The 115,343-nt window shown below is 68.9% G+C and carries 105 protein-coding genes, 4 tRNA genes and 1 pseudogene (1 of these 110 running past the window's edge); 67 read left to right on the plus strand and 43 right to left on the minus strand.

Annotated features, from left to right (window positions below; genetic code table 11):
* Positions 1-478: pseudogene (locus AU194_RS07280) on the minus strand (hypothetical protein); the annotation flags it as partial.
* A gap of 249 nt (positions 479-727) precedes the next feature.
* On the opposite strand from AU194_RS07280, the gene glf reads away from it, so the two are divergent.
* The 14 genes from glf (at position 728) to AU194_RS07350 (ending at position 23,335) form a co-directional block, all read left to right on the plus strand.
* Positions 728-1,960: a UDP-galactopyranose mutase gene (gene glf, locus AU194_RS07285; RefSeq protein ID WP_059088577.1), complete on the plus strand. Its 1,233-nt coding sequence runs from the start codon at positions 728-730 to the stop codon at positions 1,958-1,960.
* Complete coding sequence (locus AU194_RS07290) at positions 1,957-3,882, plus strand: glycosyltransferase (protein ID WP_059088578.1); 1,926 nt, start codon at positions 1,957-1,959, stop codon at positions 3,880-3,882. Before glf ends, AU194_RS07290 begins: the two co-directional genes overlap by 4 nt.
* A gap of 3 nt (positions 3,883-3,885) precedes the next feature.
* Positions 3,886-4,422 (plus strand): phosphatase PAP2 family protein, encoded by a 537-nt coding sequence (locus tag AU194_RS07295; protein ID WP_059088579.1) that lies wholly within the window; start codon positions 3,886-3,888, stop codon positions 4,420-4,422.
* Between the two features lie 24 nt (positions 4,423-4,446).
* Positions 4,447-5,367: a decaprenyl-phosphate phosphoribosyltransferase gene (locus AU194_RS07300; protein WP_059088675.1), complete on the plus strand. Its 921-nt coding sequence runs from the start codon at positions 4,447-4,449 to the stop codon at positions 5,365-5,367.
* Positions 5,345-7,345, plus strand: a complete 2,001-nt coding sequence (zomB, locus tag AU194_RS07305) for a flagellar motor control protein ZomB (RefSeq protein WP_059088580.1) — start codon at positions 5,345-5,347, stop codon at positions 7,343-7,345. The genes AU194_RS07300 and zomB overlap by 23 nt, the downstream gene beginning before the upstream one ends.
* A 487-nt stretch (positions 7,346-7,832) precedes the next feature.
* Entirely contained in the window at positions 7,833-8,873 is a 1,041-nt protein-coding gene (locus AU194_RS07310; protein ID WP_059088581.1) for an esterase family protein, read from the plus strand.
* A 145-nt stretch (positions 8,874-9,018) separates the two neighbouring features.
* Positions 9,019-9,915, plus strand: a complete 897-nt coding sequence (locus AU194_RS07315; RefSeq protein WP_059088582.1) for an alpha/beta hydrolase-fold protein — start codon at positions 9,019-9,021, stop codon at positions 9,913-9,915.
* Positions 9,916-9,970: 55 nt separating this feature from the next.
* On the plus strand, positions 9,971-10,456 hold the full coding sequence (locus tag AU194_RS07320; protein ID WP_231743220.1) for a DUF732 domain-containing protein: 486 nt from the start codon (positions 9,971-9,973) through the stop codon (positions 10,454-10,456).
* Between the two features lie 33 nt (positions 10,457-10,489).
* Positions 10,490-11,497 (plus strand): cutinase family protein, encoded by a 1,008-nt coding sequence (locus AU194_RS07325; protein WP_059088583.1) that lies wholly within the window; start codon positions 10,490-10,492, stop codon positions 11,495-11,497.
* Between the two features lie 241 nt (positions 11,498-11,738).
* Entirely contained in the window at positions 11,739-13,628 is a 1,890-nt protein-coding gene (gene fadD32, locus AU194_RS07330) for a long-chain-fatty-acid--AMP ligase FadD32 (protein WP_059088584.1), read from the plus strand.
* Between the two features lie 150 nt (positions 13,629-13,778).
* Positions 13,779-19,193, plus strand: a complete 5,415-nt coding sequence (gene pks13 / locus AU194_RS07335) for a polyketide synthase Pks13 (RefSeq protein WP_157575945.1) — start codon at positions 13,779-13,781, stop codon at positions 19,191-19,193.
* A complete protein-coding gene (locus AU194_RS07340) occupies positions 19,190-20,764 on the plus strand; it encodes an acyl-CoA carboxylase subunit beta (protein WP_059088586.1) in 1,575 nt (524 codons plus the stop codon). Before pks13 ends, AU194_RS07340 begins: the two co-directional genes overlap by 4 nt.
* Before the next feature lie 35 nt (positions 20,765-20,799).
* Positions 20,800-21,978: a metallophosphoesterase gene (locus AU194_RS07345; RefSeq protein WP_059088677.1), complete on the plus strand. Its 1,179-nt coding sequence runs from the start codon at positions 20,800-20,802 to the stop codon at positions 21,976-21,978.
* A 55-nt stretch (positions 21,979-22,033) separates the two neighbouring features.
* The gene (locus AU194_RS07350) at positions 22,034-23,335 is read left to right on the plus strand and encodes a serine/threonine-protein kinase (protein WP_059088587.1); all 1,302 of its coding nucleotides are present in this window, start codon (positions 22,034-22,036) and stop codon (positions 23,333-23,335) included.
* Positions 23,336-23,410: 75 nt separating this feature from the next.
* Here the strand turns inward: AU194_RS07350 and AU194_RS07355 are convergent, their stop codons facing one another.
* Genes AU194_RS07355 through AU194_RS07380 form a run of 6 tightly spaced genes read right to left on the minus strand, consistent with a single transcriptional unit; the run spans position 23,411 to position 37,177 of the window.
* A complete protein-coding gene (locus AU194_RS07355; RefSeq protein ID WP_059088588.1) occupies positions 23,411-26,593 on the minus strand; it encodes an arabinosyltransferase domain-containing protein in 3,183 nt (1,060 codons plus the stop codon).
* Positions 26,593-29,850 carry an arabinosyltransferase domain-containing protein gene (locus AU194_RS07360; RefSeq protein WP_059088589.1) on the minus strand — a complete coding sequence of 1,086 codons (3,258 nt, stop codon included), beginning with the start codon at positions 29,848-29,850 and terminating at the stop codon, positions 26,593-26,595. The genes AU194_RS07355 and AU194_RS07360 overlap by 1 nt, the downstream gene beginning before the upstream one ends.
* A 24-nt stretch (positions 29,851-29,874) precedes the next feature.
* Positions 29,875-33,138, minus strand: coding sequence for an arabinosyltransferase domain-containing protein (locus tag AU194_RS07365; RefSeq protein ID WP_059088590.1), 3,264 nt, complete (start codon positions 33,136-33,138; stop codon positions 29,875-29,877).
* The gene (locus tag AU194_RS07370) at positions 33,131-34,987 is read right to left on the minus strand and encodes a galactan 5-O-arabinofuranosyltransferase (protein WP_059088678.1); all 1,857 of its coding nucleotides are present in this window, start codon (positions 34,985-34,987) and stop codon (positions 33,131-33,133) included. The genes AU194_RS07365 and AU194_RS07370 overlap by 8 nt, the downstream gene beginning before the upstream one ends.
* 48 nt (positions 34,988-35,035) lie before the next feature.
* Complete coding sequence (locus AU194_RS07375) at positions 35,036-35,806, minus strand: decaprenylphospho-beta-D-erythro-pentofuranosid-2-ulose 2-reductase (RefSeq protein ID WP_059088591.1); 771 nt, start codon at positions 35,804-35,806, stop codon at positions 35,036-35,038.
* Positions 35,807-37,177 carry an FAD-binding oxidoreductase gene (locus AU194_RS07380; protein ID WP_059088679.1) on the minus strand — a complete coding sequence of 457 codons (1,371 nt, stop codon included), beginning with the start codon at positions 37,175-37,177 and terminating at the stop codon, positions 35,807-35,809.
* Between the two features lie 112 nt (positions 37,178-37,289).
* On the opposite strand from AU194_RS07380, the gene AU194_RS07385 reads away from it, so the two are divergent.
* The 3 genes from AU194_RS07385 to AU194_RS07395 all read left to right on the plus strand — a co-directional run bounded on the left by AU194_RS07385 (position 37,290) and on the right by AU194_RS07395 (position 39,957).
* On the plus strand, positions 37,290-39,113 hold the full coding sequence (locus AU194_RS07385; RefSeq protein ID WP_059088592.1) for an alpha/beta hydrolase: 1,824 nt from the start codon (positions 37,290-37,292) through the stop codon (positions 39,111-39,113).
* A gap of 89 nt (positions 39,114-39,202) precedes the next feature.
* Positions 39,203-39,649, plus strand: a complete 447-nt coding sequence (locus tag AU194_RS07390; RefSeq protein WP_231743221.1) for an LppA family lipoprotein — start codon at positions 39,203-39,205, stop codon at positions 39,647-39,649.
* Entirely contained in the window at positions 39,646-39,957 is a 312-nt protein-coding gene (locus tag AU194_RS07395; protein WP_059088594.1) for a type VII secretion target, read from the plus strand. The genes AU194_RS07390 and AU194_RS07395 overlap by 4 nt, the downstream gene beginning before the upstream one ends.
* On the opposite strand, the gene AU194_RS07400 is transcribed toward AU194_RS07395, so the two are convergent.
* Both AU194_RS07400 and AU194_RS07405 read right to left on the minus strand, forming a co-directional pair.
* Positions 39,944-40,342 (minus strand): GtrA family protein, encoded by a 399-nt coding sequence (locus tag AU194_RS07400; RefSeq protein WP_059088680.1) that lies wholly within the window; start codon positions 40,340-40,342, stop codon positions 39,944-39,946. The two genes, AU194_RS07395 and AU194_RS07400, sit on opposite strands and share 14 nt — an antisense overlap.
* A 40-nt stretch (positions 40,343-40,382) precedes the next feature.
* Positions 40,383-41,795 carry a PLP-dependent aminotransferase family protein gene (locus AU194_RS07405; protein ID WP_059088595.1) on the minus strand — a complete coding sequence of 471 codons (1,413 nt, stop codon included), beginning with the start codon at positions 41,793-41,795 and terminating at the stop codon, positions 40,383-40,385.
* Between the two features lie 49 nt (positions 41,796-41,844).
* Here AU194_RS07405 and AU194_RS07410 point away from each other — a divergent pair, with 49 nt between their 5' ends.
* Together AU194_RS07410 and AU194_RS07415 are read left to right on the plus strand one after the other, a co-directional pair.
* On the plus strand, positions 41,845-42,315 hold the full coding sequence (locus tag AU194_RS07410; RefSeq protein WP_059088596.1) for a carboxymuconolactone decarboxylase family protein: 471 nt from the start codon (positions 41,845-41,847) through the stop codon (positions 42,313-42,315).
* A 20-nt stretch (positions 42,316-42,335) separates the two neighbouring features.
* A complete protein-coding gene (locus AU194_RS07415) occupies positions 42,336-43,091 on the plus strand; it encodes a phosphotransferase family protein (RefSeq protein WP_059088597.1) in 756 nt (251 codons plus the stop codon).
* Here the strand turns inward: AU194_RS07415 and AU194_RS07420 are convergent.
* The 6 genes from AU194_RS07420 to AU194_RS07445 form a co-directional block, all read right to left on the minus strand.
* Positions 43,088-43,432: a zf-TFIIB domain-containing protein gene (locus AU194_RS07420; protein ID WP_059088598.1), complete on the minus strand. Its 345-nt coding sequence runs from the start codon at positions 43,430-43,432 to the stop codon at positions 43,088-43,090. The genes AU194_RS07415 and AU194_RS07420 overlap by 4 nt on opposite strands.
* 100 nt (positions 43,433-43,532) lie before the next feature.
* Entirely contained in the window at positions 43,533-44,891 is a 1,359-nt protein-coding gene (gjpA, locus tag AU194_RS07425) for an outer membrane porin GjpA (RefSeq protein ID WP_059088599.1), read from the minus strand.
* A gap of 352 nt (positions 44,892-45,243) precedes the next feature.
* The gene (locus AU194_RS07430) at positions 45,244-46,074 is read right to left on the minus strand and encodes an ABC transporter permease (protein WP_059088600.1); all 831 of its coding nucleotides are present in this window, start codon (positions 46,072-46,074) and stop codon (positions 45,244-45,246) included.
* A complete protein-coding gene (locus AU194_RS07435) occupies positions 46,071-46,964 on the minus strand; it encodes a glycosyltransferase (protein ID WP_059088601.1) in 894 nt (297 codons plus the stop codon). Before AU194_RS07435 ends, AU194_RS07430 begins: the two co-directional genes overlap by 4 nt.
* A complete protein-coding gene (locus AU194_RS07440; protein ID WP_059088602.1) occupies positions 46,961-47,845 on the minus strand; it encodes an ABC transporter ATP-binding protein in 885 nt (294 codons plus the stop codon). Before AU194_RS07440 ends, AU194_RS07435 begins: the two co-directional genes overlap by 4 nt.
* 6 nt (positions 47,846-47,851) lie before the next feature.
* Positions 47,852-48,370, minus strand: coding sequence for a bacterial proteasome activator family protein (locus tag AU194_RS07445; protein WP_059088603.1), 519 nt, complete (start codon positions 48,368-48,370; stop codon positions 47,852-47,854).
* Positions 48,371-48,686: 316 nt separating this feature from the next.
* On the opposite strand from AU194_RS07445, the gene AU194_RS07450 reads away from it, so the two are divergent.
* Positions 48,687-49,883: a cysteine desulfurase-like protein gene (locus tag AU194_RS07450; protein WP_059088604.1), complete on the plus strand. Its 1,197-nt coding sequence runs from the start codon at positions 48,687-48,689 to the stop codon at positions 49,881-49,883.
* Between the two features lie 15 nt (positions 49,884-49,898).
* Here AU194_RS07450 and AU194_RS07455 read toward each other — a convergent pair whose 3' ends face one another.
* Entirely contained in the window at positions 49,899-50,882 is a 984-nt protein-coding gene (locus tag AU194_RS07455) for an NAD(P)H-quinone oxidoreductase (RefSeq protein WP_059088605.1), read from the minus strand.
* Between the two features lie 66 nt (positions 50,883-50,948).
* On the opposite strand from AU194_RS07455, the gene AU194_RS07460 reads away from it, so the two are divergent.
* Both AU194_RS07460 and AU194_RS07465 read left to right on the plus strand, forming a co-directional pair.
* A complete protein-coding gene (locus AU194_RS07460) occupies positions 50,949-51,461 on the plus strand; it encodes a MarR family winged helix-turn-helix transcriptional regulator (RefSeq protein WP_059088681.1) in 513 nt (170 codons plus the stop codon).
* 20 nt (positions 51,462-51,481) lie between these two features.
* Positions 51,482-51,568, plus strand: a tRNA-Ser gene (locus tag AU194_RS07465).
* A gap of 1 nt (position 51,569) precedes the next feature.
* Here the strand turns inward: AU194_RS07465 and AU194_RS07470 are convergent.
* Together AU194_RS07470 and AU194_RS07475 are read right to left on the minus strand one after the other, a co-directional pair.
* Positions 51,570-52,385 (minus strand): crotonase/enoyl-CoA hydratase family protein, encoded by an 816-nt coding sequence (locus AU194_RS07470; RefSeq protein ID WP_059088606.1) that lies wholly within the window; start codon positions 52,383-52,385, stop codon positions 51,570-51,572.
* A gap of 11 nt (positions 52,386-52,396) precedes the next feature.
* Positions 52,397-52,714, minus strand: coding sequence for a hypothetical protein (locus AU194_RS07475; protein ID WP_231743222.1), 318 nt, complete (start codon positions 52,712-52,714; stop codon positions 52,397-52,399).
* Positions 52,715-52,754: 40 nt separating this feature from the next.
* Between AU194_RS07475 and AU194_RS07480 the strand changes: the two genes are divergently transcribed.
* Positions 52,755-53,339, plus strand: a complete 585-nt coding sequence (locus AU194_RS07480; RefSeq protein WP_059088608.1) for a TIGR03086 family metal-binding protein — start codon at positions 52,755-52,757, stop codon at positions 53,337-53,339.
* Here AU194_RS07480 and AU194_RS07485 read toward each other — a convergent pair.
* Both AU194_RS07485 and hisC read right to left on the minus strand, forming a co-directional pair.
* Entirely contained in the window at positions 53,336-53,791 is a 456-nt protein-coding gene (locus tag AU194_RS07485; protein WP_059088609.1) for a DUF4334 domain-containing protein, read from the minus strand. The two genes, AU194_RS07480 and AU194_RS07485, sit on opposite strands and share 4 nt — an antisense overlap.
* On the minus strand, positions 53,788-54,864 hold the full coding sequence (hisC, locus tag AU194_RS07490; RefSeq protein WP_059088610.1) for a histidinol-phosphate transaminase: 1,077 nt from the start codon (positions 54,862-54,864) through the stop codon (positions 53,788-53,790). Before hisC ends, AU194_RS07485 begins: the two co-directional genes overlap by 4 nt.
* Before the next feature lie 83 nt (positions 54,865-54,947).
* Here hisC and AU194_RS07495 point away from each other — a divergent pair.
* The 3 genes from AU194_RS07495 (at position 54,948) to AU194_RS07505 (ending at position 56,153) form a co-directional block, all read left to right on the plus strand.
* Positions 54,948-55,036: transfer RNA gene (locus AU194_RS07495), tRNA-Ser, on the plus strand.
* Positions 55,037-55,079: 43 nt separating this feature from the next.
* Positions 55,080-55,152 (plus strand) — tRNA-Arg (locus AU194_RS07500).
* Between the two features lie 41 nt (positions 55,153-55,193).
* Positions 55,194-56,153: a GGDEF domain-containing protein gene (locus AU194_RS07505; protein ID WP_369804055.1), complete on the plus strand. Its 960-nt coding sequence runs from the start codon at positions 55,194-55,196 to the stop codon at positions 56,151-56,153.
* A gap of 11 nt (positions 56,154-56,164) precedes the next feature.
* Here AU194_RS07505 and AU194_RS07510 read toward each other — a convergent pair whose 3' ends face one another.
* Entirely contained in the window at positions 56,165-56,875 is a 711-nt protein-coding gene (locus tag AU194_RS07510) for a cutinase family protein (protein ID WP_059088612.1), read from the minus strand.
* Between the two features lie 88 nt (positions 56,876-56,963).
* Here AU194_RS07510 and AU194_RS07515 point away from each other — a divergent pair, with 88 nt between their 5' ends.
* The 5 genes from AU194_RS07515 to AU194_RS07535 are packed head-to-tail and all read left to right on the plus strand — an operon-like array spanning position 56,964 to position 61,684.
* The gene (locus tag AU194_RS07515) at positions 56,964-57,347 is read left to right on the plus strand and encodes a nuclear transport factor 2 family protein (protein ID WP_059088613.1); all 384 of its coding nucleotides are present in this window, start codon (positions 56,964-56,966) and stop codon (positions 57,345-57,347) included.
* Entirely contained in the window at positions 57,347-57,850 is a 504-nt protein-coding gene (locus AU194_RS07520; RefSeq protein WP_059088614.1) for a metallophosphoesterase, read from the plus strand. Before AU194_RS07515 ends, AU194_RS07520 begins: the two co-directional genes overlap by 1 nt.
* Positions 57,843-58,256 carry a hypothetical protein gene (locus AU194_RS07525; protein WP_059088615.1) on the plus strand — a complete coding sequence of 138 codons (414 nt, stop codon included), beginning with the start codon at positions 57,843-57,845 and terminating at the stop codon, positions 58,254-58,256. The genes AU194_RS07520 and AU194_RS07525 overlap by 8 nt, the downstream gene beginning before the upstream one ends.
* 44 nt (positions 58,257-58,300) lie before the next feature.
* Positions 58,301-59,803, plus strand: a complete 1,503-nt coding sequence (gene zwf / locus AU194_RS07530; RefSeq protein WP_059088616.1) for a glucose-6-phosphate dehydrogenase — start codon at positions 58,301-58,303, stop codon at positions 59,801-59,803.
* A gap of 3 nt (positions 59,804-59,806) precedes the next feature.
* Positions 59,807-61,684, plus strand: a complete 1,878-nt coding sequence (locus AU194_RS07535; protein WP_059088617.1) for an alkyl/aryl-sulfatase — start codon at positions 59,807-59,809, stop codon at positions 61,682-61,684.
* Positions 61,685-61,763: 79 nt separating this feature from the next.
* On the opposite strand, the gene AU194_RS07540 is transcribed toward AU194_RS07535, so the two are convergent.
* A complete protein-coding gene (locus tag AU194_RS07540) occupies positions 61,764-62,525 on the minus strand; it encodes an SDR family NAD(P)-dependent oxidoreductase (RefSeq protein ID WP_059088618.1) in 762 nt (253 codons plus the stop codon).
* Positions 62,526-62,544: 19 nt separating this feature from the next.
* On the opposite strand from AU194_RS07540, the gene AU194_RS07545 reads away from it, so the two are divergent.
* Entirely contained in the window at positions 62,545-63,156 is a 612-nt protein-coding gene (locus AU194_RS07545; RefSeq protein WP_059088619.1) for a histidine phosphatase family protein, read from the plus strand.
* Between the two features lie 10 nt (positions 63,157-63,166).
* Positions 63,167-64,183 (plus strand): phosphotransferase family protein, encoded by a 1,017-nt coding sequence (locus AU194_RS07550; RefSeq protein ID WP_059088620.1) that lies wholly within the window; start codon positions 63,167-63,169, stop codon positions 64,181-64,183.
* A 7-nt stretch (positions 64,184-64,190) separates the two neighbouring features.
* Here AU194_RS07550 and AU194_RS07555 read toward each other — a convergent pair whose 3' ends face one another.
* Positions 64,191-64,574, minus strand: coding sequence for a lipopolysaccharide assembly LapA domain-containing protein (locus AU194_RS07555; RefSeq protein WP_059088621.1), 384 nt, complete (start codon positions 64,572-64,574; stop codon positions 64,191-64,193).
* Between the two features lie 139 nt (positions 64,575-64,713).
* Here AU194_RS07555 and AU194_RS07560 point away from each other — a divergent pair, with 139 nt between their 5' ends.
* The 5 genes from AU194_RS07560 to AU194_RS07580 are packed head-to-tail and all read left to right on the plus strand — an operon-like array spanning position 64,714 to position 68,811.
* On the plus strand, positions 64,714-65,661 hold the full coding sequence (locus tag AU194_RS07560; RefSeq protein ID WP_059088682.1) for an ABC transporter substrate-binding protein: 948 nt from the start codon (positions 64,714-64,716) through the stop codon (positions 65,659-65,661).
* A gap of 4 nt (positions 65,662-65,665) precedes the next feature.
* Positions 65,666-66,766, plus strand: a complete 1,101-nt coding sequence (locus tag AU194_RS07565) for an ABC transporter ATP-binding protein (RefSeq protein WP_059088622.1) — start codon at positions 65,666-65,668, stop codon at positions 66,764-66,766.
* Between the two features lie 4 nt (positions 66,767-66,770).
* A complete protein-coding gene (locus AU194_RS07570) occupies positions 66,771-67,433 on the plus strand; it encodes an ABC transporter permease (protein ID WP_059088623.1) in 663 nt (220 codons plus the stop codon).
* On the plus strand, positions 67,430-68,212 hold the full coding sequence (locus AU194_RS07575) for an ABC transporter permease (protein ID WP_059088624.1): 783 nt from the start codon (positions 67,430-67,432) through the stop codon (positions 68,210-68,212). The genes AU194_RS07570 and AU194_RS07575 overlap by 4 nt, the downstream gene beginning before the upstream one ends.
* Positions 68,209-68,811 (plus strand): putative glycolipid-binding domain-containing protein, encoded by a 603-nt coding sequence (locus AU194_RS07580; protein ID WP_059088625.1) that lies wholly within the window; start codon positions 68,209-68,211, stop codon positions 68,809-68,811. The genes AU194_RS07575 and AU194_RS07580 overlap by 4 nt, the downstream gene beginning before the upstream one ends.
* On the opposite strand, the gene AU194_RS07585 is transcribed toward AU194_RS07580, so the two are convergent.
* Positions 68,777-69,718 (minus strand): prephenate dehydrogenase, encoded by a 942-nt coding sequence (locus AU194_RS07585; RefSeq protein ID WP_059088683.1) that lies wholly within the window; start codon positions 69,716-69,718, stop codon positions 68,777-68,779. The genes AU194_RS07580 and AU194_RS07585 overlap by 35 nt on opposite strands.
* A 96-nt stretch (positions 69,719-69,814) precedes the next feature.
* Here AU194_RS07585 and AU194_RS07590 point away from each other — a divergent pair, with 96 nt between their 5' ends.
* From AU194_RS07590 to AU194_RS07610, 5 genes are all read left to right on the plus strand, one after another.
* A complete protein-coding gene (locus AU194_RS07590; protein ID WP_059088626.1) occupies positions 69,815-70,324 on the plus strand; it encodes a tRNA adenosine deaminase-associated protein in 510 nt (169 codons plus the stop codon).
* Complete coding sequence (locus AU194_RS07595) at positions 70,321-70,773, plus strand: nucleoside deaminase (protein WP_059088627.1); 453 nt, start codon at positions 70,321-70,323, stop codon at positions 70,771-70,773. The genes AU194_RS07590 and AU194_RS07595 overlap by 4 nt, the downstream gene beginning before the upstream one ends.
* Before the next feature lie 50 nt (positions 70,774-70,823).
* Positions 70,824-70,914: transfer RNA gene (locus AU194_RS07600), tRNA-Ser, on the plus strand.
* A 284-nt stretch (positions 70,915-71,198) separates the two neighbouring features.
* Complete coding sequence (locus AU194_RS07605) at positions 71,199-71,495, plus strand: hypothetical protein (protein ID WP_059088628.1); 297 nt, start codon at positions 71,199-71,201, stop codon at positions 71,493-71,495.
* Between the two features lie 18 nt (positions 71,496-71,513).
* Positions 71,514-71,900: a DUF2237 family protein gene (locus tag AU194_RS07610; protein WP_059088629.1), complete on the plus strand. Its 387-nt coding sequence runs from the start codon at positions 71,514-71,516 to the stop codon at positions 71,898-71,900.
* Here AU194_RS07610 and AU194_RS07615 read toward each other — a convergent pair.
* Together AU194_RS07615 and AU194_RS07620 are read right to left on the minus strand one after the other, a co-directional pair.
* Positions 71,897-72,265: a hypothetical protein gene (locus tag AU194_RS07615; protein ID WP_059088630.1), complete on the minus strand. Its 369-nt coding sequence runs from the start codon at positions 72,263-72,265 to the stop codon at positions 71,897-71,899. The genes AU194_RS07610 and AU194_RS07615 overlap by 4 nt on opposite strands.
* An 18-nt stretch (positions 72,266-72,283) precedes the next feature.
* Positions 72,284-74,038 carry a penicillin-binding transpeptidase domain-containing protein gene (locus AU194_RS07620; protein ID WP_059088631.1) on the minus strand — a complete coding sequence of 585 codons (1,755 nt, stop codon included), beginning with the start codon at positions 74,036-74,038 and terminating at the stop codon, positions 72,284-72,286.
* Positions 74,039-74,163: 125 nt separating this feature from the next.
* Here AU194_RS07620 and AU194_RS07625 point away from each other — a divergent pair, with 125 nt between their 5' ends.
* From AU194_RS07625 to AU194_RS07635, 3 genes are read left to right on the plus strand one after another with little or no spacing between them, the layout of a single operon-like run.
* A complete protein-coding gene (locus tag AU194_RS07625) occupies positions 74,164-76,383 on the plus strand; it encodes a propanediol/glycerol family dehydratase large subunit (RefSeq protein WP_059088684.1) in 2,220 nt (739 codons plus the stop codon).
* On the plus strand, positions 76,380-76,715 hold the full coding sequence (locus AU194_RS07630) for a diol dehydratase small subunit (protein WP_059088632.1): 336 nt from the start codon (positions 76,380-76,382) through the stop codon (positions 76,713-76,715). The genes AU194_RS07625 and AU194_RS07630 overlap by 4 nt, the downstream gene beginning before the upstream one ends.
* Positions 76,712-78,430 carry a diol dehydratase reactivase ATPase-like domain-containing protein gene (locus AU194_RS07635; RefSeq protein WP_059088633.1) on the plus strand — a complete coding sequence of 573 codons (1,719 nt, stop codon included), beginning with the start codon at positions 76,712-76,714 and terminating at the stop codon, positions 78,428-78,430. The genes AU194_RS07630 and AU194_RS07635 overlap by 4 nt, the downstream gene beginning before the upstream one ends.
* Here AU194_RS07635 and AU194_RS07640 read toward each other — a convergent pair.
* The gene (locus tag AU194_RS07640; protein WP_059088685.1) at positions 78,417-78,914 is read right to left on the minus strand and encodes a lipoprotein LpqH; all 498 of its coding nucleotides are present in this window, start codon (positions 78,912-78,914) and stop codon (positions 78,417-78,419) included. The genes AU194_RS07635 and AU194_RS07640 overlap by 14 nt on opposite strands.
* Positions 78,915-79,044: 130 nt before the next feature.
* Between AU194_RS07640 and tgt the strand changes: the two genes are divergently transcribed.
* The 3 genes from tgt to AU194_RS07655 all read left to right on the plus strand — a co-directional run bounded on the left by tgt (position 79,045) and on the right by AU194_RS07655 (position 82,744).
* Positions 79,045-80,247: a tRNA guanosine(34) transglycosylase Tgt gene (tgt, locus tag AU194_RS07645; RefSeq protein WP_059088634.1), complete on the plus strand. Its 1,203-nt coding sequence runs from the start codon at positions 79,045-79,047 to the stop codon at positions 80,245-80,247.
* Positions 80,248-80,256: 9 nt separating this feature from the next.
* Positions 80,257-81,471 (plus strand): cytochrome P450, encoded by a 1,215-nt coding sequence (locus tag AU194_RS07650; protein ID WP_059088635.1) that lies wholly within the window; start codon positions 80,257-80,259, stop codon positions 81,469-81,471.
* 67 nt (positions 81,472-81,538) lie between these two features.
* Positions 81,539-82,744, plus strand: a complete 1,206-nt coding sequence (locus tag AU194_RS07655) for a saccharopine dehydrogenase family protein (protein WP_059088636.1) — start codon at positions 81,539-81,541, stop codon at positions 82,742-82,744.
* Here AU194_RS07655 and AU194_RS07660 read toward each other — a convergent pair.
* Genes AU194_RS07660 through AU194_RS07680 form a run of 4 tightly spaced genes read right to left on the minus strand, consistent with a single transcriptional unit; the run spans position 82,741 to position 86,906 of the window.
* Positions 82,741-83,496: an amino acid ABC transporter ATP-binding protein gene (locus tag AU194_RS07660; RefSeq protein ID WP_059088637.1), complete on the minus strand. Its 756-nt coding sequence runs from the start codon at positions 83,494-83,496 to the stop codon at positions 82,741-82,743. The genes AU194_RS07655 and AU194_RS07660 overlap by 4 nt on opposite strands.
* Positions 83,493-84,947, minus strand: a complete 1,455-nt coding sequence (locus AU194_RS31045; RefSeq protein WP_157575939.1) for an ABC transporter permease subunit — start codon at positions 84,945-84,947, stop codon at positions 83,493-83,495. Before AU194_RS31045 ends, AU194_RS07660 begins: the two co-directional genes overlap by 4 nt.
* Positions 84,948-84,957: 10 nt before the next feature.
* A complete protein-coding gene (gene gluQRS, locus AU194_RS07675) occupies positions 84,958-85,842 on the minus strand; it encodes a tRNA glutamyl-Q(34) synthetase GluQRS (RefSeq protein ID WP_059088638.1) in 885 nt (294 codons plus the stop codon).
* Positions 85,839-86,906, minus strand: coding sequence for an ATP-dependent DNA ligase (locus tag AU194_RS07680; protein WP_082698535.1), 1,068 nt, complete (start codon positions 86,904-86,906; stop codon positions 85,839-85,841). Before AU194_RS07680 ends, gluQRS begins: the two co-directional genes overlap by 4 nt.
* Positions 86,907-86,964: 58 nt before the next feature.
* Here AU194_RS07680 and AU194_RS07685 point away from each other — a divergent pair, with 58 nt between their 5' ends.
* Positions 86,965-88,554, plus strand: coding sequence for a GMC family oxidoreductase (locus AU194_RS07685; RefSeq protein WP_059088640.1), 1,590 nt, complete (start codon positions 86,965-86,967; stop codon positions 88,552-88,554).
* A gap of 3 nt (positions 88,555-88,557) precedes the next feature.
* Here AU194_RS07685 and AU194_RS07690 read toward each other — a convergent pair whose 3' ends face one another.
* Both AU194_RS07690 and AU194_RS07695 read right to left on the minus strand, forming a co-directional pair.
* Complete coding sequence (locus tag AU194_RS07690) at positions 88,558-89,379, minus strand: mycofactocin-coupled SDR family oxidoreductase (protein WP_059088641.1); 822 nt, start codon at positions 89,377-89,379, stop codon at positions 88,558-88,560.
* Entirely contained in the window at positions 89,376-90,563 is a 1,188-nt protein-coding gene (locus AU194_RS07695; RefSeq protein WP_059088642.1) for a cytochrome P450, read from the minus strand. The genes AU194_RS07690 and AU194_RS07695 overlap by 4 nt, the downstream gene beginning before the upstream one ends.
* An 88-nt stretch (positions 90,564-90,651) precedes the next feature.
* Here AU194_RS07695 and AU194_RS07700 point away from each other — a divergent pair, with 88 nt between their 5' ends.
* The 4 genes from AU194_RS07700 to AU194_RS07715 are packed head-to-tail and all read left to right on the plus strand — an operon-like array spanning position 90,652 to position 93,793.
* Complete coding sequence (locus AU194_RS07700) at positions 90,652-91,386, plus strand: SDR family NAD(P)-dependent oxidoreductase (protein WP_231743225.1); 735 nt, start codon at positions 90,652-90,654, stop codon at positions 91,384-91,386.
* 42 nt (positions 91,387-91,428) lie between these two features.
* Positions 91,429-91,635 carry a ferredoxin gene (locus tag AU194_RS07705; protein ID WP_059088687.1) on the plus strand — a complete coding sequence of 69 codons (207 nt, stop codon included), beginning with the start codon at positions 91,429-91,431 and terminating at the stop codon, positions 91,633-91,635.
* Positions 91,632-92,966 (plus strand): cytochrome P450, encoded by a 1,335-nt coding sequence (locus AU194_RS07710; RefSeq protein ID WP_059088644.1) that lies wholly within the window; start codon positions 91,632-91,634, stop codon positions 92,964-92,966. The genes AU194_RS07705 and AU194_RS07710 overlap by 4 nt, the downstream gene beginning before the upstream one ends.
* Positions 92,963-93,793 (plus strand): SDR family NAD(P)-dependent oxidoreductase, encoded by an 831-nt coding sequence (locus tag AU194_RS07715; protein ID WP_059088645.1) that lies wholly within the window; start codon positions 92,963-92,965, stop codon positions 93,791-93,793. The genes AU194_RS07710 and AU194_RS07715 overlap by 4 nt, the downstream gene beginning before the upstream one ends.
* A 6-nt stretch (positions 93,794-93,799) precedes the next feature.
* Here AU194_RS07715 and AU194_RS07720 read toward each other — a convergent pair whose 3' ends face one another.
* On the minus strand, positions 93,800-94,471 hold the full coding sequence (locus AU194_RS07720; protein ID WP_157575940.1) for a nitroreductase family protein: 672 nt from the start codon (positions 94,469-94,471) through the stop codon (positions 93,800-93,802).
* Between the two features lie 95 nt (positions 94,472-94,566).
* Here AU194_RS07720 and AU194_RS07725 point away from each other — a divergent pair, with 95 nt between their 5' ends.
* Together AU194_RS07725 and AU194_RS07730 are read left to right on the plus strand one after the other, a co-directional pair.
* Positions 94,567-95,337, plus strand: a complete 771-nt coding sequence (locus AU194_RS07725; RefSeq protein WP_059088647.1) for an SDR family NAD(P)-dependent oxidoreductase — start codon at positions 94,567-94,569, stop codon at positions 95,335-95,337.
* Positions 95,338-95,339: 2 nt separating this feature from the next.
* Complete coding sequence (locus AU194_RS07730; RefSeq protein WP_059088648.1) at positions 95,340-95,771, plus strand: VOC family protein; 432 nt, start codon at positions 95,340-95,342, stop codon at positions 95,769-95,771.
* Here AU194_RS07730 and AU194_RS07735 read toward each other — a convergent pair.
* On the minus strand, positions 95,755-96,606 hold the full coding sequence (locus tag AU194_RS07735; RefSeq protein WP_059088649.1) for a TIGR03619 family F420-dependent LLM class oxidoreductase: 852 nt from the start codon (positions 96,604-96,606) through the stop codon (positions 95,755-95,757). The two genes, AU194_RS07730 and AU194_RS07735, sit on opposite strands and share 17 nt — an antisense overlap.
* A 17-nt stretch (positions 96,607-96,623) precedes the next feature.
* Here AU194_RS07735 and AU194_RS07740 point away from each other — a divergent pair, with 17 nt between their 5' ends.
* On the plus strand, positions 96,624-97,805 hold the full coding sequence (locus AU194_RS07740) for a cytochrome P450 (protein WP_059088650.1): 1,182 nt from the start codon (positions 96,624-96,626) through the stop codon (positions 97,803-97,805).
* Here AU194_RS07740 and AU194_RS07745 read toward each other — a convergent pair.
* Together AU194_RS07745 and AU194_RS07750 are read right to left on the minus strand one after the other, a co-directional pair.
* On the minus strand, positions 97,802-98,689 hold the full coding sequence (locus tag AU194_RS07745) for an MBL fold metallo-hydrolase (RefSeq protein ID WP_197417543.1): 888 nt from the start codon (positions 98,687-98,689) through the stop codon (positions 97,802-97,804). The genes AU194_RS07740 and AU194_RS07745 overlap by 4 nt on opposite strands.
* Before the next feature lie 69 nt (positions 98,690-98,758).
* Positions 98,759-99,478 (minus strand): SDR family NAD(P)-dependent oxidoreductase, encoded by a 720-nt coding sequence (locus tag AU194_RS07750; protein ID WP_059088652.1) that lies wholly within the window; start codon positions 99,476-99,478, stop codon positions 98,759-98,761.
* Positions 99,479-99,609: 131 nt separating this feature from the next.
* Here AU194_RS07750 and AU194_RS07755 point away from each other — a divergent pair, with 131 nt between their 5' ends.
* The 5 genes from AU194_RS07755 (at position 99,610) to AU194_RS07775 (ending at position 105,011) form a co-directional block, all read left to right on the plus strand.
* Positions 99,610-100,368 (plus strand): SDR family oxidoreductase, encoded by a 759-nt coding sequence (locus tag AU194_RS07755; protein WP_059088653.1) that lies wholly within the window; start codon positions 99,610-99,612, stop codon positions 100,366-100,368.
* 8 nt (positions 100,369-100,376) lie between these two features.
* Complete coding sequence (locus AU194_RS07760) at positions 100,377-101,045, plus strand: nitroreductase (RefSeq protein WP_059088654.1); 669 nt, start codon at positions 100,377-100,379, stop codon at positions 101,043-101,045.
* Between the two features lie 52 nt (positions 101,046-101,097).
* Positions 101,098-103,893: a LuxR family transcriptional regulator gene (locus tag AU194_RS07765; RefSeq protein ID WP_059088655.1), complete on the plus strand. Its 2,796-nt coding sequence runs from the start codon at positions 101,098-101,100 to the stop codon at positions 103,891-103,893.
* A 111-nt stretch (positions 103,894-104,004) separates the two neighbouring features.
* Positions 104,005-104,598: a sigma-70 family RNA polymerase sigma factor gene (locus AU194_RS07770; protein ID WP_059088656.1), complete on the plus strand. Its 594-nt coding sequence runs from the start codon at positions 104,005-104,007 to the stop codon at positions 104,596-104,598.
* Positions 104,595-105,011: a cupin domain-containing protein gene (locus AU194_RS07775; protein ID WP_369804053.1), complete on the plus strand. Its 417-nt coding sequence runs from the start codon at positions 104,595-104,597 to the stop codon at positions 105,009-105,011. The genes AU194_RS07770 and AU194_RS07775 overlap by 4 nt, the downstream gene beginning before the upstream one ends.
* Here AU194_RS07775 and AU194_RS07780 read toward each other — a convergent pair.
* Both AU194_RS07780 and AU194_RS07785 read right to left on the minus strand, forming a co-directional pair.
* Positions 104,986-105,768: an SDR family oxidoreductase gene (locus AU194_RS07780; RefSeq protein ID WP_059088689.1), complete on the minus strand. Its 783-nt coding sequence runs from the start codon at positions 105,766-105,768 to the stop codon at positions 104,986-104,988. The two genes, AU194_RS07775 and AU194_RS07780, sit on opposite strands and share 26 nt — an antisense overlap.
* Positions 105,765-106,322, minus strand: a complete 558-nt coding sequence (locus AU194_RS07785; RefSeq protein WP_059088657.1) for a nuclear transport factor 2 family protein — start codon at positions 106,320-106,322, stop codon at positions 105,765-105,767. Before AU194_RS07785 ends, AU194_RS07780 begins: the two co-directional genes overlap by 4 nt.
* 52 nt (positions 106,323-106,374) lie before the next feature.
* Between AU194_RS07785 and AU194_RS07790 the strand changes: the two genes are divergently transcribed.
* On the plus strand, positions 106,375-107,742 hold the full coding sequence (locus AU194_RS07790) for an LLM class flavin-dependent oxidoreductase (protein WP_059088658.1): 1,368 nt from the start codon (positions 106,375-106,377) through the stop codon (positions 107,740-107,742).
* Position 107,743: 1 nt separating this feature from the next.
* Here AU194_RS07790 and AU194_RS07795 read toward each other — a convergent pair whose 3' ends face one another.
* Positions 107,744-108,373, minus strand: coding sequence for a TetR/AcrR family transcriptional regulator (locus tag AU194_RS07795; protein ID WP_059088659.1), 630 nt, complete (start codon positions 108,371-108,373; stop codon positions 107,744-107,746).
* A 123-nt stretch (positions 108,374-108,496) separates the two neighbouring features.
* Here AU194_RS07795 and AU194_RS07800 point away from each other — a divergent pair, with 123 nt between their 5' ends.
* From AU194_RS07800 to ligD, 3 genes are read left to right on the plus strand one after another with little or no spacing between them, the layout of a single operon-like run.
* Positions 108,497-110,101 carry an HNH endonuclease signature motif containing protein gene (locus AU194_RS07800; RefSeq protein WP_059088660.1) on the plus strand — a complete coding sequence of 535 codons (1,605 nt, stop codon included), beginning with the start codon at positions 108,497-108,499 and terminating at the stop codon, positions 110,099-110,101.
* A 57-nt stretch (positions 110,102-110,158) separates the two neighbouring features.
* Complete coding sequence (locus tag AU194_RS07805) at positions 110,159-111,226, plus strand: ATP-dependent DNA ligase (protein ID WP_059088661.1); 1,068 nt, start codon at positions 110,159-110,161, stop codon at positions 111,224-111,226.
* On the plus strand, positions 111,226-112,269 hold the full coding sequence (gene ligD, locus AU194_RS07810) for a non-homologous end-joining DNA ligase (protein ID WP_059088662.1): 1,044 nt from the start codon (positions 111,226-111,228) through the stop codon (positions 112,267-112,269). Before AU194_RS07805 ends, ligD begins: the two co-directional genes overlap by 1 nt.
* Before the next feature lie 49 nt (positions 112,270-112,318).
* Here the strand turns inward: ligD and AU194_RS07815 are convergent, their stop codons facing one another.
* Together AU194_RS07815 and AU194_RS07820 are read right to left on the minus strand one after the other, a co-directional pair.
* Positions 112,319-112,597, minus strand: coding sequence for a WGxxGxxG family protein (locus tag AU194_RS07815; protein ID WP_059088663.1), 279 nt, complete (start codon positions 112,595-112,597; stop codon positions 112,319-112,321).
* Positions 112,598-112,821: 224 nt separating this feature from the next.
* Positions 112,822-113,889 (minus strand): dihydrodipicolinate reductase, encoded by a 1,068-nt coding sequence (locus AU194_RS07820; protein WP_059088664.1) that lies wholly within the window; start codon positions 113,887-113,889, stop codon positions 112,822-112,824.
* A 77-nt stretch (positions 113,890-113,966) separates the two neighbouring features.
* On the opposite strand from AU194_RS07820, the gene AU194_RS07825 reads away from it, so the two are divergent.
* Complete coding sequence (locus tag AU194_RS07825; RefSeq protein WP_059088665.1) at positions 113,967-114,608, plus strand: TetR/AcrR family transcriptional regulator; 642 nt, start codon at positions 113,967-113,969, stop codon at positions 114,606-114,608.
* Here AU194_RS07825 and AU194_RS07830 read toward each other — a convergent pair.
* Positions 114,605-115,343, minus strand: the 3' portion of a protein-coding gene (locus tag AU194_RS07830; protein WP_059088666.1) for a S1C family serine protease. The gene runs 287 nt beyond the window's last position; 739 of the gene's 1,026 nt are visible here — the last part of the coding sequence; the start codon falls outside the window, past its right edge; it ends in the stop codon at positions 114,605-114,607. The two genes, AU194_RS07825 and AU194_RS07830, sit on opposite strands and share 4 nt — an antisense overlap.

Here is a 115,343-nt window from a genome sequence, read left to right on the forward strand (position 1 = left end):
CCGGGTGGGTGTGGGCGGGTTGGGTCTGGCCGGGGTGCCCGTGGCCGGGGGCCCGCTGGCGGGGGGGGGTCAGTCCGGGTGTGCCCAGACCGGGGGTGGTCAGTCCCGGGGTGTCCAGACCGGGTGTGGTGAGGCCGGGGGAGGTCAGGCCGCGGGACGTGAGGCCGGGCGAGGTGAGACCCGGGGCGGTCAGGCCGGGGGAGCCCAGGCCCGGTGAGGTCAGCGTCGACGTGGCCGGGCTGCCGGCCAGCGACGGCGGCAGGTTGATCCCGAAGGACGAAAGACCTTGCGACAGCGCCGACATCAGCTCGCTGGGCAGATCGGTGATCATCGCGGCCTGGACGAATTCACGGTGCTGAGGCGCATCGGTGGGCCCGGAGAGTTGGGTCACTGCCACTGCTGCGACTGGACTTGCCACGGCCACGGCGGCGAACGCGCTCATGGCTGTCGAGGCCTTGCTGCGACGTCGGTTCGGCACGGAAGTCTCCTCAATACATGGACTACATGTGGCTATTGCTCGTAGGGTTTTTCGATCGTGTCGACGGCGACGAACTCCCTCTCACGAGCCCACGCTCCGACGAGATCGATGCTACGGGCGTGACTGCTGTGACTAGAGTGACGATGCGGAATCGTGAGCCAATTGCGACCTGGACTCGCCCTACGGTTCCGCCGCCCGGCCGGAGCGCATGTCGGGGCCGGGCGCCGCGGTCGGATACCCTGGCTGCCGATGAGCTCCCCCAACACCCCGGTCCCACCCTCCGGAGCCCAGTACGACCTGATCGTCGTCGGCTCCGGATTCTTCGGCCTCACGATCGCCGAGCGGGTGGCGACCCAACTGAACAAGCGGGTCCTCGTCCTCGAGCGCAGGCCCCACATCGGGGGTAACGCCTACTCCGAGCCCGAACCGCAGACCGGTATAGAGGTGCACCGCTACGGCGCCCACCTGTTCCACACCTCCAATCAGCGGGTGTGGGACTACGTGCGCCAGTTCACCGACTTCACCGGCTACCAGCATCGGGTGTTCGCGCTGTACAACGGCCAGGCCTATCAGTTCCCGATGGGTCTGGGCCTGGTCAGCCAGTTCTTCGGCCGCTACTTCACCCCCGACGAGGCGCGTGCGCTGATCGCCGAACAGGCCGCCGAGATCAGGACCGAGGACGCCAAGAATCTCGAGGAGAAGGCGATCTCCCTGATCGGCCGCCCGCTCTACGAGGCCTTCGTCAAGCACTACACGGCCAAACAGTGGCAGACCGACCCCAAGGAGCTGCCCGCCTCGACCATCAGCCGGCTGCCGGTGCGCTACACGTTCGACAACCGCTACTTCAACGACACCTACGAGGGTCTGCCCGTCGCGGGCTTCACGAAGTGGCTGGAGAACATGGCCGCCGACGACCGCATCGAGGTGCGGCTCGACACCGACTGGTTCGACGTCCGCGACGACCTGCGCGCGGCGAACCCCGACGCCCCGGTCGTGTACACCGGCCCCGTCGACCGCTACTTCGACTACTCCGAGGGGCGGCTGGGCTGGCGCACGCTGGACTTCGAACTCGAGGTCCTCGACACCGGGGATTTTCAGGGCACCCCCGTCATGAACTACAACGACGCCGACGTGCCCTACACCCGCATCCACGAGTTCCGGCACTTCCATCCGGAGCGGGCCTACCCGACCGACAAGACCGTGATCATGCGGGAGTTCTCCCGGTTCGCCGACGAGAACGACGAGCCCTACTATCCGATCAACACCGAGTCCGACCGCGCGCTGCTGGCCGCCTACCGGAACAAGGCCAAACAGGAGACTGTCGCGGCCAAGGTCCTGTTCGGCGGGCGGTTGGGCACCTACCAGTACCTGGACATGCACATGGCCATCGCCAGCGCGCTGAACATGTACGACAACACCCTGGCGCCGCACCTCCGCGACGGTGCGCCCCTGCAAGACGACCGAGAGAACACCAATTCATGAGTGAGATCGCCACCGGTACGCCGGTCGCCGGCGAATCACGCGCAGTGAGCCTGCTGTCCCGCGTGATCCTGCCGCGGCCGGGCGAACCCCTCGACGTCCGCAAGCTCTATATAGAGGAATCCGAGACCAACGCGCGGCGGGCGCACGCCCGCACCAGGACGACGCTCGAGGTCGGCGCCGAATCCGAGGTGTCGTTCTCCACGTACTTCAACGCGTTTCCCGCCAGCTACTGGCGGCGCTGGTCGACGCTGCCCGCGGTGGTGCTGCGGGCCGAGCTGACCGGCAGCGGCCGGGTGGACCTCTATCGCACCAAGGCCACGGGCGCGCGCATCTTCGTCGAGGGCCGGGCGTTCTCGAGCGAGGGAGACCGGCCCACCGTCGTCGAGGTGGAGGTCGGACTGCAGCCGTTCGAGGACGGCGGCTGGATCTGGTTCGACATCACCACCGACAGCGCCGTGACGCTGCACAGCGCCGGGTGGTACGCGCCGGTGCCCGCGCCAGGGGTGGCCAACGTCGCCGTCGGCATCCCGACGTTCAACCGGCCCGACGACTGCGTGAACTCGCTGCGCGCGCTGACCTCCGACCCGCTGGTCGACGAGGTGATCAGCGCGGTGATCGTGCCTGACCAGGGCAACCGGAAGGTCCGCGACCACCCCGAGTTCGCCGAGGCCGTGGCGCCGCTGGGCAACCGGCTCTCCATCCACGACCAGCCCAACCTCGGCGGGTCCGGCGGCTACAGCCGCGTGATGTACGAGGCGCTCAAGAACACCGACTGCGAACAGATCCTGTTCATGGACGACGACATCCGCGTCGAACCGGACTCGATCCTGCGCGCGCTCGCGCTCAACCGCTTCGCCAAGACGCCGATGCTCGTCGGTGGCCAGATGCTCAACCTGCAGGAGCCGTCGCACCTGCACATCATGGGTGAGGTCGTCGACCGGGCGAACTTCATGTGGACCTCGGCGCCCTACACCGAGTACGACCACGACTTCGCCAAGTTCCCGCTGCAGGACAACAGCGAACGCAGCCAGCTGCTGCACCGGCGCATCGACGTCGACTACAACGGCTGGTGGATGTGCATGATCCCGCGGCAGGTCGCCGAGGAGCTCGGCCAACCGCTGCCGCTGTTCATCAAATGGGACGACGCCGAGTACGGGCTGCGCGCCGCCGAACACGGCTACCCCACCGCCACCATGCCCGGCACCGCGATCTGGCACATGGCGTGGAGCGACAAGGACGACGCGATCGACTGGCAGGCGTACTTCCACCTGCGCAACCGGTTGGTGGTCGCCGCGCTGCACTGGGACGGCGACATCCGCGGACTGATCCGCAGCCACTTCAAGGCCACGCTCAAACACCTTGCGTGTCTTGAATATTCGACTGTCGCGATCCAGAACAAGGCGATGGACGACTTCCTCGCCGGGCCGGAGCACATCTTCTCGATCCTCGAGAGCGCGCTGCCCGAGGTGCACCGCATCCGCAAGCAGTACCCGGACGCCGTGGTGCTGCCCGCGGCCAGTGAACTGCCGTCGCCGTCGGAGAAGCTGCAGAAGATCGACCCGCCGGTCGCCAAACCGGTGATCGCCTACCACCTGATCCGCGGCATCCTGCACAACGCCAAAGCGGCCGACCCGCAGAACCACGAGCGCCCGCAGCTCAACGTGCCGACGCAGAACTCCCGGTGGTTCCTGCTGTCCAAATACGACGGGGTCACGGTCACGACCGCCGACGGCCGCGGCGTGGTCTACCGCAAGCGCGACCGGGCGAAGATGATCGCGCTGCTGCGGGAGTCCGTACGCAGGCAGCGCAAGCTGGCCCGCCGCTTCGACCACATGCGCCGGGTCTACCGCGAAGCGCTCCCGACGCTTGCCAGCAAGCAACAGTGGGAGACGGTGCTGCTCTCCCCGCAAGAAGTGCGATGAACCATGGCTGACGAACCACGCGGTGAGGACGCCGCGCTGGTCGCGGTGCAGGCCGCGCTCGCAGGCCGCCCCGGCGTGCTCACCGGTGCCCGCGCCCTCTCCCACTTCGGTGAACACAGCGCCGGCTGGCTGGCCGTCGCAGGCGCGGGCGCACTGCTGCAGCCCGAACGCCGTCGTGACTGGCTGGTCGCCGGTGCGGGCGCGTTCGCCGCGCACGCCGCCGCGGTGGTGATCAAGCGCGTGGTGCGCCGCGAGCGGCCGCACCACCCCGCGATCGCGGTCAACGTCGGAACGCCCAGCCGGTTGAGCTTCCCGTCCGCGCACGCCACCTCCACCACCGCGGCCGCGGTGCTGCTCGGCCGGCTGACGGGGCTGCCGCTGCCCGCACTGCTGATCCCGCCGATGGCGTTGTCACGGCTGGTACTGGGCGTGCACTATCCCAGTGACGTGATGACCGGTGTCGCGGTCGGTGCGGTGGTCGCCGAGACCGCCGCGCGGGTGGCAGGAACGAGCGCAGGGCAATGGAGCGGATCGAGATGAGTTCTGGGCGTCATGGGTATCGGGATGAGTGAGGAAGCGGCGCCGGTCACCGGCCCGCCGCGCAGTCTGCCCGCAGGCATCATCAAGGCGATCCGGCCACGGCAGTGGGTGAAGAACCTACTGGTGCTCGCCGCACCGCTGGTCGCACTCGGCGACGACCGGTTCACCTACGACTACCGCGAAGTGCTGGTCAAGGTGTCGGTCGCGTTCGTCGCGTTCTGCCTGGCCGCCTCCACGGTGTACCTGGTCAACGACGCCCGTGACGTCGAAGCCGATCGTGCCCACCCCACCAAGCGGTTCCGGCCGATCGCGGCAGGCGTGGTCTCCCAACGGCTGGCCTACGGGCTGGCCGTCGTGCTGGGCGTGGCGTGCCTGCTGATCTCCTGGCTGCTGACCCCGAACCTCGCGCTGGTGATGGCGGTCTACATCGCGATCCAGCTGGCGTACTGCTTCGGGCTCAAACACCAGGCGGTGCTCGACATCTGCATCGTCTCGTCGGGCTTCCTGATCCGTGCGATCGCCGGTGGCGTGGCCGCCGACATCCCGCTGTCACAGTGGTTCCTGCTGGTGATGGCGTTCGGATCGCTGTTCATGGCGGCCGGTAAGCGCTACGCCGAACTGCAGCTCGCCGAGCGGACCGGCGCCAAGATCCGCAAGTCACTGGAGAGCTACACCACCACCTACCTGCGGTTCGTGTGGACGATGTCGGCGACGGCGGTCGTGCTGTGCTACGGCCTGTGGGCGTTCGGGCGCGACGACGCGGGCGGCACGTCGTGGTTCGTCGTGTCGATGATCCCGTTCACGATCGCGATCCTGCGCTACGCGGTCGACGTCGACGGCGGTATGGCCGGTGAACCCGAGGAGATCGCGCTGCGCGACCGGGTGCTGCAGTTCCTCGCCGTGGCGTGGATCGGGACTGTCGGTGCGGCAGTCATCTTCGGCTGACCTCCGCCCGCCCAGAGGTGCGGGCATCGCACGCCGGCTGATCCGTGGCCCCGAGTTCCCGTTCGACGTCACCACCCGCATCAGCCTGTGGGCCGGCGTCGTCGTGGTGGCGCTGCTGTTCGGCTGGGGCGCCTGGGAGCGCCGGTGGATCGCCGACGACGGGCTCATCGTGCTTCGCACCGTGCGCAACCTGCTGGCGGGCAACGGGCCGGTGTTCAACGCGGGGGAGCGGGTCGAGGCCAACACCTCCACGCTGTGGACCTACCTGATCACCGTCGGCGCCTGGATCGGCGGCTCGGTGCAGCTCGAGTACGTCGCGCTGGTGTTCGCGCTGGTGCTCAGCCTGGCGGGCGTCGCGCTGGCGATGCTCGGCACCGCCCGCCTCTACGCGCCCAGCCTGCAGGGCCGACGCGCCCTGCTGCTGCCCGCGGGTGTGCTGGTCTACATCGCGGTGCCCCCGGCCCGCGACTTCGCCACGTCCGGGTTGGAGAACGGGCTGGTCATCGCCTACCTCGGGCTGCTGTGGTGGATGCTGGTGTGCTGGTCGCAGGGTTTGCGCAACCCGTCGGGCGAGGGCCGCGACGCGATCGGCAGGGGATTCACCGCCGCGCTGGCGTTCGTCGCCGGGCTCAGCGTGCTGGTGCGTCCGGAACTCGCGCTGCTCGGCGTCGGGGTACTGCTGATGATGCTGATCGCGGCCCGGTCCTGGCGGCGCAGGTCGCTGATCGTCGTCGCGGGCGGCCTGCTGCCGGTGGCCTACCAGATCTTCCGGATGGGCTATTACGCGCTGATCGTGCCCGGCACCGCGGTGGCCAAGGACGCCTCCGGCGCCAAGTGGCCGCAGGGGTTGACCTACCTCACCAACTTCGTCGAGCCCTACCTGCTGTGGGTGCCCGCGGTGCTGCTGATCGTGACCGGCGTGCTGCTGGTGAGCACCCGCAGCAGGCCGTGGTGGATCCGGCACGAGCCGCCGCGCGGGTACGGCCGGTTGGCCCGGCTGGTGCAGAGCCCGCCGGTGGTGGTGCTGTTCATCGTGGGAAGCGGTGCGCTGCAAGCGATCTACTGGGTGCGCCAGGGTGGCGACTTCATGCACGGCCGGGTGCTGCTGACCCCGCTGTTCTGCATGCTGCTGCCGGTCTCGGTGATCCCGGTGGTGCTGCCCGACGGCAGCCGGTTCAGCCGTGAGACCGGCTACCTGCTGGCCGGGGCCACCAGCGTGCTGTGGCTGGGGGTCGCGGGCTGGTCGCTGTGGGCGGCCAACGCGCCGGGCATGGGTCCCGACGCCACCCGCGTCACCGACACCGGCATCGTCGACGAACGCCGCTTCTACGCGCAGGCGACCGGACACGCCCACCCGCTGACCGCCGCCGATTACCTGGACTATCCCCGCATGCGGGCCCTGATGACCGCGATCGACAACACCCCGGACGGGGCGCTGCTGCTGCCGTCGGGCAACTACGACATGTGGGACGTGGTGCCGGCCTACCCGCCGCCTCCCGACGCGGGCCCCGGCTACATCGGCCCACACACGGTGTTCTTCACCAACCTGGGCATGTCCTCGATGAACGTCGGCCTCGACGTGCGGGTGATCGACCAGATCGGGCTGGCCAACCCGCTGGCCGCGCACACCGAACGTTTGCAGGACGGCCGCATCGGCCACGACAAGAACCTGTTCCCGGACTGGGCGGTCGCCGAGGGGCCGTTCTTCAAGATCCCGCCCTACCTGCCCACCTACCTCGACCGCGACTGGGTGGCCCAGGCCGAGGCGGCACTGCGGTGCCCGGCCACCGATACGGTGCTCAACTCGATCCGGGCGCCGCTGACCCCGCGCCGGTTCCTGTCGAACGTGGTGCACGCCTACGAATTCACGAAATACCGGCTCGACCGGGTGCCGCGGTACGAGCTGGCACGCTGCGGTCTGCCGGTGCCCGAACCGTTCGAACCGCCGTACACCGGGATGCCCGCGGCGGGACCGTAACCGATACATGACGTGCGGGCCGCCGATTTGGCCCCCGGGTGCCCGGTCTGTTTGGGTAACGCCGGGGGCAGGTCGATCGATATCCCGGTCAGGTGTCTCACGACACCCCATCCAATGCTGCCCCGAAAACGATCGAAGGACCGCAGATGCGTAGCACGTCGCGTGTGGATCCCGCAGCGCAACGGTGCGCGGACGGGCCGCAGGCGATCCGTCGGACCCGGGTGACGAATTCCACCCGACCCCGCTGTGGCGATTTCGCCACCCAGAGAACCCACCTCGGCGATCACCCCCGCGCCGAGGCGCTGAAGTGCGCGGATGCGGACTTCACGACCCACCGCGAACGCCGCATCCCGCCGGGCTGCGCCGGTCGTGGCGAAACACGCTGGAGAGAACGATCACACGATCGTGTGGTTGACTACACGGGCAACGCAGCCTGGTCTGGAGCCCCCGGACCGGTTGCGGCTTACGACAGATGGGAAATTGCAGTATGAGTTTCGTTGGGAAGATGCGCGACGCGGTGAGGGCCATGCCGCGCCGGCTCACGATCGCGGCCGCTGCCGCTGCCGTGCTGCCCGGCCTGGTCGGCGTCGCAGGAAACTCGGCGACGGCCGGTGCGTTCTCGCGCCCGGGTCTGCCGGTCGAGTACCTCATGGTCCCGTCTGCGGGCATGGGCCGCGACATCAAGGTCCAGTTCCAGAGTGGTGGCGCCAACTCCCCGGGCGTGTACCTGCTCGACGGTCTGCGCGCCCAGGACGACTTCAACGGCTGGGACATCAACACCGCCGCGTTCGAGTGGTACCTGGACTCCGGCCTCTCGGTGATCATGCCGGTCGGCGGCCAGTCCAGCTTCTACAGCGACTGGTACAAGCCGGCTTGCGGTAAGGCCGGTTGCTCCACTTACAAGTGGGAGACGTTCCTGACCCAGGAGCTTCCCGCGTACCTGGCCTCGACCAAGGGTGTGAACCCGAACCGTAACGCGGCCGTCGGCCTGTCGATGGCCGGTTCCGCCGCGCTGACGCTGGCGATCTACTACCCGCAGCAGTTCCAGTACGCGGCCTCGCTGTCGGGCTTCCTGAACCTGTCCGAGGGCTGGTGGCCCATGCTGGTCGGCCTGTCCATGGGTGACGCCGGCGGCTACAAGTCCGAGGACATGTGGGGTCCGTCGAGCGATCCGGCGTGGAAGCGCAACGACCCGATGGTCAACATCGACAAGCTCGTCGCCAACGGCACCCGCGTCTGGGTGTTCTGCGGTAACGGCAAGCCGGCCGACATCAACGGCCAAGTCGAGGGCGACAACTTCAACGCGAAGTTCCTGGAGAGCTTCACGCTGCGCACCAACGAGACGTTCCAGGAGCAGTACCTGGCCGCCGGTGGTCGCAACGGCGTGTTCAACTTCCCGCAGGCCGGTACCCACAGCTGGGGTTACTGGGGTCAGCAGCTGCAGCAGATGAAGCCGGACATCCAGCGCGTGCTGGGTGCGGTGCCGCAGCCGTCGCCCGCCCCCGCGGGTGCCGAGGGTGGCAACTGACACACTGATCGACGGTTCGACGGCGGCGTTCCCTTCGGGGCGCCGCCGTCGCCGTTTCGGAACACTTCAGGACCGGGGCCGGCAGTGGTGTGGTTCACTACCTGCGGCGGGGTGTGGATCAACGGGACGTGAGGTGTGTGCTGTGATGATGCGTGGGGTGTGGCGAGCGGTGCTGAGTCTGGCGGTGGCCGCGGGCCTGTGGTCGGCCGTCGACACGGTGTCTCCGGCCGCGGCCCGGGCCGACGCCGTCGAATACCTGATGGTGCCGTCCGCGGCGATGGGCCGCGCCATCCCGGTCGCGTTCCAGGCCGGCGGACCGCATGCGGTGTACCTGCTCGACGCGTTCAACGCCGCCCCCGAGGTCAGCAACTGGGTGACCGCGGGCAACGCGATGAACACCCTTGCGGGTAAGGGTGTCTCGGTCGCCGCCCCCGCCGGTGGCGCGTGGAGCCTGTACACCAACTGGGAGGCCGACGGCAGTAAGCAGTGGGAGACGTTCCTTTCGGCGGAGCTGCCGGACTGGCTGGCCGCCAACAAGGGCCTGGCGCCCGGCGGGCACGGCGTCGTGGGCGCCGCGCAGGGTGGCACGGCCGCGTTGACGCTGGCCGCGTTCCATCCCGACCGCTTCCGCTACGCCGGCTCGATGTCGGGCTTCCTGACGCCGTCGGCGACCGCGATGAACGGCGCCATCACCGCGGGTCTGGCGCGCTTCGGCGGTGCCGACACCCGCAACATGTGGGGCCTGCCACAGCTGGGCCGGTGGAAGTGGCACGACCCCGACGTCCACATCCAGCTGCTGGCCAACAACAACACCCGGCTGTGGCTGTACAGCCCCACCACGCTGACGTGTGTGGACCCGCCCGCGATGATCGGCTACTGCGATCAGGCCCAGGGCAGCAACCGCGCGTTCTACCAGCACTATCGCGCTGTCGGCGGCGGTAACGGGCACTTCGACTTCCCGTCCGGCGGTGAACACGGCTGGGGCAGCTGGGGTCCGCAGCTGGGCGCGCTCTCCGGAGACTTGGCCGCCGCGATCGCCTGACGCGGTCGATCCTGCGCCGCCGGATGCGTTCCGGATAGCCGGTACCGTGGGCAACGTGCAGCATCGACGCCGGATCCTCCCGACGCTGTTCATGCTGTCCGTGGTGCCGTTGGCCGCGCTGCTCGCCGCGTGCAGCCTGACCAACGGCCTCCTGAACCGCGATGTCACCTCGACCGCCGCACCTCCGCCCGCCGCGCTCCCGGACCGGCCCGCCGACCGTGGCTCGGATCTGCCCACCCCGCCCGACGGCGCCGCCCAGCCCGGTGCGCTGACCGTCACCAGCCAGCAGCGGCTCTACCTGAACGCGTTGGATGCCGCCGGGGTCCGCAAGACCAGCGATCTGCGCGCCCTGTCGATCGGCTCGGCGGTCTGCCAGGCGCGGGCGGCCCAGCAGAGTGAGCAGGCGGTGTGGGAGTTCATCGTTCCGCTGGTGCGCAGCGACGTGCGCGCCACCCGTCCCGGCTCCATGCGGACCTCGGTGAGTGAGGTCAACGCCGCGACAGCCGACTACATTCGCATCGCAACCGACCGTCTCTGCTAACGCAGACCCGTGTCCGCAAGGAGCCGATTCACCATGCCGAAATCCAACCGACGCAAACGTCACCGCATCCTCGCCCTGGCCGCCGCCGGGGCGATGACCCTGGTGGTGGTGTTGGTGGTGGCCATCGTCGTCGTGGTGATGCGCAGGCCCGACACCCCCGACACGGCGATGCCGCCCACCGCGGTGCCGCCGACGAGCGCACCGTCGACCGGTAAGCCGCGACCGGAGTTCCAGGACGCCAGCTGCCCCGACGTGCAGCTGCTGTCGATCCCGGGGACCTGGGAGTCCTCACCGCAGCTGGATCCGTTCAACCCGACCCAGTTCCCGATCGCGTTGCTGCTCAACGTGACCAATCCCCTGCGCGCGGAGTTCGGCAACGACCGGCTCGAGGTGTACACGGTTCCCTACACCGCCCAGTTCCACAATCCGTTCTCCGCGGACAAGCAGATGTCCTACAACGACAGCCGCGCCGAGGGCACCCAGGCCGCGGTGCGGGCGCTGACGGACATGAACAACCGCTGCCCCCTGACCAGCTACGTGATCGTCGGCTTCTCCCAGGGCGCGGTGATCGCCGGGGACATCGCCAGCGACATCGGCAACGGCCGCGGCCCGATCGACCAGGACCTCGTGCTCGGGGTGACCGCGATCGCCGACGGCCGCCGCCAGACCGGGGTCGGACAGGACGTGGGTCCGAACCCGCCCGGGGTGGGTGCCGAGATCACGCTGGCCGAGGTGCCGACGCTGAGCGCGCTGGGGTTGGCCATGACCGGGCCGCGGCCGGGCGGTTTCGGTGAACTCAACGACCGCACCTTCGAGATCTGCGCACCCGGCGACCTGATCTGCGCGGCGCCCGAATCGGCGTTTTCGATCGTGAACCTGCCGCGTACGTTGGAGACATTGGCCGGCGGTGCCGGACAACCGGTGCATGCGATGTACGCCACGCCGCAGTTCTGGCAGGTCGACGGCCAGCCCGCCACGGCGTGGACGCTGAACTGGGCGCGCGGTCTGATCGAGAACGCGCCGCAACCAAAACATGGTTGACATGTGACCAAGTTGATTTGGCGAGTGCCCACCCGCCGCTTAACATGCTTGATATTAAGAGAAAACTAAGGCTGCGAGCGATGGCTGACGCGGGTGCGGCGGGTGCGGCGGGTGCGTCGATGCCGGCACCCACCTCTGCCCGAGTAGCATTTTGAGGTTCGGGTCCGCGCCGTCCGCCGGTGACCGCAGCGACCGTGAAAGAGCCGTGCAGCCAGCCGCGGTTTGACAGGAGAGTGTGCACATGCCGTTCCACAACCCGTTCATCAAGGACGGACTGATCAAGTTCCCCGACAACGGGAACCTGGTGCGTCACGTCGAGCGATGGGCGAAGGTGCGTGGGGACAAGCTCGCCTACCGCTTCCTCGATTTCTCGACCGAGCGGGACGGCATCGCGCGGGATCTGAACTGGAACGACTTCGGCGCCCGCAACCGCGCCGTCGGCGCGCGGTTGCAGCAGGTCACCCAGCCCGGCGACCGCGTCGCGATCCTCTGCCCGCAGAACCTCGACTACCTCGTGGCGTTCTTCGGCACGCTGTACTCCGGGCGGATCGCGGTCCCGCTGTTCGACCCGAACGAACCGGGTCACGTCGGCCGCCTGCACGCGGTGCTCGACGACTGTCACCCGTCGGCCATCCTGACCACCACCGCCGCCGCCGAGGGCGTGCGCAAGTTCTTCCGGACCCGGCCGGCCAACCAGCGTCCCCGCGTCATCGCGGTCGACGCGGTGCCCAACGAGGTCGGGGCCACGTGGGAACCCGTCGAGGTCGACCAGACGACCATCGCCTACCTGCAGTACACCTCCGGTTCCACCCGCATCCCGACCGGCGTCCAGATCACGCACCTGAACCTGGCCACCAACGTCGTCCAGGTCATCGAGGCGCTCGAGGGCGAGGAGGGTGACCGCGGTGTGTCGTGGCTGCCGTTCTTCCACGACATGGGGCTGATCACCGTGCTGCTCTCCCCGATGCTCGGCCACTACATCACCTTCATGACGCCCGCCGCGTTCGTCCGCCGCCCCGGCCGCTGGATCCGCGAGATGGCGCGCAAGGAGGGCGACACCGGCGGTGTCATCTCGGTGGCCCCGAACTTCGCGTTCGACCACGCCGCCGCCCGCGGGGTGCCCAAAGACGGCGAACCGCCCATGGACCTGTCGAACATCAAGTGCATCCTCAACGGCAGTGAGCCGATCTCGGCGGCCACCGTGCGCCGGTTCAACGAGGCGTTCGGCCCGTTCGGGTTCCAGCCCAAGGCGATCAAGCCGTCCTACGGTCTGGCGGAGGCGACGCTGTTCGTGTCCACCACACCGATCAGCGCCGAGCCGCGGATCACCTACGTCGACCGCGACGCGCTCAACGACCACCGCTTCGTCGAGGTGGCCGAGGATTCGCCGAAGGCTGTCGCGCAGGCGGGTGCGGGCAAGATCGGCGTCGCCGAGTGGGCCGTGATCGTCGACCACGAGACCGCCACCGAGCTGCCCGACGGGCAGATCGGCGAGATCTGGATCAGCGGCCAGAACATGGGCACCGGCTACTGGGGTAAGCCCGAGGAGACGATCGCGACTTTCCACAACATCCTCAAGTCGCGCACCGAACCCAGCCACGCCCAGGGTGCGCCCGACGACGCGACCTGGGTGCGCACCGGTGACCTCGGCGCCTACCACGAGGGTGAGCTCTACATCACCGGCCGCGTCAAGGATCTGGTGATCATCGACGGCCGCAACCACTATCCGCAGGACCTCGAGTACTCGGCGCAGGAGGCCACCAAGGCCCTGCGCACCGGGTTCGTCGCCGCGTTCTCGGTGCCGGCCAACCAGTTGCCCGACGAGGTCTTCGAGAACGCCCACGCCGGTCTCAAGCGCAACGCCGACGACACCTCCGAACAGCTCGTCATCGTCGGTGAGCGGGCGCCGGGTGCGCACAAGCTCGACATGGGGCCGATCGCCGACGACATCCGCGCCGCGATCGCCGTGCGTCACGGCGTCACCGTGCGCGACGTGCTGCTGACCCCGGCCGGTGCGATCCCGCGCACCTCGAGCGGCAAGATCGGGCGTCGCGCCTGCCGCTCGGCCTACCTCGACGGCAGCCTCCGCAGCGGGAAGATCGCCAACGCCTTCCCCGACGAGACCGACTGACGAACGGGCCGCGCCTTCCCCTGACACGAACCGCCGCGGGCGGCGAAAGAGATGAACATGTCTGAAACACCGAACAATTCGCCCTCCGCTGAGAACCAGCCGATCGTCGCCCAAGGGGAGGACGGCCCGCTGAGGCCCGCTCAGGTCGACATGACCGTCGCCGAGATGCGGGAGTGGCTGCGCAACTGGATCGCCAACGCGACCGGGCAGAGCGCCGATGCGATCGACGAGTCGACCGCGATGGTGGAGCTCGGTCTGTCGTCGCGCGACGCGGTCGCGATGGCCAGCGACATCGAGGACCTCACCGGTGTCACGCTGACCGCGACGGTCGCGTTCCGCCACCCGACCATCGAATCGCTGGCGACGGTGATCATCGAAGGTGAGCCCGAGCGTGAAGACGACGGGGCTGACGATCAGGATTGGACCCGCTCCCGCGACGTCGAGGACATCGCGGTGGTCGGTATCGCGACCCGGTTCCCCGGGGAGATGAACAGCGCCGACGAGATGTGGCAGGCGCTGCTCGAGGGCCGCGACGCGATCACCGATCTGCCCGAGGGCCGCTGGGAGGAGTTCCTGGGCGACCCGCGGATCGCCGAACGCGTCGCCAAGGCCGCCACCCGCGGCGGGTACCTGTCCGACATCAAGGGTTTCGACGCCGAGTTCTTCGCGCTGTCGAAGATGGAAGCCGACAACATCGATCCGCAGCAGCGGATGGCGCTGGAGCTGACGTGGGAGGCGCTCGAGCACGCCCGCATCCCGGCGTCGAGTCTGCGCGGGGAGCGCGTCGGCGTCTACATCGGTGCGTCGAACAACGACTACAGCTTCATGTCCGTCGCCGATCCGTCGGTGGCGCACCCGTACGCGATCACCGGCACCACCAGCTCGATCATCGCCAACCGGGTGTCCTACTTCTACGACTTCCGCGGCCCGTCGATGGCGATCGACACCGCGTGTTCGAGTTCGCTGGTCGCCGCCCACCAGGGCGTCGCCGCGCTGCGCGCCGGTGAGGCCGACGTCGCGGTCGTCGGCGGTGTCAACGCGCTGATCACCCCGCTGGTCACCATCGGTTTCGACGAGGTCGGCGGCGTGCTCGCCCCTGACGGCCGGATCAAGTCGTTCTCCCAGGACGCCAACGGCTACGCCCGCTCCGAGGGCGGCGGCATGCTGGTGCTCAAGCGGTTGAGCGACGCCCGCCGCGACGGCGACGACATCATCGCGGTGATCGCCGGTAGCGCGGTCAACCACGACGGCCGGTCCAACGGCATGCTGGCGCCGAACCCGGACGCCCAGGCCGAAGTGCTGCGCAAGGCGTACAAGGACGCAGGCATCAATCCGCGCGACGTCGACTACGTCGAGGCGCACGGCACCGGCACCATCCTCGGCGATCCGATCGAGGCCGACGCGCTCGGCCGCGTCGTCGGTCGCAGCAGGCCCGCCGACAAGCCGGCCCTGCTCGGCGCGGTGAAATCCAACGTGGGACACCTGGAGTCGGCGGCCGGTGCGGCCAGCCTGGCCAAGGTGGCGCTGTCGCTGCGCAACGACAAGCTGCCGCCGTCGATCAACTACACCGGGCCCAACCCGTACATCGACTTCAACGCGGTGCGGTTGAAGGTCAACGACACCGTTTCGGACTGGCCGCGCTACAGCGGCCACGCGATCGCCGGTGTCTCCGGCTTCGGCTTCGGCGGCGCCAACGCGCACATCGTGATGCGCGAGGTGCTGCCCGGCGACCTCGTCGAACCGGAGACCGAGCAGGTCGTCGAGGTGACCGCCGAACCGAACAAACCCGCCGTGTACGTGGGCGGGGTGCGGATGGACGAGTACGGCGAGTTCATCGACTCTGAAGAGGACGACGCTCTCGACCGGCCCGCGGCCGCCACCGAACCCGAGTACGAACTGCCCGGCATGACCGACGAGGCCAAGCGGCTGCTCGAGGCCGCGCGGCAGGAGCTCGAATCGAAGGAACAGCCCACTCCGCTTGTGCCGCTTGCCGTTTCGGCGTTCCTGACCTCGCGTAAACGGGCCGCCGCGGCCGAGCTGGCCGACTGGATGGACAGCGAGGAGGGGCGCGCGTCGTCGCTCGAGTCGATCGGGCGGACGCTGTCGCGCCGCAACCACGGACGCTCGCGCGCGGTGGTGCTGGCCCGCGACCACGACGAGGCGATCAAGGGGCTGCGCGCCCTGGCCGAGGGTAAGCAGAGCCCGAACGTGTTCAGCGCCGACGGCCCCGTCACCAACGGACCCGTCTGGGTGCTCGCCGGCTTCGGCGCCCAGCACCGCAAGATGGGCAAGAGCCTCTACCTGCGCAACGAGGTCTTCGCCGAGTGGATCAACAAGGTCGACTCCTACATCCAGGATGAGCGCGGACACTCGATCCTCGAACTGATCCTCGACGACGCCATCGACTACAGCGACGAGACCACCGAACTGCCGATCGAGAAGGTGCAGCTGGTCATCTTCGCGATCCAGATCGCGCTCGGCGAACTGCTCCGCCACCACGGCGCCAAGCCGGGTGCGGTGATCGGGCAGTCCCTCGGCGAGGCCGCCGCGGCGTACTTCGCCGGCGGGTTGTCCCTGGAGGACGCCACCCGCACCATCTGCTCGCGCAGCCACCTCATGGGTGAGGGCGAGGCGATGCTGTTCGGCGAGTACATCCGGCTGATGGCACTGGTGGAGTACTCCGCCGACGAGATCAAGACGGTGTTCTCGGACTACCCGGACCTCGAGGTGTGCGTGTACGCCGCCCCGACGCAGACCGTGATCGGCGGTCCGCCCGAGCAGGTGGACGCGATCATCGCCCGGGCTGAGGCGGAGGGCAAGTTCGCCCGCAAGTTCCAGACCAAGGGCGCCAGCCACACCTCGCAGATGGATCCGCTGCTCGGTGAGCTGGCTGCCGAACTGGTCGGCATCGAACCGCATCCGCTGCAGGTCGGCTACTACTCGACCGTGCACGAGGGCAAGTTCCTGCGGGCGGGCAGCGACCCGATCCACGATGTCGACTACTGGAAGAAGGGGCTGCGCCACAGCGTCTACTTCACCCACGGCATCCGCAACGCCGTCGACAACGGGCACACCACGTTCCTCGAGCTCGCCCCGAATCCGGTGGCGCTCATGCAGGTCGGGCTGACCACGATGGCCGCGGGTCTGCACGACGGTCAGCTGATCGCCACGCTGGCCCGTAAGCAGGACGAGGTCGACTCGATGACCACGGCGATGGCGCAGCTGTTCGTCCACGGCCACGACCTCGACATGCGCACGCTGTTCCCGCGGCGCTCGCGCGGGCTGGCCGGTGCGCTGGACTACGCCAATGTCCCGCCGACCCGGTTCCGGCGCAAGCCGCACTGGCTCGACGTGCGGTTCAGCGGTGACAACGCCGGCGTCATGCCGGGCAGCCACGTCGCCACCCCGGACGGCCGCCACGTGTGGGAGTTCAGCCCGCGCGGGGCGGTGGACGACAAGGCGTTGGCCGCGCTGGTGAAATCGGCTGCCTCGCAGGTGTTCTCGGACGCCACAGTGGCCGCCGCCGAGCAGCGTGCGGTGCCCGGCGAGGGCGCGCGCCTGGTCACCACGCTGACCCGTCACCCGGGTGGGGCGTCGGTGCAGGTGCACGCGCGGATCGACGAGTCCTTCACGCTGGTGTACGACGCGATCGTCACCCGTGGCGGTGCCGCGGTCGCTCTGCCCGCCGCGGTGGCCACCGGAACCGTTGCCGCGCAACCGGCGTCGCTGGCCCCGGCCGAACCCGAGCCCGACGACGCGGCCATCCTGTCCGACAACCTCACCGCCGGTGCGAATCTCGGTGCGGGCCTGGGCAAATGGTCACCGGACTCCGGTGAGACGGTGCGCGACCGGCTGGGCCTGATCGTCGGCGGTGCCATGGGGTACGAACCCGAGGACCTGCCGTGGGAGGTGCCGCTGATCGAGCTCGGCCTGGATTCGCTGATGGCGGTGCGGATCAAGAACCGCGTCGAATACGACTTCGATCTGCCGCCGATCCAGCTGACCGCGGTGCGCGACGCCAACCTCTACGCCGTCGAGCAGCTCATCGTCTACGCGATCGAGCACCGCGACGAGGTCGACCAGTTGGCCGAATCGCAGAAGGGCAAGACCGCCGAGGAGATCGCGGCCGAACAGGCCGAGCTGATGGGTGGCGCGTCCACGGTCGCCGAACTCGAGGAGAAGCTGGCCGAGGCCGGTCATCCTCTGGGGGAGAAGGCTTCCGAGCAGGCTGCCGAACAGGCGGCGGTGCTTTCGGGCGCCAACGAGACCACCGCGACCACCCCGGTGCCCGATCCGCAGGCCGAGCCGAGCACGCAGCAGGATTCGATCCCCGCTCCGCCGACCGACCCGTCGGGACCCGCCAACATCCCTGCGCCGCCGACCAATCCGGCGGGTCCGGAGCCCGCGAAATCCTCGGCGGCCAAGGCGGCCGCGCAGGTCCTGACGCAGGAGGCCGTCACCGAGGCGCTCGGCGCCGACGTGCCGCCCCGTGACGCGTCCGAGCGGGTGACGTTCGCGACGTGGGCGATCGTCACCGGTAAGTCGCCGGGCGGCATCTTCAACGAGCTGCCGAAGGTCGACGACGCCACCGCGGCGAAGATGGCCGAGCGGCTGTCCGAACGCGCCGAGGGCACCATCACCGCCGACGAGGTGAAGTCCGCCAAGACCATCGAGGAACTCGCCACCACGGTGCGCGACCACCTCGAGGCGGGCAAGGTCGACGGTTTCGTGCGGGTGCTGCGTGCTCCCGCAGAAGGTGGCAGCCAGATCCCGGTGTTCGTGTTCCATCCGGCCGGTGGGTCGACGGTGGTCTACGAACCGCTGCTCAACCGGCTGCCCGCCGACACCCCGATGTACGGCATCGAACGGGTCGAGGGTTCGGTCGAGGAACGCGCGGCCGAGTACGTGCCGAAGTTGCTGGAGATCAACGGCTGGACCGACGGCAAGACCGGGACACCGTTCATCCTGGCCGGCTGGTCACTGGGCGGGGTGCTGGCCTACGCGTGTGCGATCGGGCTCAAGCAGGCCGGTGCGGACGTGCGGTTCGTGGGCCTCATCGACGCCGTGCGCGCCGGTGAGGAGGTGCCACAGACCAAGGAGGAGACCCGCGCCCGCTGGGAGCGGTACGCCCGGTTCGCCGAGCGCACCTTCAACGTCGAGATCCCGGAGATCCCGTACGAGGAGCTGGAGAACCTCGACGACGAGGGTCAGGTGCGGTTCGTCATGGAGGCCGTCGCGGCCAGCGGCGTGCAGATCCCCGGCGGCATCATCGAGCACCAGCGCACGTCGTATCTGGACAACCGGATGATCGACACCGCCGAGATCAAGCCCTACGACGGGCACGTCACGCTCTACATGGCCGACCGCTACCACGACGACGCGATCTACTTCGAACCGCGGTACGCCACCCGCCAGCCCGACGGCGGCTGGGGTGAGTTCGTCGCCGATCTCGAGGTCGTGCCCATCGGGGGTGAGCACATCCAGGCGATCGACGAGCCGTACATTGCCAAGGTGGGCGCCCACATGAGCGAGGCGATCAACCGGATCGAGAGCGAGGCCAAGTGAGCACGGAAGCACCAGCCCCGACACAGCAGCAGACGACCGCCGAGAAGCTCGCCGAACTGCGCGAGAAGCTCGAGCTGGCCAAGGACCCGGGCGACGAGAAGGCCAAGGCGCGGCGCGACCGCAAGGGCCTGCCCAGCGCCAGGGACCGCATTTACGCGTTGCTCGACCCGGGCAGCTTCCTCGAGATCGGTGCGCTGGCGAAGACGCCGGGCGACCCGAACGCGCTGTTCGGTGACGGCGTGGTGACCGGCCACGGCACCATCAACGGCAGGCCGGTCGGTGTGTTCAGCCACGACCAGACGGTGTTCCAGGGGTCGGTCGGCGAGATGTTCGGCCGCAAGGTGGCTCGCCTGATGGAGTGGGTGGCCATGGTCGGCTGCCCGATCATCGGCATCAACGATTCCGCGGGCGCCCGGATCCAGGACGCGGTGACGTCGCTGGCCTGGTATGCCGAACTCGGTCGCCGCCACGAGCTGCTGCGCGGCCTGGTGCCGGAGATCTCGATCATCCTCGGCAAGTGCGCGGGCGGCGCGGTGTATTCGCCGATCCAGACCGATCTGGTGGTCGCGGTCCGCGATCAGGGCTACATGTTCGTCACCGGCCCCGACGTCATCAAGGACGTCACCGGGGAGGACGTCAGTCTCGACGAACTCGGCGGCGCCGACGCCCAGGCCCGCTACGGCAACATCCACCAGGTCGTCGAGGACGAGAAGGCGGCGTTCCAGTACGTCCGCGACTACCTTGAGTTCTTGCCGCCCAACACCTTCGACGACGCTCCGGTGGTCAACCCCGGTCTGGAGCCGGAGATCACCCCGCACGACCTCGAGCTCGACACGATCGTGCCGGACAGCGACAACATGGCCTACGACATGCACGAGATCCTGCTGCGGATCTTCGACGACGGGGACGTGTTCGATGTCGCGGCCAACCAGGGCCAGGCCATCATCACTGCCTTCGCTCGGGTCGACGGCCGCTCGGTGGGCGTGGTCGCGAACCAGCCGATGCACCTGTCGGGATCGATCGACAACGAGGCGTCCGACAAGGCCGCCCGGTTCATCCGGTTCTGCGACTCCTACAACCTGCCGCTGGTCTTCGTCGTCGACACCCCGGGCTTCATGCCGGGCGTCGAACAGGAGAAGGGCGGCATCATCAAGCGCGGCGGACGGTTCCTCAACGCCGTCGTCGAGGCGGACGTGCCGAAGGTGACGATCACGATCCGCAAGTCCTACGGCGGGGCCTACGCGGTGATGGGCTCCAAGCAGCTCTCGGCGGATCTGAACTTCGCCTGGCCGACCGCACGGATCGCGGTGATCGGTGCGGAGGGTGCGGCGCAGCTGCTGGTGAAGCGGTTCCCGGATCCGACCGCGCCGGAGGTGCAGAAGATCCGCGCCGACTTCATCGAGGGCTACAACCTGAACATGGCGACGCCGTGGATCGCGGCCGAGCGTGGGTTCATCGATGCGGTCATCGAACCGCACGAGACCCGGTTGCTCCTGCGCAAGTCGATGCGCCTGCTGCGGGACAAGCAGATCCAGCGCGTGCAGCGCAAACACGGCCTCACCCCGATCTAACCCGGTCGGTACCGTCGGGTCGTATGCCCGATGAGATGACCGATGTCCCCGCCGACGTCGTCGAGACCCCGCGCCGCACCCGGACCCGGTGGCGTCGTACCGCGATCGTGTCGACGATCCTGCTGCTGCTCTTCGGCGTCCCGTGGTGGACGCTGCTGCTGGCGGGTACGGCATGGCCGACACCCGTCGTCGTCATGGGCACGGTGGTGTTCGCCGCCGCCTTCCTCGGCCTGCCTGCCATGCTGTTTCTCGGGCACGGCCGCAAGCGCCCCGACTGGATCGCCGCCACCGCGGACGCGCTGCTCGGCGGGGTGTGGGTGCTGTTCGTGTGGTCGGTGCTCGGCAACGTACTGCGCCTTGTCCTGTTGGCCGCCGGAGTGGACGATCCGGCGCGCGGCCGGTCGGTCGCCGTCGCGGTCCTCGCGGTGACTGCCGTACTGCTGGCCTACGGGTACGCCGAGGCGATGCGGGTGCCGCGGATCAAGCGGGTGGACATCCGGATCGCCGGGCTCGGTCGGGGCCTCGAGGGCCTGCGGGTCGTGATGATCACCGACACGCACTACGGCGCGCTCGACCGCGCCCGTTGGTCGGCCGCGGTGGTGGAGAAGGTCAACGCGCTGGACGCCGACGTCGTCTGCCACGTCGGCGACATCGCCGACGGCACCGTCGACCAGCGGGAGAACCAGGCGTCCCCGCTCGCGCAGGTGACCGCCACGAAGGCCCGCGTCTACGTCACCGGCAACCACGAGTATTTCAGCGAGGCGCAGGGCTGGCTGGACTACATGCAGCGCATCGGCTGGGACGCGCTGCACAACCGGCACATCGTCGTCGAGCGAGGCGGGAACCGGCTCGTCGTCGCCGGCGTGGACGACGCGACCGCCAAGGCCTCCGGCGTGCACGGGCACGGCACCGACCTCGACGCCGCGCTGGCAGGGGCCGACCGCACCCTGCCGGTGCTCCTGCTGGCCCACCAGCCCAAACAGGTCGCCCACGCCGTCCGCGCCGGGGTGGACCTGCAGATCTCCGGCCACACCCACGGCGGACAGATCTGGCCGTTCCACTATCTGGTGCGGCTCGAGCAGCCGGTGGTGCGGGGGCTCAGCCGCTACGGCGAGAAGACCCAGCTGTACACCAGCCGCGGTACCGGCTTCTGGGGTCCGCCGTTCCGCGTCTTCGCGCCAAGCGAGATCACAGTGCTCACGCTGCGGGCGTGACGGTCATCACCCCCGGATGTTCACCAGCAAAGGCGCAGGCACATAGGATTCGCCCATGCCGCTTGCGGAAGGCGAGGATGTCGCCGGATACACGATCCTGCGGTCCCTCGGACACGGCGGTATGGGCGAGGTCTACCTGGCCCAGCACCCGCGGCTGCCGCGTCAGGACGCGCTCAAGGTGCTCACCGCCGCGGTGTCCGCCGACGACGAGTACCGCCAGCGCTTCCAGCGCGAGGCCGACATCGCGGCCACACTGTGGCATCCGCACATCGTGTCGGTGCACGACCGCGGCGACTTCGGCGGGCTGCTGTGGATCTCGATGGACTTCGTACAGGGCACCGACGCCGCACGGCTGCTCGCCGAGAAGTACCCGAACGGGATGCCGCCCGACGTGGTCGTCCGCATCATCACCGCGGTCGCCTCGGCGCTCGACCACGCCCACGAACGCGGGCTCTACCACCGCGACGTCAAACCCGCGAACATCCTCATCGCCAATCCCGGGAAACCCGATGAGCGGGCCATGCTCGCCGACTTCGGCATCGCCCGCCACGACGGCGACGCCAGCGGGTTGACCGGGACGAACATGACCGTCGGCACCGTCGCCTACGCCGCACCCGAACAATTGCGCGGCGACCGCATCGACGGCCGCGCCGACCAGTACGCGCTGGCCGCCACCGCCTACCAGTTGCTCACCGGCACACCGCCTTTCACGCACACCAACCCGGCCGTGGTGATCAGCGCGCACCTGACGTCGGAGCCGCCCGCGATCGGCGCGGTCCGGCCGGAGCTGTCGAGCCTGGGTCCGGTGTTCGGCCGCGCGCTGGCGAAGTCGCCGGACAAGCGGTTCGACCGGTGCATCGATTTCGCCCGCGCCCTCGAACACCGCATCGGAGCCGACGACGCCTCGATGGAGACGGTGTCCTCGGCCAAAGCCGTGCCACCCGCGGTGGGGCGCCACGCCAAACCGGTGACGCCGCGGCGGTGGCCGCGGCTGGCCGCTTTCGCCGCTGCGGGGGTGGCGGTCGTCGGCCTCGCGGTGGGCGGGGTGGTGTGGTTCGGGCACCGCGACCACACGTCCTCGGCCGATCCGGCGCTGCCGGTGGTCGTGGTGGGTGCGGACTGCGCGACGATGGGCGCCGCCGGGGTGACCCCGACCGGCAGCCCCGCCTACTGCGCTCGGCTCACCGACACCAACGAGACCATCTGGTCGAAATATCAGGGCGAGTTCGACAGCCCGTCGGTCCCGGCGGGGATGAACCCCGACGAGGCGAACGTGCGGGTCTGCATGGAACAGACCGACAAGTCCGAGGCCGACTGCGACGCCGACATCGACCGCCACAACGCCACGAACGGCTAAGCCTCGCGCCGAGTTCTACACCAGGGTCGTTCCCGGCGTCAGACCACGACCCTCACGTAGAACTCGGCGAAACCCCTACGGCTGGATGCGGATCTCACCGGGCTTCCACAGCCCGCTGTGCGTCTCGGTGCCCAGCTCGATCTCGGCCGGCTGCGCGTCGACGATGGTGTCGAAGCGCCGCAGCGAACCCCAGTCCTGACCCCAGTCGTTCGACAGGTACGTCGACATCACCGACGCCCGCAGCAGCAGGTCCGTGATGCCCAGCAGACCGCCGTTGAGACCGTCCTGCCACGTGTCGGTGCTCTGCAGCTTGGCGTAGTAGTCGGGGGAGATCCGGAACTTCGGCACCTCGGCGACACCGTTGGCGTGCAGCATCGGCTGCTGGCACGGGAACGCCATCCCGACGGCCCAGTCCATCAGCACCGGCTGCTCGGACCCGACGTACTCCTGCACCGACCGCACCTCGGGCAGCCGCGGCGGCGTCACCGCGATCCAGTCGCCCTGGCCGAGGTTGAGGTCCTCGGCGATGACGCGTACGGCCACGGCGTCGCCGGGGATCTGCTCACGCGGGTAGCGCAGGTTGCGCCAGGACGGGGTGGGCCCGATGTCGTAGGGCTCGACGCGGCCACCGGGCACCAGCGCGCCGTCGGGTCCGCGGCGCGCATACTCCAAAGCCACGGTCTGCCCGGAGGTGTTGCCCTCGGCCACACTGCGGCCCGCAATCGTCCCCGCCGCGGTGATGACGAGCAGCGGGTGCGCGTCGTCGGCGGCCGGTAGGTCGTACCACGCCGAGGCCAGCCGGGCCTCCTGCTGCACGTCGGTCGAATACGTGCCCGCGACAGGCACACTCGCCGGGTCGAGGCCGTAGGGCAGCGGCACCGTGGAGCCGTTCACCCCGGGCCGCGACAGCGTCTCCGGCTGGTTCCAGTCGTAGTCGGTGCCCGGCTGCGGATTGTTCAGCCGGATCGCCTCGGCGATGATCCGATCGGGAACCCCGTTGGGGGAGAAGCCGATCGGACGCGTGCCGCCGAGCGGTCCGAGCGATCCGTAATCGCCCGGAAGTGGTTGCAGGAAGCCGGCATTGGAGTCGGGTTCGACGAGCACGTCGTCGGCCAGGCCGCAGCCGCCCGCGAATGCGCGGATGTTGGCCCAGCCGTTGGAGTAGGTCGGGTACTGACGCACCACGCCGACGGCCATCGAGGCCACCATGAAGAGCACCATGAACCCGGCGGCGATGGGTATCGGTGCGGCCGTGAGCCTTTCGACCAGGCGCGAATCCCGACCGGGCGACACATGCAGCCAGAACGCCCACGCCGCGGCGAGTACGAACAGTGCGAAGAACACCGCGCTGACCGTCACGCCACCGAGTTTCGGCACCGCGGTGTTGAACGGCACCCCGAAGTTCGACACGTACCACCACCCGTTGGTGGACGCGAAACACAGTGCGAGCACGAACAACAACGCGGCCAGGAACGCCATCCGGTTGCGCGCCGACCGCACCACCACCGGCGACACCAGCACCGTCGCGAGCGCGGCCATCGCACCACCCACCGCCGCGAACAGCCCGAAGTGGTGGATCCACTTGGTGGGGGTGAACATCAGGAAGAAGATCGTCGCGAAGATGACGCCCATCAGCCGCCAGGCCGGACCGCGCGCCACACCGGGGACGCGTTTGCGCCGCAACATGATGAACAGCGACGGGAACAGGCACAGCGCGGTGAACAGGAACGCCACCCGCCGCGCGATCGCCCCGTCGGTGGTCGGCAGGATCAGGTAGTAGTACCGCAGGTTCTCGGTGTACCACTCCTGGCTCGGGCCGATCGCGGTGCGGATCCTGGTGGCCTCCAACACCGTCGACAGCGTCTGGTCGGCGAACACCACGGCCAGGATCACGGTGCCCGCGGCGAGCAGCGGGGCCAACAGGGGCAGCGTGCCGACCAGCGCGCGACGGCGCATGAGGATCCGCAGGATGGGGCGGCCACCGGCGACCAGCGCGGCCACCGCGATCAGACCCGTCGGCTGGATGCCGAGGGTGAACGCGGCGGTGGTGATGGCCAGCGCCGCCGGGGTCAGCCGGCCCGAGGTGACGGCCCGCTCGATCAGCACGTAGGTGATCAGCGCGCCGGTGGCGATCTGCCCTTCGGGGCGCAGACCGTTGTTGAACGGCATCCACGCCGCGAGCAGCACCAGCCCGGCCGCCCACATCGCCGCCCGGCTGCCCGAGACGGCGGGCCCCAAGCGCGGCAACACCTCTCGGGACAGCAGCAGCCAGCAGATCAATGCGCAGATCATGTCCGGCAGCCGCATCCAGATGCCCGCGGTGCTCACGTGCGTCATCAGCGCCAGCACGTTGTAGTACCAGCCGAACGGATCCTCGGGGCTGCCGAACCAGCGGAAGTAGTTCGACATGTAGCCGGCGTGGTCGGCGACGCGCGCCATGCCGAGGATGTATCCGTCGTCCGACGAATTGGCGCCGATGACGTACCAGAGCGCGAACGCGGCGATGACGACGCCGTCGACCAGCGTGAAAGTCCGCCAGCGCGTGGGGATCACGCGGTGCATACGCCTGCCGTCTAGGCGGTCCAGCCGCCACAGCGCCAGCAGGGCGATGACCGTGGAGATGACCGCGAGCAGGATCGCGGTGAGTTTGAGCGCGGTCGGCTCGGTGGTGAAGCGGGTGTCGATGGTCGCGGTGAACGTCATCCCCGGCGGGGCCGGGCCGGTGAGGTCGGTGAAGACCCCGACGATCGCGGGCCGCAGGTTCGGATCGGCGTAGCCGGTGCGCTGCGGTTGGCCGGCGTCTTCGCCCGAGATCTGAGTGAGACCGACGAAGTCGGCGTACGTGCCGTCCTGCGTCGAGGTGATGTCGATGCGTTCACAGCCGGGTCCGGTCACCCGGGCCCGGTTGACGGAGGCGACCACCACGTTGCGCACGATCACGTCGACGCGGGTGCGGGTGACGTTGACCAGCATCGCGTTGAGTGCGGCGTCGCGCCCCTCCGCCGGTGCGGTGCCCAGCACCAGACCGCCGTCGGCGGGCATGCCGCGGACGACCGCACACGGGATCGAGGCGGTCAGTTCCACCGGCGCCTGCGAGAGCAGCGGCGCGGTGAGGTTGTCGAAACGCCCCTGCTGGGGCCAGTTCAGCGTCGCAGTGGTCTGGGTGACCGGCAGCAGCGGCGTCGCCACCGCCATGACGAACCCGAGCAGGCCGGCGATCGTCGCCACCCACCGCGCGATCTTCACGTCCTTGCTCATCAGGGGAGTGCCCTGATCGGTCCGCCGCGGCTCCAGCCGAACACTCGTTTCGATCCTTCCTCGATGACGGCCTCGGGCGCTTCGTCACGCGGCACGACGCGGATGTAGCGCTCGATCGAGCCCCAGTCCCGGTACCAGTCGCCGCTCAGATAGGTCGGGATGGTCGCGGTGCGCAGCAGCGCCTGGATGAACAGGAACGGGCCGCCGTCCTCGGCGGACTGCCACTGGTTCGATGACGCGACCACCTGCTTGAAGTTCGGCAGGATCCGGTACTCCGGCAGTTCGGCGACGCCGAGGTGTTCGGAGAACGGCCGCTGGCAGGGGAAGTTCGCGGCGGTGGCGATGTCCATCAGCACCGGGGTCTGCGAGCCGAGGAACTCCGAAGCGGTCTGCAGCACCGGAACCCGCGGCGGGGTGAACGCGAACCACTGGTCTTCGGACAGGTTCGGATCGTCGGCGACGATGCGCGCGACGTTGGCCTCCGGCGGCGCCCACGCCAGCGGGAAACGCAGGTTGCGCCACGCCTTCTGCTGGAAGATGTCGATCGGCTGCACCTCGTCGAGCGCCTGGTAGGAGCCGTCGGGCCGGTGCACACCCCACTGCAGCTTCAGCGACTGCCCGTAGTTGAACGAGCCGTCCTCCTCGTAGTACCAGATCGCGCCCGCGGCGGCGACGGTCACCAGCGGCCGGTCGGGTGTGCGGGGCGGCAGCTGGTACCACGCCGAGGTGGCCTGGGCGGCGACGGTGTTCTCGTCGTAACTGCCCATCACCGGCGTGCGGTCGGGGTCGAGCCCGAACGGCAGGAACACCCGGGAGCCGTTGACGCCTTCGGGGCCGTAGCCGCCGCCGGTGCCCGCCGCGTAACCGACGCCGATGTTCGGTTTGTCGACCGGCCCGTCGGAGTTCACGGTGCCGGGGTTGGCGGCCACGGGTTCGGCGGGTTCGAGGGTGTCGCTGACCCCGTTGGGGGTGAAGCCGACGGGGTCCTCCCCGCCGAGCGGGCCGTACTCGCCGAAGCGTTGACCCGGAACCGGTTGCAGCATCCCGGCATTGGTGTCTGCCTCGACCAGCACGTCGTCGGCCATCGCGCAGCTGTTCCCCGAGGATCCTGTCAACCCCAGCGCCGACAGGTTCGCCGCGCCGATCGTGTAGACGGGGTAGCGGCCGGCGGTGGCCTTGACCATCGAGCCGAGTTCGAGCACCACCATGATGACCGCGACCACCAGCAGCGGGGTCGACGCCAGCGCACGGTTGCGGCCGGTGTCGGCGACCTCGGTGTGCCCGGCGTAGTCGATGCGGAAGTGCAGCCACGCCGCGAGGATGCCGCCGGCGATGGCGAGGACCAGGAAGATCGTGGTGACCGGGTAGCCGATGATGACCGGCTGTTTGTCGAACCACGGCACCCCGTAGTTGGCGGTGTAGAACCAGCCGTTGATCCCCGAGGTCGCCCAGGCCAGCACGAACAGCAGTGCGGTCACGTACAGCGCCAGGTTGCGGCGGCTGTTCACGCCGACGCGGGCGAACGCGAACGCGGTGACCCCGCCGAGCGCACCGGCCAGCCCGGCGAACACCCCGAACTGGATCGCCCACTTCGTCGGCGTGACGGTCAACAGCATCAGCCCGACGGCGGTGGTCCCGGCCAGCCGCCACACCGGGCCGCTGAAGGTGCCGGGCAGCCCGCCCCGGCGCAGTAGCAGCACGATCAGGCCGAACAGGCACAGCAGCAGGATCAGCACCGAGAAGCGGCGGGTCAGCGAACCGTCGACGCTGTCCTCGACGGTGAGGAAGTAGTACCGCAGGAACTCCTGGTACCAGGGCAGGGTCGGGCCGACGACGTATTTGATGCGCACCGATTCGGCGACGGTGGCCAGCGTCTGATCCCGGAACACCAGCACGAACACCAGCGACACCGCGGCCGCCAGCGGCGCGACCGCCGACAGCAGTCCGTCGGTGACCCGGCGGGCCTTCACGATCCGCACGATCGACCGCGCGCCCACGAGCAGCGGGGCGAGTGCGACCAGACCCTGCGGCGCCAGCGTCACCGAGAACATCGCGATGACGAGTGCCACCGCGGCCGGCCACAGCCGCCGGGTGCCGATCGTGCGCTCGACGAGCATCCACACCGCGATCACCGCGAACGCGATCAGCGGTTCGGGGCGCAACCCGTTGTTGAACGGCAGCCAGGCCGCCAGGAACACCGCACCGGCGGTCCACACCGCGACGCGATTGGCGGCCAGTCGCCTGCCCAGCCGCGGCACCACACAGCGGCTGACGATCAACCAGGTGGCGATCGCGGCGGCGGTGGCGGGCTGCCGCATCCACACGCCGGCCGTGCTGATCGACGCCAGGTGTGCGAGCACGCTCTGGTACCAGTCGAACGGGGCCTCGGTGGCGCCGAAATAGCGGAAGTAGTTGGCGGTGTAGCCGGCCTCGTCGGAGACCCGTGCGATCGTCAGGTTGTAGCCGTCGTCGGAGGACTGCGCCCCGACCACGTGCCAGATCAGCAGGGTGCCGACCACGCCGATGTCGGCCAGCCACGTCGACAGCCCGACGCGCCACCACCGCCGCCAGGTGCGCGGGATCCCGCGGCCGGCGCGGCGGTCCAGCAGCGCCAGCGCGATGATCGAGCCGATCACGCACAGCACACCCAGCGTCATCACCGCCAGCTTGAGCAGCGTCGGGCTGGTGATGAACCGGGTGTCGACGTCGATGCGGGCGCTCAGACCCGGTTGCGGGGCCACCTCGAGGTCGGTGAACACCCCGGCGACCTGTGGGCGTTTGTCGAGCGGCAGCGTGCCCGCGGCGCCGGGGATGCCGACGAAGTCCGCGCCGACGGCGCCGACGTTGGCCCAGATCCGCAGCTCGCTGCAGCCGCCCGCGGCCATCGCGCTGCGCGGTGCGACGGCGGCGACCGAATCGCGGAACGCGACGACGATGTCGTCGGCGTTGGCGCGGACGAACAGTCCGTTGCGGCTCGCGGCGATGCCGCCGGGCGGGATGGTGGAGAACACCAGGCCGCCGTCGGCGGGCAGGGTGGCCATCGCCGCGCAGGGGATGGTCACGTCGAGCGACTGCGGGGCGCCGGACACCAGCGGGGCGGTCAGGTCACCGACGAAGCCGTCCTCAGCCGGCGCCTGCGGCCACAGGATCGTCGCGGTGGACTGCCTGACCGGCAGCAGCGGGGCCAACGCGCACAGCACGACGCCCGCAAGACCCGCGAAGACGGCGATCAGGCGGACGAGACGGTGTGCGGGCACGAGCGTCGATGGTAGGCGACGGACCTAATGACGCAGCGGCGCCGGGCTCCAGAGGCCGCTACGCGTTGTGGAACCGAGATCGAGACGGGCCGGAACCGCGTCGCGGTAGTAGGGCGTGAGCTGCTGCAGCGCACCCCAGTCGCGCGACCAGTCGTCCTTCAGGTAGGTCGACAGGGTGGTCGGGCGCAGCAGCAGTTCGGTGATGCCCAACGGTCCGCCGCCGAGGTAGTCCATCACCGGCGAGTTGGCCTCCGCACCGAAGCGGTCGGGCATGATCCGCCACTTCGGCACCTCGATGACGCCGTTGTGGTGGTCGAACGGCCGCTGGCAGGGGAACGCCAGGCCGACCAGCCAGTCGAGCAGCACCGGATCCTGCGAGCCGACAACGTCCTGCAGCGTGCGCAGCTCCGGGATCCGGGGCGGGGTCAGCGCGGTCCACTGGTCCGGGCTCAGGTCGTCGTCGGTGGCGACCAGCCGGATGCGGGTGGCGTCGTCGGGGATGGCCGACATCGGCACCCGCAGGTTGCGCCATGCCGGGGAGGCCCCGACGTCGGCGAGTCCGACGCTGCCGCCCGGCTCCGGATCGTCGCCGCCTGCGTCGGTGGCCCACTGGACCCGCACGTCGCCGGTGTCGAAGCGGCCCGCGGCCGACACGACGAGCAGCGGTCCGCGGGTATCGGGTGCGGGCAGCCGGTACCACGCCGAGCGCAGGTTCGCCGGCGACTGGGCGCCGTTGCGCCAGCTGCCGAGCACCGGGACGCGGGCCGGGTCGAGGTTGAACGGCAGCCGGGCGCGGGAGCCGTTGACACCGGCGCGGGCGGTGGTGCCGCCCTCGGTGCCCGCTTCGCCGCCGGTCTCGTCGTCGCCTTCGGTGTCGGCGAAGTTCGTTGCCTGCGTCTGGTCGGTGACGGTGTCGGCCGACACGTCCGACGGGATGCCGTTGGGGCTGAAACCCTGTGCGGTGGCGGCGCCGAGCGCGGCGCCGACGGGCACCCCGATGGGGGCGAGGAACCCGTCGTTGGGGTCCTGTTCGACCATCACGTCGTTGGCCAGCGCGCACGTCCTACCGGTCAGCGCCTCGAGGTTGGAGCGGCCGACCGTCCACGCCGGGTACTGCCCGACCATCGCCAGCGTCAGCGAGGCGACCTCGAACAGCACCACCACCCAGGCGGCGATCGCCAGCGGGGACTGCACGAGCCGGCGCCAGCGGCCGTCGTCGGGGGAGGTGTCACGACCGGAGAAGTGGAACCACGCCGCGACCAACAGTGCGAGCACCGACAGCCCGAGTAGGACGGTGGTGAAGCCGAACCGGTACTCGGGGAACGAGTTCGACCACGGGACACCGAAGTTCGAGACGTACCACCAGCCGTTGACCGTCGCGAACGACAGCGCGGCGACGAACAGCACGGCGGCGGCGAAGATCGTACGGTTGCGGCGCGACCGCATCGCCACCGCGGCGACGGCGACGGCGGCCAGCGCACCGAGCGATCCGGCCAGGCCGGCGAACACCCCGAAGTGGTGGGTCCACTTGGTGGGGGTGAACATCATCGCCAGGAACGAGATGATCGTGATGCCGATGATGCGGCGGCTCGGTCCGGCGGCGGTACCGGGGATGCGGCCCTTGCGCAGCGTCATCGCCACCGACACCGCCAGCGCGAGCAGCAGGGTCAGCACCGCGAAGCGCCGCGCCACCGAACCGTCGGGGCTGGTGGTGAACAGTCGCGAGTAGCGGATGTGCTCGTCGAACCAGGCCAGGCTCGGTCCGACGGCGCTCTTGAAGCTGCTGGCCTGCATCTCGCCGACCAGGGTCTGGTCGCGGAAGATCAGGATCGCGGTGACGGTGCCCGCCGCGAGGATCGGCGCCAGCAGCGCGAGATAGCCGAAGCGCGAGGTGTGCCGGGCGACGATGGTCTTCAGCGGTCCGACGGCGACCAGCAGTGCGCCGACGGCCGCGATGCCGGTGGGCCCGGAGAACAGGGTGAGCGCGCCGATGATGATCGCGATCGCGACGGGCAGCAGCCTGCTGGTCGCCACGCCGCGCTCCACCGAGCACCAGGTCAGCAGGATGCCCAGCGCGATGATCGGCTCGGGCCGCAGCCCGTTGTTCAGCGGCAGCCAGAACGCCAGGAACATGCCCGCCGCGGTCCACGCCGCCGCCCGGCTGGCCTTCACCGCGGCCCCCAGGCGCGGGATCACCTCCCGGCTGATCACCCACCAGCAGGCCAGCGCCATCAACAGCGTCGGCAACCGCATCCACACGCTGGCGGTGCTGACGTGCGACCACAGCGCGAGCAGGTCGTAGTACCAGCCGAACGGGGCCTCGGGGGTGCCGAACCAGCGGTAGTAGTTGGCCATGTAGCCGGCGTGTTCGGATACCCGGGCCATGGTCAGGATGTAGCCGTCGTCGGCGGTGTTGGCGCCGACGAAATGCCACCACACCAGCACCGCGGCCACGACACCGTCGAGCGGTGTCAGCGACCACCAGCGCGACGGCAGGAACCGGCGGTGCCGCATGCCGTCGTCGGTGTCGAGGACGTGCAGCGCACCGAGCGCGACGACCGTCAGCGCGACACCGACGATCATCACCAGGAGTTTGAGCAGGGTGGGGCTGCTGCTGTAGCGCGAGTCGACGGTGGCCGAGAACTCCAGGCCGGGCGGTGCGGGGCCGGACAGGTCGGTGAAGACGCCGACGATCTGCGGGCGGAAGTCGTAGCCACCGCGTTCCCCACGCAGCGGGCCGCCGGGCTCTTCACCCGGGTCGACGTCGTCGGGGCCCTCGGTGAGCCCGACGAATTCGCCGGTCACCTTGTCGGCGTGGGCGGTGAACACCAACCGCTCGCACTGCGGGCTGAGCACTTCCGACAGCGGCGCTGACACCACCGGGGTGTTGCGGACGATGACGAGCAGGTCGTTGTTGACCCGTTCGATGAGCAGACCGCGGTCGACGGCCTTGGGCGCCTGTTTGGGCACCGTCGACAGCAGGACCGTGCGGCCCGCGTTGGCCGGGCCCGCCAGTCCGGCGGCGGCCTGGCACGGCACGGTGATGGTGAGGTCGGTGGCGACGTATCCGATCAGCGGCGCGTCGACGCTGCGCAGCACACCGTCCTGCGGCCAGTTCAGCTCGACGGTGGTCTGCTCGACCGGCAGCAGCGGGGTGGCCAGCGCCATGGCCGCACCGAGCAGGCCGGCGACGATGGCGATGAGGCGCGCTGTCCGGTGGTTGCTCCCGGGCGCGGCCTGCGAGTTCACGGGCCTAGATGTTAACGGCCCCGGCTGAGCGTCAGCCATCGACCGGTTGCCTGATGGCCAGCACGAACGGCCCGATGTCGGAGACCTCGAAGCGCGGGTCGTCGAACAGGGCGGCGTCGAGCTTCACCTGGTAGCGCCGCACGTTCGGGTGGTTGGGGTAGACGTCGGAGGCCAGCCGCAGGGTGTAGGAGTCCTCCGACCCCCGGCGCATGAGGAACACCGTCGGCGGATCCCACGGCAGTTCGTCGAGCGCTGCGACGAACTGGTCGGCGTCGCCGAGGGTGGCCCAGCTCTCGATGGCCGCGGCGCGGTCGTCGAACTGGGCGAGCGGGTTGGCGTAGTGCGAGGTCAGCCCCTGGAACCCGTAGTACGGGTAGTACGACAGGAAGCTGTAGTCGGCGGTCAGCACGATCGTCTCGTTGCGGGGGCGCCCGGTGGTCTCGAGGATCTTCGCGTCGACCTCGCGGTAGTAGCGTTCCGAACCCGGTGGCCGCCGGTCGGCGCGCTGACCGTAGCCGTCGGTGTCGGTGTAGGCGACGGCGATGTCGGGGCGCAGCGTGTCGGGGATGTCCTGGCTGAACGTCAGCGCGCCGATCGCACCGATCGCGCCCGCGGCCACCAGCAGCCGCCGGCTGGAGAAGCTGTCGGCGAGGCCGCGGGCCGCCTCGACGAATCCGAACACCCCGGCGGCCGAGAGCAGCACCACCAGCGTCGGCTGCAGCCGGAACGACAGCAACGTGGTGCCCGCCAGCGTGGTGAGCATCGACAGCAGCGCCCAGGCGTAGACGGCGAGCACCGCGATCGCCAGCGCGGGAGCTATCTGCTCTTCGCGCAAGCGCTCATCGGAAGCCCGCGTCGAGTTGTTCGCGCGCACCACCAGCCAGATGGTGCCGACCAGGCACAGCGCGCCGAGCAGCGTGAAACTCAGCATCGGGAACGACAGCTGTGAACCGTCCGGCGGCAGGTAGTGCTGGGCGGTGCCGGTCTCGGCGGGGGTGCCGCGCAGCGCGGCGAGCAGGTACGGCGCCCACCCGATCAGCGCGATCGCCCCGGCGATCACCGCGATGACGAGCAGTCGCAGCAGCGGTTCGACCCGGCGGCGGGCGACGGCGACCGTGAGCGCCATCAGCACCAGCGTGAACGCCGCGTACGCGAGCAGCAGGGTGTAGAAGAGTGCGGCCACCCCGAGGAACAGCCCGACCCCGACGATCGCGGCCCAGCCACCCTTGCGCGCGCCGGCCCGCAGTCCCGACCACGCCAGCACGAACACCGGCGGCAGCAGCACCGCGATGATCGCGGCGTACGGTTCGGCGGGCGAGTAGGCGAGCATCACCGCGGTGGTGGCGGTGGTGACGATCAGCGCGTAGCGGAACCGGATCAGCGCCGTCCACAGCACGAACGCGAGGACGACGGCGACGGCGATCGAGATGATCGACCAGGGTTTGAACATCTCCCACGCCGGGGTGCCGGTCAGTGCGGCGAGCCTGCCGCCGAGCCAGAACCAGCCCGGCGGATAGAACGGCGGCAGCCCGTAGTAGGTCATGTCGTGCAGCGCGGCGGTGTCGGCGAAGCGCGTCAGGTACTCGGTGCGGAACTGCTGATCGACCGAGATGCCGAACAGGTACAGCTTGGTGGCGCCCAGCGGCATCGCCAGCGTGACGACCGCGAACGCGGCCAGGAAGACCGTCGACGCGGCGTGCGCCAACAGCCGCCTACCCCGTCGGTGCACCCAACCCGCGGCGAGAAGGCCCGCCAGACAACCGAACTGGCCGACGGTGGTGAGCGCGTGCAGTTGGTTCGACGAGTTGTACGCCGGCCACTCGACCCGCGCGATCGCCACCAGAGACACGACCGCGACGACGGCGGCGATGAGCGCCGCCACCACCATCTGGCCCGCAACGCGGATCGGCGCGGCCAGCGCGTTGGCTCCCACCGGTCAGATGGGCAGTTTGCGGAAGATGGGCCGCGGGATGTGGCGCAGCACCATCATCACGTAGCGGAAGGCGCCGGGCGCCCAGACCAGTTCCTTGCCCTTGGCCGATGCGGAGACCGCGAGTTCGGCGACGTACTCCTTGTCGACGGTCAGCGGCGCCTCTTTGACGTGGGCGCTCATCCGGGTCCGCACCTGACCCGGGCGGATGACGAGCACGCGAACGCCGTACTCGCGCAGCGCTTCTCCGAGGCCGAGGTAGAACCCGTCGAGTCCGGCCTTGGTGGACCCGTAGACGAAGTTGGACCGCCGGACCCGCTCACCGGCCGCGGAGCTCATCGCGATGATCTGGCCGAAGCCCTGGGTGCGCATCTGCTCGCCGAGCAGCACGCCCACCGAAACCGCTGCGGTGTAGTTGATCTCGGCGATCTGCACGGCCTTGCGCTGGTTCTGCCACAGCTCCTCGGCGTCGCCGAGCAGACCGAACGCGACGATGGCCACGTCGATGTCGCGGGACCCACCTGCCGACGCCTTGTCGATCACATCGGGGTGGCTCGCGGTGTCGACCGCGTCGAAGTCGATGACCTCGACGGATTTCGCACCCGCGGTGCGCATCTGAGCCACCGCGGCGTCGCGGCCCGGATCATTGGGCAGCGCGGCGAGCACGATGCGGGCGGGCGCGTTGCGCAGATAGCGTTCGCAGATCGCGAGTCCGATCTCCGACGTACCGCCGAGCAGCAGGATGGTCTGGGGGTTACCCACGGCGTCCAGCACCATTTACAGGAGCTCCAAACGTCGGGCCATGTCCGAGGCGAACACCCCGTCGGGGTCGACGCGGCGGCGCACGGCGATCCACTCGTCGATGCGCGGGTACATGGCGTGGAAGGTTTCGGCGGTGGTGCGCGAATCCTTGGCGGTGTAGAGCCTGCCGCCGAACTGCAGCACCCGGTGGTCGAGTCCGGTGACGAACTCACCGAGCCCGGGTTTGATCGGGAAGTCGACGCACACGTTCCAGCCGGGGATCGGAAAGCTCAGTGGCGCTTTGTTTCCCGGGCCGAAGAGTTTGAACACGTTGAGGAACGAGTAGTGCCCGGACCGCTGGATGTCGACGAGGATCGCCTTGAACTCGTCGACCGCCTCGGTCGGCACGACGAACTGGTACTGCAGGAATCCGTTGTTGCCGTAGGCGCGGTTCCACTCACCGAACATGTCGAGCGGGTGGTAGAACTGCGTCAGGTTCTGGATCTTGCCGCGGTAATTACCCGATTTGCGGTACCACAGCTCGCCGATCGGCCCGAACGTCCACTTGTTGGCCAGTCCGTTGGGGAACACGTCGGGAAGCGTGAGGAGTTGCGGCGCATCGAATTTCAGTGGGTTGCGGCGCAGCTTCTTGGGCAGCTGGTCCAGTGTGGCCAGCGAGCCACGGGAGATCGCGGCGCGGCCGAGTTTCGGCGGTGCGCTGATCGCGTCGAACCAGGCGCTCGAGTAGGTGTAGTTGGCCTCGCTGCCGTCACTGTGGATCGCGATGGTCTCGTCGAGGTCGGCGGTGACGTCGCCGTCGGCGATGAAGTATGCGGTCTCGGTCGGGGTCATCGCGATCGTCGCGCGCAGGATGATCCCGGTCAGCCCGTTGCCGCCGATGGTCGCCCAGAACAGGTCGGCTTCCTTACCGCGCGGTTTGAGGGTGCGCACGGTGCCGTCGGCGGTGAGCAGGTCCAGCGAGCGGACGTGGTTGCCGAAGCTGCCCGCGCTGTGGTGGTTCTTGCCGTGGATGTCGCAGGCGATCGCGCCGCCGACGGTGACCTGACGGGTGCCCGGCAGCACCGGCACCCACAGCCCGACCGGCAGTGCTGCCTTCATCAGCTGGTCCAGGCTGACACCGGCGTCGACGTCGACGAGCGCGCTGTCCACGTCGATGCTGTGGATGCGGTTGAGCGCGGTCATGTCGATGACCAGGCCGCCGCCGTTCTGGGCGTTGTCACCGTAGGAGCGGCCCAGCCCGCGGGCGATGACGCCGCGCTGCGGGTCGTCGGCGACGCGGGCGACCGCCTTGGCGATCACCTCGGGGTCGGGGGTCGACAGCACGTCGGCAACGGTGGGCGCGGTGCGGGCCCAACCGGTGAGCCGCCGGGTCGTGGTCTCGGACATCGTGACGAGGGTACCGCCTCGCCCGCGCGGCCCCGTGACGCCGCGAAACTCGTGCACCGGCCCCTCCCGGGGTCGCGGTAGCGTTGGCGATCAATGCCAGGCGGGGGCGGGAATGCTGCTGAGTGACATCGATTCGTGGAATGTGGGCGCGCTGCAGTCCATCGCGTTCGAACTCGGTGATGAACTCAAGACCGTCGAGGGCGTCGCCGCCGACTTGGATCTGATCTCGCGGCTGCCCGGCTGGGACTCCCCGGCCGCCGAGGCGGCCCGCGGCAAGATCGGCGAGACCAAGGGCAAGGTGCTCGACGACGCCGCGGTGATCGGCGCCGTCGCCCAACTCGCCGAGGAGACCTCGGCCGCGGTGACGAAATTGCAGGGCGAACTCGCCGCGATCCGGGCCGACGTCGCCGCACAGGGCGGCTTCTTGCATCTCGCCGACAACGGCGACGTCACGGTCAGCGGACCCCCGGACATCCGGGAGGAACTCCAAGCGGTCGCCGCGGACCTCGAGGCGCGGGCGCAGGCCCTGATCCACCAGGCCGAGGACGTCGACGCCGACTGCGCCGAGGTGTTCGGGCACATCGAGAACGGCGACGTCACCGCGCGCGGAGCCACCGATGTCCCGTCGGCCCAGGAGGTCGGCCGCGACCAGTCCGGTCTGTCGGCGCCGTATCCGCCCGAGGGTGAGGGGGCCACCCCGCGGGACGTCAACGCGTGGTGGAACGCGCTGAGCGCCGACGAGCAGCGCAAGGTCGTCGCCGAGCATCCGGACTGGATCGGGAACCGCGACGGGGTTCCGGTGGCGGTGCGCAGCGAGGTCAACAAGGCGGCGCTGGACCGCGAGGTCGCCGACGCACAGCGCGCGCTCGACGCGATCCCGAGCCGGGACCAGTACCGCCGTGACCATCCGGGGCTCAACGGGGCGCAGCTCAACGCGGGATACAACCGGCTGGTCAGCGAGCGCAAGGCACGGCTGGAGGATGCGACCGCGATGCAGCGGGCCATGTCGGTCGACGGTGATCCGGCCAAGGGCTATGACCCGAACCGGTACCTCATGCTGCTGGAGTTCCCCGAGGGGCGCGAACCGCGGGCCGCGGTCGCCGTCGGCAACCCCGACACCGCCGAGCACGTCAGCGTCACCACCCCCGGCGTCGGGACCAACCCGTCGAGCCTGCCCGACATGGTCAACGAGGCCACCGCACTGCGCCGGGAGACGGAGACGCAACTCACCCTGGCTGGCCACGGCGACCAGGAGGTGGCGACGGTCGCGTGGCTCGGCTACGAGCCGCCGCAGAAGGACATCTCGATCGTCGAGGCCGGCTTCGACAGCCGGGCCGAACAGGCCGCACCCGACCTGGCGGACTTCTACCGCGGGATCAACGCCACCAACGAACACGGCTCCGACGTGCACTTGTCCGCGTTCGGGCACTCCTACGGTTCGTTGACCACCGCGCAGGCGCTGCAGGAGCTCGGCGAGACCGGGGTGGTCGACGACGCCGCCTTGTACGGTTCGCCCGGTCTGGGGTTCACCGATCAGACCCAGACCGAGTGGCACGGCAACGTGCCGTACGAGGCCGCGGTGCCGATCCGCGACGAGGTCGACATGTATCTGCCCGACGGGCACGGGTACGTGATGTCCGCCCCGGGCGACCCGATCTCGGGCGACCCGACGTGGAACGGCATCCCGCTGCCGTCGGCGGGCGATCTCGGCCAGTTCGGCCCGAATCCGACGAGCCTGCCGTTGGAGCAGTTGTCGTCGACGGCGGCGACGTCGCCGACCGACAACCTGCCCCGTGACGGGGCGTCCTCGCATGCGGACTATCCGCGGGCGGGCAGTGATGGCAATCTGCGTACGACCGGGTACAACCTCGCGATCATCGCGGGCGGGTTGGCCGACGTGCCCACCGATGACGGGAAGGACAGGTTGCTGCGGTGAGACTGATGCGTGTGGCGTGCTGCGTCGTAGCGGCGACGCTGGCGGCGGGGTGCGCCGGCGGTGGTGCCGATGACTATGACTCTCCGATCGTGAACGAGGACGTACCCGTGGCCGATATCGCCGACCTGCCCGACGTCGAGCAGACCAAACAGCAGATGCGCGGACTCATCGAGCAGGTCAGCCGCGAGGTGGCCGCGCTGGTGCCCGCGACCGTCCCGTGGGAGTGGAGCCGCGACGAGTCGACGGCCCCGTGCACGCAGGACAGGACCGGGAGCAAGGGGGTCGCGGTGTACTTCCCGATCCTCGGATCCGCGCATGCGCTCACCGACGCTGAGTGGGCGCTGGTGTTCCCGGCGGTGCAGCGCCTGGCCGCGGACGCCGGTCTGACCGGGGATTCGGCGATGCAGGACGGCAGCGGCAACCACGACGTGCGGTTCCACAGCGAGGACGGCCGGACGTTGACGTTCGGCTCCCAGAAGACGACGGTCGTCACCGGCACCATCGCCTGCCGGCGGCCTGCAGGAGGTGCGCAGTGAGTACGCCGAAGGTGGAGGTCGACACCGCGCAGGTGCGGCTGTCCGCGGATCAGGCGACGCTCCTCGGTGAGGAGGCGGCCAGGAGCCGCGACGCGGTGGCGGGCAGCATCGCCGGGCAGGAGTCGGCGTGGAAGTCCGCGGGGAAGCCGGGTTTCGCGAAGTTCGTCGGGATCCTGGAGGACCAGGTGCAGCGGCTGCGGGCCGACCTCACCGATCTCGGCGACACGTTGCGCGCCGCGGCCGACGTCTACGACGAACAGGACCAGGCGGGGGCCTCGGCGCTGGACTCGTCGGTCAAGCGAGCTTGAAGATCACCGCGCGCTGGACGATGAAGTTGATGACGGTCGCGGTGCCCTGGGCGATGACGAACGCGAACACCACACCGGCGGCCGAGTAGTCGAAGACCTCCAGGAACAGGTGATTGAGGCCGACCTGGATGACGAACGTGGTGATGTAGAGCGCCCACACCGCGATCAGACGGGACCGGCTGGGCGGCGCCTGAAAAGTCCAGCGCCGGTTGAGCAGGTAGGCCGTCGTGGTGCCCGCGATCCAGCCGAGGGTCTTCGCGAGGTCGGGCTGCAGCCCGAGGACGCGGTAGAGCAGGACGTAGAGGCCGAAGTCGACGATCGCGGACAGACCGCCGGTGACGAGGAACCGCCACACCTGCGTGGTCAGCGACAGCTGGGGTGACATGGGGGGCTCGGCCACCCCGGCAGCTTATGCGGTGCCCGCTTCAGCGCAGCGTCGCGTCCAGTACGCCGCACAGCGCGTCGAGCGCGGCGGGGAAGGCGTGTTCGGCGGGGGCGCCGAATCCGACGATGATGCCGTCGGGATCGGCGACGTCGGGTCCGGCCTCGGGGTGGCGCATCAGCGACAGACCGGCCAGCGCGATCCCGGCCTCACCTGCGCGCTGCAGCACTTCGCGTTCGGTGCCGTCGGGAAGGGTCAGCAGCACGTTGAGACCCGCTGCGAGGCCTCGGATCTCGAGGTCGTACGGGGTGAGTGCGGCGACGAGCCGGTCCCGTCGGCGGCGGTACCGCATGCGCATGCGGCGGATGTGGCGGTCGTAGTGGCCGCCGGCGACGAAGTCGGCCATGGTCAGCTGCGCGACGGCGTCGACGAAGAACTGGTTGCCGCCCGCCGCGGCGAGCACGGGTTCGAGGAGGTCGTCGGGCAGCGCCATCCAGCCGAGCCGCAACGCCGGCGCGAGGCTCTTGCTGGCCGACCCGAGGTAGACCACGCGGTCCGGGTCGAGGCTCTGCATCGCGCCGACGGGTTGGCGGTCGTAGCGGAATTCGCCGTCGTAGTCGTCCTCGAGGACGTAGCCGTTGCGCCGCTGTGCCCATTCGACCGCGGCGGTGCGTCGGGTGGGGTGCAGCGGCATGCCGTGCGGGTTGTGGTGGGCGGGGGTGAGAAGGACGGCGGGGGCGTCGTGGTTGTCGAGTTCGGCAGTGACAGCGCCGAATTCGTCGAAGCCGATGGGCACGGTGTCCGAACCCAGGGCGCGGATGGCGTCGCGGAAGATGAACAGGCCGTAGGCCTCGACGGCGATCGGTCGCCGCGGGCCGAAGGCGCGGGTGAGCAGTTCGACGCCGTGCCGGACGCCCGCGCAGATGACGATGGTCTCGGGGGAGGTGCGTACGCCGCGGGCCCGGCCGAGGTAGTCGGCGAGGGCGATGCGGAGTTCGGGGCGGCCGCGCGGATCGCCCATCCACAGCGCCTCGTTGGGCGCCTGGGTGAGTGCGCGGCGAGATGACGCCAGCCACGCGGTGCGGGGGAACTGGGAGACGTCGGGGGAGCCGGGCATGAGGTTGTGGCGTGCGGTCGAGCGTAGGCCGCGGGGCCGTACCGGGGCCTGTGGGCCGCCGGCGTTGAGGACCCAGGTGCCCGCGCCCTGGCGGGAGGCGAGCCAGCCCTCGGCGACGAGTTCGGCGTAGGCCTCGGCGACGGTGTTGCGGGCGACGCCGAGGTCGGTGGCCAGGGTCCGCGACGGGGGGAGGGCGGTGCCGGGGGTGAGCCGACCGGAGCGGACGGCGTCGCGCAGAGCGGTGACCAGGAGTTCGCGCACGCCACGGGTGCCGGGGCGGACCGCGGCGCGCAAGTCGAGGTGCAGGTCCCGCGCACCCGAATTGGCCCACGAAGTCATGGTCAGATTGAACCATCTCGACGGGCTTTTCGGGATTAGCGTTCGAGGTATGACACAGACACTGGAGGCCGGGACGACCGGTCGGATCAAGATGTTCAAGGCGGCGCCGGAGCTCTACAGCGCGATGATGACGCTGTCGGAGGCGTCGATCAAGGATGTGGACCCGGTGATCGGGGAGCTGGTGAAAATCCGTGCGTCGCAGATCAATCGGTGCGCGTTCTGCCTCGACATGCACACCCGTGATGCGCGCAAGCTCGGGGAGACCGAACAGCGGTTGGCGTTGATCGCGGCGTGGGAGGAGGCTGGGGATCTGTTCACCGAGCGGGAGCGCGCGGCGCTGGCGCTGGCCGAGGCGGTCACGGAGGTGGCCACACGAGGGCCGGTGAGCGATGAGGTGTACCAGCGGGCGGCGGAGGTGTTCAGCGAGCGCGAGCTGGCGCAGGTGATCGCGATGGCGGTGACGATCAATGCGTGGAACCGGATCAACCTCGCCGCACCGCAGCCGGTTCCGCGACGCTGAGGCAGAGATACGGTCGCAGGGTGCAGACCCCGTCCGGTGCGGAGATGACGTTCGACGGCGATGTCGTCGCGAAACTGCACCGGCCGGGGACCGATCCGCGGGCGCTGCGAACGCGGCTGAGGGTCGCCGACGAATTGCCGGGCATCCTGCTGGCGCCGTCGACGGTGGTGCCCGAGCGGGTCGGTGAGCGTTGGCGTACGCAGTGGCCGCGCGTCGAAACCGTTGCGGTGCAACCGGACCGGTTGCCGTGGGCGCAGGCCGGGAGCGTGTTGGCGCGACTGCATGCCGCGCCTGTCACCGCGCGTCTGGCGCATGGATGGCCCGCCCGCATGCGGCGGGTCGTCGCGTATGCGCGGCACGCCGAGGTGACGGGATCGGCGCGGCGCGTGCTCGCGGAACTCCCGCCCGCGGTGTGGCGGGCGGGATCGCAGGGCCGGCCGCGCACCTTCGTCCACGGCGATTTCCACCTGGGCCAGCTCGGTCGGCGTGGGCCAACCGGACCCTGGCAGCTCATCGACGTCGACGATCTCGGGGTGGGCGATCCGGCGTGGGATCTGGCACGGCCGGCCGGATTCTGGGCCGCGGGGCATATCCCGGACGAGGACTGGACGACGTTCCTGCAGGCGTATCGCCGAAGCGGCGGAGCGGCGCTGCCCGATGAGCCGGCCGATCCGTGGCCGGTGCTCGACCCGTACGCCAGGGCCGCGGTCGTGGCCGCAGCAGTCCGCCATCCGGACGACGAGCTGCTGGCCGCGGCGTGCGCCCGGATGGCCTAGCTGGAGAAGAACAGCCGCCCGAACCCCTGTTTGCGGTAATGCTTGTTGCCCCGGTGGCCCCAGCCCGGCCCGTAGTTGTATCCGGATCCGTATCCGGCGCCGTAGCTGGGCGGCGGTGGCGGTGGTGGCGGGGCGGCCTGCATGAACCGGTTCTCCATTTCGGTGAGCGCTTCGAGTTCTCCGAGGTCGAGGAAGATGCCGCGGCAGGTGTCGCACTGCTCGAGGTGAATTCCGTTGCGCTCGTAGGTACGCATGACGCCCTTGCACTTGGGGCAGACCAGCGTGTTGCCAGGTCCGGGCGAAGACGGGGAGGTCGGCGGTTGGTATGGCGGGATGCTCATGTCCGCCTAACGTCCCAGTGGCGCCGGAAGTGCCGCAGCTCACAAAATGCGATCGGCCCCTGCCGGATGGCAGGGGCCGATCGGTTCGAACGGTTACGGGTTAGGCCGCGTCGTCGGACGCCTTCTCCTTGGCGGGCGCGTCGGACTTGTCCTGCGAGGGTGCGTCGTTCTTCTCGGCGGCGGGCGCCTTCTTGGTCGGACGCTTGGTGAGCTTCTTGCCGAGATCGTCGACGGCCTTGCCGATCTGGTCACCGGCGTGCTTCAGCGCGCCGGCGATCTTGGCGCCCGGGTTGACCTTCTTGGTGGCGGGCTTGGCGGCCGGCGTTTCGGCGGCCTCGTCCTCGACGACGACCGGTTCGGCATCGCCGGCCTGCTCCTCGGTCGGAGCGGGGCTCTCCTCGGCAGCCGGTGCGGGCTTCTCCTCAGCGACGTCGTCGGTGGTGGTCAGAGCCACAGGCGTTGTCGACGCCTTCAGCAGCATGGTGTCGTCCGCAGCGCCGCTGCCCTTCTCGACCAGAGGGATGAACTCGTTGTCCGCGGCGTCATCTTCCAGCGGGTTGCCCGTGCCGTCCCAGCCGAGCGCCTTGGCGATCGTCTGGGTGAGCCCGATGAACGAGCCAATCGCACCCGGGCCCTGGCCGGCAACATTGAGCAGGCCTCCGCCGCCGCGGACGTCGAGCGCGTTGAAGAGGGATCCGCCGGGGCTCAGCAGGCCACCGAACGTGATACCGACGGAGTCCAGCAGTTCAGCATCGACCGGCAGAGCCTTGATCAGGGGCGTCAGGTCGAGGGTCTCCCCGCCGTTGAGGAATGCGTTGACCATTCTGGCGGGGGTGTTGATCAGGGTGTTGATCGCCGCTTCGAGGTCCGGCTCATCGCTGGTGAGGTTCTCGACGATCGCACTGACATTCGCGGCCAGGGCCAGGACCGGGGCGACGACGGGTCCCACCAAGCCGAGGAGGATCCCGGTCGTGTACGACGTGGTGAAGTCGACGAGGGGTTTCAGATTCGCAGGCAGAATGGGGTCGATGTTGTACGGCGGGAATGGAATTCCGTTGAGGAGGACGCTGTAGAACTGTTGGTGCGCAAGGCTGAGGGTGTACGGATCCCGTACGAACGGTGCCTCGGCCGCAGCCTCGAAGTTCTCGACGATCTGTCCGGCGATCAGCTCGAAGTCAGGCAGCTCTTCGAAGTAAGTCACCTGATTGGCGAGGATCTGCTGGAGCACGGGGAACGGTGCCTCGGCCCAGAAGTCGACAAGGCCCGCGGCGTTGTCGGCCGCGTCTTCGAGGAGTTGTTCCCACGGGGTCAGCGGGTCGATCGTCGCGGAGAGGCTCACCGCGGGGTTGGCGATTCTGATGTCGTCCGGTAGCGGGGGAGCCACCGGGGCCAATGCGATCGCACTTGCTCCGACCACCGCCACCCCGGCAGCTGCATAGGGACGAAGTCTCAGTTCCATCAAGGTCTCCTTACAGCTACGTCAATAATGTGCTTGAGAAGTTAATGGAGACCAACCTGAGAGATTGCGTTTTTCATTGAATTCGCCACAGAAATCTTTTTGGTTGCAAATAACGAGACCCTGCGCGAGGCCATATAGGGACCCGCGGGCGGTCTATTTGTCCAGGCAGGCGCACCTTGTCGTTACCCCAGGCAAGGAAGTTAGGTAGTCAAAAATCTTTCGAAGGGGCCATGCCGGAACCCGCGCCGAGTGGTCCGGGAGACGGCGGAAACCTGAGAACCCCGAGTCGTTGCCCAGATCGCACACTCAGAAATCGCAGACTTCCCGTTACGCAACCGCGCGCGGGCCGGCGTCACACCCAGTACGGCACCCGGGCGCGGTACTGCTTCATCGCGAACACCGCCATCACCCACCCGATGACCGTGAGTGCCAGCACCACGATCCAGTGCCGCAACTCCTGGTCCGCGCCCAACAACGGGGCCCGCACGATGTCCAGATAGTGCAGCAGCGGATTCAGCTCGACGATCTTCGCCCACTGCCCGGCTCCCTGCGCCTGCAGCGTCGCCTCGTTCCAGATGATCGGCGTCATGAAGAACAGCAGCTGCACAACGCTGTTGAGCAGCGGGCCGATGTCCCGGTAGCGCGTCGCGAGGATCCCGAAACACAACGACACCCACACGCAATTCAGCATGATCAACAGCAGCGCCGGGAACACCGCGAGATCGGGCCACGTCCAGTGCTTCGGATAGATGATCGCGATGATGATGAAGATGATGATGTTGTGCGCGAACAGGATCATCTGCCGCCACACCAACCGGTACACGTGCACCGACAGCGGCGTCGGGAGCTGTTTGATCAACCCCTCGTTCGCGATGAACACCTCGGCGCCCTCGAGGATCGAGGCGTTGATCAAGTTCCAGACGATCAGGCCCATCGTCACGTACGGAAGATGTTCGGCCAGTTCCAGTTTGAACAGCTTCGAGTACAACAGGCCCATCGCCACCGCGGTCGCACCCGTGGCGATCGTGATCCAGAACGGGCCGAGCACCGACCGGCGGTAGCGCTGCTTGATGTCCTGCCACCCGAGATGCAGCCACAGTTCCCGTTTCGCGAATCCGTCGCGGAGGTCACGCCACGCCCGCGTGAACGTCTTCGACTCCGCTGAAGCCTCATCGAAACTCATGTGCCCGGCCTCCCGAACCTCTCCTCGCGACCCAGCCGTCGCAACCGGATCCACTCCCGCAACCCCGCCGGATCTCGCCGGGACACCAGGAAGTACCAGCCGAACCGCACCCACTCTTGTGGCAGCAGTTTGCGTAAACCCGGCTGTGACAACAGATATCCGCGGTTGCGGTAGGTGAAGAAGCGCTTGGTCTCGTCGTCGGGATACTGCGTGTGCATCCGCCCGCCCAGAATCGGCTTGAATTCGTCGGTGCCGCAAGGGTGTACGTACGTCGCACGCAGGCACGTCCCGAACGGCAGCCCCGAACGCACTAGCCGGCGGTGCAACTCCACCTCGTCGCCACGGACGAACAACCGCAGATCCGGTACCCCGACGGCCTCGATCGCCGACGCACGGAACAGCGCGCCGTTGAACAACGAGGCGATGCCCGGCAGCAGTTCACCCTCACCGAGTTCGGAGACGCGGCGCCGCCACACCAGTCCGCGGCGCAGCGGGAACGCCAACCGGGTGGGATCGGCGATGTCGCACACCAGAGGCGACACCTCCGCGAGCCCGTGCCGGTCGGCGCACGACAGCAGCGTGGACAGCACCGACGCATCCAGCGGTCTGCCGTCGTCGTCGGCCAGCCACACCCAGTCGGCCCCCTGGGCCAGCGCGTGCAGCATCCCGAGCGCGAAACCCCCTGCGCCGCCGAGGTTCCGGCGCGACCCCAGGTAGGTCGACGGAATCGGTTGTGCCGCAACGAGGTCGCGCACCTGCGAGTCACAGTCGTTGTCGACGACGATCAAACCGTCGGGCCGCCTGCTCTGCGTGCACAGCGCATCTAGGGACCGCGCCAGCGTCTCCGGTCGCCGATGGGTGACGACGACCGCGTACACGGAGTCGGTCATCGCGCAGGCTCGTCGGCGGCTGGATTCTCCTCGCGCGAGCGCTCGTCGGCGGCTGGATTCTCCTCGCGCGAGCGCTCGTCGGCCGACCAGTCGCCGCGGTGCTCATCGAGCACCTCACGCACGTGCCGCGCGGCGTCCTCACCCTCGTAGGCACGCACGACGTCCTCGATCCCGCCGGTCATCTTGATCGTGCCGTGGTCGATCCACATCGCGGTCTTGCACAGTCGGGCGAGGAACTCGTTGGAGTGGCTGGCGAACACCAGGATCCCCGAGCGCTCCACCAGCGATTGCAGCCGCGACTGCGCCTTCTTGAGGAACTCGGCGTCCACCGCGCCGATACCCTCGTCGAGCAGCAGGATCTCCGGGTCGATGCTGGTGACCACGCCCATCGCCAACCGCACCCGCATACCGGTGGAGTACGTGCGCAGCGGCATCGACAGGTAGTCGCCGAGTTCGGTGAACTCGGCGATCTCGTCGACCTTGGCCAGCATCTGCTTGCGCGTCTGCCCGAGGAACAGCCCGCGGATGATGATGTTCTCGTAGCCGGAGATCTCCGGGTCCATCCCGACACCGAGGTCGAACACCGGCGCCACCCGCCCGGTCACGGTCGCCGAACCGCGGGTGGGTTCGTAGATCCCCGACAGCAGCCGCAGCAGCGTCGACTTACCCGCGCCGTTGTGTCCGACCAACCCGACCCGGTCGCCGAGTTCCAGCGACATGGTGATCTCGCGCAGCGCCTCGATGACCACGACGTTCGAGTCGTTGCGGCCGATCGCGCCGCCGGCCTTGCCCAGGAACGCCTTCTTCAGTGACCGGGTCTTGGCGTCGAAGATGGGGAACTCGACCCAGGCGTCCCGGGTCTCGATACGTGGTTCTGCCACCGCTGCCTACAGGTACTGCCCGGTGCCGGGATGCGCGGGACCACCGCGCTGACCCTGCACCGCGATGCCGGGTGGCAGGGCACCCTGGCGCATCTGTTCGAGCTGGGCGCGCGCGGCCATCTGCTGCGCGAACAGCGCGGTCTGGATGCCGTGGAACAGACCCTCGAGCCATCCGACGAGCTGGGCCTGGGCGATGCGCAGTTCGGCGTCCGACGGGGTGCTGTCCTCGGTGAACGGCAACGTCAACCGCTCGAGCTCCTCGCGCAGTTCGGGCGCCAGCCCCTCTTCGAGTTCCTGGATGCTGGTGCGGTGGATCTCCCGCAGCCGGTTGCGGCTGGCGTCGTCGAGGGGAGCGGCCCGCACCTCTTCGAGGAGCTGCTTGATCATCGTGCCGATCCGCATCACCTTCGCGGGCTGCTCGACGAGATCGGTCAGCGACTTGCCGTCGCCGTCCTGGTCGGCGCCGTCGCGGGCGTCGCCGCCGATGATCTCGATGTTGTCGTCGTCGTCGTTGTTCAGCGTCATGTGAGTTCGATTCCCTCTTGGAGCCGTTCTATCGCTGTGACACTAGTCCGTTCGCGGCCGTAGCCGCGCATGCCACCGGCGTCGCGAGCTACGCACCGGTAGCGATGCCTTTCGGCAAATGCCCGAAGGCATGTCGGACAGTGACCGTGCTGCGCGCAGCAACGGTGGGGGGATTAGCACTCGGCACCGTCAGGGTCCTGGACTAGTATGGCTGCGCAGGTGTCCGGTCCTGTGTGTCGACGTTCACGCGCACGGTCCGGTGCCCGCGGAGATCGTGTCGGTTTGTGGAATTCACGAACGCTCTAAGGTGGCTGGAATGGCATACGACGTCGCCCGGGTGCGTGGGTTGCACCCCTCACTGGGCGACGGTTGGGTGCATTTCGACGCCCAGCACGGGATGTTGGTCCCCGACGCGGTGGCCACGACCGTCTCCACCGCATTCCGCGGGTCCATGTCGACCACCGTGGGTCCGCATCCGTCGGCGCGCCGCAGCGCGGCCGTCCTGCACGCGGCCCGCCAGGCGGTCGCCGATTTCGTCAACGGGGACCCACGCGGTGTGGTGCTCGGCCCCGACCGTGCGCTACTGCTCGCCTCGCTCGCCGACGCCGCCTCATCGCGCGTCGGCCTGGGCTACGAGGTCGTCGTCACCCGCCTCGACGACGAGGCGAACATCGCGCCCTGGCTGCGCGCGGCGAACCGGTACGGCGCCAAGATCAAGTGGGCCGAGGTCGACATCGAGAACGGCGAACTGCCCGCCTGGCAGTGGGAGGGCCTGATCACCGGCCCCACCCGCCTGGTCGCGATCGCGTCGGCCTCCTCGACCATCGGCACGGTCACCGACCTGCGTGCGGTCACCAAACTCGTGCACGAGGTCGGCGGTCTCGTGGTCGTCGACCATTCCGCGGCCGCCCCGTACCGGCTGATCGACCTCGAAGAGATCGACGCCGACGTGGTCGCGCTCAACGCCGTGGCGTGGGGTGGCCCGCCGATCGGCGCACTGGTCTTCCGCGACCCGGCGACCATCGACCAGTTCGGGTCGGTGTCGCTGGATCCCTACGCCACCGGGCCCGCCCGCCTCGAGGTCGGCGTGCACCAGTTCGGCCTGCTCGCCGGGGTGGTGTCCAGCATCGAGTACCTCGCCGGCCTGGACGAGAACGCCACCGGCACGCGCCGCGAGCGGCTGTCGCTGTCCATGCAGTCGGCCACCTCTTACATGAGCAGGCTCTTCGACTATCTGCTGATGTCGCTGCGCTCGCTGCCGCTGGTGATGGTCATCGGCCAGCCGGAGGTCCGTATCCCGGTGCTGAGCTTCGCCGTACGCGACGTGCCCGCCGAGAAGGTGGTGCAGCGGCTGGCCGACAACGGGGTGCTCGCGATCGCCAACGCCAACTCCCGGGTGCTCGACGTCATCGGCGTCGACGACATCGGTGGCGCGGTGACGATCGGGCTCGCGCACTACACCACCACCGCCGAGGTGGATCAGCTGGTGCGGGCGCTGGCGTCGCTGGGCTGACCCGGCCCCGGACGCTCAGTCCCGGACCCGCAACAGCACCTTGCCCGACACCTCACCGGAGTCGAGCATCTTCTGCGCCGCCTGCGCTTCCTGGACGGGGTACTCCGCGCCGATGATCGGGCGCACCCGGCCGTCGGCGATCATCGGCCACACGTTCGCGACCACCTCGGCGACGATGTCGCCCTTGCCGCCCGGCCCGGTGACGGGGCGGGCACGCAGCGCGGTCGCGATGACGCCCGCGCGTTTGGCGAGCAACTTGGCGATGTTGAGTTGGGCCTTCGCGCCGCCCTGCATACCGATGATGACCAGGCGACCGTCGGTCGCCAGCGCGTCGACGTTGCGGTCCAGATACGCCGCACCCATGATGTCGAGAATCACGTCGGCACCCGACCCGTCGGTCTCCTCGCGCAACCGCTCGACGAAGTCCTCGTCGCGATAGTTGATCGCCACGTCGGCGCCCAGTTCCCGGCAGAGGTCGAGCTTGTTCGCCGATCCCGCGGTCACCGCGATGCGGCAGCCGAGTGCCTTGGCCACCTGGATGGCGTGAGTGCCGATCCCACTGGCTCCGCCGTGGACGAGCAGCGTCTGCCCCGACCGCAACCCGGCCGTCATGACGATGTTCGACCACACCGTGCACGCCACCTCGGGCAGCGCGGCGGCATGGGCGAGGTCGACCGACTCCGGCACCGGCATGACCTGAGCGGCGGGCACGGTGACGTTTTCCGCGTAGCCGCCGCCTGCCAGCAAAGCGCAGACCGGCTGGCCGACAGACCAGTCCGCGACCCCGTCGCCGATCTCGCTGATGGTGCCCGAGACTTCGAGTCCCATGACGTCGCTGGCACCTTTCGGGGGCGGATACTTCCCTGCGGCCTGCATGAGGTCCGCCCGATTGATGCCTGCGGCAACGACATCGATGCGAACCTCACCCGATTGAAGTGCGCGTTCGGGAACTTCGGTCCAGACCAGTTTCCCTGAGGGCTCGGCGACGATCGCATGCATCAGTTCACTCCTACCTGTGAGTACGGTTTGCTTCCGGGGGGCGTCTTCGTGGTCTACCATGGGCGAATGGAGGGGATGATTGGGGGTCGCACGGCGAGCGATATGCCGGGCCTCGACATCGCAGAACAGCGGTCCTGGCAAAATTTCCTGGACGCCGCGCTGAGGCTCTATGCCACATTGAACAAGTCGTTGATCGAACAGCATCACCTGACCCTCAACGACGTCCGCCTGCTGGACATGCTGGACAAGTCGCCGACCGGGTCCGCCCGGATGGGAGACCTGGCCGAGAAACTGATGTCGCTGCCCAGTCGGGTGACGCGCCAGATCCGTCGCCTCGAGATGCAGGGTCTCGTGCGCCGGGGCGCCAGCCCGGACGACGGCCGCGGCGTCCTGGCGTCGATCACCGACGAGGGGCGTACGCAGGTGCGTCAGGCGATGATCACCTACGGAGAAGGGGTGCGCGCGCATTTTCTCGGACGGTTGACACGGCCGCAGATCGCCGCGATGGGGGAGAACTGTCGCAGGGTGAGTGCCGCCATGCGGGCCGGCTCAGCGCCCGCCAGACTGGGCCGCGTGTAGCACCCACTACGCTGTTGCGCGGTGGCGTGGCAGAGCGGCCTAATGCACTCGCCTTGAAAGCGAGAGACGGCTAACACCGTCCGGGGGTTCAAATCCCTCCGCCACCGCTCATTCGCCGGTGAAGTTCGGTGGCCGCTTCTCGAACATCGCGGTGACCGCCTCACCGAGGTCCTTCGACGGCAGGAACGCGGAGTTCCACGCCGCCACGTAGCGCAGGCTCTCCGACACCCGCGCGATGCGCTGTTGATCGAGGACGTCCTTGACGCCGTGGACGGTCAGCGGCGGGTTCGCGGCGATCTCCTTCGCCGTTGCGTGCGCGGCGGCCAGTGAGGCCTCCGGATCGTCGAACACGTCGTTGACCAGACCGATCTTCTCGGCGCGCGCGGCGTCGATGTCCTTTCCGGTCAGGGCGAGCTCGCGCAGGTGGCCGTCGGTGAGGATCAACGGCAGTCTTGCCAGGGAACCCACGTCGGCGACGATCGCGAGCTTGACCTCGCGCACCGAGAACTTCGCGTCGGCGCTCGCGTAGCGGATGTCGACGGCGCTGATCAGGTCGACGCCGCCACCGATGCACCAGCCGTGCACCGACGCGATCGTCGGGGTGCGGCAGTCCGCGACGGCGCTGATCGCGCCCTGCATCTTCTGCAGCGTCTTGTGGAAGTCGGCGCGGCTGCGGGCGCCGGCGTCGAGGCCGGGCATCGTGGCGCCCATCGCGGCGAGATCGAGCCCATAGCTGAAATTGCGGCCCGAGCCGGTGAGCACGATGGCCCGCACGTCGGGGTCGGCGTCGAGGGCGCCGAACACCTCGGGCAGTTCGGCCCAGAACGCCGGACCCATCGCGTTGCCCTTACCGGGGCCGATCAACGTCACCCGTGCGACGTGGCCGTCGGTCTCGACGGTCACCGATTCGTAGGTATCACCCATGGTGATCGAGGCTAGCGGCCGACGAGGATGTCGCTGAGCTTGGCCGACGGAAGCACCTTGCAGATCGCGTCGGCAAGGGTCTTGGCGACGACGGTGCGCTGGCTGCCCGACCCCTGGCCACTGTCCTTCATCAGCTCGCCGACGATCGCCAACTGCTCGTCCTCGGCCAGGCCGGCGTACTCCTTGCAGGTGACGCTGGTGGCGTCGGGAATCGGCGGCCCAGGTTCGGTGGTCTGCGCGACGGTGCCCGTCACCGTCTGTGTGCAGCCGGCGAGCAACCCCGCAGACAGCAGTGCCGCAACCGTCAGAGTCCTCGCGCGCGTACCCATCTGGGCCACGATATGTCACGGGCCACGTAACGTGAACGCCATGCGTAGTGACCTGCCGCAGGGCCCCGATTCACCCCCGACCGACGAACTGCGCAGCGCCGAACTCAGTCTCGGCGTGCTGCACAAGGTGGTGCAGGGCATCGGCGAGAGCGACCTCGGCAGGCAGACGGCCTGCCGCGAGTTCGACGTCGCGGGACTCACCGATCACCTGATGAATTCGATCACGCTGCTCGGCCGCGCGGCCGGTGCGGAGTTGCCCGAACGCGACCCGTCGGACTCCGTGGAGCGGCAGGTGATCCTGGCGGCGCGTCCTGCGCTCGACGCGTGGCACCGGCGCGGCCTCGACGGCGCCATCGACATCGGCGGCACCGAGATGCCCGCCGTCGTGCTGGTCAACATCCTGGCGCTCGAATTCCTGGTGCACGCATGGGATTACGCGTCCGCGATGGGGCAGGACGTGCCCGCGCCGGAGTCGTTGAGCGAGTACGTCCTCGGCAAGACGAAGACGTTCCTCACCCCGGAGGGCCGCAAGCGGGCCGGTTTCGACGACCCGGTCGACGTGCCCGACAACGCCCCCGCGCTGCACCGGCTGGTCGCGTTCACCGGCCGGCCGGTCGAGGTCTAGACGCGCTCGAGGTAGAAGTACAGGTGACGGCCCCCGTCCAGGGCGCCTTTGCCGTTCATGATGCCGAGCACGGCGTTGTCGTCGACCTTTTTGAAGTGGTCGTGCACGGGGGCGCCGTCGTAGACCATCGACGCGGTCACCTCACCGCGGAACTCCTCCATCCAGAGGCTCGCTTCACCCTTCATCGCCTCGGTGTTGGAGAACTTGTTGCCGTCGGCGTCCACGCACACCAGTGGTTTCGCGTCGGCGGCGGAGTGGAACGTCTTGCCGAACCAGTTGAGGCGGTCCATGAATCCGTTGGCCTTGTGGCCGGTGTGGAACTCGCCGCCCCTCCACTCGCCGATCATGAAGTCGATGTCGACGGGGACGAGGGCCGCCCAGAGCTCGTCGAGTTCGGCGTCGGCGATGGCGTCGGTGCGCGCCTTGAGGTCGTCGAACTTCTTGCGGCTCATCGGTTTCCCATCCAGGTGCGGGCGAAGTCGAGGAAGGCGTCGTTCTCGTGCGGTGCGGCGACGGTTACCCGTACACCGTCGGTGCCGTAGGGGCGCACCACCAACCGGTTCTCGGCCGCCTTCTCGACGAAGTCCAGCGTGCGTTCGGCCAGCGGCAGCCACACGAAATTGGCCTGCGACGGCGGCAGCGTGAACCCGGCCTCGCGCAGCCCGGCGGTGACGCGCTCGCGTTCGGCGACGACCTCGTCGGTGCGGGCGAGCAGTTCGTCGGCGGCGTCGAGCGAGGCGATCGCGGCGGCCTGGGACAAGCTGGTCGCGGAGAACGGCACGTACACCTTGCCCAGTGCGGTGACGATCTCGGCGTCGGCCACGGCGTAGCCGACGCGCAGCCCGGCCAGCCCGTAGGCCTTCGAGAACGTCCGCAGCACCACCACATTCGGATGCGCGCGGACCAGGCCGAAGCTGTCGGGCAGCAGTCCGTCGCGGATGTACTCCACGTAGGCCTCGTCGAGCACGATCAGGATGTGCGGCGGGACGGCCTCGACGAACCGGGTGAGTGCCTGCGGGTCGACGACCGTGCTGGTCGGGTTGTTGGGGTTGCAGACGAAGATCAGCCGGGTGCGGTCGGTGATCGCGGCCAGCATCGCGTCCAGGTCGTGGACGTGGTCGCGCAGCGGCACCTGCACCGGGGTGGCGCCCGCGGTGCGGACCTGCAGCGGGTAGATCTCGAAGCTGCGCCACCCGAACACGACCTCGTCGCCGACCGACGACGTGATCTGGATCAACTGCTGACACAGGCTGACCGAACCGCATCCGACGGAGATCTGATCGGGGGTGAAGCCGGTTGCTCCGAGGTTCTTGTCGAGGTGTTCGGCGAGGTGCTCGCGCAACTCGAGGTAGCCGTTGTCCGGGTAGCGGTTGAGCTGGTCGGTTGCCTTCTCGATCGCCGCGCGCACACTGGGCAGCGGACCGTGCACGGTTTCGTTGCTGGCGATCTTGATGGCACCCGGAACCGTCTTACCCGGTGTGTAGGCCGGGATGTCGGCCAGGGCGGAGCGTAAACGGGCGGTCACCCGACCAGCATAGGGCGGCCCGGGAGCTCGCTTTGCTTCCGCCGGTCGCCCATGTGTAGGCTGTGCGACCGGCGGTAACGTCAGGAGGCGTGCCAGAGCGGCCGAATGGGACTCACTGCTAATGAGTTGTCCCCCTTACAGGGGACCGGAGGTTCAAATCCTCTCGCCTCCGCCGCGGCTGACTCGTCAGCCACGACACAACTGAAGAACGGCAAGCGCCCGTAGCTCAACGGATAGAGCATCTGACTACGGATCAGAAGGTTAGGGGTTCGAATCCCTTCGGGCGCACACACTTGCGATCATGATCGATAATTCGCGTCATGTATCGCCTGCGCTCACTCGCCGGTGCCGAAGGCCGTGTCCTCGGCAGGCAGCGGGTTCGGCTGTTGCGGATCTATCTGAGCGCCACCACCTTTCTCTTCCTGTACGGAGTGGTGTTCACGTTCTTCCCCGTGCGCACCGATCTCGTCTACGCCGATCCGACCGGCGGGGTCGTGGCCATCGTCCTCGGCGTGGTGGCCGTGGTGTACCTGGCGTTCCAACCACAGCGCCTGTGGCCGCCGACGGTCGTCGCGATCGCGGCCACCCCCATCGTGATGGCCTTCCACGTGACGCTGACCGCTCAATACGTGTGCATGATCGCCCCGATGTTCCTGGCGATGTATCTGCGGGCGTTCCATCCGCCGCGGCAGGCCTGGGCGTTGATCGGCGTGCTCACCACGGCATGTGTGGCCGCGGTGGCCGTGTCGCCGGCGCCGCACAAGGGCGTCATCACCTATCTGATCATCACCGTCGCGATCGTCGGCGCCGCCGAATCCTTCGGATTGCTCATGCGGGCGATGTTCACCGAGGCGTGCACCGACCCGCTGACGGGTCTGCTCAATCGCGCCGGGTGGGAGATTGGGACGGCGGACCTGCTGGCGGGGTGCCGCCCGGATGTGCCGGTCTCCGTCGTCGCGCTCGACATCGACGGCCTCAAGGCCGTCAACGACACCTACGGCCACCTTGCCGGAGACCGGCACATCGCCGGATACGCGCGGCAATGGCGGCGCCTCGCGCCCCGCGGTGCCGTGTTGGCCCGGCTGGGTGGTGACGAGTTCGGCGCCTGCATCGCCGGGGCGGATCCCGCCGCGGTCACCGACTTCGTCCGCGACATCCGGCACCACACACCGGGGGTGAGCGTCGGTACGGCGACCGCGCCCCGACGGGGCGCTGACGTCGCCGGCCTCTACAACGAAGCCGACGCGGCGATGTACCGCAGCCGCGGACGGCCGGTGCGCGACCCGTAGCCGCGCGCGTCCTACAGCCGGTCGACGGCGTAGGTCGCGGCCTGCTGGGTCATCCCGTTCACCCCGTAGAGCGCGTGCGCGATGCTCGGCTGCCCACCCGGTGCGCCGTTGCAGATCGTGTCGCCCTCGGCGCACAGTTCCAGCGTCTTGGCGGCGTACTGCGGGCCGATGACGACCGCGGGCGCGCCGTAGGTGCCCAGCCACTGCGGTGACGGCAGCCCGAACAGCGTGACGGCCGCGACGTGCTCGGCGACCTCGGCGGCCAGCGGTTGCGGGACGGAGTCGCGGTAGGCCGCGGGCACCGCGTCGGGCACGGTCGACGAGGTCACGAACCCGGAGACCACGGCGCCCTGCGAGAAGCCGCCGAGCACGATGCGGGTGTCCGGGCACGTCGTGGCGACGGTCTGCACGCGGTCGCCCGCGTCGCGGATGCCGTCGACGACGGTCCTGGCCAGCTCGTCGCGGGCGTCGAAGTTGCCCGACGCCGCATAGTTCACGGCGTACACATTCACCGTGCGCGGTGCGGCCTGCGCGCGCAGCGCGTCGACGAAGGCCTGACCGACGCCGCCGACCCCCGGCGCCTCACCGGTGCCGCGGGCGAAGACCACCTCGACGTCCGGACAGGCCTGGGCGGCCGCCGACGGGGCGCCGACGCCGACCATCGCGGCCCATGCGGTCACCGCCACCGCGCCGAGGTAGCGACCGAATTGGCGAACTCTCATGTGTGAACTCCTGCTGAAGTGAAGGCCCCGACGAGTGGCGTGGTTACCCTCACCTCGGCCGGCCAAACTCCGCGTAATCTCGCTCGGTATGACGACACCCGCGGTGATCCAGCGCTGGCTCGACCTCATCGACGGTGACCACGGCGACGTGACGCCGCTGTTGGCGCCCGACGCGGTGTTCTACTCACCGGCGGTGTTCACCCCGCAGGAGGGCCGGGAGAAGACCGCCGCGTATCTGAACGCGGCGGCGAAGGTGTTCGGCGGCAACGACTTCCGCTACGTCAACCAATGGCACGCCGACCGTTCGGCGGTGTTGGAGTTCGTCGCCGACATCGACGGTATCCACGTCAACGGCATCGACATGATCGAGTGGAACGACGAGGACCTGATCACGTCCTTCAAGGTGATGCTGCGGCCGTTCAAGGCGCTGCAGACGGTGATCCCCAAGATGGCCGAGCTGCTGGCACAGTGATGCGGCTGCTGCTCATCGCCGACACCCACGTCCCGAAACGGGCGCGGGACCTGCCCGCGGTGGTGTGGGACGAGGTGGCGCGCGCCGATGTGGTGATCCACGCCGGGGACTGGGTCGAGCCGGGCCTGCTCGACGACCTCGAGGAACGCTCTGCGCGGCTGGTGGCGTGCTGGGGCAACAACGACGGCGACGAGCTCCGCCGCAGGCTGCCCGAACGCGCGGACGTCACGCTGGAGGGAGTGCGGTTCACCGTCGTACACGAGACCGGCGCCTCGGGTGGGCGCGACGCCCGGATGGCCAAGCTCTACCCGGACACCGATGTCCTGGTGTTCGGGCACAGCCACATCCCGTGGGACACCACGGCCACGACGGGCCTGCGGCTGCTCAACCCCGGGTCGCCCACCGACCGGCGCCGCCAGCCCTACTGCACGTACATGACCGCGACCGTCGCCGACGGCGCACTCGGTGACGTCGAGCTGCACAACCTCGAGCGGCGTGGCTGACCGTCCCGCCCTGGTCGCGGACGTCCACGAGATCGCGGCCCGGATGCCGCACACGAAACGCATCGAGGGCCCCAAGGGCAACGCGATCTATCAGGTCGGCGGGAAGTCGTTCGTGTTCTTCCGCACCCCGCAGCCCGACGCCGCCGACCCCGACACCGGGCAGCGCTATCCCGACGTCATCATGATCTGGGTGGAGTCCGAGGCCGACAAACTCGCCCTGGTCCAGGACCCACAGTCGCCGTTCTTCACCACCGACCGGTTCGACGGTCATCTGTCAGTCCTGGTGCGGGGCAGCGAGATCGGACGCATCGGCGTGCAGGAGCTGACGGAGCTGATCCAGGACGCCTGGCTGTCGCGGGCGTCGCGCCGCCGCGCCGAACGCTGGCTCGCAGAACGCGAGGGCTGAGCAACCCGCTGCAGGCAGCCGGACGGGGTGACATCATCGCCAAGGTGGCCTTCGACAACCCGCAATCCATCGCATATCCCGCGCCCGGTTCACGTCCGCACCGCGTGGACGAGGAGAAGCTCGACCCGCACGTCATCGTGTTGTTCGGCGCGACCGGTGATCTCGCGAAGCGCAAACTGCTGCCCGGTATGGCGTATCTCGTCAAGTCCGCGCTGGCACCGAAGATCCGGGTGGTCGGCACCTCGCTGGAGGATCTCAGCGGTGAGGAGTTCCGCGCGCTGGCGCGTGAGGCCATCGACGCGTTCGGCAGCCGCGAGCTCAGCGACGAGGAGTGGGAGGGTTTCGCCGGGCGGATCTCCTACGTCCCGCAGAGCGCCGGACCGGGTGCGCTCGCCGAGGCGGTGAAGTCGGCCGAGACCGAACTCGGACCCGACACCCGGCGCCTGCACTACCTGTCGGTGCCGCCGAAGGCCGCCAAAGCCGTCATCACGATGCTCGAGGAATCCGGTCTGGTCGACCGGGCAAGGGTGGTGATGGAGAAGCCGTTCGGCACCGACCTCGCCAGCGCCTGTGAGCTCAATGCCTTCGTGCACAACACCTTTGACGAGTCGCAGATCTTCCGCATCGACCACTTCCTCGGCAAGGAGGCCGCACAGAACATCCTGGCGTTCCGGTTCGCCAATGGGTTGTTCGAACCGATCTGGAACCGCAACTTCATCGATCACATCCAGATCGACATCCCGGAGAAGCTCGGCCTCGACCAGCGGGCGAACTTCTACGAGAGCACCGGCGCCTACAAGGACATGGTGGTCACCCACCTCATGCAGGTGATGGCGTTCGTCGTGATGGAACCGCCGACCGCGCTGGAGCCGAGGGCGATCAGCGAGGAGAAGAACAAGGTCTTCCGGTCGATGCTGCCGGTCGACCCGGCAAAGGTGATCCGCGGCCAGTACGTCGGGTACCGGCACGAGCAGGGCGTCGCGCCGGATTCGGACACCGAGACGTTCATCGCGCTGCAGGTCGGGATCGACAACTGGCGGTGGGCGGGTGTGCCGATCTACCTGCGCACCGGCAAGAAGATGGCCGAGGGGCAGCGGATCATCTCGATCGCGTTCAAGGAGGCGCCGCGTTCGATGTTCCCGCCCGGCTCGGGAGTCGGATCGCAGGGGCCGGACCACCTCACCTTCGACCTCGCCGACAACTCGAAGGTGTCGCTGTCGTTCTACGGCAAGCGGCCGGGCCCGGGGATGAAGCTCGACAAGCTGTCCATGCAGTTCTCCACGCAGGAGACCGGACGCGTCGGCGACGTGCTGGAGGCCTACGAACGGCTGATCCTCGACGCGATGCGTGGTGACCACACGCTGTTCACCACCGCGGCCGGTATCGAATCCCTTTGGGCGCGTTCGGCTCCGCTGCTGGAGGACCCGTCGCCGGTGAAGATGTACCAGCCCGGCACCTGGGGTCCGAACGCCATCCACCAGCTCATCGCGCCCAACGCATGGCGGCTGCCGTTCGAACGCGAATGGCGCGATAAGGAGAAGGAGTAGTCGATGGATCCGAAGTCCCCGAGCGCGACGATCGAAGCGGCGCACCGCGACCATCTGGGCACGCTGCCGTTCTCTGACACAACCGACTTCACCGAGGCCGACCGCGGCTTCATCGCCGCACTGAATCCCTGCGTGATCACCGCGGCCGACGGACGGGTGGTGTGGGACAACGACGCCTACGCCTTCCTGGCCGGCGACGCCCCGTCCTCGGTGCATCCCAGCCTGTGGCGGCAGTCGCAGCTGTGCGCCAAACAGGGGCTCTACGAAGTCGTCCCCGGTATCTACCAGGTACGCGGACTCGACCTGTCGAACATCACCTTCGTCGAGGGCGACACCGGCGTCATCGTCATCGATCCGCTCATCTCCACCGAGACCGCCGCGGCGGCTCTCGGGTTGTACCGGGCCCACCGCGGTGACCGCGCGGTCACGGCGGTCATCTACACCCACAGCCACGTCGACCACTTCGGCGGTGTGCTCGGGGTGACGACGCAGGCCGACGTCGACGCCGGCCGGGTGCAGATCTTCGCTCCCGAACACTTCACCGCACACGCCGTGCAGGAGAACGTGTACGCCGGCACCGCGATGGCCCGCCGCGCCGGCTACATGTACGGCGCCGCGCTCGCCCGCGGCCCGCAGGGACAGGTGGGCTGCGGGCTGGGGCAGGTCGGTTCCACCGGCGAGGTCGCGCTGATCGTGCCGACCGTCGACATCCGCGCGACGGGGGAGACGCACACCGTCGACGGGGTCGAGATCGAGTTCCAGATGGCGCCCGGCACCGAGGCGCCCGCCGAGATGCACTTCTACTTCCCGCAGTTCCGTGCGCTGTGCATGGCCGAGAACGCCACCCACAACCTGCACAACCTGCTGACCCTGCGCGGTGCGCTGGTGCGCGACCCGCACGGCTGGGCCGGCTATCTCACCGAGGCCATCGACACCTTCGCAGACCGCGCCGACGTGGTGTTCGCCTCGCACCACTGGCCGACGTGGGGCCGTGAGAACATCGTCGAATACCTGTCGCTGCAACGGGATCTGTACGCGTATCTGCACGACCAGACGCTGCGGCGGCTCAACCAGGGCCACACCGGCATCGAGATCGCCGAGGACTTCGCGCTGCCGCCCGCGCTGGAGAAGGTCTGGCACACCCACGGCTACTACGGGTCGGTCAGCCACAACGTCAAGGCGGTGTACCAGCGGTACATGGGTTGGTTCGACGGTAACCCCGGACGGCTCTGGCAGCACCCGCCGGAAGCGATCGGACCCCGCTACGTCGCGGCGATGGGCGGCATCGACCGCGTCGTCGAGCTCGCCCGCACGGCCTTCGACGGCGGCGACTTCCGCTGGGCGGCAACGCTACTCGACCACGCCATCTTCGCCGACGAGAACCACGCGGCGGCGCGCGAGCTGTACGCCGACACGCTCGAACAACTTGCCTACGGCGCGGAGAACGCGGTCTGGCGCAACTTCTTCCTCTCGGGGGCGACCGAACTGCGCGACGGCAACTTCGGCACGCCGACCCAGGCGACGTCGCCGACACTGCTCGCGCAGCTCACCCCGGAGCAGATGTTCGACGCATTCGCGATCAACGTCGACGGACCCCGCGCCTGGGACCTCGACCTGGCGATCGACGTCACGTTCCTCGACACCGGCGCCAACTACCGGCTGACGCTGCGCAACGGAGTCCTGGTGTACCGCAGGGCCTCCGCCGACAGCTCGACCGCCCACGCCACGATCCGGCTCGCGAAGAAGACGCGACTGCTGGCGTTCGTCGCGGGGGACGACGCGTCGCCGGGCATCGAGATCACCGGGGATCAGTCGGCGCTGGCATCGCTCGTCGGTGCCCTCGACCGCCCCGACCCCGGCTTCGACATCGTCACGCCGTAACTGAGACGCCGAGTGTCGGGTTGATGCACGTCGATCGCGAAAAAGCGTGACACAACCCGACTCTCGGCGCAGCGAAGCCCTAGGCGAAGCCCCCGTCGGCACGAAGGATCGACCCCGTCGTGAAACTCGACGCATCCGACATCAGAAACAATGCGGCGCCGACGATCTCGGCCGGCTCACCGGCCCGCTGCAACGCCAGGTGCCTGAACGGCTGCTCCACTCCGGAGAAGTCCCACGCATTGCTGATGTCGGTGAGGAATGGCCCGGCCATCAGCGTGTTGACCCGCACCGTCGGGCCGTACGCCTTCGCCAGCCCCTCGGTCATGACGTTGAGGCCTGCCTTCGCCGCGGCGTACGGCAGCATCGTCGGGTCCGGCCGCAGCGATCCGCTCGAGCTGACGTTGATGATCGACCCGCCGCCGTCGGCCACCATCCGCTCACCGATCAGCGCCGCCAACCGGAACGGCCCCTTGACGTTGAGGTTGAACACCGCGTCGAACAGCTTCTCCGACACCGACGTCAGCGATTCGTACAGCGGTGACATCCCGGCGTTGTTCACCAGCACGTCGATCTTGCCGAACCGGTCGTAGACCGCCGAGACCAGGCCGTCGAGCTGATCCCAGCGCCCGACGTGCACGCCGTACGGCATTGCCGTCCGGCCCGTCTCCTCGGTGATCTCCGCGGCGGTGGCCTCGCACGTCTCCAGTGACCGGCTCGCGATCACCACGTCGGCACCGCTGCGCGCCGCGGCGAACGCGATCTCCCGCCCCAGGCCGCGGCTACCGCCGGTCACCAGCACCACACGGTCACGGAGGTCGAACAGATCGTCGGCGTATCCCATGGCCCCATATGGTGGCACGGTGCAATTGCTTTTGGTCAGACACGCGCTGCCACTGCGCAGCGAACCCGGACAAGGCTCCGACCCCGACCTGTCCGAAGAGGGCATCGAGCAGGCCGAGCGGCTGCCCGACGCGCTCACGCGGTTCCCGATCTCCCGTCTGGTCAGCAGCCCCCAACGCCGCGCCATCCAGACCGCGCAACCCGTCGCCGACACCCTCGGTCTGCCGGTCGAGGTCGACGAACGCTTCGCCGAGTACGACCGCGACCTGCCGCACTACATCCCGATCGAGCAGATCGCCAAGGAGAACCCGCAGGAGCTCGAACGGCTGATGAGCGGCAGGCTGCCCAGCGGCGTCGACGAGGACGCGTTCACCGCGCGCATCTTCGCCGCCGTCGACGACGTGGTCGCCACCGCCGAGCGCGAGGAGACCGTCGCGGTGTTCAGCCACGGCGGGGTGATCAACGCGCTGCTGCACCGCGTGCTGCGCACCGAGCGGTTGTTGTCGTTCAACGTCGACTACGCCTCGGTGACCCGGCTGCTGTGGTCGACGCGGGCCAACCAACTGGCTGTCGCATCGGTCAACGGCACCGAGCACGTATGGGATCTGCTGCCCCGAAACCTGCGGTGGTAGACATTTCGCCATGACGTCTTCCACCCTCGACGGCCTCGACCTCGGCGCACTCGACCGCCACCTGCGTGCCGAAGGCATCGACCGCACGGGCGACCTGCGGGCCGAACTGATCGCGGGTGGCCGTTCGAACCTGACGTTCCTGGTGTTCGACGACGCGTCCAAGTGGGTGCTGCGCCGCCCGCCGCTGCACGGGCTCACCCCGTCGGCGCACGACATGGCGCGGGAGTACCGGGTGGTGGCCGCGCTCGCGGACACCGCGGTGCCGGTGGCCCGCGCGGTCACGATGCGCAACGACGAGTCCGTGCTCGGCGCCCCGTTCCAGATGGTCGAACACGTCGAGGGCCGGGTCATCCGGCGCGCCGACGAACTCGAGGCGCTCGGCGACAAGGCCACGCTCGACGCCTGCGTCGACGAATTGATCCGCGTGCTGGCCGAACTGCACGCCGTGGACCCCGCGGCGGTCGGACTCGGCGACTTCGGCAAGCCCAACGGCTACCTGGAACGGCAGGTCCGGCGGTGGGGGTCGCAGTGGCAGCACGTCCGCCTCGACGACGATCCGCGCGACGCCGACGTCCTCAGACTGCATGCCGCGCTGGGTGAGAAGGTGCCCGCTGAGAGCCGCGCGTCGATCGTGCACGGCGACTACCGCATCGACAACACGATCCTCGACGCGACCGACGCCACCACGGTGCGGGCGGTGCTGGACTGGGAGATGTCGACGCTGGGCGATCCGCTCAGCGATACGGCGCTGATGTGCGTGTACCGCAACCCGATGTTCAACTACGTGCACAGCGATGCGGCGTGGACCTCGGAGCTGCTGCCGACCGGCGACGAGATGGCGCAGCGCTACGCGACGGTGTCGGGTCAGGAGCTCGACCACTGGGATTTCTACATGGGACTGGCGTACTTCAAGCTGGCGATCATCGCCGCGGGTATCGCGTTCCGTGCCCGTATGGGTGGCACCGAGGACATCGTCGGCGAGGCCGTCGCCCCGCTGATCGCGGCAGGACTGGAAGCCCTGGACTAACGAACGCCTAACGCATCGCGGCTTTGTAGTTCTTCTTCGCCGCCCGCCGCAGCTGGAACAGCCGCGCCGCACCGGCCAGCGACGCGATCAGACCGCCGCACACCGCGGCCAGCAGGATCGCCACGCCCACCGGGAGGCTCCAATGCCAGCCGAGGAACGCCAGTTCCACCGACTCGGTGTTCTGCGCGATGAAGATCAGCAGCACGATCAGGATCAGCAGCCCGACGATCACCGACGTCCACACCGCGGCCGCACGGGTGAAGTGGACTTTCTTGACCTCCGGCGGGGTACGCTCCGCGACCTCGAATTCTCCGGGGACCGGAGGGCCCGGATTCGGGGCGTCGTAGGGCTCCGGCTGACCCGGCGCGCGCCCGTACGGATCGGTGCTCATAGCTCATCATTGCCCGTTCCGCCCGTTCGCGAAACCATTTGCCGACAACACCCGCGGTGAGGCAAAGGACGGCGCGTCCGGCGACATGCCGCTAGTCTCCGCAAGAGCCACCTGCCGAGAGGACATCCCCATGGCGAGCATGCTCGGACGCAGTCGCGGTGTCACCCGATGGGTGGCCCTGCTGGTCTCGGCCACGCTGGCGTTGACCGCATGCGGCAGTTCCAACCCCCTCGGCGGCGGTGAGATCTCCGGGGACCTCAAGACGATCAAGGTCGGGTCGGCGGATTTCACCGAATCCAAGATCATCGCTGAGATCTACGCACAAGCGTTGGAGGCCAACGGGTTCGACGTCGGCAGGCAGTTCGGTATCGGCAGCCGCGAGACGTACATCCCAGCGGTACAGGATCATTCGATCGACCTCATCCCCGAGTACACCGGGAACCTCTTGCAGTACTTCGACAAAGAGACCGAGGTGACCACCCCCGACGCGGTGGTGCTCGGCCTGTTGCGGGCGCTGCCCGGCGACCTGTCGATCCTGTATCCCTCCCCGGCCGAGGACAAGGACACCGTCGCGGTGTCGGCCGAGACCGCGCAGCGGTGGAATCTCAAGACCATCGCCGACCTCGCCGCGCATTCCCCGGAGGTGAAGTTCGGCGGGCCGTCGGAATTCCTCAACCGCACCGAGGGATTGCCCGGGTTGAAGGCCAAGTACGGCCTCGACATCGCGCCGTCGAACTTCGTCGCGATCAGCGACGGCGGCGGGCCGGCGACGGTACGCGCCCTCACCGACGGCACCGTCACCGCGGCCAACATCTTCAGCACCTCACCGGCCATCGAAGAGAGCAACCTGGTGGTGCTCGAGGATCCGAAGAACAACTTCCTGGCCGCCAACGTCGTTCCCCTGGTGGCGTCGCAGAAGAAGTCCGACGAACTCAAATCGGTCCTCGACGCGGTGAGCGCCAAGCTGACCACCGAGGGACTCATCGAACTCAACGCCGCCGTCGAGGGCAACCGCGGGGTGGATCCGGACGAAGCCGCACAGAAATGGGTGGCCGACAACGGCTTTGACCAACCGCTGGGGAAGTAGGCGCATGATCACCTTCACCGACGTCACCAAGCGGTACCCGGACGGCACCGTCGCGGTCGACGACCTCAGCCTCGAGGTGCCCGAGGGCACGTTGACGGTGTTCGTCGGGCCGTCGGGCTGCGGTAAGACCACCTCGATGCGGATGATCAACCGGATGATCGAGCCCACCTCGGGCACGCTCACCGTGGGCGGCGACGACGTCACCAAGGTCGACGCCGTCAAACTCCGGTTGGGCATCGGATACGTCATCCAGAGCGCCGGGCTGATGCCGCACCTGCGGGTGGTCGACAACGTCGCGACCGTGCCGGTGCTGCGCGGGGAGTCCCGGCGCAGCGCCCGCAAGGCCGCGCTGGCGGTGATGGAACGCGTCGGCCTCGACCCCGAACTGGGCGACCGATATCCCGCGCAACTGTCCGGCGGTCAGCAGCAGCGCGTCGGGGTGGCCCGCGCGCTGGCCGCCGATCCGCCGATCCTGTTGATGGACGAACCGTTCAGCGCCGTCGACCCCGTGGTGCGCGAGGAACTGCAGACCGAGATCGTGCGGCTGCAGAACGACCTGCGCAAGACCATCGTGTTCGTCACCCACGACATCGACGAGGCCATCAAGCTGGGGGACCGGGTCGCTGTGTTCGGCCGCGGCGGGGTGCTGCTGCAGTACGACGCCCCGGCGCGGCTGCTGTCCAACCCGGCCAACGATGCGGTCGCAGGGTTCGTCGGCGCCGACCGCGGCTACCGCGGGCTGCAGTTCCGGCGTGCGGCCGGCCTGCCCCTGCACGACATCCGCCACGTCCGCGAAACCGAGATCGACGCACTGCAACTCGGCGCCGGGGACTGGGTGCTGGTGACCCGGCCGGACGGCACCCCGTACGCGTGGATCAACGCCGACGGCGTCGCACTGCACCGCACCGGCGCATCGCTGTACGACAGCACGATCGCCGGCGGGTCGCTGTTCCGCCCGGACGGCACGCTGCGCCTCGCCTTGGACGCCGCGCTGTCCTCGCCGGCCGGGTTGGGCGTCGCCGTCGACGAGGACGGTCAGGTGATCGGCGGGGTCCGCGCCGACGACGTGCTCGCCGCACTCGACCGGCAGCGGCAGGAGGTCTGAGCCGGTGCGGTACCTGCTGGCCCACCTCGACGACCTGTGGGCGCTCACGGTCATCCACCTGCGGCTGTCGCTGATCCCGATCGTGCTCGGCCTGCTGATCGCGGTGCCGCTCGGCGCGCTCGTCCAGCGCACCACCACCGTGCGACGGCTCACGACCGTCACCGCCAGCATCATCTTCACCATCCCGTCGCTGGCGCTGTTCGTGGTGCTCCCGCTGATCATCCCGACGCGCATCCTCGACGAGGCCAACGTGATCGTCGCCCTCACGCTCTACACCGTCGCCCTGCTGGTGCGCGCAGTGCCCGAGGCGTTGGACGCGGTGTCGCCGGCGGTGCTCGACGCGGCGACCGCCGTCGGCTACCGGCCGCTCACCCGCATGCTGAAAGTCGAACTGCCACTGGCGATTCCGGTTCTCATCGCGAGCTTGCGCGTGGTCGCGGTCACCAACATCTCGATGGTGTCGGTGGGTTCGGTGATCGGTGTCGGCGGGTTGGGCACCTGGTTCACCGAGGGCTACCAGGCCAACAAGAGCGATCAGATCGTCGCGGGCATCGTCGCGATCTTCGTGCTGGCGGTCGTGATCGACACGCTGATCATGCTGATCGGCAAGGCCCTCACACCCTGGACGCGGGCGCAGAAGACGACCAAGGTGGGGGCGCCGGCATGAACTTCCTGTCCGAGGCGCTGTCGTTCATCTTCACCGCCGCGAACTGGGCCGGGCCCGCTGGGCTGGGCGCCCGCATCGTCGAGCACCTCGAGTACACCGCGATCGCGGTCGTCTTCTCGGCGCTGATCGCCGTCCCGCTCGGCATGATCATCGGGCACACCGGCAAGGGCACCTTCCTCGTGGTGACCGGGGTGAACGCGCTGCGCGCGCTGCCCACCCTCGGTGTGCTGCTGCTCGGCGTGCTGCTGTGGGGTCTCGGCCTGATCGGTCCGACCGTCGCGCTGATGCTGCTCGGTATCCCACCGCTGCTGGCGGGCACCTACGCGGGAATCGCCAACGTGGACCCGGCCGTCGTCGACGCCGCCAGGTCGATGGGGATGACCGAGCGGCGGGTGCTGCTGCGGGTGGAGACGCCGATCGCGCTGCCGTTGATCCTCGGCGGCCTGCGCACCGCGACCCTGCAGATCGTGGCCACCGCGACGGTCGCGGCGTACGCCAGCCTCGGCGGTCTGGGCCGCTACCTGATCGACGGCATCAAGGTGCGCGAGTTCTACCTCGCCCTCGTGGGGGCGCTGATGGTGACCGCGCTCGCGCTGATCCTCGACGGGCTCCTCGCCTTCGCGGTCTGGGCGTCGGTGCCGGGCACGGGCCGGCTGCGCCGCGCGGGCCGGATGCCGCAGCCATTCCTGAGCGACGAAGTGGCGCTCGAGTCACGATCTCGCCAGAGTTCGATGGCGGGGTACGAACCGGCGCGCGCGTCGCATACGGTAGAAGGGTGAGTGAAGCCGACCGCTCTGAAGTGAAGAACACCTGGCCCGCGGTCCTGACATGGCGGGCCCACGATGCCCCTCGGATGGAATCGGTCCGGGTGCAGCTTTCGGGCAAACGGATCAAGGCCTACGGCCGGATCGTCGGCGGCGCGTGCGATGCGCATCCGGCGTTCTCCGCCTCCTACGACCTCGTCACCGACGAGAACGGTGCGACGAAGCGCCTCGCGATGACCGTCACCCTCGCCGAACGTGAGCGGCAGATCTCGTTCGCCCGCGACGAAGAGAACATGTGGCTGGTCCGCGATCAGCAGAACCAGCTCAAACGGGCCACGTTCGACGGCGCCCTCGACGTCGACGTCGTGCTCAGCCCGTTCTTCAACACGCTGCCGATCCGGCGTACCGGCCTGCACGAGCACAGTGACTCGATCTCCGTGCCCGTGGTGTACGTGCGGCTGCCGGAGTTCTCGGTGGAGCAGGCGACGATCAGCTACGCCGGCGGACCCGGCTCGGACGGGATCAAGCTGCACTCACCGGTCGCCGACACCACGATCACCGTCGACGCCGACGGGTTCATCATCGACTACCCCGGCTTGGCAGCGCGGATCTGATCACCCCGCCGGCGCGGCCTGCCGCGGCGAGTTCGTCGCGCCAGCTGTCCCCGCCGATGACCGTCGTGATGATCTCCGGACGGCTGAAACTCTCGTAGCGCATGCGCGCGGCGTGGCCGGACTCGACCAGATCGGCCACCGACGCGTGATGGGCCAGTGCGCCGCGGGCGGCGATGAGCAGCCTCAGGCAGTGGTCCAGCATCGGCAGCAGTTGATCGGCGTTCGCCTCGCACATCGCCCGCACCAGGTCGGGCGCGGTGCCCGCCACCCGAGTGCCGTCGCGGAACGATCCGGCGGCCAGCGCAAACGCCAGCGGGACCTCACCCGCGGTGGCGGCGAGTGCCTCGGCGAGCAGATGCGGCAGGTGCGAGATGCTCGCCGCGGCGGCGTCGTGTTCGTCCGAGCGGGCGGGCACCACCACCGCGTGACAGTCCAGCGCGAGCGTCATCACGTGTTCCCACACCTCGGGGTCGACGTGGTCGTCGACGCTGATCACCCACGCGGCGCCGACGAACAGCCCGGCGTCCCCGGCCGCCCAGCCCGAGTACGCGGTGCCCGCCATCGGATGGCCGCCGACGAACCGCTCCAGCAGCCCGGCCTCCCGGACCTGTTCCAGCACAGCGCCTTTGACGCTGGTGACGTCGGTGAGCGGGCAGTGCGGCGCGGCCGCCTTGATGTGGTCGAGCATCAGCCGCAGGGCGGGTACCGGTACGGCGAGCACGATCAGCGCGGACGTCTCGGCCGCGCGGGCGAGTACCTCGTCGAGATGCTCGCTGGCGTCGAACCCATCTTGGCGTGCGCCCTGGACTCCCTCGAGTGACCGGTTGTAGCCGAACACCTCCCGCCCGGCGGCGGCGGCCGCGCGCATGATCGACCCGCCGATCAGGCCGAGGCCCAGCACACACACCGGTGGTTTCGTCACCGTTCAAGGTTGGCACACGGCCAGTTCTGCCCTGTCGCATGCCTGGTCAAAGGCGCTGGTGGGCGACTACCGTACTGCCTCATGGGAGCACAGAGTGCGCCGGCGCAGGACACGCCCGACGGGTTCGGCGTGGCGGTCGTCCGTGAGGACGGCAAGTGGCGCTGCGCGCCCATGCGGCGGGCGGCGCTCAACAGCCTCACGGTCGCTGAGAAGGAGCTGTGCGAGATACGCAGCGCCGGAGCGGTGTTCGGGCTGCTCGACATCGACGACGAGTTCTTCGTGATCGTGCGGCCCGCCCCGTCGGGCACCCGGCTGCTGCTGTCGGACGCGACCGCCGCGCTGGATTACGACATCGCCGCCGAGGTCCTCGAACAGCTCGACGCCGACATCGAACCCGACGACCTCGACGACGTCGACCCGTTCGAGGAGGGTGACCTGGGGCTGCTGTCCGACATGGGACTGCCCGAGGCGGTGCTCAGCGTCATCCTCGACGAGACCGATCTCTACGCCGACGAGCAGTTGGGCCGCATCGCCCGCGAGATGGGCTTCGCCGACGAGTTGTCGGCGGTGCTCGACAAACTCAATCGGTGATCGCCGACGAGACGCTGATCCGCGCCGCGCTGGACGCCGCGACCCTCGCCGGGCCGCGGGACGTGCCGATCGGCGCGGTGGTGTTCGGCTCCGACGGCACCGAACTCGCCCGCGCCGCGAACGCCCGCGAGGCGCTGGGGGATCCGACCGCGCACGCCGAGGTGCTGGCGCTGCGCGCCGCGGCGACGGTGCTCGGTGACGGCTGGCGGCTGGAGGGTGCGACGCTGGCGGTGACGGTGGAGCCGTGCACGATGTGCGCCGGTGCGCTGGTGTTGGCCCGGGTCGCGCGGGTGGTGTTCGGGGCGTGGGAGCCCAAGACCGGTGCGGTCGGATCGCTGTGGGACGTGGTGCGCGACCGGAGGCTCAACCACCGCCCGCAGGTCCGCGGCGGCGTACTCGCCGACGAATGCGCCCGCCCGCTGGAGAGGTTCTTCGGCGCCCAGCGGTGACGCTGACTGGCGATTAGGGCGAGCGCGGCCGATTCGGTAAGCTGCCACACGGTGGCGTGTCCGAGCGGCCTAAGGAGCACGCCTCGAAAGCGTGTGACGGGTAACCCCCGTCCGAGGGTTCAAATCCCTCCGCCACCGCCAACACCGCCCGCCTGCTTTTCGCAGGTAGGGCGGTTTTTGCTTTCCGGGACGGTATCGCTGCCGCGACGCTAGGCGCCGGACCTACACCAGGGTCGTGATCTCGTCGGCGGAGCCTCGAACCACAGCCCTGGTGTTGGTTTCGAGCCCAAGGGCCGCGGAGCGACACCCTCACCGGACGGACAGGAAACCCTTCCCCGACGGGCGAGAACTCTGGCTCGCAGGCGATTACCCCGCGACGGCCTGACCGGCAGCATTTCTCCTACCCACCCACGGAAGGAGTCATCATGACCGCCACCCCACTCACCCGCCGCAACTACGCCGCCGCGCTCCTCGGCGCCGCCGCCCTGTTCGCCCTCGCCCCGGCCACCGCATACGCGCTGCCGCCCGGCAACACCACCGCGAACACCGGCTGCCACTACACCGACAAGGACGGCTACGACATCCCGATCGACGACGGCCAGTCCGTCATCGTCGACGGCAAGACCGTCACCTGCAGCGGCGGCACCATCACCGTCAGCGCAACCAAATCCGGAGGCGTTCGGCCGCCGCGCACCCCCAACCTCGTCGCCACCGCGCGCTGACCGGGCGATACTGACCGGGTGTCTGACCGCAACGTGCTCGGCGGCCCCCTGGAGGAATGCGGCACCGATCCGCTGACCGGCTTCTACCGCGACGGCTGCTGCTCCACCGGGCCGGAAGACCTCGGCGCACACACCATCTGCGCCGTGGTCACCGCCGAATTCCTCGACCACCAGCGCGCGATCGGCAACGATCTGTCGACCCCGCGGCCCGAATACCGGTTCCCCGGCCTCAACCCCGGGGACTGCTGGTGTGTCACGGCCGCGAACTGGCTGCGCGCCTACCGCGACGGGTACGCCGCACCGGTGGTGCTGGCCGCTACCCACGAGCGCACCCTCGACGTGGTGCCGATCGAGGCGCTGCGGGAGAACGCCGTCGACGTGCCCGACGACCTCGGCGATCTCTAGGTGTAGTAGAAGGATTTGAAGTCGGGCAGCCAGGCGCCGCGCAGGCAGCCCAGCGGCAACCCGTCGGGTGACTGCGCGACACCCACGCTGCCGTCGCACGGTGCGCCTTGCGTCCGCACCCCGACCAGCGCCGGCTGCGGGACCCACTCGCGTTGCGTATTGCACAGGTAGTTGTTGCCCGACGCGTCGAGCCCGAACAGATAGCGGATCCCGCCGGAGACGCACGATTCGCTCGGGTCGACGTTGCGGTCGACGTACGGCACGCAGTCGACGCTGTTGCACGGGGCCGCCACGGCCGGCGAGGCGGTGACGAGCGGTGCGGCGAGCAGGCCACCGGCCGCCGCGAGAACAGCCACCAATTTCATGCGCTCAGCTTGCCCGATTCACCCCGCCTGCCGCAGGAAGTTGCCCGACACCGTGATCGCGGGAGCCGACGAATCGCCACCGACGACCAGCGTCGCGAACGCGATGTCGCCCGCGATCCCCGCGAACCAGCCGTGCGAGTGGGTGTTGTCGCCGAACTCCGCGGTGCCCGTCTTCCCGCCGAGGCCACCGATGTCGGACAGTACGCTCGCGGTGCCTTCGGTGACCGTCGCGCGCATCATCGACCGCAACGCGTCGACCACGGCGGACGGCAACTGTGCGGATTCGGTGTCGGCCGTCGTCTTCTCGCCGAGCACCAGCGTCGGGGTGATCGTCGCGCCGTGCGCGAGGCTGGCCTCGGCGACCGCGAGCCCGAACGGGCTGACCGTTACGGTGCCCTGGCCGATGCCGTTCTCGACGCGTTGGGCCGCGCTGTCGGCGGTGGGCACCCGACCGGTGACGGTGGTCAGCCCGGGGATCACGTAGTCGACACCGATCCCGAAGTCGCGGGCCGTGGTGGACAGGGCGTCGGCGGGCAACCGGTCGGCCAGCGCACCCATCGTGGTGTTGCAGGAGCGGGCGAACGCCGTGGTCATGGGGACGGTGCCGAGGTCGAACTCGTCGTCGTTGGGGATCGTGCGGTTCTCGATGGTGAGCCGGCCCGGGCACTCTACGGGTGTATCGGGTGTGACGAGCCCGGCCTCCAGCGCCGCCGCGGTGGTGATGGTCTTGAACGTCGACCCCGGCGGATACAGCCCGTTGAATGCGATCGCGCCTTGGCCGTCGGCCGCCTCGTTCTGCGCGGCCGCGAGGATGCCACCATCCGATGGCGAGATCGCGACGAGCATCGTCGGCCGCGGTTCCTGGGCGACGGCCTGCTGCGCCAGCAGCTGCAGCCGCAGGTCCAGCGAGGTGCGGACGGGATCGGTCGGCGCCGGTGGGGTGGCGGTCAACCGCTGCGCGGCCGCACCGTCGCCGTCGACCAGGTACACCGACCAGCCCGCGGTGCGGGTGATGCGGTCGTGCCAGACCTTCGGCAGCTCGGCCATGGCGGGGGAGCGCAGCGCCCGGTCGGCGGTCAGCAGATCGCCCTGTTCGGCGACCGCGACTCCCGGGATGGCCCGCAGCTGTTCCTCGATGGGCCGGAAGTCGGCCTCCCGCAACCGGATCACGGTGACGAGCCGGTCGTCGTTGCCGTCGAACTGCGCGGCGATGGACTCCGGGGTGATGGTCGGTTCGATCGGTGCGAGCAGTCCGGCGAGCGCCGGCGCGGAGCCCACGTGGGCGCGGTCCAGCGTGACCACCCCGACGGTCTGCCACGTCATCAGCGGCTGTCCGGTGCGGTCGAGCACCGGGGTCTGCAGCTCGCTGTCCTCGCTGTACTGGAAGTTCATCCCGGCCTTGAGGTCCGGGTGCAGCAACGCCGTCGACCACGCCAGCCGCCACCGGTCGCCGTCCTGTTCGGCCGTGCCGGTCGCCTCGTAGGCGAACTCGTGTTCGGGCGCGGGTGTCCACTGATAACGCAGGGCCTGCGTCGCCTCGTCGACGGGCGAGGCCGTCACCTGCACCGTCGCGTCGGGGCCCATCCCGTCGAACATCGCCGCGATGACCGGCTCCGCGGCGGCCGGATCGTCGGTCTGCTCGGCGGCGGCCTTGGCGTCGCGGCGGCCGAGTGCCTCGGCGAACGCGCGGAACGGGTCGGCGGGGCTCGGCGACGAGCAGGCGGCCAGGGTGAGAACGAGTGCGCCGACGACGGCGAGTGCGAGTCGTTTCACGACCCCATCGTGTCAGCAGCGGTCAAAAGGGCCAGAAACGCCGACCAGTAAAGGCATCGCGTGTCGCGCGGGGAGGCGGCAGGATCACCGGTGTGACGGAACACGACGACCTCGCCCAGGGTCGGCTGCGGATCCTCGACGGGAAGCCGGTCAACCTCGACGGGTTCAGTGTCCCCGACGCGGCGCTCGGTCTGGTCGCGATGCACAGCCCACACGATCCGGAACCCTCGCTGGTGGTGCGCGACGGGCGGGTGGTCGAACTCGACGGCAAGGCGGCGGCCGACTTCGACGTCATCGACGAGTTCATCGCCCGCTACGGCATCGACCTCGCGGTCGCCGAGGAGGCGATGTCCCTCGACGATGCGGTGCTGGCCCGGATGGCCGTCGACGTCGGGGTCCCGCGCGCAGAAGTGGTGCGCCTGATCGGCGGCACCACCCCCGCCAAACTCGCGCGGGTGATGGCGGTGATGACGCCGGTCGAGATGCAGATGGCGATGCACAAGATGCGGGCCAGGCGCACCCCGAGTAACCAGGCGCACGTCACCAACCAACTCGACGATCCGCTGCTGATCGCCGCCGACGCCGCCAGCGCGGTGGCGTACGGGTTCCGCGAGGTGGAGACGACGGTGCCGGTGCTCGGCGATGCCCCGTCGAATGCCGTTGCGCTGCTGATCGGTTCGCAGGTCGGCGTCGCGGGGGCGATGGCGCAGTGCTCGATCGAGGAGGCACTCGAGCTGCGGCTGGGCCTGCGCGGGCTGACCAGTTACGCCGAGACGATCTCGATCTACGGCACCGAGCAAGTGTTCGTCGACGGTGACGACACCCCGTTCTCCAAGGCGATCCTCACCTCCGCCTACGCGTCGCGCGGGCTGAAGATGCGCGTCACCAGCGGTGGTGGTGCCGAGGTGCTGATGGGCGCGGCGGAGAAGTGTTCGATCCTCTACCTCGAATCCCGTTGTGTCTCACTGGCACGCGCGCTGGGCTCCCAGGGTGTGCAGAACGGCGGCATCGACGGGGTGGGCGTGGTCGCGTCGGTCCCCGAGGGGATGAAGGAACTGCTCGCCGAGAACCTCATGGTGATGATGCGCGATCTGGAATCGTGTGCGGGCAACGACAACCTGATCTCCGAATCCGATATCCGGCGCAGCGCGCACACCCTGCCGGTGCTGCTGGCCGGTGCGGATTTCATCTTCTCCGGTTTCGGGTCGATTCCCCGCTACGACAACACCTTTGCGCTGTCGAACTTCAACGCCGACGACGTGGACGACTTCCTGGTGCTGCAGCGCGACTGGGGCGCCGACGGCGGTCTGCGCACCGTATCGCCCGAGCACTTGGCGCGGGTGCGCAGACGGGCGGCGACGGCGGTGCAGGCCGTCTATCGTGACCTCGGACTCGCCGACTTCGACGACGAGCGCATCGACGCGGTGGTGGTCGCCAACGATTCGCGGGATCTGCCCGCCGGTGATCCGAAGGCCGTCGCGGAGGCGGCCACGGCGATCGAGGCCCGCCAGCTCACCGTGTTCGACGTCGTCGCCGCACTGCACCGCACCGGCTACGCCCCGGAGGCCGAGGCCATCATGAGGTTGACCCGAGAACGCCTGCGCGGGGACCAGTTACAGACCTCCGCGATCTTCGACGACCAGTTCCGGGTGCTGTCGAAGATCACCGACCCCAACGACTACGCGGGCCCCGGCACCGGATACGCGATCACCGAGGAGCGCCGCGCCGAGATCGACGGGATCCGGCAGGCCCGCACCGCCGCCGAACTGACCGCCGACCAGGCCGAGCACCAGGGTCACCTGGTGTTCACCGACATCGAACCGGCCCGTCAGGGCAGCGACCCGCGTGAGGTGTGTATCGGGCTGTCCCCGGCGCTCGGCCGTTCGGTGTGGCTGACGTTGTGCGGGTTGACCGTCGGTGAGGTGCTGCGCCAGTTGTCGGCGGGGCTGGAGGAGGAGGGCTGCGTCCCGCGGCTGGTGCGGGTGCGCTCGACCATCGACGTCGGGCTGATCGGGTTGACCGCGGCCCGCCTTTCGGGCTCCGGGATCGGAATCGGTCTGCAGGGCAAGGGGACTGCGTTGATCCACCGCCGTGACCTGGCACCGCTGGCCAACCTCGAACTGTTCAGCGTCGCGCCGCTGCTCACCGCGAAGATGTACCGCGAGCTGGGCCGCAACGCCGCTCGCCACGCCAAGGGCATGGCGCCGCTGCCGATCCTGTCCGGCGGTACCGACGAATCCATCTCCGCCCGCTACCACGCCCGCGCGGTGGCGCTGGTGGCGCTGGAACGCCAGGCCTGCGAACCCGGTCAGGCGCCGATCACCGTGGAGGCCGAGCGCGCATGACCGACGAAGAGTTCACCGTGGCGGCCGCGGTCGACGGCAAGCTGGCGCTGTCGGACCTGCGGATGGACCCGGCCACGCTCGCGCACCAGGCCGTCGTCGCCGAGGAGCACGGCAATCCGCAGCTGGCCGAGAACTTCCTGCGCGCAGCCGAATTGGCGGTGATCGACGACGAGGATGTGATGGGACTCTACGAGGCGCTGCGGCCGTACCGGTCGACCGCGGCCGAACTCGAGGAACTGCGGGTGTCGCTGGAGACGCGTGGTGCGTCGCGGTGCGCCGAACTGGTGCGTCAGGCCGCCGACGTCTACGCCAGGCGGGGCCTGCTGCGGTGACATCCAGTCCGGTGGTGGTGGCCGGAATCGACGTCGGCAACCACACCACCGAGATCGTCGTCGCCCGGGTGACCGACGGACGGGTCGAACCGGTGACGCACGGTCAGGCGCCGACCCGCGGTCGCAAGGGGTCGGCGGATTCGCTCGACGGCGCCGCGGCGCTGCTGCACCGGCTCGAGGTGGAGGCGCAGACCCGCGTCGACCAGATCGTGCTCGCGACGATCCGCCCGGTCGACACCGCGACCGCACCGCTGCCGCCGGCGGTGTCCCCGAACAGCCCACTGCGCAGTCTGCGGCGCCCCGATGCCAGTACCCCCGCCGGCGTCGGGCACGGAGTCGGCACCCACGTCCCGCTCGCCGACCTCACCGGCCCGGTCCAGCCCGGAACGGTGATCGTATCCGTCTTGGCGACAACCGATTTCGAGGACGCCGCACACGCCGTCACCGAGGCGGTGAGCCGGGGCTGGCGTATCGCCGGTGTGCTCGCCGCCCAGGACGACGCGGTGCTGATCCGCAACCGCATCCCGATCGACGTCCCCGTGGTCGACGAGGTCGACCTCGACGGCCTGAGACCGGGCGCGCTCGTCGCGGTCGAGGTGGTCGCCGAAGGCCGGGCGTACCGCGCGCTGGCCGATCCGATCGCGCTGTCGGCGGCGTTGCGGCTGGGCCACGAACGGCTGCACGACATCGCGGAGTTCACCCGCGAACTCGCCGATGCCCCCGCCATCGCCGTCACCGCGCGCACCGAACCACCGGACCCGCCCACCGTCGACGACGACTACGTCGACTGCCGGATCGACGGGCGGATCGTGCGGTACGCGCCCGCGGCCGCCCACAGTGTGCTGCGGTTGGAACCGCCGGGATGCGCGGTCGCGGTCCGGTTGCGCGCGATGCCCGCCGCGGAGGACGGTGTCGCGGTCGACGACGCGTTCTTCACCGATCTCGCGGCCATCGACAACGGGGCGTGGCTGCGCAGGGGTGTCGCCGACGCGCGCGGCACCGTCGTCGCGCTGCTGGCCGCCGAACCGGTGACCGACGCCGCCGCAACGCTGTCCGCGCTGACCGGCAGGCCCGCCACCACCCTGTCGACCGAACCCGCCGCCGCGGCGCGCGGCGCCGCCACCACGCCGGGCCTGCCGCCGGGTGCGGTGGTGTGCGACATCGGCGGCGGCACAGTCGATCTCATCGATGGCGACCACACCGTCACCGCGGCCGGTGCGGGGGAGACCATCACCACCGCCGTGTCCCGGGTGCTCGGCATTCCGCGGGCACTCGCCGAGCGGGTGAAACGCACACCGGCGCTGCGCGTGGAGGGTCCACACGTCGCCCACGAGGAGGACGGCCGCCGGGTGTTCCTGGACAGTCCGGCGCCCGCCGACGCGATCGGGCGGCTGTGCACCCGCGGCAGCGCGGGGCTGGTGCCGTTCTCGCACCGGCTCGCCGCCGAGGAGTGGCGCAGCCTCCGGTTGGCGATCAAACAGGAGACCGTCGCCGCGAACATCGCCCGCTGCCTGGCCACGCTCGACGAACCGCCGCCCGCGCTACTCCTCGCCGGCGGCGGGGCGCTGGACGACGAACTGCTGCGCACCGTCGGCGAGTCACTGCGCCGGGCCCGTGTCGTGGTCGGGCGCGCCGACATCGACGGGGTGCACGGCCCGCGGTTCGCAGTGGCCTCGGGCCTGGTGCACCTCTACGCCGAAGCTACGGGCAGGTGACCTCGATCTCGAACGGCTTGGTCACCGGCTGCAGCGGGTTGGCGATGTCGACGCCGGTGGCGTTGCCCTTGATGTTGTAGGTCTTGTCGTCCTTCTCCACCTCGGCGTTGCCCTGGCCGGTGCCCTGCTGGAAGCCGAGGGTGACGCCGTTGAAGTTGCCGAGGCCGACCGACTGCACCGCCGGGGGATCGGCCTCGGTGACCACCGCGCCGATACCGGTGGTGGCCTGGCCGATCGCGATGTTGAGGTTGCCGCCCATCGAGGTGCAGGCGACGGTGCCCTGGATGTTCTGGTCTTGACCGTCGATGACGACCTTCGCGCCGCCCGGTGCCGAGGTGGCCTCCGCCGATGCACTCGCGGTGGCGGTGTCGCTCGACTCGGCGGATGTCGTCGACTCGGAGGAACCGCTGTCCGAGGAACAGCCCGCCAGGCCGGCGGCCACGATCGCCGCACCGCCCACGGTCACGAGGAAACCACGCTTCACCCTGTTCTCCTTCACCTCAGCGGCCCGATCTTGATTCGGGCCGTCGTTGAGCAGTATGGTGCGGCTTCCCCGTCGCGGTTCGGGATTGACGGATTTCATGGCCCGGCACCGATCGGTGTTGAATACCTGCGTGGATCAGCAGTTCTTCGAGGTCGAGGCGGAGCTACCCGGACGGCGCGGCCGGGTCGGCGTGATCCACACCCCGCACGGTGACATCCACACCCCGGCCTTCATCGCCGTCGGCACCCAGGCCACCGTCAAGGCGGTCCTGCCCGAGACGATGAAAGATCTTGGCGCTCAAGCGGTGCTGGCCAACGCCTACCACCTGTACCTGCAGCCCGGGCCCGACATCGTCGACGCGGCGGGCGGGCTCGGCGCGTTCATGAACTGGCCCGGCCCCACGTTCACCGACAGCGGCGGCTTCCAGGTGATGTCCCTGGGCGTCGGATTCAAGAAGGTGCTGGCGATGGACACCGCGCGGGTCCAGGCCGACGACATCATCGCCAAGGGCAAGGAACGCCTGGCCGTCGTCGACGACGACGGGGTGACGTTCCGGTCCCACCTCAACGGCTCCAAGCACCGGTTCACCCCGGAGGTGTCGATCGGTATCCAGCGCCGGCTGGGTGCGGACATCATCTTCGCGTTCGACGAGCTGACCACGCTGGTCAACACCCGCGCCTACCAGGAGCAGTCGGTGCAGCGCACCCACGAGTGGGCGGTGCGCTGTGTGGCCGAGCACCGCAGGCTGGACGCCGAACGGCCCGACAAACCGCCGCAGGCGCTGTTCGGCGTGGTGCAGGGCGCGCAGTACGAGGATCTGCGCCGCAAGGCCGCCCGTGGGCTGGCCGAACTCGGCTTCGACGGGTTCGGTATCGGCGGGGCGCTGGAGAAGCAGAACCTCGCCACCATCGTCGGCTGGGTCACCGACGAACTGCCCGACGACAAACCACGCCACCTGCTCGGGATCAGCGAACCCGACGATCTGTTCGCCGCGGTCGAGGCGGGCGCCGACACATTCGACTGTGTGTCCCCGTCGCGGGTCGCCCGCAACGCCGCGGTCTATTCGGCGGACGGGCGTTACAACATCACGGGCTCCCGCTACCGGCGCGACTTCACGCCCATCGACGCCGAATGTGACTGCTACACGTGCGCGCACTACACCCGCGCCTACATCCACCACCTGTTCAAGGCCAAGGAGATGCTGGCCTCGACCCTGTGCACGATCCACAACGAGCGCTTCGTCATCCGGCTCGTCGACCGGATCCGGGCGTCGATCGTCGCGGGAGACTTCGACGACCTGCGCGCCGACGTGCTCGGCCGCTATTACGGTTGATCTGTAACCATGACCGACCCTCAGACCCTGCTCGGCCGGCTGCTCGACCCGGGCAACCGGGCCGACCCCTATCCGCTCTACGCCGACCTGCGGGCCGCCGGACCGGTGGTGTTGCCGTCGTCGAATCTGGTGGTGTTCTCCTCGTTCGCCGACTGCGACGAGGTGCTGCGCCATCCCGCGTCGGCCAGTGACCGGTTGAAGTCCACGGTCGCGCAGCGCGAGATCGCCGCGGGCGCACCCGCGCGGCCCTTCGGGGCGCCGGGCTTCCTGTTCCTCGACCCGCCCGACCACACCCGGCTGCGCAGGCTGGTCAGCTCGGCGTTCGTCCCCCGGGTGGTCAAGGCGCTGGAACCGCAGATCGTGGCGCTGGTGGACGCGCTGCTCGACGACGTGGCGGCCAAGGGTGAGTTCGACGCCGTCGCGGACCTGGCGTATCCGCTCCCGGTGGCGGTGATCTGTCGGCTGCTCGGCGTGCCGCTGGAGGACGAACCGCAGTTCAGCCGCGCGTCGGCGCTGCAGGCGCAGTCGCTGGACCCGTTCATGACCGTCACCGGTGAGGCGGCCGAGGGGTTCGAGCGGCGGCTCGAGGCCGGCCTGTGGCTGCGGGAGTATCTACGCGAACTCATCGCGCGGCGGCGGGCCGAACCGCGCGAGGATCTGATCTCCGGGCTGATCGCGGCCGAGGAGGCCGGTGACCAGCTGACGGAGGACGAGATCGTCGCCACGTGCAACCTGCTGCTCGTTGCCGGGCACGAGACCACCGTCAACCTCATCGCGAACGCGATCCTGGCGATGCTGCGCCAGCCGGCCCAGTGGGCGAAGTCGGCGGCGGATCCGCGGCGGCTGTCGACGGTGGCGGAGGAGACGCTGCGCTACGACCCGCCGGTGCAGTTGGTCGTCCGGATCGCGGCGGAGGACATGACGATCAACGGGCTGACGGTGCCCAAGGGCGACAGCATGCTGCTGCTGCTCGCCGCCGCCCAGCGCGACCCCGAGGCGTTCGAGCGGGCCGACGAATTCGACCCGGACCGCGAGCACATCCGCCACCTCGGCTTCGGGAAGGGTCCGCACTTCTGCCTCGGCGCGCCGCTGGCCCGGCTGGAGGCCGCGGTCGCGCTCTCGGCGGTCACCGCACGGTTCCCCGACGCCCGCCTGGCCGCCGAGCCGGTGTACAAACCGAACCTCACCCTGCGCGGTATGGAGACGCTTTCCGTCGCAATCTAGCCGCCCGACCCAGGAATCCGTTGTAGAAGCTGCCCGACGCGGCGGAATCCGTACTAGGGTGCCTGCCATGCGAATCCTGTTGGTGGGTGCCGGCGGTGTCGGATCGGCCTTCTGCGCGATCGCCGCGCGCCGTGACTTCTTCGAGCAGGTCGTGGTCTGCGATTACGACGGCGACCGGGCGCGGCAGGCCGCCGAGGCGGTCGCCGACCCGAGGTTCACCTCCGCGCAGGTCGACGCGACGTCCGCGGACGCCGTCGCGGCGCTGGTGCGCGAACACGCGATCACCCACGTGATGAACGCCGTCGACCCGCGGTTCGTGATGCCGATCTTCGACGGCGCCCTGGCCGGCGGTGCCGACTACCTCGACATGGCGATGAGCCTGTCGCACCGCCACCCCGACCAGCCCTACGAGCTGACCGGCGTCAAGCTGGGCGACGAGCAGTTCGCCGTCGAGGACCGGTGGCGCGACGCCGGCCGGCTGGCGCTCGTCGGGATCGGCGTCGAACCCGGTCTGTCGGACGTGTTCGCCCGCTACGCGGCCGACCACCTGTTCTCCGAGATCGACGAACTCGGCACCCGCGACGGATCGAACCTCACCGTGGCGGGCTACGACTTCGCGCCGTCGTTCTCGATCTGGACCACGATCGAGGAATGCCTCAACCCGCCGGTGATCTGGGAGGCCGAGCGCGGCTGGTTCGTCACCGAACCGTTCAGTGAGCCGGAGGTGTTCGACTTCCCCGACGGCATCGGCCCGGTGGAGTGCGTCAACGTCGAGCACGAGGAAGTGCTGCTGATGCCGCGTTGGGTGAAATGCAAACGCGCGACGTTCAAGTACGGTCTGGGCGCCGAGTTCATCGACGTGCTCAAGACGCTCCACAAACTGGGCCTGGACCGTACCGACAAGGTGAAGGTGGGTTCGGTCGAGGTCTCCCCGCGTGACGTCGTCGCGGCCTGCCTGCCCAACCCCGCGACGTTGGGGGCGAAGATGCGCGGCAAGACCTGCGCCGGCCTGTGGGTGACGGGCACCGGCAAGGACGGCGAACCGCGCTCGACGTACCTGTACCACGTGGTCGACAACGAGTGGTCGATGGCCGAATACGGTCACCAGTGCGTGGTGTGGCAGACCGCGATCAATCCCGTTGTCGCACTGGAACTCCTGGCGAACGGAACCTGGAGCGGTGCCGGTGTCCTCGGTCCCGAGGCCTTCGACGCGGTGCCGTTCCTGGACCTGCTCACCGAGTACGGCTCCCCCTGGGGCGTGCGCGAACTCTAGAGCGGGTTGAGGATCCGCTGCAGGAACTGACGGGTGCGCTCCTGCTTCGGATCGCCGAGCACCTCGTCGGGCGGCCCCTGCTCGAGGATGACGCCGCGGTCGGTGAACAGCACCTGATTCGACACCTGCCGCGCGAACTGGATCTCGTGGGTCACGACCACCAGCGTCCAGCCCTCGACGGCGAGGTCCTTGATCACCGAGAGCACCTCGCCGACCAACTCGGGATCCAGCGCCGAGGTCGGCTCGTCGAACAGGACGACCTTGGGCCGCAACGCAAGTGCCCGTGCGATACCGACGCGCTGCTGCTGCCCACCCGACAGCTCATAGGGATACTGATCGCGCTTCTCGGCGAGCCCGACCTGAGTGAGCAACTCCATCGCGTCGGCCTCGGCCTCCTCACGCGGACGCTTCTGCACCACGATCGGACCCTCGGTGACGTTCTGCAGCACCGTCCTGTGGGGGAAGAGGTTGTGCGCCTGGAAGACGAATCCGCTCTGCATCCGGTAGCGGCGCAGAAGATCCCGCGACACCTGACCGCCGAAGTCCACGCTCACGTCACCGATGCACACCGTCCCGGCGTCGGGGACATCCAGCGCGTTGAGCGCGCGCAGCAGCGTGGTCTTCCCCGAACCCGACGGTCCGATGATCGTGGTCACCGATCCGGCGGGCACCCGGAACGACACCCCTTTGAGTACCTCGTTGTCGCCGAAGGCCTTGTGCAGCCCCTCGGCGACCACCCGATCCTCTGTCATCTCGCCACGTACCTTTCCAGCCGGTGTTCGAGGCGGCCCTGACCGAACGACAGCACCAGGCAGATCACCCAGTAGTACACCGCGGCCGTGCCGTACAGCGCGAAGAACTCGAAGGTCGGGGCGGCGACGATCTGCGCCTGCCGCAGCAGTTCGGTCACCAGGATCGTCGACGCCAGTGAGGTGTCCTTGACCAGGGAGATCAACGTGTTCGACAGCGGTGGGACGGCGACCCGCGCGGCCTGCGGGAGCACGATCCGCCGCAGCGAGGTCGCGTAATTCATGCCGATGGTCTCGGCGGCCTCCCACTGTCCCTTCGGGATGGACAGGATCGCCGACCGGATGATCTCCGCGGCGTAACCGCCGACGTTGAGCGAGAACGCGATGACCGCGGCGGGGAACGGTTCGAAGCGCACCCCGAACTCCGGGAGGGCGAAAAACACGATGAACAACTGGACGAGCAGCGGCGTTCCCCGGATCACCGAGATGTAGAACCGGGCGACGTTGCTGAGCACCACATTCGGGGACAGCCGGGCCAACGCGACGCCCAGCGCGATCACTAGACCGATCGCGAAGCTGATGACCGTGAGCGGAATCGTCATCGTGAGCGCCGCGCGCGCCAGCGGCCACAGGTTGTCGAGGATCAGCTGCCACGTCGAACGCGGCGCCTGCGCGGACTCCGGAGCGCCGGACGCATTGGCCTTCAGGTACCTCTGCGAGATCTCCGCCAGCGTTCCGTCGGCGCGCAATTCGTCGAGCGCGCGGTTGAGTTCGGGCAGCATGCCGCTGTCCTTGCGCGCGGCGAAACCCTGCTCGCTCCTCTCGCCGGTCTCTGCGGCGATCTTGACAGAGGTGTCGCCGGTCTCGGCGAGATACGCGTACACCGCGATGCTGTCGTTGACCGTCGCGTCCACCCGGCCCTGGTTGAGCAGGGTGATGGCTTGGGCGAAACCATCCACCGACTCGACCCGCGCCCCCGCGTCGCGTGCCACCTGCGCCCAGTTGCTGGTGACGCTCTGCGCGGTGACCTTCCCCTTGAGATCGTCGAGGGACGTGATCGAATCGTCGTCCGCGCGCGTGACGATGACGCCCTCGCCGATCGAATACGGTTCGGAGAGGTCGTATTTCGCCTGGCGTTCGGCGTTGATCGTCACCTCGTTGGCGACCACGTCGAAGCGGTCGGCCTCCAGTGCGGCGAAGATCGCGTCCCACGGTGTCTCGACGAACTCGACCCGCACACCGATCTTGTCGGCCACCGCACGTGCCACGTCGACGTCGTATCCGACCAGCTGACCCGAGGGATCGTGATAACTGAACGGGGCGTAGACGCCTTCGGTGCCGACTCGCAGCACACCGGCGGACTTGATCGGTTCGTCGCCGCCGCCACCGGTCGATCCGCACGACGCCAGGGCAAGGACCGCCACCAGCAGCAGGAGCGCTCGTAGAAACCTCACCCGCCGGACGCTAACACTCCGGGCGGTATATCCACGGGGTCCGCGGCAACCGGGCCGGGTCGAACCGGTCGAGCAGTTCGTCGAGGCTGTGGGCGGGCCAGCCCAGCGACCTGCTGATCTGGGCGAACACCCGCTGCGTGCCGATCTCGGCGAGTGTGACGGCACCGTCGCGTTTGGCCAGCCGGGCGCCGTCCTCATTGAGCACGAGCGGGACGTGGGCGTAGACGGGTTCGGGGTGGCCCAGCAGCCGGGCCAGGTAGGCCTGCCGCGGTGACGAGCTGAGCAGGTCGTCGCCGCGCACCACCTGGTCGATGCCCGCGGTGGCGTCGTCCACCACCACGGCGAGGTTGTAGGCGGGCACCCCGTCGCCGCGGCGGACGACGAAGTCGTCGACGATGCCGGTGTAGGTGCCGTGCAGTTGGTCGGTGACGGTGTAGGTGAACACGTCGGTGCGCAGGCGCAGCGCGGGTGGCCGGCCGGTCTCCGCGCGGCGCGCGGCGCGTTCGGCGTCGGTGAGGTCGCGGCAGATGCCGGGGTAGGCGCCTTCCGGTGCATGCGGGGCACGCGGTGCCTGCGCGATGTCCTTTCTGCTGCAATAGCATTCGTAGACCATGCCGTCGGCGACCAGAGCGTCGACGACGGTGTCGTAGCGTTCGCGGTGCGAGGACTGGTACTCCGCGGGACCGTCCCAGGTGATCCCGAGCGCGGTCAGGTCGGCGAGTTGGCGCGCGGCGATGTCGGAGTCCGTGCGGTAGTCGAGGTCCTCGACCCGCATCACGAAGCGTCTGCCCGTGGATCGGGCGAAGAGCCAGGCCAGGATGGCGGTGCGCAGGTTGCCGATGTGCAGATCGGCCGACGGGCTGGGCGCGAATCGGCCTGCGGGGGAGCTGGTCATGCCCCGAGTCCGGGGACGATGTCGCCGAGCCGGAACGTGACGGGCTGTTCGAGCTGGGCGTACGTGCAGGAGCGCGGGTCCCGGTCCGGTCGCCACCGGTTGAACTGCGCGGTGTGCCGGAACCGGTGGCCCTCCATGTGGTCGTAGCGGACCTCGACGACGCGTTCGGGGCGCAGCGGCACGAACGACAGATCCTTGCCCGCGTTCCACCGCGATCCACCGCCGTAGCGGCGCACGACATCGGGGTCGACGTGGGCCGCCCAGTTCCACGGGTGCTGGTCGAACGAGGTGACCAACGGTTGCAACTCGTCGAACAGCTCCCGGCGCCGCTTCATCGGGAAGGCGCCGATGACGCCGACCGACGCCAGTTCACCGTCGTCGGTGTAGAGGCCGAGCAGCAGCGAGCCCACCGCGTCGTCACCGGATTTGTGCAGCCGGTAGCCGGCGACCACACAGTCGGCGGTGCGCTGGTGTTTGACCTTGAACATCACCCGCTTGTCCGGCAGGTACGGCCCGTCGAGCGGTTTGGCGATCACCCCGTCCAGCCCGGCGCCCTCGAATTCGTGGAACCAGCGCTGCGCGGTCGCGACGTCGCGGGTGGCGGGCGTGACGTGGAACGTGGGCCCGGACCCGGCCAGGGCGTCGACCAGCGCGGCCCTGCGTTCGGCGAACGGCCGGGCGGTGTAGTCGTCGTCGCCGAGCGCGAGCAGATCGAAGGCGATGAACGCCGCGGGCGTCTTATCGGCCAGCATCCGCACCCGCGACGCGGCGGGGTGTAGCCGCAACTGCAGGGCCTCGAAGTCCAGGCCGCGGGCGCCCGCGATGACGATCTCCCCGTCGATCACACAGCGCGGCGGCAGTTCGGCACGCGCCGCGTCGACGAGTTCGGGGAAGTACCGCGTCATCGGCCGTTCGTTGCGGCTGCCGAGCTCCACCTCGTCGCCGTCGCGGAACACGATCGACCGGAACCCGTCCCACTTCGGTTCGTACGAGGCGCCGGGCGGGATCTCGCCGACCGATTTGGACAGCATCGGCGGAATGGGCGGTGAAACGGGCAGTTGCACCCTCCCATTGTCGCCGAAGCCGTACTATACGGCCGTACAGCGCGACGGAGAGGCAACCATGACCGGCTACGACTACATCATCACCGGAGCGGGATCGGCGGGTTGCGTGCTGGCCAACCGCTTGTCCGAAGACCCGAAGGTCAGCGTGCTGCTGCTCGAGGCCGGCGGCGGCGACCGCAGCCCGTGGTTCCACATCCCGAAGGGTGCGGGCAAGGTCTTCGAGTCCGAGAAGTACATGTGGCACTACGAGACCACGCCGTTCGGGCCGCAACCGCACGTCGAACAGTGGATGCGCGGCAAGGTGCTCGGCGGTTCGAGTGCCATCAACGGCACCCTCTACAACCGCGGCCAGCGCGCCGATTACGACGGGCTGGAACGCCTCGGCAACAAGGGCTGGGGATGGGACGAGATCCTGCCCATCTTCCGAGGTTTCGAGAACAGCGAGTTCGGGCCGTCCGCCACCCGCGGCACCGGTGGACCGCTGCACATCTCCGTACCGCGCGATCCGGACCCGTTGTGCGAGGAGATGATCGATGCGGCGACGAGGATCGGAATGACGCGGGTCGAGGACATCAACGAATCCGACGCCGAACGCATCGGCTACGCCACATCGACGATCCGCAAGGGCCGGCGCGTCAGCGCCGCCACCGCATTCCTCAAGCCGGTACTGCGACGTCCGAACCTCACCGTCCGAATGGGTGCGGTCGTCGACCGCGTGCTGCTCGACGGGGACCGTGCGGTGGGCGTGGAGATCGGCTCGGAGCGGGTGCACGCCCGTCGCGAGGTCATCGTGTCGATGGGCAGCCTGAACTCGCCGAAACTGCTGCAGCTCTCCGGCATCGGACCGCGCGACGTGCTCACGGCCGCGGGCGTCCCGGTCCGGGCGGAGCGCGAGCGGGTCGGCCATGGTCTGCGCGAACACCGTTGCGCCACCTTGCGATTCGGACTGAAGGATGACCTCGGCTACAACAAGTACCTGGCGACCAGCACGGGGCAGGCGCTCACCGGCCTCAAGTACCTGGCCAACCGCAGGGGTCCGCTGGCGGCACCGTCGTTCGACGTCGTCGGGTTCGTGAAGGCGCAGCCCGACGCCGACCGGCCCGACGGTCAGGTGATGATGGGCCCGTACACGCTGCCGCCCTACAACGTCGGCGAACCGGTCAGCATCCAGCGCGAACCGGGCGTGTCCTGCCTCGGAATGGTGCTGCGCCCGACGTCGGAGGGCCGACTCGAGATCACCTCGGCGGATCCGGCCGCCACGGTGCGGATCGACCCCAACTACCTGCGCAGCGACTACGACCGTGACACCACCGCGAAGCTGCTGCGCAGGATGCGCGCGATCTTCGACCAGTCACCGATCGCCGAACGCCTCAGCGGCGAAACGTATCCGGGTTCCGGCGTGCAAAGCGACGACGCGCTGGTCGATGCCGCGCTCGACGGCGGGTACTGCGGCTACCACGCGGTCGGCACCTGCGCGATGGGGCCCAGCGATCACGACGTCGTCGACAACCAGCTGCGCGTGAGGGGTGTGGACGGGCTGCGGGTAGTCGACTGTTCGGTGCTGCCCACCATCGTGGCGGGCAACCTCAACGGGCCCATCATGGCGATGGCCTGGCGCGCAGCGGATTTCATCCTGGACGGCCGCTGACCCCTACATCGCCGCGTGACCGGCATCGACGGGTAGCGTCGTGCCGGTGATGTAGCGGGCGCCGTCGCTCACCAGGAACAGCACGGCCGCGGTGACGTCTTCGGCCTCCACGTAGGGAACCGGCAGCAGGTTGCCCGACATCGCACTGCCTTCCGGATTGGCGGCGACGACGGCGGCCATGTGCTCGTTGAAGATCATCGGGGTGGCGACGCCGGTCGGGTGGATCGAGTTGACGCGGATGTGGTGCTGCGCATAGGCGTTGGCGGCCGAGCGCATCAGCCCGACCACGCCGTGTTTGGACGCGGCGTAGGCGAACGTGGCCGCACTGCCGTCCCCGCCGCGGCCGACCACGCCCTGCATCGAGCTGATCAACACGATCGAGCCACCGGTGCCCCGCCGGATCATCGACGGCGCCGTCGCGGCGATGGTGTGCCAGACCCCGACGAGGTTGACGTCGACGATGTCGCGGTACAGGCGGGTGTCCGCCGGATCGGGAAGTCCCATCCCCACCACGCCGGCGTTGGCCACCACGATGTCTAGGTCACCGAATCGTGCGATGCCGCGGTCGATTCCGGCCTGCAGTGCGTCGAGGTCGCGGACGTCGGCGACGACGGTCTCGATCCGGCCGCCTACCGCACGCACCTGGTCGGCGGTTTCGGCGAGGTCGGCCTCGGTCGCCAAGGGGTATGGGATCGTATCGATGTCGGCGCAGCGGTCGACGGCGATGATGTCGACGCCCTGTTCGGCGAGCGCCACGGCGTGGCTGCGGCCCTGACCCCGTGCGGCTCCGGTGATCACGGCGACGTGGGACATGCTGTTTGTCATCTGACCACCGTAGGCATGCTGTCCCATCCGCGGACGGTCGAGGTCCTCGAGCGGCGGGCGCCGCTGAGGTCGATCTCCCATTCCGGCCAACGCTTGAGTACCTCTTCGAGCGCCACGCGACCCTCCAGCCGGGCCAGCGGAGCACCGACACAGAAGTGGGCTCCACGGCCGAACGTGAGGTGACCGCCCGGCTTCCGGTGGATGTCGAACCGGTCGGGATCCTCGAAATGGCGTTCATCGCGGTTGGCTGACGCGAGCATCAGCAGCAGCGGACTTCCTGCCGGCACGACGACGCCGTGAAACGTCACATCGTCGGATGCGACATAACGCGCGACGTGGGGCCCGGGGGGCTCGTAGCGCAGCAGTTCCTCGATCGCCGTCGGAATCAACGACGGATCGGCGGCCAGTTCTTTGCGCTGATCCGGGTGTTCCGCCAGTACCTTGCCCATCCAGCCGAACAGGCGTCCGGTGGTCTCCACGCCCGCGCCGGCGACGACGGCGAGGAACACGGTGAGCTCCTGCTTGGTCAGCCTCCGCACCGTGCCGGTCTCGTCCTCGAACTCGACGTTCAGCAGTTCGGTGATCAAATCGTCCGACGGGTTCTTGTCCCGCCATTCGATGTACTCGCCGAACATCTCGCCGGTGAAGTAGCGCTCCTTCTTGATCTCCATCGGCTTACCGGGTTCGTTGCGCAGCACCTCGTTGGCGTGCTCGCGCACCGCCGGTTGTTCGGAATTGGGGATGCCTGCGAGCATGCCGATCGTGCGCATGGGAAGTTCCGCGCCGAGATCCTCGACGAAGTCGAACCGCTCGCCACCGACCAGCGGGTCCAGACATGCGACGCAGAAGGCGCGGATTTTGTCCTCGAGCGCGCGCATCTTCTTCGGCGTGAAGGCGCGGGCGACGATCGCGCGGTGGATGGTGTGCAGTGGCGGGTCCTCGTTGATGAAGATCCCCGGCGGCATCACCGGATCAGTCATCACGACTTCGAGGATGTCGCCCTTGGCGGAGCTGAGCCGCTTCGTATCCTTCAGCGCCGCATCCACATCCGCGTACCGGCTCACACCCCAGAAGCCGTGTTCCTCGTTGTGGTACACCGGCTGTTCGTCCCGCAGTCTGCGGTAGGTGGGGTACGGGTCGGCGTCGATGTCGACGTGCCACGGGTCGTAGTACAGATCGCTCAACGTGTTCTCCTCGCCACTCGTTGGTGGGAGCATATAGCCTGTGCTATACATCCGTACAGCGGTGGCGTGAGGAGGCGCGGTGAGTCGAGTGGCTGTGGTGACCGGTGGCGCGTCCGGGCTGGGGGAGGCGATCTGCGCCGGGCTGGCGGCCGACGGCCACCGGGTGGCCGTGCTCGATCTCGATGCGGCTGCGGCCGACAAGGTCGCCGCGGAATTGCGTGGCGGCGGAGCGCAAGCCATCGGAGTCGCGATCGATGTCGCCGACGAGGCTGCTGTCGAGCGCGCATTCAGCACGGTGCGAACCGAATTCGGGCCCGTCGGGATCCTCGTGACCAGCGCCGCGATCGGTGGTTTCACTCGCCTCGACAAAATCACACTCGACGAGTGGAACCGCTATCTCGCGGTCAATCTCACCGGGACCTTCTTGACCCTGCGGACCGCACTGACGGACATGGTCGCGGCGGGATGGGGCCGGGTTGTGACGATCTCGTCGGCCGCCGGACAGCAGGGTGGGCCGCGGCAGGCGCACTACTCAGCCACCAAGGGCGGTGTCATCGCATTGACCAAGACCGTCGCGCGTGACTACGCCCGATTCGGCGTCACTGCGAATACTGTGCCCCCCTTCGCTATCGAGACGCCGATGCTGCGTCAGCAACAGGCTGACGGCAAGCTTCCACCCGACGCGTTCCTGACCCAGGCGATCCCGGCCGGCCGCGTCGGTGCACCGGCCGACGTCGCCGCAGTGTGTGCGTTCCTGTGCTCGGAGGCCGCCGGATACGTCACGGGTCAAATCGTCGGAGTGAACGGCGGTGCAGTCGTCTGACCGGCACCCACCAGAAGGACAGGAATGAGGGAGGCAGTGACGATGCGGGTCGAGGTCGAATCCTCACGGTGCCAGGGCCACACCCTGTGCGCCATGATCGCACCGGAGTCGTTCGTGCTCGACGACGTCGACGGCCACGCCGCCGCGGTGCCCGGGGACGTGCCGCAGGCGCAGCGCGCGAAGGTCACCGAGGCGGCCCGCTCCTGCCCCGAGCAGGCGATCCTGCTGACCGATGGGGGTCCGCGATGAGCACCTACCACTTCGACCGGCACAGCCCCGACTACCGGGACAAGTTTCTCGACATCACGCACGAGATGCACCGGAAGTGCCCGCTGGCGTGGACCGACACCTACGACGGGCACTGGGTGGCCGCCGGCAGCGACGCGGTGTTCGAGCTGGCGCGTTGTCCGCACGTGTCCAACGACCACGACGTGAACAACGAACGCCGCGGCTACAAGGGCATCTCGATCCCGCGGATGGTGGAGGCCGAGGGGTTCCGCGGCGGCATGCTCGAGATGGACGACCCGGAGCACCGCTTCTACCGCACCGCGCTGAACCCGTATCTGTCGCCTGCGGCGGTGAAGCGCTGGGAACCGTTCGTCGACGAGATCGTGCGCGCCTGTCTGGACGACCACATCGAGACGGGCCGCATCGATTTCGTCGACGACCTGGCCAACGTGGTGCCCGCGGTGCTCACGCTCGCGATGCTCGGGGTGCCCTTGGAGAAGTGGGAGCTGTACAACGAACCGGCGCATGCGTCGGTGTACACCCCGCCGGACTCCCCGGATGCCGACCGGGTGCGCGAGATGTACCTGGCGATGGGCGTGGACCTGTTCACCAATCTGATGGAGATCCGCGGCAACCCGCGCCCGGGCATCATCGACGCGCTGGCGAAGCTGCGCATCGACGGCGAGGCCCCACCCGACATCGAGCTCATCGGCATGCTGAACCTGTTGATCGGCGGGGGATTCGACACCACGACCGCGCTGACGGCGCATGCCTTGGAGTGGCTCTCGGAGCATCCTGACGAGCGGATGCGACTCAGCGCCGAACGCGACACCCTGCTCAACCCTGCCACCGAGGAGTTCCTGCGGTACTTCACCCCGGCACCCGGTGATGCCCGCACGATCGCCGAGGATATGAGGCTCGGCGACATCGAACTGCACGAAGGTCAGCGCCTGTGGTTGTCCTGGGCGATGGCCAACCGCGACCCTGCGGTGTTCAGCGACGCCGACCAGCTGGTCATGGACCGAAAGGGCAATCGCCACTTCAGCTTCGGTCTCGGCGTGCACCGTTGCATCGGATCGAATGTGGCTCGCACGGTGTTCAAGTCGATGCTCACCGCGGTGCTGGACCGGATGCCGGACTACCGGTGCCTACCCGAGGGAACCGTGCACTACGACAGCATCGGGGTCATCCAGGGCATGCGGCACCTGCCCGCGGAGTTCACCCCCGGGCGGCGCCTGGGCGCCGGGGTGGCGGAAACCGTCGTCAAACTCCAGAAGATCTGCGACGAACAGGGATTGGCGCGCCCGATCACCGAGCTCAAGGACGCCGCGCGTATCGAGGAAACGGTATGAACCGTCCGGTCGCGGTGGTGACCGGGGCCAGTCGTGGAGCCGGTGCCGGGATCGCGCACGCGCTGGGAATGCACGGCTGCACCGTCTACGTCACAGGCCGCACGATCGACGCGAGCGAGACCGCCGCCAAGGTCACCGCCGCCGGGGGTGAGGGCATCGCGGTACAGGTCGACCACGGCAACGACGAGCAGGTCGTAGAATTCTTCGACCGCGTCGGCCGCGACCACGGTCGCATCGACATCCTGGTCAACAATGCGGCCATCATCCGCGACGAGATGATGGGCCGCACCAAATTCTGGGAAGAACCGATCAACGTCATCGAAACCTTGGACGTCGGGCTGCGCAGCAGCTACGTCGCCACCGTCTACGCCGCACCGCTGATGGTGCCGCACCGCAAGGGACTGGTCGCCTTCACCTCATCGTCTGGCGCGGTGCACTACGCGTTCGGACCCGCCTACGGCGTCCCGAAAGCCGGGGTCGACAAGATGGCCGCCGACATGGCCTACGACTTCCGCGATGTGGGCGTCGCCGCCGTGTCGATCTGGATGGGTTCCCTGCTCACCGACCGGGTCCGCGCCATCGTGGCGAGCAACCCCGAGAAGCTCGGCCACATCCTCGACACCGCCGAGACCCCCGAGCTCACCGGTCACGTGATCTGGGAGCTCTACCGTGACCCCGAGGTGATGGCGGTCAGCGGCCAGACCCTCATCGGCGCCGAACTCGCGGCCATGTACGGCATCAAGGACGAGGGTGGCCGCCAACCACCCTCGTATCGCGATCTTTTCGGTGTGCATCCGAACCGGCAGCAGGCCCACGTGATGCGATGAGGCGGTTCACTTCCCCCGCGGGCGAGCGCCCCGTCCGTAGGTGATGTCGGCGCGTTCGGGGTCCCACCGGTTGCGGAACACCACATCGGACAGCGGCCGACGGCGGACCGGTCCGTGGCGTCCGCGTGGCCAGCCCACCACCACGTGCCCGGCCAGGAACCACTCGTCGGGGATTCCGACGGCCTCCCGCAGCGCCTTCTCGCCGCCGTAGGAGGCCCAGCTCGTGATGCATGCACCCAACCCCTGGGCGCGCGCGGCGAGGTAGAAGTTCTGCAGTGCGGGGTAGATCGAGCCGCCCTGCAGGAATTCCGAGGAGAACTCGTTCTTGAATGCGGTGAACAACACCGAGGTGAACTCGCCCGCGCGGTCGTGCAGTTCGTAGGTGGCGCGGTTGTTGCGCGCGGCGCGGCTGTCGTCCTCGGGTGCGGGCCGCGTCATGCCGTAGATGGATTCGATTGACGCCAGGGCGATCTGCGCGGCCTGAGCGACCGCGGCGCGCTGTTCGGGGCCGTCGAGGACGATGAACCGCCACAGCTGGGCGTTGGCCCCGTTGGGCGCCCAGGTGGCCGCCTCCAGGCAACGGTCCAGGGTCTCGGCGTCAACCGGTTCGTCGGTGAACCGGCGGATCGAGCGTGCGGTGGACAGCACTTCCCAGACGTCGTTCGTCGGATGTGGCATGACCATTGGTGTACTCGACGCAAGCCCGGGTGTCCAGCACCCGTTGTGCTGTACAGTCGTACTGCACAACGGGGCGATCTGATGGGAGTGACGCTGTGAGCGACAGGTTTTCGATGGAAGGCAGGGTCGCGGTCATCACCGGCGGCGGCACCGGCATCGGGCGGGCATCGGCGCTCGTGCTCGCCGAACACGGTGCCGACGTCGTGCTGGCAGGGCGGCGCGCGGAACCGCTGAAGGAGACGGCCGCCGAGGTGGAGGCGCTCGGCCGCCGCGCGCTCGGGGTGCCGACGGACGTGACGAACGCCGACGAGTGCCAGGCGCTCGTCGACGCGGCGCTCGCCGAGTTCGGCCGGCTGGACGTCCTGCTCAACAACGCCGGCGGCGGCGAGACGAAGTCGCTGATGAAGTGGACCGACGACGAGTGGCGTCAGGTGCTGGACCTGAACCTGTCGAGTGCCTGGTACCTGTCGCGCGCGGCCGCCAAAGCGATGATCGCCCAGGGCAAGGGGGCGATCGTCAACATCTCGTCCGGCGCCGGCCTGCTGGCCATGCCGCAGGCGCCCATCTACGGCGCCGCCAAGGCCGGTCTGCAGAACCTCACCGGCTCGATGGCCGCGGCGTGGACGCGGAAGGGTGTGCGGGTCAACTGCATCGCCTGCGGCGCGGTCCGCACCCCCGGCCTGGAGGCCGATGCGAAACGGCAGGGCTTCGACATCGACATGATCGGACAGACCAACGGATCCGGCCGGATCGCCGAAGCCGACGAGATCGGCTACGGCGTCCTGTTCTTCGCCTCCGACGCCTCGAGCTACTGCTCGGGGCAGACGCTGTACATGCACGGCGGCCCCGGTCCGGCGGGGGTGTGAGCATGGACGTCAGCCACATCGGCGTGCGGGTGCGCGACCTCGACGCATCGGTGAAGTTCTACACCGCACTCGGTTTCACCGAGGCCAAACGCCTCACCGTGCCGGATCAGGTGGCCGAGGGACTGCTCGGGCTGACACCGCCCATCGGATTCGAGGCGGTCTATCTGCGCAACGGCGGGGTGGTGCTGCAGTTGCTCACCTTCTCCGGCCATCCGGCACCGGACGAGCCCGAACGCGGCATGGTCGGCGCCGGGCTGACTCATCTGTCGATCGCGGTGCCCGACGTGGCCGCGGCACGGGATGCGGTCACCGCCGCCGGGGGAGCGGTGGTCGCGGACCCGGGCGGCGGATTCGCCTGTATGGTCCGCGACCCCGACGGCCAGCTGCTCGAGCTGGTCGCCGAGCGTGTCCGGCCGCTCAGCGCAACTCGCTGACCACCGCCGCGTACCGGTCCAGGAACGACAGCGTCGTCGAGGGGTCGTCGCTGTCGCGGCGGCCCCCACCGACCACGACACGGTCGAAGCCCAGATCCCGATAGCGCGCAAGCCGCCCCGGAGACGGGTCCCCCCACGCCATCACCGTCAGATCCAGCTTCGAAGGACCGTGCCCAGCGTCCTCGGCGCGGCGCCGGAAATCGGCGACGGCGGCGGGTAAATCCTGGAACGCGGCGTCGCCCGGTAGCCAGCCGTCGGCCCAGGGCAGGCACTCCCCGATCGCCGTGGGGCCGGTGGCCGCCGCGAGCAGTCGCGGACCGCCCTGCTGTAGCGGCTTGGGATGGCACCACACCGGATCGAAATCGTAGAACCGGCCGTGGTGTTCGGCTTCGTCCTGGGTCCACAACACCCGCAGTGCGGCGACCATGTCCGCCAGGGCCCGATAGCGATCCGCCCAGGCAACGGGATTCGACACCGCCAGTTCGGCGCGCACCCCGACCCCGACGCCCAATACCACCCGGCCGCCACTGAAGCGGTCCAACGTCGCCACCTGTTTTGCGAAGGTGAACAATTCGTGCTCCAGCGGAAGCGCGACGGCGGTGCCCAGACGCAGGGTGTTCGTCGCCTGTGCCGCGGCGAGCAGCGACAGTAGCGGATCCCACATCCGCTGCTGAGCGTGCAACAACGCGGCAGGCATGGCGCCCCCGGCGGACACCGGAATCTGCGGATGCTCGCCGACCCACAGCGACTCGAACCCGCGCTCTTCCAATTCCGTTGCGAGTAGGGCCGTTGGGAGATCGTGTGGGGTGTTGAGACTGACGAAGCCGATGTCCATGCTATACGATCGTACAGGTGAGCGAGTTGTACTACGACCCCTATCACGTGGGAATCGACGCAGACCCGTATCCCGTCTACAAGCGGCTACGCGACGAGGCGCCGGTGTACTACAACGAGAAGTTCGGCTTCTGGGCTCTCAGTCGGTTCGCCGACGTCGAAGCCGCGCTCAAGGACGTCGAGAATCTGAGCAACGCCAAGGGGGACATCCTCGAGGTCGTCAAGGCCGAACCCGTCATGCCGGACGGGGTGTTCATCAACGAGGACCCGCCGGTGCACACGGTGCACCGACTCCTCGTCTCACGGGCGTTCACGCCGCGGAAGATGAAGGCGATCGAGGAACAGGTGCGGGCGTTCTGCGCGGCCTGTCTGGACCCGCTGACCGACGGGGACCGGTTCGACTTCACCCTCGATCTGGGCGCCGAGATGCCGATGCGGGTGATCGGCATGCTCGTGGGCATGCCGGATTCGTTGCAGCGCAGCGTCCGCAAGGTCGCGGGTGCCCGGTTGCGCAACAAACCCGGCGAACCGTTGCCGGTGAAGAAGGACAACTACTTCAACGGCAACATGTTTCGTGACTACGTGGAGTGGCGTAAGAACAACCCGTCCGACGATCTGGTCACCGAACTGCTCAACGTCGAATTCGACGACGTGGACGGCAGGTGCCGCAAACTCCGCAGCGAGGAGCTGTTGGTGTTCCTCGGCGTCATCGCCAACGCGGGCACCGAGACCGTCGGGCGACTGTTCGGCTGGCTGGGCAAGGTGCTGGCCGACCATCCCGACCAGCGCCGCGAACTCGCCGCCGACCCGTCACTCATCCCGGGTGCCGTCGAGGAGGTGCTGCGGCTGGAGCCACCGGTCCACAACATCGCCCGATACGTCACCAACGACGTTGAGTATCAGGGGAAGAAGGTCCCGGCCGGCAGCGCGTTGCTGCTCATGGCGGGCGCCGCCAACCGGGACGAACGCCGATTCGACGACCCCGACACCTTCGACATCCGACGCAACCCCAACCACCTCACGTTCGGTCGCGGGGCGCACTTCTGCCTCGGCACCTCGCTCGCCCGCATCGAGGGCCGCATCGCGCTGGAAGAGATCCTCAAGCGCTGGCCCGACTGGACCATCGACGAGGAGCACGCGGTCCGAGCCCCGACGGCGACCGTACGGGGCTGGGACTCGATGCCCGCGATCGTCGGCTAGTAGTCCCACACCGCGGGGACGCACCGGAACACGTCACCGGCGGTCGCCACATGGCAGACCGACGGGAACGGCAGGTGCGTGGCGACCAGCGACTCACCCGTCGCTGCCAGCTCCCGCAGCAGGGCGATCCGCACCCGCGCCGCCTCTTCTGGGTCATGTTCGAACCCGTTGTGCCACTCCGGGTTGTCGAAGCCCGGAGCGAACACCGCATCGCCGGCGAACGTCAACGCCTCACCGCGGGACGCCAGCCGCACCACGCTGTGCCCGGGCGTGTGCCCGCCGGTGCGGCTGATCAACACACCGGGCGCCACCTCGTATTCCGTTTCGAAAGTCCGCAGCCTGCCGTGGTATTCGTCAAGGAAGCGCGAAGCGACCGACCGAAGCACGTCGGGTACCGGCTGCGGCATGCAGGTGCGGGCGAAGTCCGGCGCGGTCCAGAACTCGGCCTCGCGCGCCGCCAGATGCACCTTCAGGTCGGGCCGGAGCCGCGCCTGCAGTCCCTCGGTGAGCAGGCCGCCGACATGGTCCATGTGCAGGTGGGTCAGCACCACGTCGGTCACCGACCCCAGGTCGATCCCCGCGGCCTCCAGCCGGGCAGCGGTCTGACCGGCCCGCGGGAAGTCCGGGAACTCCACCCCGAGACCGGCGTCGACGAGGATCGTCCGGTCACCGCTGCGGACCACGACCACGTTCAGCGGCCAGTCGAGCACGTCCGACGGCAGGTACATGTCGGCCAGCCAGCCCGCGAGCTCCGCCGGTTCGGCGTTGGTGGCCAGGGTCGACGCCGTGATCGGCAGCACCCCGTCGCTGATCACCAGCACGTCGATGTCACCGATCTGCAGCGCGTAACGCGACGGAACCATTTCGGCCAAGCTCATGTTCATCTCCTTCAGTGTTGGACTGTCTGTCGCGCACCAGAACACCATCGAGTCCGCCGAGTCATCCGCCCGTGTTCAGGTCGCCGATCCGCCGCCGTCGACGTGCAGCGTCGTCCCGGTGATGAAACTCGACCGCGGCGACGCCAGGAACAGCACGGCGTGGGCGATCTCGTCCGGTTCGGCGACCCGCCCAAGCGGCAGCGCCCGCCCGAGTTCCTCGTTGGTGTCACCCCATTCCGCCGTCACCCCTTCCGTTCTCGTCGGGCCGGGCGCGACGGCGTTGACCCGCACACGATCTCCCGCGAACTCGACCGCCCACGTGCGGGTCAGCGACTCCAGTGCCGCCTTGGACGCGCTGTAGACCGACGCCGCGGGGACACCCTTACCCGCCACCATCGACGTGATGTTGACGATGCTGCCCCCGCCCCTGGCGGCCATGCCCGGCAGGAGTCCGGCCGTCAGGAAGTAGCACCCGCGGACATTGGTGTCGAAGGTGTGGGTGAACGTAGCGACACCCTGGTCGACGGTCATCGCTCCGGGGAAGCCGGCTGCATTGTTGACCAGCACGTCGACCTCTCCGGCCTGCCGGACGAGTTCGGCCACCGAGTCGAGGTCGGCCATGTCGGCCTCGATGAAGTGCAAGCGCGGATGCGTCGCCGCCGCGGCACTGCCGCGTCCGGCGTTGCGGCCCGTGATGACCACGTGCGCACCGGCGTCGGCCAGCAATCGCGCCGATGCCAGCCCGATACCCGCGGTGCCGCCGGTGACCAACGCCCGATATCCCGGTAGTTCCATGCGATTTCCTTTCGTCTCATCGGCTGGAACCGCGACCGCGCGCACGGGTTATCCGAAAGTGACGACCGCCACGGGGATGAATCGGCGCCCCGCCGCGGGTTCCGGGGAGCGGACACGAGAAAGGGGTCACCATGAGAATCGTCGTCATCGGCGGTACGGGCCGGATCGGATCGAAAGTGGTGGAGGGGCTGATCGAGCACGGCCACGACGCTGTGGCAGCCGCACCGTCCACCGGCGTCAACGCGTTCACCGGCGAGGGGTTGGCCGATGCGCTGACCGGGGCGCAGGTGGTGGTCGACGTGACGAACTCGCCGACGTTCGAGGAGGAGGCCGCCAAGGAGTTCTTCGACGTGGCGACCACCAATCTGCTGACGGCGGAGGCCGCGGCCGGGGTATCGCACCACGTGGCGCTGTCGGTGGTCGGCACCGAACTGCTGGCCCGGCAAAGTGGCTATTTCCAAGCCAAATTGGCGCAGGAGTCGCTGATCGGTCAGGGGTCGGTGCCGTACACGATCGTGCGCGCGACGCAGTTCTTCGACTTCCTTCCGGTCATCGCCGACTCCGCCACCGCGGGTGACACCGTCCGGCTGCCCGATGCGCTGATTCAGCCGATGGCCGCGGCCGACGTCGCTGAAGCCGTCGCCATCGCCGCGGTCAACGAACCGGTCAACGGGATCACCGAAGTCGGTGGTCCCGAGGAGTTCCGCCTACCCGAGCTGATCCGCACCGCGTTACGCGCCCGTGGCGACGGCCGCGACGTCGTCGCGGATCCTGCCGCCGGCTACTGGGGCGTCGACATCGCCGAGCGCACATTGGTTCCCGGCGTGGGCGCGACGCTGTTCGACACCCGCTTCTCGGATTGGATACTCGAAGCGGCGGCCAAGGGCTGAGGAGCGCCATGGATGTCTATGAGGCGGTCACCAGTCGTCGCGCAGTACGCGGATTCACCGAAGAACCCGTGCCCAGGGAGACACTGGAACGTGTGCTTGCCGCCGCGGCGTGGTCGCCCTCCGGATCCAATCTGCAGCCGTGGCGCATCTACGTGGTGACCGGTCAACCGCTGGCGCGGCTGAAGAAGCGTGCTGTCGAGCGGGTAGCGGCCGGTGATCCCTGGGATGAGCGCGAATTCGAGATGTATCCCGCGGCAATGGAATCGCCCTATCGGGACCGTCGCCACGCCTTCGGTGAACAGCGCTACCGCGCCCTGGGAATCGTCCGCGACGACTGGGAGGCCCGGCAGCGCGCGGCGATCGGCAACTGGGACTGCTTCGGCGCACCGGCTGCCCTGTTCTGCTACATCGACCGGGGGCTGGGGTTGCCGCAGTGGGCGGACCTCGGCATGTACCTGCAGACGGTGATGTTGCTCCTCCGCGCGGAAGGGCTGCACAGCTGCCCGCAGATGGCATGGTCGACCACCCGCCATACCGTCGCGGAGGTCGTCGAACCGGATGACGGCTTGATCTTGTTCTGCGGGATGTCCATCGGCTACGAGGATCCCGCCGTCGGCTACGCCCGCACCGGCCGCGCACCGCTGTCGGAGACGGTCACGTTCGTCGCGGACGCCTAGACCGCGGCTGGTCGACTCGCTACCATCCACTCTGATCAGTGGACGGTGTCGTATGGCGAGCCAAGAGCGGGGTCGGCCGTTGCATGGTCGTGCCGCGGAAACCGCCGCACTGCGCGACGTCACGGCGCGAATGCGCACCGGCCAGTCTCAGGTGTTGGTGCTGCGGGGTGAACCGGGTGCGGGTAAGACCGCGCTCCTCGACTACCTGCTCGACCAGGCCGAGGGCGTGCGATGTGTGTACGTCTCCGGCGTCGAATCCGATATGGAGTTGGCCTACGCCGGCCTGCACCAGCTGTGCGCGCCGCTGCTCGGACACCTCGACGACCTGCCGACACCGCAGCGGGATGCGCTGGAGGTCGCATTCGGGCGGGGCACCGGACCCCCGCCCGAACGCTTCCTCGTCGGGCTCGCGGTGTTGAGCCTGCTGTCGGCCGCCGCGCAGGACCAGCCGCTGCTGTGCGTCGTCGACGACGCCCAGTGGCTGGACCAGGTCTCGGTGCAGACCCTGGGGTTCGTCGCGCGCCGGCTGATGGCCGAACCGGTGGCGCTGGTGTTCGCGGCTCGCGTCGAGGGCGCCGAGGTGCTGACCGGACTGCCGGAGTTGCCGGTGCCGGGGCTGTCCGACGCGGAAGCGCGAATGCTGCTGGACGAGTTGGTGATCGGCGGCCTCGACGCCGCGGTGCGGGACCGGGTGGTGGCCGAGACCCGCGGTAACCCGTTGGCATTGCTCGAAGTCCCACGCAGCTACTCCGCCGCAGAACTCGCCGGTGGGTTCTGGAACGTGGGGGCCCACGGGTCCGCCGGTCGGATCGAGGAGCGCTACATCCGCCGCATCATGGCGCTGCCCGTCGACACCCGCAGGCTGCTCCTGCTCGCCGCGGCCGAACCGGTCGGCGACTCCGCGCTGTTCCTGCGTGCCGCAGCGCTTCTGGGTGTCGCCGTGGACGCGCTGGCGCCGGCCGAGAGCGCCGGGGTCATCGAATTCGGTCCCCGGATGCGCTTCTACCACCCGCTGATGCGATCGGCGGCCTACCGCGCCGCCGATCGGGCCGACCGCAGGCAGATCCACGCGGCGCTGGCCGCCGCCACCGATGCCCGCGTCGATCCGGACAGACGTGCGTGGCATGCCGCCAACTCAGTTGCGACGACGGATGATTCGGTGGCCGCCGAACTCGAGGCGTCGGCGAGTCGTGCCCAGAACCGCGGTGGGATCGCCGCCGCGGCCGCCTTCCTGGAACGTGCCGCGGTCCTGACCGCGGATCCCGAACTGCGCGGTACCCGCGCCCTCGCCGCGGCACAGGCCAAGCGGGACGCCGCGGACATGGCGGCGGCCTATGATCTGCTGACCATCGCCGAACTGGCGCCACTGTCGGAATTGCAACGCGCCCGCGCCGCACGGCTGCGTGGCCAGATCGCGTTCGCGAGCAGCCGGGCGGGCGAGGTGGGGGCGCCGCTGGTCGGGGAGACCGCGGCCGTGCTGCTCGACGCCGCCAAGCAGCTGGAGGACGTCGACGGATTCGCGTCTCGGGAGTGCTATCTGGAGGCATTCGCGGCGCTGATGTACGCCGGTCGGCTCGGACAGCCCGGCGCGCTGCTGGGCGCCGCCGAAGCGGCCCGCTCGGTGATGTCGCGGACCGCGGAACTGCCGCGGGCAGTGGACCTGTTCTTCCGCGGGATGACCGAACGGATCAGCGGCGGTATCCGGGGCGGCGTCACGCCCATGCGCACCGCGCTGGACGCGATGTCAAAGCTGGCCTCCACCGAACCCGCCCAACTGCAGCGGTGGCTGGTGCCCGCCTTCCCGATCCTGCAGGAGTCCGCCGCCCACGAGCTGTGGGACGAGAACCTCGTCGACGCGCTGTCGGCCGCCGTCGTCCAACAGGCCCGCGACAGCGGCGCGCTGGCCGGACTCCCGCAGGCGTTGGTCTACCGCGCGGGCGTCCACGTCATGTTCGGTGAGCTGAACACGGCGGCGACACTGATCGCGGAAGCGCATTCGATCACCGCGGCGACCACGCACCGTGGTCCGGTTCGCTACCACTTCCTGATCATCGCCGCGTGGCGGGGCGCTGCCGCGGAGGCCACCCGGTTGATCGACGAGGCGGCCGCCGACGGGGCTGCGCGTGGCGAGGGCCGGTTGCTGGGGTTGACCGGGTACGCGGCAGCGGTGCTGTACAACGGGCTGGGACGCTATCAGGAGGCGTTCGCCGCCGCCCACACGGCCTGCGAGTACGAGGATTTCGGCTTCTACAGCTGGGCCCTGCACGAGCTGGTGGAGTCCGCATCGCACGTCGGTGAACTCGACGCCGCGCAGGACGCGCTCGGACACATCGAGGAACGTGCAGGCGCGAGCGCAACACCGTGGGGCCTCGGGGCGGTGGCGTCGGCGAAGGCGCTGCTCGCCGACGACGACGATGCCGACCGGCTGTTCACCGAGGCGCTCGACCAGCTCAGCCGTTCACGCGTGGCGGTGCACCGGGCGCGGACACACCTGGGTTACGGCGAATGGTTGCGACGGGCCAACCGGCGCGGCGACGCCCGCCGCCACCTCAACGAAGCCCACGACATGTTCACCGAGATGGGCGCGCACGCCTTCGCCGAGCGCGCCCGGCGTGAGTTGACCGCGGTCGGGGAGAAGGTCCGTAAACAGCCTCTGGCCAGCGGAGACCATCTGACCGCACAGGAGGAGCAGATCGCGCGCCTGGCCGCCGACGGCCTGACAAACCCCGAGATCGGCGCACAGTTGTTCATCAGCGTGCACACCGTCGAATGGCATCTGCGGAAGGTGTTCGTGAAGTTGGGCATCACCTCGCGGCGGCAGTTGCGCACCGTTTCGTGGTCTCACTAGGGGCCCACGGACTACGGATTCTCAAGGGTCCCCCAGGGGCCGCGTGAGACCAGTCTTTTGTCTAGACAGCCCGGCCGGGCTGGGAGGACAATCGACCGGAAGGTATCCCCGATGAAGGTCATCGACCCCGACGATGTCGGAACCGACGCTGAACTGAAAGCCCGCTTCGCCGCAGAGGTCTGGCCGATGGTCGACGTGCTGTTGCGGGGAGCCCGCCGGCTGACCCACAACGACGCCGATGCCGAGGACCTGCTGCAGGAGACCCTGGTTCGCGCGTACACGGGCTTCCGCCACTTCGAGGAGGGCACCAACCTACAGGCGTGGCTCTTCCGGATCCAGTACAACCAGTGGGTCAACGCCTACCGGTGGAAGGAACGCCGCCCGGCGGAGGTGCTGTCGGCCGCGCTGACCGATCACGACCTGTTGGCCTCCGGCGCGCGATCCGCGGAATCCGAGGTGCTCGACACCCTGCTCGACGACGACGTCCGCACCGCGCTCGCGCAACTGTCCGACGGCTTCCGAACGGTGCTGTACTACGCCGACGTCGAGGGCTACACCTACGCCGAGACCGCCGTGCTGATGGGCATCCCGGTCGGCACCGTGATGTCGCGGGTGTCCCGCGCCCGTACCCAGTTGCGTCGCGCGCTGGTCGGGAAAAACTGCGCGCGTGGTCGTTTCGCGTCCGAACTGCCGCAGGCGGCATGATGTCCGGCGACGACTGGATGAGTGCGGTCACGGTCGTGCAGAGCGCGCGCCCGCCCGCGATCCCCACGGACGCCGAGGCGATGACCGTCGTGATCGAATACCCGCCCGGCAGCCACGGCACCCCGCCGCACCGGCACCCGAGCGGGCCGGCGTTCGGCTACATGCTCGAGGGCGAGATGCTGTTCGAACTCGAAGGGCAACCGCCGCGGGTGGTCCGGGCGGGAGAGGCGTTCTGGGAACCCGGCGGCGACGTCATCCACTACTCGGACGCCAACAACCGCGACGATGTCCGCAGCCGGTTCGTGGTCACGATGTTCTGTGTGCCGGGCCAGCCGATGTTGGTGCTGGTCGACGACGACGAACTCGCCGCGCGTGCGCACCTGCGGGTCAGCGACGCCTCACCGGCACGTTGAGTCGGCTGTCGGGACCGGGCACTTCTGCGAATTCCATTGCCCAGGGCTGCTTCCCGTGCTGGGTGACCCAGCAGGTCCCGGTGCTGCCCGCCGGCGACTCGAGCGCCACCAGTACGGCGTCGGCGATGGCGACCGGGTCCATGACGGGAACCCCGATGCGCTCGACGAGCGGGCGGCGGTCGCCCAGCACCCCGGTCTCGGTGATACCCGGGCAGATCGTGTGCACCGCAATGCCTTCGGCGGCCAGATTCGGGGCGACCGACCGCATGAAGCCGACGACGCCGTGTTTGCCGAGTGAGTACACCGGATCGGGGTGCCACGGCATCAGACCGGCGAGCGATGCGGTCGCCAGGATTGCGCGGTCGGCGTGGGGGAGGGTGCGCATGGTGCGGACGGCGGCGCGTGCCCCGAACACCACACCGTCGAGATTCACCCCGACTGATCGGCGGTACTGGGCCAGGTCCAACTCGCCGATGTCGCCGGACCAGTCGATGGTGATGCCCGCGTTGAGGAAGACCACGTCGAGCCCGCCCATCGTGGTCACACACGCCGCGAACGCCATCTCGATCTCATCGGGATCTGTGACGTCACAATGCAATCCGATGCCCCCGATGGCGTCGGCCACCGCCTTCGCCGCAGCACCGTCGATGTCGAGTACACACACCCGCATGCCCGCGCCGGCCAACCGGATGGCGGTCGCGCGGCCGATGCCCGAGGCGCCGCCGGTCACCAGGGCGACGCGGTCGGCGAGTCTCACCACCGGTCGACGGGCTCGCTGTCCAACTTCAGCGGCCGAATGTAGGACGCATCGGTCTTGTCCCACTTGCCCTTGATGAAGCCCTTGACCGCACCGGAGTTCAGCACCGACGAGTCGCCGCTGATCATCCACTCGATCGTGCAGCGGCGCAACGCGATCTTCCAGACGCCGTCGCGGCGTTCCAGGCGGTCGATGTAGCGGCCACCCATCAGCGACACGATCTTGCCGCCCTTGACCCGCATCGCGCCCATCACGTAGCTCTCGGCGTGCGCCTCGTCGCCGTCGATCTCGCAGGTGTGGGTGGTGATGTTGTGCAGGTGGTCCTCGAACACCGCGGTGTGTGCCTGATTGGCCCAATCGCCGTACTCGGGGCCGGTTTTGACGGTCGGCCCGTGTTCGTCGATCCCGTCCTCGAAGTAGACGCTGCCCATCAACTCGGCGTCGTGGCGGTCGTGTCCGCGGGCCTGGTTCATCACACAGTCGAGGATCGCCGTTCTGTCCTCGAGGTACTGCACGCGCTTGCGAAGTTGTGCGAGCTCGTCGGAGTCGGTCACGAATCTGTCCTTTCAACACCATCTGCGTTGTACGAGTGTATAGCATCGACGCATGACCAAGCGCATGATCTTCACCCTCTTGGTGATGGATTCGATCGGCCACAACTTCCATGGCAGCTGGCGGCATCCGGACGCAGGCAACCGGAAGTACAAGGGTTTCGACATGTGGGTCGACCTGGCCAAGAAGGCCGAACAGGCCAAGGTCGACGCGTTCTTCTTCACCGATCTCATGGGTGTACAGGGCGAGTACAACGGCTCGCGGGACGTCGTCTTCGAGATGGCGATGAACGTCCCGATCGCCGACTGCACCATGCTGATCCCGGCACTGGCGCATCAAACGCAGGATCTGGGGTTTCTCTACACGAGCTCGGTGATCTCCCACCACCCGTTTGTATTCTCGCGTGCCGCGTCCACTCTCGACCACCTGTCGAACGGACGCATCGGATGGAACATCGTCACGTCGGCCAACGAGAAGGCGTTCCGCAATCTCGGTCTGCCGGGCAACCTCTCGCACGACGACCGATACGCGTGGGCCGAGGAGTACGTCGATGTCACCTACAAGTTGTGGGAGGGTTCGTGGGATGTCGACGCGATCGTGAACGATCCCGCGAAGGGCGTCTACGCGGACCCGTCGAAGGTGCACGACATCAACCACCGGGGGCGGCGGTACAGCGTCGAGGGGTTCAACCTGATGGAGCCGTCGCCGCAGCGCACGCCGGTGCTGGCGCAGGCGGGTGGATCGCCGGCGGGGCTCGACTTCGCCAGCCGGCACGCCGAGTTGATGTTTCTGTCGGCCTACTCATTGGAGACGATCGCACAACAGGTCGGGACCGTGCGGGACCTCGCACGCGCCAACGGTCGCGAGGACGGCGACATCCTGTTCCTGCAGGGGATGATGTTCGTGATCGGGTCGACCGATGAAGAGGCCTACCGCAAGTGGGGTGAGCTCGAAGAGTGGCGCAGCCCTGAGGCTCAGACCGCGTACTTCTCCAGCCTGAGCGGGATGGACCTGGGACGCTTCGATCCCGCGACGCCTCTAGAGGACATCATTGACGAGATCCCCGGTATCCAAGGCGCATTCCTCGCGGTGATCAATGCGTGGCCCGCCGGGTCGAAGCCGACGGTCAGGGACTTCCTCACGTCGCTGTCGCTGCCACAGATGGTGGTCGGTGCACCGGAGACGATCGCCGCTCGGCTGCTGGAGTACCAAGGGGCCGGCGTCGACGGCGTGCAGGTGATGAATGCTCTGCTGCCGAACAGCTACGACGAGTTCTTCGAGCACCTGGTGCCGGTGCTGCAGGACAAGGGCATCATGCAGCGTGAGTACGAGCCGGGCACGTTGCGGGAGAAGCTGTTCGGGAGGTCGGCGGATGTGTCCCCACGCCACCCCGCGCACGGCTATCGCGGCATGTTCTGCTGATTCAGCGGGAACGCTTGCGGGCAGCTGATTTCCGCTTGGGCGCGGGCGGTTCGATCGCGTCGAGGTAGCGCTCGAACGCCTCGGTGAGCTCGGCGTGCGCCATGTCCACGCCGACGCCCTTCTCGAGGTTGAGAAACTTCGGCAGGCTCGAGATCAGCAGTTGCAGTGCGGGCAGGGACAGGTCGCCCCAGGGGCGGGCGTCTTCGCCGAATTTCGCGGTGAGCGCCTTCAGTTGGAGTGTGCGCACACTCTCGGTCACCGCGGCGATCTCCGTGCGGATGGACTTGCGGTGGTTGCCGAGTGCCATGAACTCGGTCATCATCGCACCGGTCGCCTCGTCCCAGCTGTACTCCCACAGGGCGCGCAGGGGGTCCTCGGCGCGCTTTTCGAGGACTTTGTTGAGGTAGTCGAGGTTGCGTTCCGAGTACCTGCGGATCGCGGCGATGAAGATGTCGTCGAGGCTCGGGAAGTAGTACTGCACGAGGCTGGGGGTGACGCCGGCCTTGGCGGCCAGCGCGCGGTAGGTGACGCTCGCATAGCCCTCTTCGAGCATCATCTTCTCGACCCAGTCGAGCAGCGTGTCGCGGGTCTTGGAGGTTTCGGCGCCGACGCGCCGCGACGAGGTCGCCATGGGTAGACATCTTGTCACCACTCATGCCTGTACGGATGTATGGCGTTCGACAAATCTCGGATTCTCAACGGCGCCTGTGGATAACCGCAGAAGTTGTCAGGGGGTCGGGGTAGGTTCGACAGTATGTTCGACACAGTGTTCGCGGGGCTCGACGAGGCCGCGTTGCTCGCTGAGGTCGAACAGGCTGCCCGGGAGGAGACCCAGGCCGGGGCGCGCAAGTTGGCCGCGATCGCGCAGCTGACGCATACGAGCGTGACGTTCGACGAGACATGCGATGACTGGGTGTATGACTCGTGGGCGGCGACGGCCTCGGAGGTCGGGGCGAAGTTGACCATCAGCCAGAAACGCGCATCGGGTCAGATGCGGATCGCGATCGCGTTGCGCGACCGGCTACCCCGGGTGGGGGCGTTGTATCTGCAGGGCCGGCTTGCTGGCCGGTTGATCTCGGAGATCACCTGGCGCACCCGTCTGGTCGATGATCAGCAGACGTTGGCGCTGCTGGATGCCGCGTTGGCCGAGCGGGCGGTGCGGTGGGGGCCGTTGTCCGAGCAGCGGTTGATCCACGCCCTTGATGCGTTGGTCACCCGGTTCGATCCGGATGCGGTGGCCCGCGCCAAAGAGGCCGTGGCCAAACGCGATGTGCGGATCGGGTCGCCCAATGACCCCGATGATCTGGTGTCGGTGTACGGGCTGCTGCTGGGGTGTGACGGCGAGGTCCTCAAGGCGCGGATTGACGAGCTGCTCAAGGGGATCTGCGATCAGGATCCGCGCACGGTCGGGGAGCGGCGTTCGTGTGCGTTGGGCGCGATCATCCAAGGCCAGGACCATCTGCCCTGCCGGTGTGGATCACCGGACTGCACATCGCCGGCGCCGGGTAAGTCGCGGGTGGGGATCTCGGTGATCGCCGACCCGGCCGCGATCGAGGCGGCCAAGCGGCTGATCGCCGAGGACGACCACGCCCACCACGAGCAATGGCTGCGTGAGAACGCCGAGCCAAAGCCAGAGCCGAACGCTGAGCAGGTGGAGGCCGGCCCCGTCGGAGAACTCGAACCGGAGGCCTCGAATTCTCGCCCTTGCCCGCATGATTCGGGGGTGGCGTTGCTGCCGGGGGTGACCGTCCTGCCGATCGCCGCGCTCGCCGAAGCGATCCGCAACGGCGCGGCGATCAAAGAACTCTGGGTCCCGGGGCCTGATCCCGAACCGCACTACCGTCCGTCGGCCAAGCTGGCGGCCTTCGTGCGGGCCCGTGATCTGTTCTGCCGGTTCCCTGGCTGCGACGTGCCCGCCGAACGCTGCGACATCGACCATGTCGTGCCCTGGCCCTACGGGCCCACCCATGCGTCGAATCTGAACTGCAAATGCCGTACCCACCATTTGGGGAAAACCTTCTGGGACGGCTGGCACGACGAACAATTTCCCGACGGCACCGTCATCTGGACCACCCCCACCGGACAGCGCTACACCACCATGCCCGGAAGCCGGCTGTTCTTCCCCACCTGGGACACCACCACCGCCGCACTACCGCCGCTGGCCCAGCCACCACCGGACCCCGACCGCACCGCCAAGATGCCCAGACGACGACGCACCCGCGCCGCCGACTACACCGCACGCATCAAGGCCCAACGCGCCGACAATGCCGTTGCGCGAGCACTCGCCAAACGGAACAAGCCTGCCAAACAACCGACCCCCGAACCGCCACCCGGCGGCGACGACCCCCCACCGTTCTGAAGTGCGGCCGAACCGGAACTCCGATGACATTGTCTGGGTACACCGGTCTACGTGAGTATGGAAGCCGTGGATCTCCCCGTCAGACCTCCGCTGGAACCGATGCTGGCCAAGGCGCAGGCCAAGGTACCCGTCGACGAGGGGGTGTGGTCCTACGAACCGAAGTGGGACGGCTTCCGCGCAGTCGTGTTCCGCGATGGTGGCCCGGGCCGAGACAACGTAGTCCTGCAATCGCGCAGCGGTAAAGACCTCGGCCGGTACTTCCCCGAAGTCCTCGACTCCGTCCGCGACGAACTCGCGCCGCGCTGCGTACTCGACGGTGAGATCGTCGTCCCCCGCGAGATCGGCGGCCGCACCCGCCTCGACTGGGAGTCGTTGAGCCAACGCATCCACCCCGCCGCATCCCGCATCAAGTCGCTGTCCGAGCAGACGCCCGCACACTTCATCGGTTTCGACGCGCTCGCCGTCGGTGACACCTCGCTGATGAAGGAGCCGTTCCGCAATCGCCGCGAAGCACTCGTCGACGCGGTCAACGAGAAACAGTGGTGCCACGTCACCCGCACCACCGAGGACCCGAGCCTGGGCGCACAGTGGCTCGAGGAGTTCGAGGGCGCCGGTCTCGACGGGGTGATCGCCAAACGCCTCGACGGCCACTACCTGCCGGGCAAGCGCGAGATGGTGAAGGTCAAACACGCCCGCGACGCCGACTGCGTGGCCATCGGCTACCGCATCCACAAAAGCGGAGAGGGCATCGGCTCGCTCCTCCTGGGCCTCTACACCGACGAGGGCGAACTCCAGATGGTCGGCGGCGCCGCCTCGTTCACCGCCAAGGACCGCCTCAAGCTCCTGAAAGAACTCGAACCGCTGCGCGAAGGCGACGAGATGCGTGAGGGCGATCCGAGCCGCTGGAACTCCGCCGCCGACAAGCGCTGGATACCGATCCGCCCGGAACGCGTTGCCGAGGTGGCCTACGACCAGATGGAGGGAAATTCGGTGCAGGGCAGACGTTTCCGGCACGCCGTCAAGTTCCGGCGGTGGCGGCCCGACCGCGACCCCGCCAGCTGCACCTTCGATCAACTCGAAGTCCCGCTCACCTACGACCTCTACGACGTGTTGGAGCGCTCCTGATGGCAACGGCTGCAGAGGAAGTCGACGTCGACGGCGTCAAGGTCCGGCTGACCAACCCGGACAAGCCCTACTTCCCGAAACTCGGCGCCGCCGGCACCAAACGCGCCCTGTTCGACTACTACCGCGCCGTCTCGGGTCCGATGGTCGCACTGCTGCGCAACCGGCCCGTGCACCTGCAGCGCTTCCCCGACGGCATCGAGGGGGAGGAGATCTACCAGAAACGGGTCCCGCAGAAGCATCCCGACTACCTGGAGACCTGCCAGGTGACGTTCCCTTCCGGCCGGACCGCCGACGCGCTCAAGGTGACCCATCCGTCGGCGATCGCCTGGGCCGCCCAAATGGGCACCGTCACGCTGCATCCGTGGCAAGTGCGCTGCCCCGACGTCGAACACCCCGACGAACTGCGCATCGACCTCGACCCGCAGCCGGGCACCGGTTTCCGCGAGGCCGCCACCATCGCCGTCGACGTCCTCAAACCTCTCCTCGACGAACTCGGCCTGGTCGGCTACCCCAAGACCTCCGGCGGTCGCGGCGTCCACGTATTTCTGCGCATCGCGACCGACTGGGACTTCATCGCCGTGCGCCGCGCCGGCATCGCACTCGCCCGCGAGGTCGAACGTCGTGCGCCTGATGCCGTCACGACGTCGTGGTGGAAGGAGGAGCGCGGCAAGCGACTGTTCATCGACTTCAACCAGAACGCGCGGGACCGCACCTTCGCCTCCGCGTACTCGGCGCGCAAGACGCCGATCGCCACGGTGTCCACACCGCTGACGTGGAAAGAACTCGCCGACGCCGACCCCGACGACTACACGATCGCCACCGTGCCGGATCTCGTTGCGGGACGGGCGGATCCGTGGGCCGGCATCGAGGACAACGCCCAGTCGATCGACAAGCTGCTCGAGATGGTCGCCGCCGACGACGAGCGTGGCCTCGGCGACCTGCCGTACCCGCCCAACTACCCGAAAATGCCGGGGGAGCCGCCGCGCGTGCAGCCGAGCAAGATGGTCGCCGAGCATTGGGACGACGAAGGCAACCGAAAGTAGACCGGCCCGCCACCATGGTGGTGACGGGCCGACCGGTGAAGCTCGGTGCCTACGTGCGCGGCGGCGTGCCGTAACCGGGAGTGCCCGGCGCCGGGGCGACCGCATGGGTGTCCTTGCGCTTCTTCAGGCCGAGAAGCCCGAGCAGACCCAGGAGCCCGGCGAGACCCCAGAGGCCGGTGTTGTCGCCGTCTTCCTCCTCGTCGGCCTGGGCCACCACGGTGGTCGACGGGCCCTGGACGGGTGCGTACTCGGTGGCGGCGTTGGCTACGCCTGCCCCGCCGAACAGCAGCGCGCCAGTGGCAACAGCGGCAGCAACGATTTCACGCATAGGTAACTCCAAACCTTGTGGCCCATATCCGTTCCGGGCCGATGGACGATCGGACCGCGGCTGCGGTCCACGCACGGCAGGGAACGACGTTCGTCCCCCCCGATCGCAAAGGTTCAGATACCCCGGCGCTTTGTCATGAAACCTTAATCTTTGAATCAAATCCCGAGCGTACGGTACATAGCCGATCTAATCCGTGTCTCGGAATCGCGTGCACCTGCGCAGATTCAGCTAATCGGCACCACTCCACGCGCCTGCGGCAGCGGCAGATCGGTGTAGGTGGCGATGCCGGGTTCGGCGGCCACCACCGCGGGGATGGCGTGGATCGGAGGCATCGCCGTCATGATGTGGCCGAGGACGAAGAAGTCCTCGAGCGACGTCGCGTTCTCGATCATGTCCTGCGGCGGCAGGAAACCCACGCTCATGTTGACCGTCGGCCTGCCGTCGACGGTGATCTTCCAGCCGTCGCCGTCGAGCTGCCAGTCGGGGGACAGCGTCTGCCCCTTCTTCCAGCGCACGTTGATGTCGATGACGGTCTTGCCGCCCACCCGTCCCTGCCAGCTGGCCGCCACCCCGGCGACGTGCCCGGCCGGAATCGTCCACGAAGCCATCGGCAGATCCTCGATGGTCTGCGCGTACTCGGACTCGCACACGATCTCGTCGAGCACGATCCCCAGCGAGTCGGCGACGAGTTGGACCGCCTCGGCGAACACCGCGGTGCCCTTGGCCGCCATCGGCTGCAGTTCCGGATCGTCGATCGCCATGCCGAACCCGGTGGGGCGTTCGGTGTCGGGGGAGTCGTACAGCGTGGTGTCGGCCGATTCGGCGATGGTGATCTTGTCGACGCGGTCGCACGCGGTCGCGGCGACGATGGCCAGCAGTTCCGCGAAGCCCGGGCTGACGCCTGACCCGAACAACGTCGCGCCGCCGCGCTGGCACGCCTCGACCAACCGGTCGCGGCCCTCACCGAGGTTGTGCCCGGTGATGAACGATGCCGAGGCGACTACGTTCACGCCCGCTTCCAGGATGCGCACCAGCTCGTCGACGTCGATCCACATCGGGTTGTAGACGACCGCGTCCGGCTTCAGCGCGAGCAGCGCGTCGACGTCATCGGTGGCGGCAACCCCGAGCGGTGCGATGCCCGCCAGTTCGCCCGCATCGCGGCCTACCTTCTCCGCCGACCACGCATAGCAGCCGACCAGTTCGAGATTCGGATTCGCTGCGATGGCCGCGACGGAACTCTTACCGACATTGCCGGTCGTCCACTGGACGACGCGATAGGAAGTGTTTGGCACTCGCTCAGATTAGGGCGGCGCGTGCGGCTTTTTTGCCGATCGGCGAAAATTCGCCACCGGTTGCGTACGCTGCCCGGATGGGAGCCGACGCGCCGCGCCGCGCCCGCGGCAGGCCGGCACGCATCAGCCGCGAACAGATCGTCGCCGCCGCCCGCCGGGCGCCCGGGCCGGAACTCACCATGCAGGGTGTCGCCGACGAACTCGGCGTCAGCCGCAAGGCGCTGCACTACTACGTCGGCAATCGCCAGGGGCTGCTGACACTCGTCGTCGTCGACCGCTTCGAACAGGAACTCGAGCGCGTCGAACTGCCCGCCGACGGCGACTGGCGGGCGGTGTTACGCGCCTACGCCCACGCCTACCGCGACGGCCTCGTCCAGGTCGGGGTCGTCGCCGAGCACACGCCGTTCCGCGGTGTGGGCGCGACCGCGGTGCTGGCGCTCGCCGAACGGGTCCTCGCCGCGCTGCTCGATGCCGGGTTCAGCCCCGAGAACGCACGCCGCGGCGTCACCGCGGTGGCGAACATCGCGCAGTCCGCCGCCCAGAACGTCCTGCGCGACATCCACCGGGCCGAGACCCGTGCCGCGCTGGAGAACGTGGCGGAGGGCGACTACCCGGCGTTACGGCGGGTGCTCGAGACGGCGCCGCACCCAGATCACGGGCAGTTCGAGTTCGAACTCGACCTGGCGATCGCCGGGCTGGAACGGCTGCTGCCGGACTAGGGTCCGGGGGCCAGCGTGGCCGGGGCGGTGTGCTGCTGACCGGCGCGGTCGATCCAGGTGACGTCGACGACGTTGCCCGGGTAGAAGTTGTCGAGCGTGTAGGTCAGCGCGGTGGCCGACGGGACGCGGATGCCGTTGATCGAGACCAGCACGTCACCGGCCCGTAGCCCGGCCGCCTCGGCGGGCCCGCCGCGCAGCACTTCCTGGATCAGCACACCCGGCACGTCGCTGGGAGCGGTGCGCACACCGACGCCCAACAGTGCGGGCGGCCCGATGTGGACACCATCGGCGGGGGTCCGGGACCGGATCTGGTTGGCGACGGCGATCGCGTCGTTGATCGGGATCGCGAAACCCTTGCCGCCGGGGCCCATCCGGTAGCTCACCGACGCCGCGGTGGTGATGCCGACGACCTGTCCGGCACCGTTGACGACGGGGCCGCCCGAGTCGCCCGCACGCACGGGGGCGGCGAACTCGATCAGCCCGTTGAGCTCGTCAGAACTGCCGGTCAGCGAATCCTCGGCCTGAACGGTGCGGCCGAATGCGGTGACGCTGCCGACCTCACGGGTCAGCGGCGCGCCCGAGCCCTGGGCGTTGCCGAGCGCGACGACCGGTTCACCGGCCACGAGCGCCGCGGAGTCGCCGATCGGCGCCACGGGCAGCCCGCCCGCGCCGAGCAACTGGATCACTGCGATGTCACGTCCGCGGTTGTATCCGACGAGGTCGGCCGGGAAGGAC

The organism is Mycobacterium sp. GA-2829 (genome assembly GCF_001499965.1).
Lineage (GTDB): Bacteria > Actinomycetota > Actinomycetes > Mycobacteriales > Mycobacteriaceae > Mycobacterium.

Coding starts and splice junctions, on each gene's coding strand:
- AU194_RS07630 (WP_059088632.1), top strand. CDS start 76,380: ATGACCGACGAAGAGTTCACCGTGGCGGCCGCGGTCGACGGCAAGCTG.
- AU194_RS07770 (WP_059088656.1), top strand. CDS start 104,005: ATGAAGGTCATCGACCCCGACGATGTCGGAACCGACGCTGAACTGAAA.
- AU194_RS07795 (WP_059088659.1), bottom strand. CDS start 108,373: ATGGCGACCTCGTCGCGGCGCGTCGGCGCCGAAACCTCCAAGACCCGC.
- AU194_RS07435 (WP_059088601.1), bottom strand. CDS start 46,964: ATGACCGACTCCGTGTACGCGGTCGTCGTCACCCATCGGCGACCGGAG.
- AU194_RS07400 (WP_059088680.1), bottom strand. CDS start 40,342: ATGTCACCCCAGCTGTCGCTGACCACGCAGGTGTGGCGGTTCCTCGTC.
- AU194_RS07365 (WP_059088590.1), bottom strand. CDS start 33,138: ATGGCTGACGCTCAGCCGGGGCCGTTAACATCTAGGCCCGTGAACTCG.
- AU194_RS07315 (WP_059088582.1), top strand. CDS start 9,019: ATGATGCGTGGGGTGTGGCGAGCGGTGCTGAGTCTGGCGGTGGCCGCG.
- AU194_RS07575 (WP_059088624.1), top strand. CDS start 67,430: ATGAACTTCCTGTCCGAGGCGCTGTCGTTCATCTTCACCGCCGCGAAC.
- AU194_RS07745 (WP_197417543.1), bottom strand. CDS start 98,689: ATGAACATGAGCTTGGCCGAAATGGTTCCGTCGCGTTACGCGCTGCAG.
- AU194_RS07730 (WP_059088648.1), top strand. CDS start 95,340: ATGGACGTCAGCCACATCGGCGTGCGGGTGCGCGACCTCGACGCATCG.
- AU194_RS07650 (WP_059088635.1), top strand. CDS start 80,257: ATGACCGACCCTCAGACCCTGCTCGGCCGGCTGCTCGACCCGGGCAAC.
- AU194_RS07560 (WP_059088682.1), top strand. CDS start 64,714: ATGCTCGGACGCAGTCGCGGTGTCACCCGATGGGTGGCCCTGCTGGTC.
- AU194_RS07380 (WP_059088679.1), bottom strand. CDS start 37,177: ATGTCCGAGACCACGACCCGGCGGCTCACCGGTTGGGCCCGCACCGCG.
- AU194_RS07775 (WP_369804053.1), top strand. CDS start 104,595: ATGATGTCCGGCGACGACTGGATGAGTGCGGTCACGGTCGTGCAGAGC.
- AU194_RS07370 (WP_059088678.1), bottom strand. CDS start 34,987: ATGGTGGTGGCGGCGCTCATCGCCGCCGTCGTCGCGGTCGTGTCTCTG.
- AU194_RS07805 (WP_059088661.1), top strand. CDS start 110,159: ATGGAAGCCGTGGATCTCCCCGTCAGACCTCCGCTGGAACCGATGCTG.
- AU194_RS07375 (WP_059088591.1), bottom strand. CDS start 35,806: ATGGTGCTGGACGCCGTGGGTAACCCCCAGACCATCCTGCTGCTCGGC.
- AU194_RS07720 (WP_157575940.1), bottom strand. CDS start 94,471: ATGCCACATCCGACGAACGACGTCTGGGAAGTGCTGTCCACCGCACGC.
- AU194_RS07295 (WP_059088579.1), top strand. CDS start 3,886: ATGGCTGACGAACCACGCGGTGAGGACGCCGCGCTGGTCGCGGTGCAG.
- AU194_RS07590 (WP_059088626.1), top strand. CDS start 69,815: ATGGGAGCACAGAGTGCGCCGGCGCAGGACACGCCCGACGGGTTCGGC.
- AU194_RS07470 (WP_059088606.1), bottom strand. CDS start 52,385: ATGGGTGATACCTACGAATCGGTGACCGTCGAGACCGACGGCCACGTC.
- AU194_RS07325 (WP_059088583.1), top strand. CDS start 10,490: ATGCCGAAATCCAACCGACGCAAACGTCACCGCATCCTCGCCCTGGCC.
- AU194_RS07520 (WP_059088614.1), top strand. CDS start 57,347: ATGCGGCTGCTGCTCATCGCCGACACCCACGTCCCGAAACGGGCGCGG.
- AU194_RS07715 (WP_059088645.1), top strand. CDS start 92,963: ATGAACCGTCCGGTCGCGGTGGTGACCGGGGCCAGTCGTGGAGCCGGT.
- AU194_RS07475 (WP_231743222.1), bottom strand. CDS start 52,714: ATGGGTACGCGCGCGAGGACTCTGACGGTTGCGGCACTGCTGTCTGCG.
- AU194_RS07655 (WP_059088636.1), top strand. CDS start 81,539: ATGCGAATCCTGTTGGTGGGTGCCGGCGGTGTCGGATCGGCCTTCTGC.
- AU194_RS07345 (WP_059088677.1), top strand. CDS start 20,800: ATGACCGATGTCCCCGCCGACGTCGTCGAGACCCCGCGCCGCACCCGG.
- gluQRS (WP_059088638.1), bottom strand. CDS start 85,842: ATGACCAGCTCCCCCGCAGGCCGATTCGCGCCCAGCCCGTCGGCCGAT.
- AU194_RS07550 (WP_059088620.1), top strand. CDS start 63,167: ATGACGTCTTCCACCCTCGACGGCCTCGACCTCGGCGCACTCGACCGC.
- AU194_RS07555 (WP_059088621.1), bottom strand. CDS start 64,574: ATGAGCACCGATCCGTACGGGCGCGCGCCGGGTCAGCCGGAGCCCTAC.
- AU194_RS07790 (WP_059088658.1), top strand. CDS start 106,375: ATGACCAAGCGCATGATCTTCACCCTCTTGGTGATGGATTCGATCGGC.
- gjpA (WP_059088599.1), bottom strand. CDS start 44,891: ATGGAACTGAGACTTCGTCCCTATGCAGCTGCCGGGGTGGCGGTGGTC.
- AU194_RS07565 (WP_059088622.1), top strand. CDS start 65,666: ATGATCACCTTCACCGACGTCACCAAGCGGTACCCGGACGGCACCGTC.
- AU194_RS07710 (WP_059088644.1), top strand. CDS start 91,632: ATGAGCACCTACCACTTCGACCGGCACAGCCCCGACTACCGGGACAAG.
- AU194_RS07355 (WP_059088588.1), bottom strand. CDS start 26,593: ATGAGCAAGGACGTGAAGATCGCGCGGTGGGTGGCGACGATCGCCGGC.
- pks13 (WP_157575945.1), top strand. CDS start 13,779: ATGACCGTCGCCGAGATGCGGGAGTGGCTGCGCAACTGGATCGCCAAC.
- AU194_RS07350 (WP_059088587.1), top strand. CDS start 22,034: ATGCCGCTTGCGGAAGGCGAGGATGTCGCCGGATACACGATCCTGCGG.
- fadD32 (WP_059088584.1), top strand. CDS start 11,739: ATGCCGTTCCACAACCCGTTCATCAAGGACGGACTGATCAAGTTCCCC.
- AU194_RS07755 (WP_059088653.1), top strand. CDS start 99,610: ATGAGAATCGTCGTCATCGGCGGTACGGGCCGGATCGGATCGAAAGTG.
- AU194_RS07420 (WP_059088598.1), bottom strand. CDS start 43,432: ATGAGCATCCCGCCATACCAACCGCCGACCTCCCCGTCTTCGCCCGGA.
- AU194_RS07750 (WP_059088652.1), bottom strand. CDS start 99,478: ATGGAACTACCGGGATATCGGGCGTTGGTCACCGGCGGCACCGCGGGT.
- AU194_RS07480 (WP_059088608.1), top strand. CDS start 52,755: ATGCGTAGTGACCTGCCGCAGGGCCCCGATTCACCCCCGACCGACGAA.
- AU194_RS07445 (WP_059088603.1), bottom strand. CDS start 48,370: ATGACGCTGAACAACGACGACGACGACAACATCGAGATCATCGGCGGC.
- AU194_RS07690 (WP_059088641.1), bottom strand. CDS start 89,379: ATGACAAACAGCATGTCCCACGTCGCCGTGATCACCGGAGCCGCACGG.
- AU194_RS07660 (WP_059088637.1), bottom strand. CDS start 83,496: ATGACAGAGGATCGGGTGGTCGCCGAGGGGCTGCACAAGGCCTTCGGC.
- AU194_RS07735 (WP_059088649.1), bottom strand. CDS start 96,606: ATGGACATCGGCTTCGTCAGTCTCAACACCCCACACGATCTCCCAACG.
- AU194_RS07685 (WP_059088640.1), top strand. CDS start 86,965: ATGACCGGCTACGACTACATCATCACCGGAGCGGGATCGGCGGGTTGC.
- AU194_RS07765 (WP_059088655.1), top strand. CDS start 101,098: ATGGCGAGCCAAGAGCGGGGTCGGCCGTTGCATGGTCGTGCCGCGGAA.
- AU194_RS07385 (WP_059088592.1), top strand. CDS start 37,290: ATGCTGCTGAGTGACATCGATTCGTGGAATGTGGGCGCGCTGCAGTCC.
- AU194_RS07605 (WP_059088628.1), top strand. CDS start 71,199: ATGACCGCCACCCCACTCACCCGCCGCAACTACGCCGCCGCGCTCCTC.
- AU194_RS07515 (WP_059088613.1), top strand. CDS start 56,964: ATGACGACACCCGCGGTGATCCAGCGCTGGCTCGACCTCATCGACGGT.
- AU194_RS07535 (WP_059088617.1), top strand. CDS start 59,807: ATGGATCCGAAGTCCCCGAGCGCGACGATCGAAGCGGCGCACCGCGAC.
- AU194_RS07825 (WP_059088665.1), top strand. CDS start 113,967: ATGGGAGCCGACGCGCCGCGCCGCGCCCGCGGCAGGCCGGCACGCATC.
- AU194_RS07450 (WP_059088604.1), top strand. CDS start 48,687: ATGGCATACGACGTCGCCCGGGTGCGTGGGTTGCACCCCTCACTGGGC.
- AU194_RS07705 (WP_059088687.1), top strand. CDS start 91,429: ATGCGGGTCGAGGTCGAATCCTCACGGTGCCAGGGCCACACCCTGTGC.
- AU194_RS07815 (WP_059088663.1), bottom strand. CDS start 112,597: ATGCGTGAAATCGTTGCTGCCGCTGTTGCCACTGGCGCGCTGCTGTTC.
- AU194_RS07430 (WP_059088600.1), bottom strand. CDS start 46,074: ATGAGTTTCGATGAGGCTTCAGCGGAGTCGAAGACGTTCACGCGGGCG.
- AU194_RS07310 (WP_059088581.1), top strand. CDS start 7,833: ATGAGTTTCGTTGGGAAGATGCGCGACGCGGTGAGGGCCATGCCGCGC.
- AU194_RS07540 (WP_059088618.1), bottom strand. CDS start 62,525: ATGGGATACGCCGACGATCTGTTCGACCTCCGTGACCGTGTGGTGCTG.
- AU194_RS07615 (WP_059088630.1), bottom strand. CDS start 72,265: ATGAAATTGGTGGCTGTTCTCGCGGCGGCCGGTGGCCTGCTCGCCGCA.
- AU194_RS07300 (WP_059088675.1), top strand. CDS start 4,447: ATGAGTGAGGAAGCGGCGCCGGTCACCGGCCCGCCGCGCAGTCTGCCC.
- AU194_RS07455 (WP_059088605.1), bottom strand. CDS start 50,882: ATGCATGCGATCGTCGCCGAGCCCTCAGGGAAACTGGTCTGGACCGAA.
- ligD (WP_059088662.1), top strand. CDS start 111,226: ATGGCAACGGCTGCAGAGGAAGTCGACGTCGACGGCGTCAAGGTCCGG.
- AU194_RS07760 (WP_059088654.1), top strand. CDS start 100,377: ATGGATGTCTATGAGGCGGTCACCAGTCGTCGCGCAGTACGCGGATTC.
- AU194_RS07460 (WP_059088681.1), top strand. CDS start 50,949: ATGGAGGGGATGATTGGGGGTCGCACGGCGAGCGATATGCCGGGCCTC.
- AU194_RS07405 (WP_059088595.1), bottom strand. CDS start 41,795: ATGACTTCGTGGGCCAATTCGGGTGCGCGGGACCTGCACCTCGACTTG.
- AU194_RS07410 (WP_059088596.1), top strand. CDS start 41,845: ATGACACAGACACTGGAGGCCGGGACGACCGGTCGGATCAAGATGTTC.
- AU194_RS07510 (WP_059088612.1), bottom strand. CDS start 56,875: ATGAGAGTTCGCCAATTCGGTCGCTACCTCGGCGCGGTGGCGGTGACC.
- AU194_RS07290 (WP_059088578.1), top strand. CDS start 1,957: ATGAGTGAGATCGCCACCGGTACGCCGGTCGCCGGCGAATCACGCGCA.
- glf (WP_059088577.1), top strand. CDS start 728: ATGAGCTCCCCCAACACCCCGGTCCCACCCTCCGGAGCCCAGTACGAC.
- AU194_RS07800 (WP_059088660.1), top strand. CDS start 108,497: ATGTTCGACACAGTGTTCGCGGGGCTCGACGAGGCCGCGTTGCTCGCT.
- AU194_RS07485 (WP_059088609.1), bottom strand. CDS start 53,791: ATGAGCCGCAAGAAGTTCGACGACCTCAAGGCGCGCACCGACGCCATC.